Raw genomic sequence first — 112,793 nt, 5'->3', positions numbered from 1 at the left:
AGCCGGGCCAGCCCCTGGGCGAGCGGGGTGACGGCGAGCAGCAGCACGAGGCAGCTCCCGCCGCGCAGCAGCAGGTTGCCGGCCGGCAGCCGCCGGCGCAGCGGCTCGTTGCCCCTGATGCCTTCGAACCACGGGTTGAGCGCGCTGCCGATGTTGGCGCCGAGCACCATCGCCAGCGCGGTGCCGGCCGGAATCGCGTGCGAGCCGGCGAGCGACATCACCAGCAGCACGGTTGGAATGCTCGAATGCGCCAGCCAGGTCAGCAGTGCGGCGATCATCGCGCTCGGCAGCGGCTGGTCGGCCAGCACGTCGAGGATCGCCCGCATCGCCGGCGCGGCCTCGGCCGGCTGCATCGCCTCGACCAAGAGCCGCAGCGCCAGCAGCATCAGGCCGATGCCGATGAAGGCGCGGCCGACGTCGCGCGTCTGCGAACCCTTGCCGCGCTCGAACATGAACAGCCCGGCGATCAGGCACAGCGGCGACACCCAGCCCAGATGCAGCGAGAACGCCTGGACGACCAGCGTTGCGCCGAGGTTGGCGCCAAGCATGATCGCCAGCCCGGCGACCGGCGTCAGCACGCGGCGCGCGGCGAACGAGGTCGCGAGCAGGCCGGTGGCGGTGCTGCTCTGCAGGACGGTGCTGATCGCCATCCCTGCCAGCAGCGCACGCCAGCGGCTGCCGAGGCTGCGGCCCATCAGCTGCCGCAGCGATGCGCCGAGCGCGCGCATGAAGCCGGTTTCGACCATGTGCAGCCCCCAGGTCAGCAGGGCGACACCACCGGCTAGATGAAGCAGAACGGTCATCATGCTCGTTCTCCCCTGCCGCGGGCCAAGCAGCCCCGGCATTGCAACCCGGCCTTTGTCCTGCCCGGCCGGTGTTGCCGTTATTGTGCGGCCGACTCGATCCGCGGGCCTGCGTGGGGATGCGCCTTGCCGGCACGATGGCACCGGGTTTGCGCTGCGCAGATGCCGCCGCGGGGATCGGCCGCTGTTGCACTTTCATACAGTCTTGACCATCGGCGCCGGCTTGGCTGGCCCGGTCCGCCAAATCGGCCAGACGGACGTCGGCGGCTGCGGCGCCGGTGCAACACGTGTACCCGGAGAACGGGGCTCAGGCGGGGTGGCGGGACAGCCCGAACGGCTGCTTCCAGCGCTCGCTCAGCAGCACGCCGGCCAGCGTCAGCAGGCCGCCGACGAGGTGATACCACGCCAGCCTTTCGTGCAGGACCGGCGTCGCGGCGATCAGCGCGGTGAACACCGGCGACAGGTTGAACAGCAAGGTGGTGCGGCTGGGCCCGGCCTTGGCGACGCCGTGCATCCACAGCAGCGGCGCGAGCATCGACGCGAACAGCCCGGCGTACAGCACCAGCGGGATGTTGCTGGCCGAGAGCCCGACCTTGGGCGAGGCGAGGTAGAGCGGCAACAGCAGCAGCACGGCGACCAGCACCTGCAGGTACAGCAGCAGCAAGGAAGGCAGCCGGATCTGCCACTTCTTCAGCAGCACGCTGTAGAGCGCGTACGCCAAGGTCGCGATCAGCATCAGCGCATCGCCGCTGCCGACGCCGTGCTGCAGCAGCGCCGCGACGCTGCCGCCCGAGACGACGATCAGCACGCCGGCGAACGACACGACCGAACCGGTGATCGCGCCCAGCGTCAGCCGCTGGCCGAGCAGGGCGATCGCCAGCGCCAGCGCCATCATCGGCATCAGCGACAGGATGATGCCCATGTTCGTCGCCGAGGTGCTGTGCGCGGCGTAGTAGGCGAGGCTCTGGTAGACGACCATGCCCAAGAGCCCGAGCACGACGATGCGCCCGGCCTGCGCCCGCACCGCGGCCCGGTGCTGCCAGAGCGGCCGCAGCATGAACGGCGTGAACAGCAGCGCCGCCAGCAGCCAGCGGTAGAAGCCGATTTCGGCCGGCATGATCGCGCCGGCGGCGAGCTTGTTGACGACGGTGTTGGCGGCCCAGATCAGCACGGCCAGAATCGGAAACAGCAGCGGCATGGTGCGCTCCTTCGGAATATGGCAGCGATTGTCCGCCTGTCTTGTTGTCTGGATATACTTGAAACCAGACAAACCGTTCGCCGATCCGGACATCATGGCCTATTCACCGCACCGCGACTTCGACCGGCTGCCCTATCCGGTGTGCTTCCGCTTCGACGCCTTCAGTGCCGGCACCGAATGCGAGCTGCACCGGCACCCGTGGGGCCAGCTCAACTACGCCGAGCACGGCGTGATGCAGATCGACGTCGACGGCCAGCGCTTCCTGTCGCCGCCGCGGTATGCGGTGTGGCTGCCCCCCGGCGTCGTCCACGGCAGCTACAACCACCAGCCGGTGCTGTACCGGGCGCTCGACCTCGATCCGGACCTGTGCACGGCCTTGCCGGACCGGCCGTGCATGCTGGCGATCGACAGCGTGCTGCGGGCGATACTGGTCGATTTCGCCGAACGCGGCGTCGCCGTGCCCGAGCACGACGCCGACCGCCGGCTGGCGCAGGTCGTCGTCGACCGGCTCGGCCGCGCGCAGGCCGAACCGCGCTACCTGCCGCTGGCGCAGACGCCGGCCTTGCAGCAGGTGCTCGACGCGCTGCAGCGCGATCCCGGCGACAACCGCACGCTGGCCGACTGGGCCGCGACGGTGCACCAGACCGAACGCACGCTGGCGCGCCATTGCCGGCGCGAGCTGGGGATGAGCCTGGGCGAGTGGCGGCAGCGGCTGCGCTTTTTGCGCGCGATCGAGCGGCTCGAGGCCGGCCGCAGCGTGCAGGCGATTGCGCTCGATCTCGGTTACAGCACGAGTTCGGCGTTCATTGCGATGTTCCAGCGGCAGGCGGGGGTGACGCCGGAGCAGTATCGGCGGGAGATGGGGGCGAAGGTTTAGCGGCGGCGTTCGGGAAGCGGTTTTGCAAGGGGTGTTTGGGTTCAGCGCCTTCGGCGCAGCTAAAAGCATTTAGATGCGCGTTCCGCCGCGCAGACGGGAAGGGGACTTTGTCTCGCCAAAGCCCCCTTCACCCCAAAGGCGCCCCGCGCCCTGCGGCCCTCCGGGCTTCCCTCGATCGGTCGCGAGCCAAGCGATAAAACCGCTTGTCTCACTCCACTCCTCGGCGCTGGCGAACGGGAATGAAAGGCGGCGCACTTTTCACAGCAACTGGTTTGCCACGTGTTTGTTCACAGCCCGTTGCATACCGCCCCGATCCCCTCAGTAGCGCCGAGCAGCGCAAGTCGGCACGGAGCTGTCGGGGATCGCTGTTTGAGCGTAGCGAGTTTGCGATTCCCGCCGTGGCGACTGAGCAGCGCAGGGAACCCGCGAAGCGGGCGCGGATGCGGGTCACGCCAAAGCTTAGCGGCTTTGCCGCTTAGCGACGCGCGATGCAGCGCACGCCTTTTCTTTGGATACTTTCTTTTGGCGAAGCAAAAGAAAGTATCACGTCCGCCGGGCGGAACCGGCATCAATGCCTTTACCCCCGCGCCGCAGGCGCTAAACCTCTAACCTTCTTCACACCCCGCAACGAAAAACGGCCCATCCGGGCCGCTTCTCTCAACGCGAACCTGCAGCCCTCAAAACCCCAGCCGCTGACAAACCGTACTCACCGCCCCTGCCGCATTCAGCGTATAGAAATGCAGCCCCGGCGCACCCTGCGACAGCACCCGGTCCGACAGCTCGGTGACGAAATCGAGGCCGAAGGCGCGGATCGATGCCGAGTCGTCGCCGAACGACGCCAGCCGCAGCTTGAGCCAGCGCGGGATCTCGGCGCCGCACATGTCGGAGAAACGCGAGAGCTGGCTGAAGTTCTGGATCGGCATGATGCCCGGCACGATCGGGATGCTGACGCCGCGGCCCTGCACCTCGTCGACGAAGCGGAAGTAGGCGTCGGCGTTGAAGAAGTACTGAGTGATTGCCGCGTCGGCGCCGGCGTGGACCTTGCCGACGAAGGCGCGCAGGTCGGCCTCGGCGCTCTGCGCCTGCGGGTGGTACTCGGGATAGGCGGCGACTTCGATATGGAACCAGTCGCCGTGCTGTTCGCGGATGAACGCGACGAGTTCGTTGGCGTAGCGGAATTCGCCGACGTCGACCATGCCCGACGGGATGTCGCCGCGCAGCGCGACGATGCGGCGGATGCCGTGCTCGCGGTAGCTTTGCAGCAGCTCGGCGATGGTCGCGCGGGTCGAGCCGATGCACGACAGGTGCGGCGCCGCCTGATGGCCTTCGGACTGGATCTCGAATACCGCGTTGCGCGTGCCGTCCTGCGTCGTGCCGCCGGCGCCGAAGGTCACCGAGAAGAACTCGGGCTTGAACTGGGCGAGCTGGCGGCGCGTGTTGCGCAGTTTCTCGACGCCTTCGGGCGTCTTGGACGGGAAGAATTCGAAGCTGATCGGCGGGCGGGTCATGGCGGCTGTTCGGTGGAAAATCCGGGTAATCTTACCACCGCACCGCCGCCCGGTAGCGTCAGCGCGCCCGCAATCGCTTCATGTCGGCGTGAGTTTGCCGCGCGGTGGCGCCAACGGCCCGGCCTCGGGCGTGCCGCCGACCACGTCGCTGCGCTGCGGCGTGCGTTTCGGCTGTACGCGCAGCCGTGCGCGCCGACGCGCACAGCACCAGGGGATCGGACGTTTCATAGCCACGCTCCAAGCAGCGGTGAGATCAACACCATGGCAATACCGGCCATGGTCATGGTGAGGCTGGCGACGACGCCTTCCTCGTTGCCGATTTCGCGCGCCTTGGCGGTGCCGGCACCATGGCTGGCGGCGCCGAACATCGCGCCGCGCGCCATGCGCGAGCGCAGCGGCAGCACCCGCATCACCGTTTCGCCGATCACCATGCCGAACACGCCGGTGACGACGACGAACAGCGAGGTCAGCTCGCGCGAACCGCCGAAGGCATCGGTGGCAACGACGGCGAACGGCGTCGAGACCGAGCGCGACAGCAGGCTGTGCGTCAGTTCGTCCGGCAGCCGGAACAGTTGCGACAGCAGCCACGACGAACCGATGCCGAGCACCACGCCGGCCACCACGCCGACGCTGAGCGTGAGCGGATTGCGGCGGATGATCTCGCGCTGGTCGTAGATCGGTACGGCAAATGCAATGGTGGTTGGTCCAAGCAACCAAACCAGCCAGTGCGCGTCGGCATTGTAGACCTGGTAGGGCAGATCGATCGCCAGCACGATTGCCATCAGCAGCAGCGGCGTCAGCACGATGGGGGCAAACCAGATGCGGCGGTGCCGGTGGTACAGCCACTTGCTGGCGTAGTACACCGCAATGGTGACGATCAGGCTGAGCGGGGCGAGCAGGGCGGTGTTCATTGCAGCGCACCGGCCAGTTGGCGGCGTTGCGATTTGGCGCGGATGCGGCGGCGGTGTTCCCAGCGGAACACGACATCGACGACCAGCGCGGTGCCGGCCATGACGATCAGCGTGCCGAGCACGATCACCGCGATCAGTTGCAGGCCTTCGGCCTTGAACAGCGCGCCGAACTGCACCACGGCAATGCACGGCGGAATGAAGAACAGCAGCATTTCCGCCAGCAGCCATTCGGCGCCGCGGCGGATCGCGTCGGTATGCAGGACGCCGCACAGCAGCAGCGCCAGCACCACGCCAAGGCCGATCACGCTGCCCGGAATCGGCGAATGCACGGCGCGGGCAAACCAGTCGGTGGCGAACCAGACGGCAAAGATCAGCAGCAATTGGGTGACCAGCCTGAAGAAACCGGTCACGCGGGCGGTAGCCATGATGGCCTCCTGAAGGATACAGCCCGAAGTGTATGCCGCCGCTTTGATTACAAAGATGAATTATCATTATGAAATGAATGCCGATTTGGAATGGTGAGGGCGTCGATGGAATTGCGGACCCTGCGCGCGTTTGCCGAAGTCGCCCGCTGCGGCAGCTTCACGCTCGCCGCCGAGCGGCTGTTCGTCACCCAGCCGACGGTGAGCAAGCTCGTGCGCCAGCTCGAGGACGAACTGGGGCAGCAGCTGTTCGTGCGCGAAGGCAAGCGTCCGCGGCTGACCGACGCCGGCAGCGTGGTGCTGGTGCATGCCGAGCGGATGCTCGCCGACGCCGGCCAGCTGCACGCCGAGCTGGCCGGCCTCTCCGGGCTGGCGCGCGGCGAGCTGCGCATCGGCGTGCCCTCGCTCGGCGGCCGGGTGTTCGTGGCGCTGATCAGCGAGTTCAAGCGTCATTACCCGGGCGTCGAGCTCAAGCTGTTCGAGGACGGCGCGATCGCGATCGAGGCCGCATTGCTCGCCGGCGAGCTCGAACTTGGCGGCCTGCTGCACCCGGTCGACGATCCGCGCTACCAGACGCTGACCCTGGTGCGCGACCGGCTGGCCCTGATCGCGCCCGAGCGCTCGGCCTGGGCGCACCGGCCGCGGATTGCGCTGGCCGAACTGGCCGACGAGCCGTTCATCCTGTTCACGCCGGGTTTCGCGCTCAACGACCGGATCGTCTCGGCGTGCGGCGAGGCGGGCTTTGCGCCGCAGGTCACCGGCCGCAGCGGCCAGCCCGGGCTGATCCAGGCGATGGTGCGCGGCGGCATCGGCGTGGCGCTGCTGCCGACGTCGGAAATCGCCGCGTCGGCGCGCGACGGGCTGGCGGTGTGCGAACTCGAGGCCGAGATCCCGTGGGAAATTGCACTGGCGTGGCCGCGCGACGCCTACCTCTCGCACGCCGCGCGCGCGTGGCTGGCGCTGGCGCAGGCGCGTTACGGCTGACCGGCGCCGACCGGATCGCCGGCGAGCCACGCCCGCCGCGCGAAGCCCTGACCGGCCGCTGCGCCGGCACCCGTAGGCCACATCCTGTCGCTGGGCGTGCGCATCGTCCCGTCCGTTGCCGGGATCGGCCGGCGGGCGGGGCTGGCACCGCATCCGGGCAGCCCGTTGCGCGACCATTTCATCGCGCTGCTGCGCTGGCCGCCGGCCTGCCTATACTGCAAGGCATCAGCGACTCCGCGGAGCCGATCATGTCACAGTCGGAAGGCCACTCCCGCCGTATGCATGCCGGCGCCCCGGCGGCGCCGCGTTTCGTCGGCGCCGGGCTGCGCAGCGACGAAATCGCCGACCATGCCCAGCTGGCGCTGCAGCGCCTGCCGACGCTGGCGACGCTGATGGCGCGCTCGGTCGACCCGCTCGGCTACCGGCACGGCCTGCAGGCGCTGGCGCTGCCGCAGCCGCTGTCGCGCCGGCTCGGCCGGCTCGCCGCCGAGCACCCGGACCTGTACCAGCACCATCTGGTCGTCGCGATCGTCGCCGATTTCCTCGCCGCCGGGCTGCAGTTTGCCGATACAGACCGGCAGGCGCTGCTGCTGGCGGCGCTGTTCCACGACGCAGGGCTGGCCGATCTCGACGCAATGGCGCAGGTCGGCGACTACAGCAAGGCGCCGCTGAACCTGATCGACGCGCATCCGGCGATGGCGGCCAGGCTGCTGCGCGACTGTCCCGACGTGCCCGAGGCCACGGTGATCGCGGTGCTGCAGCACCACGAGCGCCCCGACGGCAGCGGCTACCCGTCGCGGCTGGCGCACGATGCGCTGCAGCCGCTGGGACAGTTGCTGGCGATCGCCGAGGCAGCGGGGTCGGTGCTGCCGCATCGCCGGCCGCTGGCGCTGCTGATCTGGCTGCGGCTGGTGCGGCCGGGTTTCCGCACCGACGCGATCGACCTGCTGGTGCGCGGGCTGCACGGCATCGTGCTGCCCGGTTACAGCCGGCCTTCCGAATCGCGCTTGCTGATCCTGTCCGAGCAGCTCGGCGGGCAGGCGGCGCTGTTCGACGACTGGCTGGCCCAGCGCGAGCATCTGCGCGCGCTGGCCTTGCCGGATTTCGTCATCGAGCGGCTCGACCGGATCTACGGGATGCTCGCGCAACTGGGCATCGACCCGCAACGGATCGAACTGGCGCTCGACAGCGTCGCCGACGACGAACTGGTGACGCAGGAGCTGCTGGCGCTGGTGCAGGAGATCGACTGGCAGCTCGGCGACCTCTTGCGCGACATCGAGCGCCAGACCTCGCCGCAGTCGAACTGGCCGGGCTGGCGACTCGAACTCGAGGCGCTGGTCCAGCGCCTGCGCGCCGCACGCGGCGAACGCGGCTAGCGCGGCCCGAAACGCCGCCGGCCGCCGCGCCTGGGCGTGTCGGGCTGCCGGCGATGCTGCTGGTTCTGCTGCTGCAGCATCAGGTCGATCTTCTCCGACGTCGTTTTCATCAGCGACTGCGCGAGTTCCTCGTGCGGGAAGGTATCGGCCATCCGGTAGCCGAGCCAGGCGTAGGCGGCGTACAGCTTGCAGCTGTCTTCGAGGTACTGCAGCGCATTGCGCCCGCCGATGCCCTCGATCCGCAGCAGCGGCGACGGCTTGCCGTCGGCACGGTCGCGTGCCCAGTCCTGCAGCGCGTTCTCCAGCATCGGAATCTTGGTCGACACCGGACACAGGCTGAAGGTGTAGCGGTCTTCGAGCGACAGCTTCAGCGTATCGAGCCAGCGCGCCTTTTCCATCTGGTCGCTGAGGTTGGCCGGCACGAAGAACTCGTCGTGGACGTTGATGTGCTTGGTGAACAGCTCGAGCAGCGCGAACAGCTTGGTCTGGCCGGTGGCCTTGGAAATCTGCTGCAGGTAGTCGAGGTTGGGTGCGACGAAGAAGCCGGTCGCCGGCAGCGGCTCGATCTTCTCGCGCAGCAGCTCGGAGATGACCTTGTGGGTGCGGGCGTCGAAACCGGCGACAAAGCCGGCCTCGTGCGCGCCGAAGCGGCCGGCGCGGCCGGCGATCTGCTTGGCCAGCGCCGCGGTGATCGTGCCTTCGCTGTAGCCGTCCCACTTGTTCGACGTGGTGAAGATCACCCGGCGCGCCGGCGTGTTCAGCCCCATGCCGATCGCGTCGGTGCCGACGACGATCTTGGTGTCGCCGGAGACGAAGCGCTCGGCCTGCGCCTGCCGCACTTCGGGCGAGAGGTTGCCGTAGATCGCCGAGACGGCGAAGCCTTCGGCAATCGCCTGGTCGCGCCAGTTGAGCACCTCGCGGCGCGAGAACGCGATCAGCACGTCGCCGGGCTTGAGGTTCTTCAGCGAACCGAGCGGCTGCGGGTCCATCTTCAGCGGCGACTTGCGCTCGAGCTTGCGTACTTCGAGCGTGCCGCCGATGCGGTGGACCAGCGACTCGATCGCCTGCTGCGCTTCGAGCGCGCCGAGCAGATAAACGGTGTTGGCCGGCACGCCGCACACGGCAGCGGTCCACGCCGCGCCGCGGTCCGGGTCGTCGAGCAGCTGGATCTCGTCGATCACGGCGACGTCGATCGGCCTGTTCGGGTTGAACATCTCGACGGTGCTGGCGACGTGGGTCGCGCCGGGGTGCAGCTTGCGCTGCTCGCCGGTGATCAGGCTGGTGGCGACGCCGGCGTCGAGCAGGCGCTGGTAGTTTTCCAGCGCCAGCAGCCGCAGCGGCGCGAGATAGGCGCCGGACCTGGCCTGCGCCAGATGTTCCATCGCCGCGTGCGTCTTGCCCGAGTTGGTCGGGCCGAGCACGGCGATGAAGTGCCGCGGCATCGCCTGCGCGGTGGTGAACGATTCCGGGTACAGCGAGAGGTTGATCGCGTCGCGCGTCTTTTCCGCCTGGTGGCTCGCGACGCGGGTGCCGCGCTGCGCCTCGATCCGCGCCAGCGCGACCTTGCAGCGGTCGCTGGCGCGCTCGTACTTGGCCTGCAGCGCGTTCAGCGCGCCGGTCGGATCGAGCTCGCACTCGGTCGCGATGTCGATGACCGCGTCGGCGCACTCGACCAGTGCGGCTTCCAGCGTGTGCAGCGCGGCCTTGTTCCAGCGCTCCTGCAGCAGTGCGAGCTTGGCCGTCGCCGTCAGCTTGCGCCACTTGGCGGTCTTGCCGAGGAAGCCGGCGTCGGGCACCAGATGGTAGGGAACGGTGCGATCGCCGACGACGATCTCGCCGTGCACCGAGACGGCATAGCTGCCGTCGGTGGTCACCAGGGTGGCGCGACAGGTGTGCAGGTAGTCGGCGAGGGCGTTGCCGGCTTCTTCGGCTGGCTCGGGTATGTCGGTCATTGTCGGTTTGCGATTTCTTTTGATGCGTCGAAGTATATCCTGCCGTCAGCTACGCAGTTTCTCTATATATGGGGTAAAACCCATTTTTTTGGCGATTTTTTCGTACAGGAACGCCGCCGTGGCCAGGCATGCGGCAGCAGTGATCAGGAATAGTGTGATGGCGATGATTTCAGAGGTGAGTGCCAATGAATGGCTGGGCGTTGGCAGGCGTGCTGAGAATGGATTTTCCATGAAATAAAACAAGCCAAGGGCAATAATGGTCAGTATGAGGATGTGTGTCGCTATTAGTGTAGCGCGTTTTTTGAAGAAAAGGCGCGGCCCGTAGTTGACGATGGCCCGGTTGATATTGATCTTGTCGTCAAATTCGAGCACGAAGGCGTCATGCTTTTTATCGGATAGTATTGATCTTTCGGAGAAAAACGAAACGGGTTTTTCTTTTTCGAAAATCGCCGCTTTGATACAAATCAGGCTCCCGGCAGAAGATGCGTAGACGGCCGAAGAGGCGATGGGCCAGATGATTTGCGTGTCACCGATGACATACTTTCTGACGCTGCTGCTGCCACCGGTGCTGGGGTTGACGATGCGCCCATTCATTTCCTCAAGTCTGCCGCTTATCTCGTAAACGCCGTCTTTGAGCCGGTATTTTCTTTTCTTGTATGTTCTCCAGCTAACTTGGCCGAGCAGGAAAAAGCCAATCGAAAATATGACCGATATAATGAATTTCCCCGGCTCTGATGCCTGCCCGTCGTAAATGAACGCCACGAGGAGTGTGATGCCAAACATCATGATCACGACGCCAAACCCGAGGCCGAAGGGGCGCTCGATTCTCCGTCCAAGGCTGGCGTATTTGATGTACTGCATCTCTGCCGGGGTCATTCCCCTGACGTGACGGATCGTGACTGGCGTGATTTCATTCGCTTTGCCGGTATTTTCTTTTTTGCTCATGCGCGATCCTTGATGAATTTACTTCGGAAGTATGATTCTCATCAGGCCATGGACCACCTTTCTTGAAACTTGGTAGATGTTTTGCAGCGCCTTGGGGGGACGTCGGGGTCTTCTGGCGAGGCGTATCTTGGATCGGTTATATACAAATATGTTTCCATTGGGTCATTGGCGGTTTCGTAAAATATGCCGGACTCGTCGCGCCAGCACTCTTTAGATATTCTTTGGGTGCATGTGTCCAGCTGTTTGGATATGTCAATTTTGTTTCTTTTTAAATGCCGGCTTGAGAATCGAAGGTTGGACTGAAAAATTATGGATTTGTACGTCCCAATCCATATTGCTTCTGCGTGGGGTGCCTTGATCTGAATAGATGAAAACTTAGACTGTTCAAACAACCAGCCGTTTTCGTGAGGAAGCCTTGAATAACCAGAAGGGCCACGGTTCTCAATGTGTTGTGGAATTGATTGGCCAGTAGGAGGTCGTCCATTCATCTGGATGAAATCGCACGTGGCGAGTGCCGGGTTGATTAAGTAGAGCGAGAAAATATACAGGAAAAGGTATCTGATATTTGAGGGCATATTGTCGGGCACTACGGGTAGGGGCGGATTCAACGCTGAAGTGCACTTCTCATCAAATCATGGACACGGGATACGCCGGCTGATAGTTCAAATTTCTGCAGTGGCGCGGTGTAACCGAAATGTCGCGGGCGGCTTGCCGCCCGCCCGGGCTTACTGGAACGCCACCTCGGCAAAGCTGCGCAGCTTGCGGCTGTGCAACTGGTCGACGCCCTGGTCGCGCAAGAGCTCCATTGCGCGGATGCCGATGCGCAGGTGCTGGTCGACGCGTTCGCGGTAGAAGTGGTTGGCCATGCCCGGCAGCTTGATCTCGCCGTGCAGCGGCTTGTCCGATACGCACAGCAGGGTGCCGTAGGGGACGCGGAAGCGGAAGCCGTTGGCGGCGATCGTCGCGCTTTCCATGTCGAGCGCAACGGCGCGGCTCTGGCTGAAACGGCGCTGCGGCGCGTTGTCGGGCAGCAGCTCCCAATTGCGATTGTCGGTGCTGGCGACGGTGCCGGTGCGCATCACGCGCTTGAGCTCCGAGCCCTTGATCTGCGTGACGTCGGACACCGCCGCCTGCAGCGCGAGCTGGATTTCGGCCAGCGCCGGAATCGGCACCCACAGCGGCAGGTCCTGGTCGAGCACGTGGTCCTCGCGCACGTAGCCGTGCGCCAGCACGTAGTCGCCGAGCTGCTGGGTCTGCCGCAGGCCGGCGCAGTGGCCGAGCATCACCCATGCGTGCGGCCGCAGCACGGCGATGTGGTCGGTTGCGGTCTTGGCATTGGCGGGGCCAACGCCGATGTTGACCATGGTGATGCCGCTGTGGTCGGCGCGGATCAGGTGGTAGGCCGGCATCTGCGGTAGCCGCGGTGGCGCCATGCCGAGCGCGTCGGCGGCTTCCGGCGCCAGGCCGGCACGGCGGGTGATGACGTTGCCGGGCTCGACGAAGGCGACGTATTCGCTGTGCGGATCGCTCATCGCCTCGAGGCCGAGACGGATGAATTCGTCGATGTAGAACTGGTAGTTGGTGAACAGCACGAAGTTCTGGAAATGCTCAGGCTGGGTGCCCGAATAGTGGCGCAGCCGGTGCAGCGAGTAGTCGACGCGCGGCGCGGTGAACAGCGACAGCGGCTGCGGCTCGCCGGCGGCCGGCTCGTAGGTGCCGTTGGCGATGCCGTCGTCCATCGCCGACAGGTCGGGCAGGTCGAACACGTCGCGCATCAGCTGGCGGCGCTCGAGCGTCAGGCTGCCCTCGATATGGTCGTTCTCGGCAAACGAGAAGTGCACCGGGATCGGCTGGTTGCTGACGCCGATCTCGAGCTCGACACCGTGGTTCTGCAGCAGCAGCGCGAACTGCTCGCGGTAGTAGCGTTCGAACAGGTCGGGCCGGGTCAGCGTGGTTTCGTAACGCCCCGGGCCGGCGACGAAGCCGAAGGCCAGATGAATGCCGTCGACCGAGCGCAGCCCGTCCAGTGGCTGCAGTCGCGACACGGTATCGGTCTGCAGCCGCACGTAGGGATAGCACGCGCGGACACGACCGGGCAGCGTTTTGCCGGCGACGAAACGTGCCATTGCGTCGCGCAGGTGGGCAAGGCTGGATTCGTAGACGAGGCGGACCTGTGCCAGTGCGGCGTCGGCGTCGGTGTGGCGGGTCGGGGCGATGAACTCGGGCTGGTGGAACATGGGTTGTCGTCCGGTGCGGGGCGTATGGAATCGGAATGCGTCTCTACCCCGATTCTGGCACGGCTGCGTCGCGTTCGTGTGACGCGGACGCAGAAAAGGACCGAAGCCCCTTGGAGCCGCTAACGCTGCTGGTGTACCCGCTTGCCGTTGTACTGTTGCGACCGCAGGGAGTCCCTGTGGGACGTGTTCGTACGCCTTGCCAGCACCGCTGCGATTGTTGGCGGCTCTTGGCAAGTGCTGTCGGACGGCACAAATCAGTCTCAGTCGCTGAGCGAGCCAAAGCAGGTCGCGCTCGCCCGGAGCACAGAAACCGGAATGGACATTCGGTCCATGAGGATTTCGAGCACCGGACGGGCGCGAGATGCGCAGGCGCAGCCAGCGAATGATTAGTAGCGGTAGTGGGCCGGCTTGAACGGGCCGTCCTTCGGCACGTTGATGTACGCGGCCTGCTCGTCGGTCAGCGTGGTCAGCTTGGCGCCGATGCGGCCCAGATGCAGGCGGGCGACCATTTCGTCGAGGTGCTTGGGCAGCACGTAGACGCCGACCGGGTACTGCTCGCGCTTGGTGAACAGTTCGATCTGCGCCAGCACCTGGTTGGCGAAGGAGTTGCTCATCACGAAGCTCGGGTGGCCGGTGGCGCAGCCGAGGTTCACGAGGCGACCTTCGGCCAGGAGGATGATGCGCTTGCCGTCTTCGAACTCGATGTGGTCGACCTGCGGCTTGATGTTGTCCCAGTTGTACCGGCGCAGCGACGCGACTTCGATTTCCGAATCGAAGTGGCCGATGTTGCAGACGATGGCGTTGTGCTTCATCGCCTTCATGTGGCCGTGGGTGATCACGCCGACGTTGCCGGTGGTGGTGACGAAGATGTCGCCCTGCGACGCGACTTCGTCCATCAGCACGACGCGGTAACCTTCCATCGCCGCCTGCAGCGCGCAGATCGGGTCGACTTCGGTGACCCACACGGTCGCGCCGAGGCCGCGCAGCGATTGCGCGCAGCCCTTGCCCACGTCGCCGTAGCCCAGAACGACGGCGACCTTGCCGGCGATCATCACGTCGGTGGCGCGCTTGATGCCGTCGACCAGCGATTCGCGACAGCCATACAGGTTGTCGAACTTGGACTTGGTGACCGAGTCGTTGACGTTGATCGCCGGGAAGGCGAGCTGGCCCTTCTCGTGCATCTGGTAGAGGCGATGGACGCCGGTGGTGGTTTCCTCGGTCACGCCCTGGATGTGGGCCAGGCGGGTCGAGTACCACTTCGGGTCCTTGGCGATTTGCGCGCGGATCGCCGCGTACAGCACGGTTTCCTCTTCGTTGGTCGGATCGGCGACCAGCGACAGATCGGTTTCGGCACGTGCGCCCAGATGCAGCAGCAGCGTGGCGTCGCCGCCGTCGTCGAGGATCATGTTGGCGTATTCGCCGTTACCGAAGTCGAAGATCCGGTGGGTGAAGTCCCAGTATTCTTCGAGCGATTCGCCCTTGTACGCGAACACCGGCGTGCCGGCGGCGGCGAGGGCGGCGGCGGCGTGGTCCTGGGTCGAGAAGATGTTGCACGACACCCAGCGCACCTGCGCGCCGAGCGCCTGCAGCGCTTCGATCAGCACACCGGTCTGGATCGTCATGTGGATGCTGCCGGCGATGCGCGCGCCCTTCAGCGGTTGCGCGGCGCCGAACTGTTCGCGCACGGCCATCAGGCCCGGCATTTCGGTTTCGGCGATGTTCAGTTCCTTGCGGCCCCAGGCGGCAAGGGAGAGATCGGCAACGTGAAAATCGGTGAATTCGGCCACGGTAGAGTCCTTCGTGTGGCCGGGAGGGATGCGGCTCACCCGCTATCCCCGTGCCCGGCACGGGTTGGTCAGGTGAGCGCCGTTGGATTCGTTCCGAGCCTGGCCCCGAACCCGTACATCAAGCGGCTGCGCCTGTGCGTTTTGCTTCCGTCCGATGCTCGGAACCCCGCAAGGGGGCTACCTTCGGGTCGTCCTCATGGACGTCCATTCCGTTTCCTGTGCTTCGGGCGGCAACAAGCCGCTTTGGCTCGCTCGCTTGCTGGATCGGGTTCCGTAGAGGGTCGCAGCGCTCCTCGGAAGGGCTTGAATTCTATCGGCTTTTGAGCGCTTCGTCAGCCATCGCCGTTCGGCGAGGCGGCTGTTGCGCCCGGCGGCAGCCGCGTGACCAGCACCTGGTCGATCCGGTAGTGGTCGATGTCGACCACCTCGAAACGGTAGCCGCGGCAGTCGATCGCCTCGGCCTTCTTGGGGATCTTCTTCAGCAGGTACATCAGGAGGCCGGCGACGGTTTCGTAGTTTTCCTCGTCGGGCAGGTCGTCGATCTCGAGCACCGCCTTGAGGTCGGCGACCGGCGTGACGCCGTCGACCAGCCACGAGCTGTCGTCGCGGCGGACGATCTGGTCCTGCTGCGAGAGGTCGGTCACGCTGCCGATCAGGTGGCGGATCACGTCGTTGAGCGTGAAGATGCCAACGACCAGCGCGTATTCGTTGATCACGACGGCGAAGTCTTCGTGGGTTTCCTTGAAGCGGTCGAGCGCTTCGGACAGCGAGATCGTGTCCGGCACCAGCAGCACGTTCTTGACCGCCACCTGGCGCAGCCCCGCCTGCAGCGCCTCGGGCTGGCCCTTGAGCACGTGCTGCAGCAGGTCCTTGGCGTCGACGTAGGCATAGACGCTGTCGATGCCGTCGCGGCACAGCAGGAACTTGGCGTGCGGCTCGTCGGTGATCTTCTGGCGGATCACGTCGTTGCTGTCGGTGTCGGTGAAATAGATCACCTGCTCGCGCGCGGTCATCACCGAGGTGACGAAGCGCTCGCCGAGCTCGAACATGTTCTCGATGAACAGGTGCTCCTTGCGCTGCAGGGTGCCGGCCTCGGCGCCGGCGTCGACCAGCGCGACGATTTCGTCCGAGGTAATCGACTCGACCCGCTGCGTCGGCACCTTGAAGATGCGGAAGATCAGGTTGGCGATGCCGTCGAACAGCCAGACCAGCGGGCGCAGCAGCGTGGTGCAGGCCATCATCGGCCGGACGATGCGCACAGCCATCTGCTCGGGCTGGAGCATGCCCAGGCGCTTGGGAATCAGGTCGGCAAACTGGATGAACAGGCCGGTGGTGATCAGGAAGGACAGCAGGAAGGACAGCGTCGTCGCCAGCTGCAGCTCGAGCCCGAACCGTGCGAACAGCTCGCTCAGGTAGGGCGTGAACGTCGCATCGCCGACGATGCCGCCAAGGATGGCGACGGCATTGACGCCGACCTGGACCACGGTGAAGAAGTCGCCGGGCTTCTCCTGCAGCGCGATCACCAGCGGCGCGCTGGCCTCGCCCTCGTCGGCCATCATCTGCAGCCGGAACTTGCGCGACGCGGCGAGCGCGATTTCGGAGATCGAGAAAAAGGCGCTGAAGCACACCAGCGCAAGCAGGGTGAAGAGGCCGGTTGTCAGGCTCATCGGAAGATCCTTGGGAAAGCGCCGGCCGGAAGACCGGTAGCGGCATTGTGACCGCTAGCCCGGCTACCTTGCCAGCTTTCCTTGTCATTCCGGCGAGACCTTCCGCTCAACCAGCGCTTGGTAATTTGTATGTAATGCCTTGCCACGGGCGGTCTATGTTTAGAGTTCACCCACCAAGGCAAGGAGGCTGGATCATGAAGTGCAAATGGTTGTTCCCCGTGGCGCTCGTCGGCGCATTGGCCGCTCAGCCGGTCTTCGCCGAAGCCGTCAGCGACCAGGCCAAGCCCGAGGCGCAGGCAACGCCGGCGGCAGAGCAACGGGCCAAGATCCGCCAGATGGCCAGTGACACGCTCGCCGACGTCTACAAGGCCCACCCCGACGCCGAAGCGACGATCGCCAAGTCGGCCGGTTACGCGGTGTTCGATACCGGCGGCGCGATGATCCTGTTCGCAGGTGCCGGCGGCGGCAGCGGCGTGGCGGTGAGTCTGCCGTCGAAGAAGGAAACCTTCATGGGTGTCGCGCAGGCCAAGGCCGGTCTTGGGCTTGGCATCAAGAACTCGCGGCTGGTGCTGGTATTTACCAGCCCGAAGTCGTTCAACAAATTCGTCACTTCGGGCTGGGCGTTCGGCGGTGATGCGACGGCCGCGGCCAAGGCCAGCGACAAGGGCGTCGGCCTCACTGGTGCGACGATGATCACCAAGGGCGTTTACGCCTATCAGTTCACCGAGTCCGGCTTGACCGCCGAAGCGACGGTCGGCGGCAGCAAGTATTTCGTCGACAAGAAGCTGAACTCGGGCAAATAGGCCGGATAGGCATTGATACCGCCGGCTGGCGTTAATTTGCCCGGTCGGCGGGCTATGATATCGCGATAAAATGGTTGCATAAATCAACTTTATAAGGTGATTGCATGCGCCGTTTTTATACCGTTGCACTTTGTGGCTTGCTGCTGGCCGGCCAGGCCAGCGCGGGCTTGTTCGGTGACGACAAAAGCCCCGCGACGCAGCGCAGCGAACTCAAGCAAATGGCGTCGGAAACACTGACGCAGCTTTACAAGACCTATCCGAAATCGAAATCGGCGATCTCGCACAGCGCCGGCTACGCGGTGTTCGACAACTTCAGCGCCAAGCTCATGCTCGCCGGCGGCAACAGCGGTCATGGCATCGCGGTCAATCGCAGCAACAGCCACGTCACCTATATGGACATGCTCGGGGCACAGGCCGGGCTGGGGCTGGGCGCCAAGAGCTACCGGCAGGTCTTCATCTTCAAGAACAAGAGCGCGCTGAACGAATTCATCCGCTCGGGCTGGCAGTTCGGCGCGCAGGCCAACGCCTCGGCCAAGGCCGACGACCAGGGCGGCGATGCCGCGGGTGCGACCAGCGTGGCGCCGGGCGTGTGGATGTACCAGATGACCGAAACCGGGCTGGCCGCCGAGGCGACGCTGACCGGTTCGAAATTCTCGGTCAACGATGAACTGAACTGAGCCCGGTCGGCTCAACGGTGACTCAGTAGCGCGGACACGCCGGGTCGACGTCGTTGGCCCAGGCGGCCATGCCGCCGTCGAGATTGATCAGCGTGGTGAAGCCGTTGCGTTCGAGAAAACCGGCGACCTGGTAGCTGCGCATGCCGTGGTGGCAGATCACCACGGTCGGCGCGTCCGGATCGAGTTCGAGCTGGCGCGACGGGATTTCGCCCATCGGGATGTGGGTGATGCCGGCCAGCGCGCAGACGCCGACCTCCCAGCCTTCGCGCACGTCGAGCAGCACCGGTCTGGCGCGGCTGTCGTCGGCAAGCCATTCGGCGAGCTGGGTCGGGGAGAGGTGTTGCATGGTCTGGCCCTGGAACGGTGTCGATGGCGGCGATTGTGCCATATGACATGGGGCAACAATCCCGCATTGACGGCTGGTCGCGCCGGCGCTGCGTCAACGATAATGCCGGCATGAATTTCAGCCCCGATCCGCACAGCCTCGACGCCGCCGGCCGTGCCGCCAGACGCAGCACGCTCGTCAGCGTCGTCGTCAATATCGGCCTGACGGCGGTACAGATCGTCGTCGGCGTGCTGGCGCATTCGCAAGCGCTGATCGCCGACGGCATTCACTCGCTGTCGGACCTCGTTTCCGACTTCGTCGTGCTGTTCGCCAACCGCTACAGCGGCAAGGCGCCCGACGCCGATCACCAGTATGGCCACCAGCGTTACGAGAACGCCGCGTCCTTCGTCATCGGCGTGATCCTGCTCGCGGTCGGCGTCGGCATGCTGTGGTCGGCGTTGCAGAAGCTGCAGACGCCGGCACTGATTCCGCAGGTGCATCTGGTTGCGCTCTGGGTCGCGCTCGGCGCACTGGCGGCCAAGGAGCTGCTGTTCCGCTACATGCTGGCCGTCGCGCAGCGGCTGCGTTCGAGCCTGCTGGCCGCCAACGCCTGGCATGCGCGCTCGGACGCCGCGTCGTCGCTGGTTGTCGCGATCGGCATCGTCGGCAACCTCGCCGGCCTGACGCTGCTCGACCCGATCGCCGCACTGATCGTTGGCATCATGGTCGGCCGGATGGGCTGGACGTTCGCGTGGCGGTCGCTGCACGAGCTGATGGACCATGCCGCCGACGCCGACGACATCGAGCGCATCCGCACCATCGTCGCCGCGACGCCCGGCGTGCTCGGCGTGCACGACCTGCGAACGCGCAAGATGGGCGACATGATCCTGGTCGACGTGCACCTCGAGATCGACGGCGGCCTCACCGTCAAGGCCGGCCACACGATCGCCGTCGCTGCGCGCGAGCGGGTGATGGCGGCACTGCCGGTGCTCGACGTGATGACCCACGTCGATCCGGCGGGCGAACCCGACGAGCAATGAAAAACGGGGCCGATGGCCCCGTTTGCTTGCCTGCGGCTGGATTACAGCCCGGCGTCGGCGCGCAGCGCCTCGGCCTTGTCGGTGCGTTCCCAGGTGAAGTCCGGCTCTTCGCGGCCGAAGTGGCCGTAGGCGGCGGTGCGGGTGTAGACCGGGCGCAGCAGGTCGAGCATCTGCACGATGCCCTTCGGGCGCAGGTCGAAGTGGCGCTCGATCAGCTTGACGATCTGCTCGTTCGACAGTTTGGACGTGCCCCAGGTGTCGACCATGATCGACACGGGCTTCGACACGCCGATCGCGTAGCTCACCTGCACCATGCACTGCTTGGCGATGCCGGCGGCGACGATGTTCTTCGCCACGTAGCGGCCGGCGTAGGCGGCCGAGCGGTCGACCTTGGACGGGTCCTTGCCCGAGAACGCGCCTCCGCCGTGCGGCGCTGCGCCGCCGTAGGTGTCGACGATGATCTTGCGGCCGGTCAGGCCGCAGTCGCCCATCGGGCCGCCGATGACGAAACGGCCGGTCGGATTGACGAGGTACTTCGGGTTCTGCAGCCACTCGGACGGCATCACCGGCTTGATGATCTCCTCGATCACCGCTTCGGACAGCTGCGCGTGCGAGACGTCCGGGTGGTGCTGGGTCGACAGCACGATGGTGTCGACGCCGATGACGGCACCGGTGTCGGCGTCGTACTTCAGCGTGACCTGGCTCTTGGCGTCCGGACGCAGCCACGGCAGGCGGCCGTCCTTGCGCAGTTCGGACTGGCGCTGCACCAGACGGTGTGCGTAGTAGATCGACGCCGGCATCAGCTGCGAGGTTTCGTCGCAGGCGTAGCCGAACATCAGGCCCTGGTCGCCGGCGCCCTGGTCGAGATCGAGGCCAGCGCCTTCGTCGACGCCCTGGGCGATGTCCGGGCTCTGCTTGTCGTAGGCGACGAGCACGGCGCAGGTCTTGTAGTCGAAACCGATGTCGCTGTGGTCGTAGCCGATGCGCTTGATCGTGTCGCGCGCGATCTGGATGTAGTCGATATTGGCGGTGGTGGTGATCTCGCCGGCGAGCACGACGAGGCCGGTGTTGACCAGCGTTTCGGCGGCGACGCGGGCGTGCTTGTCCTGGGTCAGGATCGCGTCGAGGATCGAATCGGAGATCTGGTCGGCGACCTTGTCGGGATGGCCTTCAGAGACCGACTCGGATGTAAACAGGAATTCTTTCATGGGGCTCGGGGCTCCTAAGTCATGTCGGGCGCGCGGCAAAGCCGATAAAATCGTCGCCGCAGATCATCAATGGACATTACATGCTGCTGAAATTGCTTCGCCCGCTTGCCTGGCTGCCGCTGTGGTTTTTTCACGGTGTCGGCACCGTGGCGGGCTGGCTTGTCTGGGCGGTGGATCCGACCTACCGGCAAAGGCTGGCAGAGAACCTGCGTCAGTCGAAACTTGCGAAAAATGACGCCGATTATAGCCGATTGCTCCGCTCAAGTATTGTGCAGCACGGCAAGGCCGGCGCCGAGATGCTGGTGCACTGGCTGCGCCCGGCCGAGCAGGTTGCGCAACTCGTGGTCGAGCGCCGCGGCTGGGAGCACGTCGACGCGGCGCTGGCGAGCCCGAAACCGGTCCTGTTCGTCTCGCCCCACCTCGGCGCGATCGAGGCCTGCGGCGTGCATCTGGCGATGCGGATTCCGCGCCAGCTCGCCGCGCTGTACCGGCCGCCGAAGATCAAGGCGCTCGAACCGCTGATGCTGGCGTCGCGCGACCGCGAGAACGGCCTTGCCGCGCCGGCCAACGCCAAGGGCGTGCGGCTCCTGCTGAAAACGCTCAAGGCCGGCCAGACCGCCTACATGCTGCCCGACCAGGCACCTGGTGCCGGCGACGGCGTGTGGGCGCCGTTTTTCGGCCAGCCAGCATACACGATGACCCTGCTGCCGAAGTTGGCGCGCCAGTTCGACGCGACGGTGCTGATGTGCTTCGCCGAGCGCTTGTCGTGGGGACGCGGCTACCGGCTGCACGTCGAGCCGCTGCCGCCGCTGACCGGCGACGCCGTCGCCGATGCGACCATCGTCAACGCGGCGATCGAGGCGCTGGTCGCCCGCGCGCCGGCGCAGTACCTGTGGAGCTACAACCGCTACAAGCGGCCGGCCGGTGCGCCGGTGCCGGACGAGGAGCAAGCATGAGCGAGCCGACGACCTGGCAGACGCTGTCGCTGCCGGCCAAGCTGCTGGCCGTGCCTTTCTGGCTGCTGCGCTGGCTGCCGATGCCGCTGCTGCGCGCCAAGGGAGCGGTGCTCGGCAGCTTGCTGTACTGGCTGATGCCAAGGCGCCGCAAGGTCGGGCTGACCAATCTGCGGCTGTGTTTTCCCGACTGGCCCGAGGCGCGGCGGCGCGCCACGCTGCGCGCGCACTACCGCGTGTTTTGCACCTGCCTGCTTGTATACGGCAAGCTCTGGTTCGGCCCGGAAAAACTCGTCCGGCAACTGGTCCGGCGCGAAGGCTACGAGCACTACCTCGCGGTCAAGGACCGGCCGGTGATCCTGCTGGCGCCGCACTTTCTCGGCCTCGACTACGGCGGCATCACCCACACCGCCGACCACTGGGGTGCGAGCGTCTACACGTCGACGCATGAAAACCCTTTCGACCAGTTGCTGCACTTCGGCCGGTCGCGTTTCGGCGCACCGCTGCTGATCCGCCGTACCGACGGCATCCGGCCCATCGTCAAGGCGCTGAAGCAGGGCGCGCCGCTGTACTACCTGCCGGATCAGGACCTCGGGCGCAAGGAGTCGATCTTCGTGCCGTTCTTCGGCATCCAGACCGCCACCGTACCGGCGCTGGCGCGGCTGGCGCAGCTCGGCCGTGCGGTGGTGGTGCCGATGGTGACGACGCTCGAGGGCAATCATTTCGTCACCCGCTACTACCCGGTCTGGGATCATTTCCCGAGCGACGACGTCGAGGCCGACACGCTGCGGATGAACGCCTTCATCGAAGACCGCATCCGCGACTTCCCGGCGCAGTACTTCTGGCTGCACCGGCGTTTCAAGACCCGGCCGCGCGGCGAGCCCGACCTGTACGGCCGCAAGGGCCCGCAGGACTGAGCAGGCGAGCAGAATCCTGCTGGCCGTGTTGCCGTACGCCTTGGTGCGACCGCCGGGATTCCCCCGGGGGAGGTGTTCGCACGCCGTGCCTGCATGCCGCGCCCCTGGGGTATTTGTCCTGGGTGCCGGCCCCGTTGCCGAGCGGTGTGACTGAGCCGCGACGGTATGCGGCGCCACCGTTTGTCGCGCCGACGAACGCGCTATGCTGTCTCCCTTGCCCAGAGGAGAGACAGCATGACAAAAGCAAACAGGACTGCACTGGTGATCGGCGGCGGCGCGCCGAACATGCCGCTGATGGCCGGTGCGCTGTGCGCAATGCTGCGGCAGCGGGTGACCTTCGACGTGATCTCGACCTCGGGCGCCGGCGCACTCGTCGGCCTGCTGTACGCGGCGCCCAAGGGCAAGACGCCGATCGCCGCGCTCACCGGCATGGTCGACATGGGCATTTCCGATACCCTGTACCGCGCGTTTCCGGTCAACTACAAGGTGTTCAACAAGCCCGGCCAGCTCGCCGAGCTGTTCCGCGACGGGCTGAAGGCATCGCCGTACGCGCAACTGGTCGAGCAAATGGCCGACGTCAGCCCGGCGTTCCGGCTCTGGAGCGACTGGCAGCAACTGCTGTGGGCGACGGCGACGCCGACCGATCTGGGCGCCGAGAGCCTCGGTCTGTGTGCGCACGTGCCGTTCATCGAGGACGTCGTCGACTTCGACCGGCTGCGCACGTTCGACAGGCCGGTCTACCTGAACGCGTACAACGTCGACCGGCACGAGATGGCGCAGTGGCGCGGCCAGGATCTCGACGTGCGGCATTTCCGCGCCGCACTGTCGTTTCCCTTCCTGTATCCGCCGACCGAGATCGACGGCGAGCGCTACATCGAGGGTGCGGCGCTCGACACGCTGAACTTCAAGGCGCTGATCGGCGACGATGCGAGCGAGCCCGATGTCGATACGATCGTCGTGTTCGACGTACTCGGTGCCGACCGGCTGCTGCGCGCGCCGCGCGACCTGTACGACGCGTGGGTGATGTCGATCATCACGCCGCTGACCGAAATCGCCCGCGACGACCTCAAACTGTTCGAACTGGCACACAACCGCAATCCGGACGGTAGCGAAAAGCGCGCGCTGCTCAAGGTGCCGCTGCTGTCGCCCGACCTGCCCGACGAGCGCTGGGCGGCGATGTTCGACTGGACGTACTCGAACATGCATACGCTGTTCCGGATCGGCTTCGACGCCGGGCTCGGCTTCTGCCGCGACCATGCCGAACGGCTCGGCATCGAGTACGACGCCACGGTGGCGTCACTGCCGGACGACTGGGTGCTCGCCGACGTCGAGGGCAACGGCCAGCGGGTGACGCGGCATATCAACCAGCGCACGGCGCGTGCTTGAATCATTGCGCAAAAGCCTATGCCAGTAGGCGGGCGAGCCAAAGTGGATCGGGCCCACCCGAAGCACAGAACCCGGAATGGACATATGGTCCATGAGGAGTTCGAGCATCGGATGGGCCCGATCCGCGCAGGCGTAGCCGTCTAACGGCGTAGGCTTCAGCTGCCTGCGATGAAGGTGCGTACTCCCGAACCGATGAACTGGATGCCGACGCAGATCAGCACGAAGCCCATCAGCCGGGTCATGATCTCCTGGCCGGGGCGGCCCAGCCGCTCGGAAATCATCGTCGACGAGCGCAGCGTCATCCACATCACCAGGCTCGAGATGCCGATCGCCGCCAGCGTCAGCGCGAAGGTCACCGCCTTGCCGGTCAGCGTCGGCTTTTCGACGATCTCGGTCGAGAGGCCGATGACGACGGCGATCGTCCCCGGCCCGGCGATCGCCGGCATCGCCAGCGGGAAGAAGGCGTAGTCGCTGCGGTCGCGCCTGCCGGCCCCTTTCGGCGCCATGCCCGGATCCTGGAGGTGGTAGAGCATCCGGTAACCGAGCAGGCCGATGACGATGCCGCCGGCGACGCGCAGCGCGCCGTAGGAGATGCCGAAGACCGAAAGAATGACGTTGCCGGCGATCAGGCACACCGTCATGATCAGGAAGGCGATCCAGCTGGCGCGCACCGCCTGGCGCTGGCGGCGCGGTTCGCTCATGTTCTGCGTCAGCGAAATGAACATCGGGATCTTCGACAGCGGGTTGGTCATCGTGACCAGGCTGATCAGGGCGCCGAAAAAGAACTGCCAGTGCAACAGCATGATGGGCTCGCGGAGGCGTGGGCTGACTGCATGATAGGGCGGCCGCCGCCGGCGGGCAGCTGCGGGAAACGACCTATTGCTTTGCGTCAATTCCGCGCTGGCCGCTCGAGGCCGGCAGCAGGCGGCGCCCGGCGCGCCGCCGGGCACCGGGTGGCGTCAGCTCAGGCGTCCAGCTGTACGGCGAGCGCGCGCAGCTCGTCCGAGTCGCTGGTATCGCACATCGCCTCGATCAGCGGCGTCAGCGTGGCGACGTCGGTGCCGAGTACCTGCTGCTTCACCTTCAGCAACTGCGCCGGCAGCATCGAGAAACGCCGCAGCCCGAGGCCGAGCAGCAGCCTGGTGAGCGCCGGGTCGCCGGCCATTTCGCCGCACATCGACACCGGTTTGCCGACGGCGTTGGCGGTGTCGATGATCAGCGACAGCAGCTTGACCACGGCCGGGTGCAGCGGGTCGTACAGGTGCGAGACCGTGTCGTCGTTGCGGTCGACCGCGAGCGAATACTGGATCAGGTCGTTGGTGCCGATCGAAATGAAGTCGAGGTGCTTGAGCAGGCCGCGTACCGTCAGCGCCGCCGCGGGTACTTCGATCATGCCGCCGAGTTCGATATCGCTGTCGAAGGCGATGCCTTCGGCACGCAACTGCGCCTTCACTTCCTCGAGGTGACGCCGCGTCTGCCTGACCTCGGCGATCGTCGAGATCATCGGGATCAAGAGCTTGATCTTGCCGAATGCCGATGCCCGCAAGAGCGCGTGCAGCTGGGTGCGGAACATCGACGGCTCGGCCATGCACAGCCGGATGCCGGTGAGGCCCAGCGCCGGGTTCGGCGCGTCGGTGTCTTCCTGCCAGGTGGCGATCTTGTCCTTGCCGAGGTCGACGGTGCGGATGATCACCGGCATGCCGGCCATGTTCTGCGCCACGGCCTTGTAGGCTTCGAACTGTTCCTCCTCGCTCGGCAGCTCTTCTTCCTTGAGGAAGAGGAATTCGGAGCGGAACAGGCCGATGCCGGTCGCGCCGTTGGCCAGCGCCAGCGTGGTGTCTTCGGGCAGCTCGATATTGGCGAACAGCTCGACCTCGATGCCGTCGCGCGTCACCGGCCGGCTTTCGCGGATGTCCTGCAGCGCCGACTGCTTCTGCAGCCATTCGTGCTGGCGGGTCCGGTACTCGGTGAGGATCAGTTCGTCCGGGTCGACGATGACGAAGCCGTTGACGCCGTCGACGATGACCATCTCGCCTTCACGGATCAGCCCGCGCGCGTGCTTGAGCGCGAGCACCGACGGCAGGTCTAGGCTGCGGGCGAGGATGGCGGTGTGCGAGGTCGGGCCGCCGACGTCGGTGACGAAGGCGACGTAGCTCGTGTCCTTGAACAGCACCATGTCGGCCGGACTGAGGTCGTGCGCGACCAGGATGCTGTCGCGCGCCTGCGATGCCGGCAGGTGCGCGACCGGATCATGGCCGGCGAGCGCCTTGAAGATGCGCTCGGCAACCTGGATCACGTCGCTGCGCCGCTCGCGCAGGTATTCCTCTTCGATCTCGTCGAACTGCGCCAGCAGGGTGTCGAGCTGCTGCTTCAGCGCCCACTCGGCGTTGCAGCGCTGCGTCTCGATCAGCTCGCGCGGTTCTTTCGACAGCGTGTGGTCGTTCAGCAGCATCAGGTGCAGCGACAGGAAGGCGCCGAGCTCGGTCGGTGCATTCTCGGGGATGCTGCCCCAGAGCATTTCCAGTTCTTTGCGCGTGACGCGGATTGCATCGTCGAAACGGGTCAGCTCGGCCGGCACCTGCGCGTCGTCGAGCAGGTACTGGGCAATCTCGATGTCGGTGTGCGACATCAGGTGGGCGTGACCGATGGCGATGCCGCCGCCGATGCCGATGCCGTGTAGCGTGAGGCTCATGCTCGTCTCCAGCTGGCGGTTTATTCGCCCTCGCCGAACTTGTCGGCGATCAGTTCGGTCAGTGCGGTCATGGCTTCGGCCTCATCGGGGCCATTGCTGGTTTCCAGCGTCACGGTGCTGCCCTTGGCGGCGGCGAGCATCATCACGCCCATGATCGACTTGGCGTTGACGCGACGGGCATTGCGGGTGATCCAGACTTCGCATTGAAAACGGCTGGCAAGCTGGGTGAGCTTGCTCGACGCACGGGCGTGCAGCCCGAGCTTGTTGACGATAAGCACGTCCTGAACCGGCATGTTTTTGTGGTCTCCGTGGGGGTCAGTGCGATTCGGGCAACATGTAGAGCACGCCTTCGAGCCCGCCGGTGATCGCCTTGCTGACGACGACCTCGAGCGGCTGATGGCAGTAGGTGAGCGCGCGGACCAGCATCGGCAGATTGACGCCGGCGACGGCCTCGACGCGGCCCGGAATGATCAGCCGGTTGGCGACGTTCGACGGCGTGCCGCCGTAGATGTCGGTCAGCAGCAGTACGCCGGCGCCGTCGTCGAGCTGCTCGATGATCTCGCGCGCGCGCAGCACGACGGTGTCCGGGTCGTCGGCCTTGCTGACCGCAAGCTGCGCCAGGTTCGGCAGTGGCCGTCCCATGATGTGCTGGGCGCAGGCGTACAGGGCGTCGCCGAGCGTCACGTGGGTCACGATGATGATGCCGATCATGCGGAGCTGCTTCCTTTCTGGGCTTTGGGCCGGGCAATCCCATGTTATATCGCAAATCACCCCGGTCCGGCGACCCGTGGCCGTAGGCAAAAACGGCGATGTCGCATGCGTGGCGTCTTTTTCGGGGATCGCCTAGCTGTGAAGAGTCAAGACGTTGTTTTTCGTTGCTGAGAGACGGGACATGGGCACGTGGCAGCCGATGCCGTGATGCGGACGGTGCCAGTTGTAATAATGATTCCAATACCTCAGGACTGCGCCGCGCTCATCCGAGTGTTGATAGGTTTGGCCGTAGGCCCATTCGCGCAGCGCGGACTGGATGAAGCGCTCGGCCTTGCCGTTGGTTTGCGGTCGGTAGGCGCGGGTGAACCTCTGCTTAATGCCCAGTTCAACGCAAACGCGGCCGAAGTCATGGGAGCGGAAGGCGGGCCCGTTATCGGTGATCAGGCGCTGGAGCGGTACGCCCAGCGTTTTGAAGTAGTCGTTGGCCGCACGCAGGAAGTCGATGGCGCTGGCGCGGCGCTCGTCGGGGTAGAGTCGGGTGAAGGCGATGCGACTATGGTCGTCGATCGCCACGAACAGATATTCCCAGCCGCTGTTTCGGCTGTTCTGGCGACGATCGCCGGTGATGCGATGGCCGACCTGCTCGAAGCGGGCGAGCTTCTTGATGTCGACGTGCAGCAGTTCGCCGGGCATTTCGCGCTCGTAGCGCTGCACAGGCTCTGCGGGCTGCAGGTCGCTTAACCGCGATAGCCCTGCGTGTCGCAGCACGCGACTGACGGTTGCTTTGGACACGCCGATATAGCTTGCGATGCGAGCCTGCAGGAACAGCTTGCGACGCAATTCGATGATCGTCAGGGCAACGCTGGGCGCAATGGCACGTGGCGAGCGCTCGGGACGCGAGGATTTGTCGAGCAAGGCAGCCGCGCCGCCGACCAGATAGCGGCCCAGCCACTTGCGGGTGGTGACCGCGCTTACGCCATGGCGTGCCGCCGCCGCCGCGGTCGACAAACCATGCTCGGTGATGTCCTGAACCATTTCCAGGCGACGCAGATACGTCAGTCGGGCATTCTTATGTGTGTTCATCCGGTGTCTTGTTCTGTGACTGGGGGTTTGGCGATTTCCAGTCTCGCAGAACTTCTCCGGGTGAACACCCGAAACAACCTATTGAACCTTCACACCTAGCGCAGCCAGTACAGGTGCGGCGGCTGAACCAGCCAGGTCAGCCGCGGCTGCAGCGTCGGCGTCACGTAGACGCTGCCGTCGTTCGCGACGACCAGTACGTCGTTGACGCCGAAGCGCTGCGCGTAGTGGCGGGCGCTGCCGATGCCGCCGATGAAGACCGGCTTGGTCGCGACGTCCGAGATCGCGCCGGCCTCGCGCGACGCCGGTGCCAGCACCGTCGCGGCCTGCATCGTCTGCGCCGGCGATCCGCTTCGCGGGTCGATCAGATGGCTGTAGCGGCGGCCGTCCTTGACGAAGTAGCGCTGGTAGTCGCCCGAGGTGCCGATCGCCTCGCCGTCGCGCAGCGCCAGCGTCGCCATTGCCCGCGGCTGGCGCGGATGCTGCAGGCCGATCGTCCACGGCGCGTCGCCCTTCTTGCCGAGCGCGAGCACGTTGCCGCCGATGTTGAGCAGGGCGTTGTAGACGCGGTTCTTGCGCAGGTACGCCGCTTCGCGGTCGAGCGCCCAGCCCTTGGCGAAGCCGCCGAGGTCGAGCGCCACGCCGGGATTGCGGCTGCTGACCCTGCCGCCGTCGCCGAATTCGACGTCGGCAAGCGAGGGCTTGCGTTCGAGCAGCAGTGCGAGCGTGACCGGATCGGGCGTCACCGGCGAAAAGCTGTCGCGGTGGAAGCCCCAGGCGGTGACGAGGCCGCCGATCGCCGGGTTGAACAGCCCGTCCGAGCGCGCCTCGTAATCCTTGGCCTGCTTGAGCAGCGCGATCAGCTCGGCGTCGGCCTCGCCCGGTTCGCCACGGCCGAAGCGGGCGTTGAGCCGGGTGAGTTCCGACGGCTGCCACGCGTGCAGCTTGGCGTTGAGCCGGTCGAGGTCGGCAAGGACGGCTGCGGCATGCGTCGCCGCCTTGTCGTGTGACAGGCCCCAGATCGAGATTTCGACCCGGGTGCCGAACACATAGCCTTCCTGCGTGTACAAAGGGTCTTTGCCACAGCCGCCGAGCAGCAGCGTTGCTGCCAGCAGGGCCAGCGCACCGGAACGGCGCATCAGCCCCGGCAGTATCAAGCCGATACCCGCCGTTCGAGCGCGTCGATGAACAGCGCGCCGACGTCGATGCCGCTCTGGTCGCTGATCTCGCGGAAGCAGGTCGGGCTGGTGACGTTGATTTCGGTCACGTGCTTGCCGATCACGTCGAGGCCGACGAGCAGCAGGCCCTGCGCCGCGAGCTTGGGACCGAGTGCTTCGGCAATTTCGCGGTCGTGGCCCGAGAGCGGCCGGGCGACGCCGGTGCCGCCGACGGCGAGGTTGCCGCGGGTTTCGCCGTCCTTGGGAATCCGTGCCAGGCACCAGTCGACCGGCTTGCCGTCGATCAGGAGGATGCGCTTGTCGCCGTCCTTGATCGCCGGCAGGTAGCGCTGCGCCATGATGGTGCGGCGGCCGTTGTCGGTCAGCGTTTCGATGATGCTGCCGATGTTCGGGTCCTCGCGGCGCAGCCGGAAGATGCCCATGCCGCCCATGCCGTCGAGCGGCTTGAGGATGATGTCGTGCTGGTCGGCCAGAAACGCGCGCAAATCGTCGTCGCGCTGGGTGACCAGCGTGTCGATGGTGAACTCGGGGTGCTTGAGGATCGCCAGCTTCTCGTTGTAGTCGCGCAACGCCTGGCCCGGATTGAACACGCGCGCGCCCTGTGCCTCGGCCAGGCTCAGCAGGTGGGTGTTGTACAGGTACTGCTGGTCGAACGGCGGATCCTTGCGCATGATCACCGCGTCGAAACCGCTCAGCCTCAGCGTCGCCGGCTCGCCCGAGACGAACCAGTGCTTGTATTCCTGCGTTGCCGAGAACACGAAGGGCCGCGCGGTGATCTCGACGTGGCCGCGGTGGACGCGCAGGTCGTCGGCGAGCGCGGTGTGGATCTCGAAGCCGCGCCTGGCCGCCTCGCGCAGCATCACGTAGGTCGAATCCTTGTGGATCTTGAACCCGGCGAGCGGATCGGCAATGACGAGCAGGCGCATGACGGAGTCCTTTTACGCGGCGACGGCGACTTTGGGGGCCGTGGTTTCCAGTTCGTGGGCGGCGGCGAGCAGGGCCAGCCGGGCGACGACGCCGTAGGCGTAGAAGCGGTTGGCGGTGCAGTCGGGCGAGCCGTCGCAGTCGGGCGTCGACAGCGGTTCGGCGAACGCCAGCGGCACGAAGTGCGCGCCCGGCGCGTTCAGGTTCTCGTCGATGCCGCGCTCGGTATGCACGCGGTAGAAGCCGCCGATGACGAAGCGGTCGAGCATGTAGACGACCGGCTCGGCGATCGCATCGTCGATCTGCTCGAAGGTCGGCACGCCTTCCTGGACGATGACGTCGTGGACCTGCAGGCCTTCCTTGATCACCGACATCTTGTTGCGCGCCTTGCGGTTGAGCCCGAGCAGCTCCTCGCCCGATTTCACGCTCATGATGCCCATGCCGTAGGTGCCGGCGTCGGCCTTGACGATGACGAACGGCGTCTGGGTGATGCCGTGCTCGGCATACTTGGCGCGGATCTTCGCCAGCATCTCGTCGACGGCCGCCGCGAGCCGGTCCTCGCCTTCGCGGGCCTGGAAGTCGAGCCCGCCCACGCGGGTGAAGTAGGGGTTGATCACCCACGGGTCGATGCCGATCAGCCTGGCGAATTCGCCGACGACGCGGTCGTACTCGGCAAAGTGCGCGGTCTTGCGGCGCGTGTACCAGCCGGCATGCAGCGGGGGCAGCAGGGTCTGTTCGATGCCCTGCAGGATCGCCGGGACACCGGCCGACAGGTCGTTGTTGAGCAGCACGACACAGGGGTCGAAGTCGGCGAGGCCGATCCGGTCGCCCTTGCGCACCAGCGGCTCGAGCACGATGCCGCTGCCGTTGGCGAGCTCGAACACGGTCGGCTCGGTCACTTCGGGGTTGAGCGTGCCGATGCGCACCTTCAGCCCGGCCTGGCGCAGGATCTTGGCCAGCGCGGCGACGTTCTGCAGGTAGAACTGGTTGCGGGTGTGGTTTTCCGGGACCAGCAGCAGGCGCTTGGCGTCGGGGCAGAAGCTCTCGAGCGCGCTCATCGCCGCCTGCACCGCCAGCGGGTGGAATTCGGGGTTCAGGTTGTTGAAGCCGCCCGGGAACAGGTTCATGTCGACCGGCGCGAGCTTGTAGCCGGCGTTGCGCAGGTCGACCGAGCCGTAGAACGGCGGCGTGTATTCCTGCCACTGGTTGCGGAACCAGTGCTCGATTTCGGCCTGGGATTCGAGGATGCGGCGCTCGAGTTCCTGAAGCGGGCCGCTTAGCGCGGTCGTGAGATGCGGGACGCTCATGGCGCAGTCCTGTCTTGCGAAGTCAGAGGCCAGCATATGGGGGCAAGGGGCGCGAAATCAACCTCGGCGATTTCCCTTGCCTGCCGCGTAAAAGCGCCATGCCGACGATTCCAGTGTAGCGGTACGGCGCCGGCGCGGCCGGCCCGCCTGCGCCGGCCGCGGGCGGGCGGCGGGTACGTTTGAAGCGGCTGGCAAAAGCCGGTGCCGCCGGGTAGGCGTGGGCGAAGTCCCGCCGGTCACAACGGTATTCAAGCGGCCAGGGAAGCGGGCACGGCCACCAGGGCCGCTGTGCTCAGAGCCAGCCCTTGCGCTTGAAGAACCAGTACGGCGCGATGCCCGAGAGGATCATCAGTCCGATCGCGAACGGGTAGCCGAGCGCCCAGTTCAGCTCGGGCATCGTCTGGAAGTTCATCCCGTAGGTGCTGGCGATCACCGTCGGCGGCAGGAACACGACGGCGGCGATCGAGAAGATCTTGATGATCTTGCTCTGCGCCAGGTTGATCAGCCCCATCACCGCGTCCATCAGGAAGTTGATCTTGTCGAACAGGAAGGCGGTGTGGTTGTTCAGCGATTCGAGGTCGCGGAGGATCTCGCGCAGGTCGGTTTCCTGCTCGTGGTTGAGCGAGCGGCTCCTGAGCAGGAAGGACAGCGAGCGGCGCGTGTCCATCAGGTCGAGCCGCACCTTGCCGTTGATGTCTTCCTGCTGGGCGATGTCGGACACCGTTTCGGCCATGCCCTCGTCGTTGAGCGCGTCGCTGCCCTTGAGCACGCGGGCGCTGACGCTCTCCAGCCGGGTGTAGACGCCCTCGAGCACGTCGGCGTCGTACTCGACCGCAACCGCATAAATGCCGAGCAGCACGTCCTCGGCGTTCTCGACGAAGCCGGGCTGGACGCGTGCGCGCAGCCGAAACAGCCGGAACACGGCGAGCTCTTCCTGGCGCATCGTCAGCAGCCGGCCGCGGTTGAGCAGGAAGGAGACGGTGACGTTGGCCGCGCCTTCGCTGTCCTGGTGCAGGAAGTAGGAATTGAGATGCAGCCCGGCATGGTCGACATAGCAGCGCGCCGATTCCTCGATGTCCTCGAGGTCTTCGTCCTCGGGCAGCTCGTAGCGGAATACCGATTCGACCAGGTCGCGCTCGGCGTCGCTCGGGTCGACGAGGTCGACCCAGAACACTTCGGGACGGGCGAGGTCGGCCGCGGATTCGATCGGAACCTGGATCAGGCGGCCTTGCGACAGTACGAAAGCAGACAGCACGGCTGATCCCCCGGTTGATCGACAAGCCGCGCGATTATAAGCGCAGTCCTCCGTCGCTGTTCAGGCTCTTTTCACGCCCGCGCCGCGTGCAGCGCGCCTTGCCGGCGGGCTGTCATGACGATCTGCTACACTCGGCGCGCGCAAGTCGGGGTGCTGTCTCATGAGTAACGTTAGCCGAAAGACACAGGAAAATTTCAAGGAAACGCTGCAGCAGATCGAACGGCTGCTGCAACGGCACCGGCTGATCGAGGGCATGGTCCACAAGCAGGCGATGGCCAAGCACGACCTGGTCGAGCAACTGGTGCACAAGCAGAACCTGGCCGAGCTGTCGCTCAAGCTCGACCGGCTGCACCCGGCCGACATCGCGCAGGTCCTCGAGGCGCTGCCGCGGCCCGACCGGCTCACCGTTTGGGAGCTGGTGCGCGCCGAGCGCGACGGCGAAATCCTGCTCGAAGTTTCCGACGCGGTGCGCGAATCGCTGCTCGCGCGGATGGACAGCGACGAGATCGTCGCCGCCGCCGGCACGCTCGACGCCGACGACCTGGCCGACCTGGCGCCCGACCTGCCCGAGCACGTGCTGTCGGAGGTCATGGGCGCGCTCGAGCCGGCCGAGCGTGCGCAGGTGCAGAGCGCGCTGTCGTACCGCGACGACGAGGTCGGCTCGGTGATGGACTTCGACATGGTGACGATCCGCGCCGACATCACCTTGGCGACGGTGCTGCGCTACCTGCGGCGTTTTGCCGCGCTGCCCGAGAACACCGACAAGCTCTTCGTCGTCGACCGCGACCGCACGCTGGTCGGGGTGCTGTCGCTCGAAAAGCTGCTGCTCAACCCGCCGCGGCAGCAGGTCGGCGCGGTGATGGCGCGCGATGTCGTCACCTTCAGCCCGGACAACCGCGTCGACGATGCGGTCAACGCCTTCGACCGCTACGACCTCGTATCGGCGCCGGTCGTCGATGCCAACCGCCGGGTGATCGCGCGGCTGACCGTCGACGACATGTTCGACGTTGCACGCGAGGATTCCGAAACGCTGTCGTTCGCCGGCCTCAAGGACGAGGACCTGTTCTCGAGCATCTGGAAATCGACGCAGAACCGCTGGCCGTGGCTGGCGGTGAACATCTGCACGGCCTTCCTCGCCAGCCGGGTGATCGGCGCGTTCGAGGACACGATCGCCCACCTCGTGGCGCTGGCGACCCTGATGCCCATCGTCTCGGGCATTGGCGGCAATACCGGCACGCAGACGATCACGCTGATCATCCGCGGCTTGGCGCTCGGCCATATCACCCCGGGCAATTCGACCCGGCTGATCGTCAAGGAGCTCGGCATCGCCCTGCTCAACGGCACGGTCTGGGGCGGGGTGCTCGGGCTGATCGCCTACGCGCTGTACGGCCAGTGGGCGCTGGGCGCGGTGATGATGGCGGCGATGGTGCTCAACCTGCAGGTCGCCGCGCTGGTCGGCATCCTCGTGCCGATCACGATGCAGAAGCTCGGCCGTGATCCGGCCTACGGTTCGAGCGTGCTGCTGACGGCGATGACCGACAGCATGGGCTTCTTCATCTTCCTCGGGCTGGCGACGGTCTTCCTCACCTGATCGCCCGGGCGGCGCTGCCGGTAAAAAGTCCGGGAACGCCGGGGCGGGGCGCGGGGTCACCCTGTGGGTGAACGACCGAGGGAGGAGGCATGGCCGACAACGCCGTCTGGCAATGGATGCAGGCGATCTACCGCAACGATGCGTGGATCTACGAGGTTTTCGCCGTGGTGCTGGCCACGGTGTCCGTCAATGCGCTGGTCCGGCTCGGGCTGACCCGGCTGGTCACGCGGCTGGCGCAGCGCACGCAGACCTACTGGGACGATGCGCTGGTCGGCGCCGCGCGCCGGCCGCTGGCGTGGCTGGTGTGGGTGCTCGGGCTGTCGGTCGCCGCCGGGCTGGCCGAACCGCACGCGGTATCCGAGGTGTTCGCTTACGTGCCGCCGCTGCGTGCGCTGGCGGTGATCGTGCTGTTCGCGTGGTTCCTGATCGGCTTCATCGACCGCGTCGCGCGCGCGGTGACGGCTTCGCGGCCGAACGTCGACCCGACCACGGCGCTGGCGGTCAGCCGCCTGCTGCGCGTCTCGGTCATCGTCACCGCAGTGCTGGTTGCGCTGCAGTCGCTCGGCTTCTCGATCTCCGGCGTGCTCGCTTTCGGCGGCGTCGGCGGCATTGCGGTCGGTTTCGCCGCCAAGGACCTGCTGGCCAATTTCTTCGGCGGCGTGATGATCCATCTGGACCGGCCGTTCGGCATCGGCGACTGGATCCGCTCGCCCGACCGCGACATCGAAGGCGTGGTCGAGGAGATCGGCTGGCGGCTGACGACGATCCGCACCTTTGACAAGCGGCCGCTGTACGTGCCCAATTCGGCCTTCACGACCATCACCGTCGAGAACCCGTCGCGCATGAGCCACCGCCGCATCCGTGAAACGATCGGCCTGCGCTACGACGATATCGACGTGCTGCCGGCGCTGCTCGACGACGTGCGCGCGCTGCTGATCGCGCATCCGGACATCGACGACAGCCAGACGCTGATGGTCAATTTCGATACTTTCGGCGAATCGTCGCTGCAGTTCTTCGTCTACTGTTTCACGCACACGACCAACTGGGTCGAGTTCCATCGCATCAAGCAGGCGGTGCTGGTCGAGATCATGGCCATCGTCGCCCGTCACGGTGCGCGCGTGGCGCAGCCGACGCGGCGCCTGCAGCTCGACGCCGCCGCTGCGGCCCCTGTCCATGACCACGCCCCGACAACTGCTTGCTGATGCCCGACTCGATGCCGTCGACGCCCGCGTGCTGCTGCAGCACGCGCTGCAGGTCAGCCGCGCCTGGCTGATCGGCCACGCCGACGACGTGCTGCCGCCGGCGCAGGCCGCCGCGTTCGAGGCGCTGGCGGCTCGCCGCCGCGCCGGCGAGCCGGTCGCCTATCTGGTCGGCACGCGCGAGTTCTACGGCCGCGATTTCGCCGTCAGCCCGGCGGTGCTGATCCCGCGCCCCGAAACCGAGCTGCTGGTCGAGCTGGCGCTGGCCCGCGCCGGGCAGGGCGCGCGCGTCGTCGACCTCGGCACCGGTTCGGGCTGCATTCCGGTGACGCTCAAGCTCGAGCGGCCCGATCTGGCCGTCAGCGCGGTCGACATCAGTGCCGATGCGCTGGCGGTGGCGCGCGGCAATGCGGCCGCGCTCGGCGCCGACGTCGTCTTCCGCCAGTCCGACTGGTACGCGGCGCTGGCCGGCGAGACGTTCGATCTCGTCGTCTCGAACCCGCCGTACATCGTCGCCGGCGATGCGCACCTGAGCCGGGGCGACCTGCGCTTCGAGCCGCAGGGCGCGCTGACCGATTTTGCCGACGGCCTCGAACACATCCGCCGCATTGTCGAAGGCGCGGGCGGGCCTCTGGCGCCGCGCGGCTGGCTGCTGTTCGAGCACGGTTTCGACCAGGGTGAGGCGAGCCGTGCCTTGCTCGCCGCTGCCGGTTTTCTTGATGTGCAGACGTGGCCTGATCTGGCCGGGCTCGACCGCGTCAGCGGCGGCCGTCTTGCCTGAGCGCGAGCCGAGACCGTAAAATATCCGAGTAAATCAATCGACCTTTGTCGCCCCCGACTGGTCGGTCCCAACGTCGACCCCAACGAGACAGCCATGAGCGCACAAGACACCATCCGCCAGACCATCACCGCCAACCCGGTCGTGCTCTACATGAAGGGCACGCCGCAATTCCCGATGTGCGGCTTCTCCGCCGGCGCCGTGCAGATCCTCAAGAACTGCGGCGTGCCGTTCGCCGCCGTCAACGTGCTCGAGGACCCGGAAGTCCGCCAGGGCATCAAGGAATTCGCCAACTGGCCGACGATTCCGCAGCTCTACATCAAGGGCGAATTCGTCGGCGGCTCGGACATCATGAAAGAGCTGTTCGCATCGGGCGAACTGCAGAAGATGCTCGAAGGCATCGAAGGCTGAGCCGGGCACCGGCCGAAAAAAACCCGCCGGTCCGGCGGGTTTTTTCATGCGCGGACGAGACGGGTTCAGCCGTTGTCGACCGCCCACGGCTTGCCGGCTTCCTGCTTGTAGCCGGAGCCGCGGTGTGCGGCGATCCAGTCGGCCGCCGACGCGAGCTGGGTGTCGCTGAGCCTGATCGCGGCGTCCTGCAGCATCGTTTTGCGGACCAGTTGCTGGCGCGCGATGTTCAGCCCGCCGACGGCGAGCACGGTGGCGATGGCGATCCCGATCAGCGGGGCAAGCGTCGTGCCGAGGCGGCGTGCGGTCGTGTTCATGCCGGCGATGATCGCGCTTCGGCCGGCGGAAAGCCCGGCAGTTTGCACGCCGGCACCGCGTGAACAATGACGCTGGCCTGGCGCGGCCAGCAAACCCCGGTGCAACGTGCCGGCACGGCGTACGAACACGTCCCACAGGGACTCCCTGCGGTCGCAACAGTACAAGAAGTACGGCAGGTGAGTACAACGACGCCAGCTGTCAGCCGCGCTGATCAGTGCGGCAGCCGGTCGCCGAAATTGACCAGCGCCACGCCGACGACGACCAGCAGCGCGCCGAGCATCCGCCAGCCGCCGATGTCGCGCAGCGGCATGCCGAGGATGCCGAAGCGGTCGAACAGCAGCGATGCGCAGACCTGGCCGGCAATGATCAGCGAGATCATCGCCGCGACGCCGATCCGCGGCGCGATCAGGGTCGAGCCGAAAACGAAGAAGGCGCCGAGCACGCCGCCGGATAGCTGCCACGCGCTGGCGTGGGACAGGTTGGCGAGCCCCGCCCAGCGCTGGCCGGTGGCGATTGCGGCGATTGCGAGCACGAGCGTACCGACGGCGAACGACACCAGCGCCGCCAGCACCGTGCTGCCGCCGATCAGCAGCCTGACGTGATTGTTGACCGCTGCCTGCAGCGGGATGACAAGACCTATCGCGGTCGCGAGCAGGAAATACACCAGTTGCATGATGGCCCTCCTTTCCCATACTTTATGGAGCACCCCGCACTGCGGGCGCCATTGATTTTCATCCGCTCAGTAATGGTTTGGGCCAATTCGTTCAGGAGGGCAACAATGTCGGGCAAGTACGAACTCAAGCAGGCCAAGGACGGCCAGTACATGTTCAACCTCAAGGCTGCCAACGGTCAGGTGATCCTGACCAGCGAGCTGTACAAGACCAAGGCGTCGGCCGAGAACGGCATCGAGTCGGTCAGGACCAACTCGCCGCTCGAAGAGCGCTACGAGCGCCGCGAGAACAAGAACGGCGAGCCGTATTTCGTCCTCAAGGCCGCCAACCACCAGGAAATCGGCCGCAGCGAGTACTACAGCAGCAAGGCGGCCATGGAGAACGGCATCGAGTCGGTGAAGAAGAACGGCCCGGATTCGCCGGTCGTCGAAGCCTGAGTCTGATCGGCATGAAAAAAGCGCCGCATTGCGGCGCTTTTTTCATTGCGGCAGCGCGCCGGCCGCCTCGGCGACGGCATCCGGCGGCGGACAGGGATCGCGGAACGTGAACGCGTACGGGGTCGGACCATGCTGGCGCAGGTGGGCCAGCCGCTGTGCCGCTTCCTCGCTGGTCGGCACGTGGCCGGCCGGTACCCACCACAACACCATGTAGGCATCGCGCATCTTGTCGAACCATTCGCGGCGGCGCTTGAAGATCTGCGCGTGGTCCGAACGGTAGACATAGTCGTGCAGCGCATCGACGCCGTCCCACACCGACATGTTGACGAGGACGTCGTCGCCGAACGGCCGGATCGCGGTGGCGTCGCCGGCTTCGTCCTGCAGCCGCCAGACGAAGCCCGGTGCGGCTTCGGCCAGCGCGTTGATCCGGTCCAGCTCGGCGACGAAGCCGGCGAGCTGCGGCGAGTCGAGCGGGGCCAGCAGGGTGGCGATGTTCAGTTGGGCAAGCTGGTACGTCGGCACGAGGACTCCTGCATCGGGTTGAAAAAGTTGCGTGAAATGGGGTGAAAAACCTATCCGCCAGCCCGTGCGGCCTGCAATGCGGCGATGTCGATCCGGGTCATCGTCATCAGCGCCTGCATCGCCCGGCCGGCCGCGGTCTGATCGTCGCCGCCGAGCAGTGCGGCCAGGTCGCGCGGCACCACCTGCCAGCTCACGCCGAAGCGGTCGGTGAGCCAGCCGCACTGCTGGTACTGGCCGCGCTCGCCGAGCGCTTCCCAGTAGCGGTCGATGCCGGCCTGATCGTCGCAGTGGACGACGAAGGACGTCGCCGGCGAGAAGCGGTACTGCGGCCCGCCGTTGAGTGCGGTGAAGCGCAGGCCGTCGAGGTCGAAGCCGACGGTCAGCGCCGTCCCTTTCGGAAACGGCATGCCGTCGCCGTAGCGCAGCGTGTCGGTGATGCGCGAGTTCGGGAAGACCGACACGTAGAACGTTGCGGCCTCCTCGGCGTTGCCGTCGAACCAGAGGAAGGGCGTGATCGTTTGCATCGTGCGTCTCCGTATGGCGCGGCCGCGACGGCCGCGTTACCCGGCATAGCGCACGACGGCCGCGCCGTAGCGCCGGCCCGATGACCGGTCAGCGCTGGCGTACCGTGCCGGCGTCCTGGCCGAACAGCACCTTCTTCTCGTCGTCGCTCATCGGCTTGCCCGGGTTGATCTCGTCGGCCCGGGCGTAGGCGCGCTGCACGGCCGGCCGGGCGGCGATCGCGTCGAACCAGCGCTTGAGATGAGGGAAGTCGGCCAGATCCTGGCCCTGGCGCTCGTACGGCACGACCCATGGATAGGCGGCGATGTCGGCGATGCTGTACTCGTCGCCGGCCAGATACGCCGATTCGCCGAGGCGCTTGTCCATCACCGCGTACAGCCTTGCGGTTTCCTTCACGTAGCGCTCGATCGCGTACGGCAGCTTTTCCGGCGCGTACTGGCTGAAGTGGTGGTTCTGCCCGGCCATCGGGCCGAGGCCGCCCATCTGCCAGAACAGCCATTGCAGCGCCGCGTTTCGGCCGCGCAGGTCCTGCGGAATCAGCCGGCCGGTCTTGTCGGCCAGGTACAGCAGGATCGCGCCCGATTCGAACAGCGGCACCGGCGCGCCGCCGTCGGCCGGGTTCCGGTCGACGATGGCCGGGATCCGGTTGTTCGGGGCGATCTTCAGGAAAGCCGGGTCGAACTGCTCGCCCTTGCCGATGTTGACCGGGTGGATTGTGTAATCGAGGCCGGTTTCCTCGAGAAAGATGCTGACCTTGTGGCCGTTCGGCGTGGTCCAGTAGTACAGGTCGATCATGGTGCGCTCCTGCCGCCCCGGCGGGGACGGGCTGTTACACTGCGGTGGGGATGCCAACCGGGATGAAATGATGCCGTTCACGCTGGATAACAAGCTGGTCGTGGCGATTTCTTCGCGCGCGCTGCTCGACTTCGAGGACGAGAACCGCGTGTTCGAATCGGGCGATGCCGCCGCCTACATGGCACTGCAGCTCGAGCGGCTCGAAACCGCCGCGCACGCCGGTGTGGCGCTGCCGCTGGTGAAGAAGCTGCTGGCGTTCAACGCCGGCGGCGAACATCGGGTCGAAGTGGTGATCCTGTCGCGCAACGATCCGGTCAGCGGGCTGCGGGTGTTCCACTCGGCCGGCGCGCACGGCCTCAGGCTCGAGCGTGGCGTGTTCACCCAGGGGCGCGAGCCTTACCGCTACCTTGGCCCGCTCAAGGCCAACCTGTTCCTGTCGGCCAATGCCGACGACGTCCGCGCGGCGCTCGACGCCGGCTTTCCGGCTGCGCACGTCTACCCGGATTCGGTACGCGCGGCCGAGCATCCCGACGAAATCCGCATCGCCTTCGACGGCGACGCGGTGCTGTTCTCCGACGAGGCCGAGCGCATCTACCAGGGCGCCGGGCTGCCGGCTTTCCACGCGCACGAAGCCGCGCACTCGCGCGAACCGTTGCCGGCCGGGCCGTTCAAATCGTTCCTCGAGGCGCTGCACCGCTTGCAGTCGGCCGCCGCGCCGATGAAGATCCGCACCGCGCTGGTCACCGCGCGCAGCGCGCCGGCGCACGAACGCGCGATCCGCACGCTGATGGACTGGCACATCCACGTCGACGAGGCGATGTTCCTCGGCGGGCTCGAGAAGGGGCCTTTCCTCGCCGCGTTCGAGCCGGACTTCTTCTTCGACGACCAGACCGGCCATTGCCGCTCGGCCGCGCTGGCCGGGCCCACCGGGCAGGTGCTCGCCGGCATCGCAAATCCGGTGCATTAGGCGGCTGCGCCTGCGCATCTCGCGCCCGTCCGGTGCTCCGAACCCCGCAAGGGGGCTACCTTCGGGGCGCACCGCCCGGGTGCTTCCTTCGGGGCGTCCTCATGTACCTGAACGTACATTCCGGTTTCTGCGCTCCGGGCGAGCGCGACCTGCTTTGGCTCGCTCGCCTACTAACACCGTCCACACTCTTGCGCGGCCTCGTTTTGGGTATGCGCATCGCGGGCGGCGGCAATCTGCCGCAGCGCGGCCGCGGGGCGATGGCATAAGCTCAGGGTCTGACCCCCACGGAGCCCAGTCATGCACCATGCCCGCCTCAAACCGTTTCCGCAGGACTTTCTCTGGGGCGCCGCGTCGGCGGCGTATCAGGTCGAGGGTGCATGGGATGCCGACGGCAAGGGGCCGTCGGTCTGGGACGTTTTTACCAAGGAGCCCGGCCGCACCTTCAAGGGCAGCAACGGCGACGTCGCGGTCGACCATTACCACCGCTTCAGGGAAGACGTCGCGCTGATGGCCGAGCAGGGGCTGACCGCCTACCGTTTCTCGGTCAGCTGGCCGCGCATCTTCCCGCAGGGCCGCGGCACGCCGAACGAGGCCGGGCTGGCATTCTACGATGCGCTGATCGACGAACTGATCGCCCACGGCATCGCGCCGGTGCTGACGCTCTACCACTGGGACCTGCCGCAGGCGTTGCAGGACGAATACGGCGGCTGGGAATCGCGGGCCATCGTCGACGACTTCACCGCCTACTGCGTGACGCTGTACCGGCGCTACGGCCACAAGGTGAAGTACTGGGTATCGCTGAACGAGCAGAACTACAACCTGAGCAATGCCTACCTGCTCGGCACCCACCCGCCGGCGGTGCAGGACCGCAAGCGTTTCTACGCCGCCAACCACCACGCCTTCCTTGCCAACGCCAGCGCGATCGCCGCATTCCGCGAGCACGTGCCGGGCGGCCTGATCGGCCCGAGCTTCGCCTACTCGCCGGCTTACCCGGCGTCGAGCAGCCCGGCCGACATGCTGGCGTTCGAAAACGCCGAGGAGTTCACCAACCACTGGTGGCTGGATACCTACTGCCTTGGCCGCTACCCGCTCGCTGCGCTGAACTATCTGCACGAGACCGGCGAAGCGCCGGACATCCAGCCCGGCGATCTCGAGCTGCTGGCGCGCGGCAAGCCCGACTTCGTCGGCGTGAACTACTACTACACGCTCAGCTATACCGACAACCCGCTGGGCGGCGTGACCCTGCAGCGCATCAACACCACCGGCCAGAAGGGCACGACGCCGTCGTCGGGCGTGCCGGGGCTGTACAAGACCGCGCCGAATCCGCACCTGCAGACATCGAACTGGGACTGGGCGATCGACCCGACCGGGCTGCGCATCGCGCTGCGCCGCATCGCCAGCCGCTACCGGCTGCCGATGATGATCACCGAGAACGGCCTCGGCGAATTCGACGTGCTCGGCGACGACGATACCGTCCGCGACGACTACCGGATCGCCTACCTGCAAGGCCATATCGAAGCGTGCCGCGAGGCGATCAGCGACGGCATCGCGCTGATCGGCTACTGCCCGTGGTCGTTCACCGACATCCTCTCGTGGCTCAACGGCTACCAGAAGCGCTACGGCTTCGTTTACGTCGACCGCGACGAAACCGACGCCCGTGCGCTGCGCCGGGTGCGCAAGGACAGCTTCTACTGGTACCGCGACCTGATCGCGAACAACGGCGAGGCATCGTGAACGGTGTACCTGTCTTGCTTACACCGCATTTTTGCCCGGATTGCTAGGGTTATATGTGATTGACTTACGGCTGTGATAGATTGTTCGGGTTGCAGTTTCCCGAAAAACAAGACATATGCCCCCGCTCCGAACCGACCGGCCCAGGCGCAAGGCCCGCGCCGGCTTCACGCTGATCGAGGTGATGATCACCATCGCGATCATCGGCATCCTCGCCAGCATCGCCCTCCCGGCGTACAGCAACTACGTCAACCGCGCCAAGGCCAGGACGGCCGGGGCTGATTTGGTCAGCCTGTCGCTGGCAGTGGAAAACATCTATCAGAAACAGCTGGCCTACCCGACCAAGGCGACGGCCGCCGTTGCGACGACGGTCGCGACGACCTGGACGCCGGCCGCGCAGTCGACCGATTTCGACTACACCTACCTCTCCGCCGCGGGCGCCAACTACACCCTGACCGCGACCGGCAAGGGGGGCATGAACGGCTGCACCCTGACGCTGAACAGCGCCGGCGCCCGCACGCCTTCGGAGGCCAATCCGACTGGCGGTGGTGCGGCCTGCGGTGGCCTGACCAAATGGTAGATGGCCGCGGCTTCACGCTGATCGAGCTGATGATCACCATCGCGATCCTGGCGTTGCTGCTCGCGGTCGGCGTGCCGTTCACCCAGCGCTGGGGCCAGAGCGCGCGGGTGCAGCAGGTCGAAAGCACATTGAAACAGGGCTTTGCCCACGCCAAGGCCGTAGCGCTGCGTAACCCGACCGGCGCCACAACCGGCAGCGCCGCCGTGTTGCGGCTGGAGGGGGACGATCTGGTGGTGTGCGAGGGCGCGGTGACGTGCACGACGGCCAATGCCGTGTGGCGCGGCAGCAAGCCCACGAGCACGACGATCAGCCTGAACGGGCTTGCAACCACAGGCGGCCTGGGTTTTTCCAACCAGGGCATGGCGACTGCATCCAGCTACACAGTGAGCGACGGCGATGAAACATCAGATGAAATATCAGATAACGGTGACGAAACGCAGAAAACGTTGCATTGAGCAGTACGGACACCAACGTGGTGAAGCGATGCTCGAGGCATTGATCGGCATCCTCCTGATGGCCGCGATCGGCCTTGGATTGACCTATGCGGCATCGCGTGCGGCGGTGGCGCAGCGGTATACCAATACCCAGAACATCGTGGTTTCTGCCATTCGGGAACAGCTTGTTTCAATGGCGAACTTGAGTGCAAAGTGCGGGAATACGATTCAGGTTTCAGTTGCTGCCAATAAAAATATAAATTTCACGGTTAATTGTGATCCGGTATCTATTGCCGGAAAAACAATTAAAGTACTTAGCAGTATAGAAAATGTACCCGATGACGATTCACGCGAGTTGCTGGGAGGCGATGGAAAGATCGTCATCAGTGCAACGGAGTGAATCCATAATGCGCAATTTCTCGCAACAGCGCGGTATTTCGATCATCAGTATGATGGTCGGCTTGACGATTTCAATGATTGTCGTCTTGGCGATGATGTCGCTATACAAAACCACCGTGAAAACCACGCTGGAAAGCAAATCTTCCGCAGTGAAGGATGGTAGCCGTATTTCGGCCTTTCTGACCGTCGAGTCAGCGCTTCAAAGCGCCGGTTACGGGGTCGAGTATGCCGACGCAGCCGCCCTCGCTGGCGCTTTGTTTGCATTCCAAAAGGACGGGGACGATGATTTCGCCGCGTTCGATCCGACCTTGATCGGCACGAAAAGCAATGCGGCTTTGGTTTGGTCATGGAGCAGCGTATCCAACGGTGTTGCACCGACGGCGGCTGATCGGTGCGCAATTTTGTTTGCCCCGGCGCGCGGCGGACTGCAGTACGTCGCCTCTGCGAACTGCCCAACACCGGGGGCGCCGACTGCCGGCGGCGTTGAAGATGCAGTGGCTAATCATGCGGTCTGGATTGTTGGCCCGGCATCGCCTCAGGTCACGATCAATGTGACTCCAGATGCCGGTTGCGAGCCGTTTGGTATTACTACTGCGCCAGCAGGAACAGTCGGAGGCAAGTTCAAGGTGGTGCTGAATACAACGAACAGCAATGGCATTGCTGTAACCAGCACAACTTGTCTTGCCAATCTTCATTTGGCCGCCGCGTGAGGCTAACTATGATGCATTCGCTTCAAATTCGTCCTACGGCGCAGCGTGGTATCGCGACCGTTCTGATCCTGCTGTTGACCGGATTGTCGCTGACCGCTGCGGTGCTCGGTACCGTGTATTACGTCCGTGGCACGCAGGAGCAGGGTGTATCGGCACATGCAGCAACGCAGGCGCAATTGAAGGCTTGGACCGGTGTTGAGGCAATTCAGCTGTATCTGACGACATTGAGCTCGGATGAAGTAAGGGAGCTGACTGCGGGCAGTTTAAATTCAGCCCTTCAAACGGCATTGGGTGGTCGTACCGATATTGAGGTCAAAGCAGTTGTATGGCAAGACTCGGCAAAGCAGCTGGTGGTCGATGTAAAGGGTAAAACAGCTGAAGGCACGCGTGCCCAATCGACGTCGACGGTCCAGGTCGTTTATGCAGTGGCAGCGGGAACAGGCGGCGCTCAGCAATGCAGCAACGTACCCAAGGCGGCACTGGTATTCAACGGATCGGTTGATTACAGCGGCGGCAGCATGGAAATCGTCACGTCGGAGAGCAAGCTCGACAGCATTGCCGTGAATGGACTGCTTACGATTGGCAGCGGCTCATCGGCCAAAGTTTCCGGGTGCACCAAGGATGATGTGAATCTGAGTGGCGGCGGCGTCGCCGATGGGGCCGAGCTGTATTCGGAGGGCAGTATTTCGATTGCAAGCATGACGCCGCCGGTGAGGGCCGACCTCTGGGGCAAGAGCGTCAGCCTGTCACAGGATCAAGGAACGTATACGGGAATCCGGGCCGGGGCGTTCAACGCGGCACTGACTGCTGGCTCGGTTACCGGAACGACCGTCGTCGGCGGGATCAAGCAGGCCGATGGCACGATCATTCCACCCACTACGGGGCTGATCGTTATCACGCTGTCCGACGGATCCAAGTTCCTGCTGAATCTGAAAAATACTTCGGTCAACAACGGGACGATCACGCAGGACGGCAGTGCGGAGCGACTGTCCGGCTCGGGAACGCTACCTACCACGTTTCGCCTAAGCTACAGCTCTCTGTACGGCGGCGGTATTACGCTCAAGCAGTCCAAGGTGGACCTGCTCTGGGGCGGCGACGTGGCGATTACCGGCTGGGACGGAACCTACACAACGCTCAAGGCGTACGGCGACGTCAACATGTACCACAGCACGATGGGCACGATTACCGGCGGTGGCAATTTCTACATGACCAACAATGGCAACCCGACGATCTCCGATAGCGGCGTGATTGCTGGGAAAAGCTATGCGGCAGGGGTGCTGAAGACCTTTCCCAAGTTGCAGACCGATGTCGCAGGGACCTCACCGGGGCTGCCGGGTGTGCCGTACTGTGATGCCAGAGTCGATACGATCAACGTGGCGGGTATGCAGGATCAGGCGAACTACGTGTTCTATTTCGACCAGGCCTCGGGCGATCCGATGCTCAAAATCCAGAACGTCAATCGTTCATCCGACAAAAGCGCTGTTGGCTCTGGACCGTACAATCTGAAGAACGATTCGTTCTCGATCGCCGGCGTGTCGTACAAGAGCCTGATGTTGTGCAACAACGGCAACGATGGCTGTGGCAAGTCTGCGACCAGAGCGGCGGGCTGGGACCTGACCGGAATGAAGAAATTTCCGGCCGGGGTATTCTGGTTTGAAGGCAAGGTGACGCTGAATGGCGTCGACATCGGCAAGACGATCTCGACTGGCGAACGAGGCAATGCCGGCACGAAGAACGCGTTGATCGGCACCATTATGTCGACCGACAAAGTGACGCTTGGCAGCAATTCGGCGGCACTGGCTGCACCGAACTTCGTCGCGCCGAGTGACGTTTGCGACGGAACCTTCTACCCGGCGAATCTGTGTGACAAGACCGCCACGCCTTCCAAATTCCAAACGTGGAAGGACTCGGGAGGCAATTCACATACGGGGATGCCGATTGGCAATATGGCGATTCTGACCGATGGTGCGCTTGATACTTCGGGCTGGTACATCAAGGGCAACGTGATTCTCGGCAAGGATTTGTTGACCTCGGGCGCAGTGACCACCGTGGTCGGTGCGATGACTGTTGGTGCCAATCAGGTCAGCAGGACGACAATCAGCCAGGGCGGCATCAAGATTGTCCGGACCGGCGTCGACGCCGATCAGGACTATGTTCCGGGCAAGAACTGCAACAATACGCCTGCAGCAGGAACGACTGCCCGCGTCCTCTGGAGCCGCTACCTCTAAGCCGCATCGCGCATCCATCGGCCAGCCCTCATCGGCTGGCCGATTTTTTTTGGTGCGTGTCCGTGGGACAATCACGTTTTACGCGTCGCCCCGGCCTTGTATGACTGCATCAGAACACACGCTCCGCAACCTCATCGTCCACCATCTGGTCAAGGCGCCGCACGGCGATGCGACCATGGTGCTGCGCGATGCCGAAATCGCGCCTTCCCCCGCTGCCCAGCAACTGGTCGACCAGCTGGTCGATCGTTACAGCGAGCGCAGCGGCAAGGGCTACGGCCGCTTCGAGGACGACGAGGACGGCTTTCCGGTGCAGCGCTTGTTGCGCCAGCACGTGGTCGACGGGGCGGTCGATTTCGTCACCTTGTCGAAGTTGCTGATGCAGCAGCTGCTGGCGCGGATCGAGGCCGAGCCGCTGGCGGCCGGCGGCTACGTGGTGATCGCGCGGCTCGAGCATGCCGGCAGCGATTACCTGTTCATCGCGCTGGCCAGCGAAGCCATCGGTACCGCGATCGGTGACGGTCTGAGTATCGTCGACAGCCCCTATCTCGACCTGACGGCGCTGCGCGTCGCCGGCCGGATCGACCTCTCGGCATGGCTGCGCGGCGTCGAGCGTTGCATTAGCTTCCTCAAGGGCCGTGGCGACGTCGCCAACTACTTCAAGCTTTTCCTCGGCTGCAACGACGTGGTGATTGCGCTGAAGGAGACGCAGAAGCTGGTGCAAGGACTGACGCAGTTCGCCGAGCGCGAGCAGTTGCCGGCGCCGCAGCGCGATGCGCTGTTCGAGCGCGCCCACGGCATGCTCGACGAAGCCGGCGATGCGGGCGCGCCGCTGAGCCTCGACCAGCTGGTCGAGCAGGCGTGGCCCGACGCGCCGGGGCTGTTGCGCGAGGCGCTGAATGACGACGAGAGCAGGATCGCCAGCGACTTCGTCCCGGACCGCCGCGCGATTCGGCCGCTGACGCATTTCAAGGCCAAGGCCGACCACTGGAAGATCGAGTTCGACCGCAACAGCCTGCGCAGCGGCCAGGTAATCTACGATCGCGACAACGGCACGCTGATTTTGACCGAGATCCCCGAAGGGTTGCGGCGGGCGCTGCTCGGTGATCGCTAGGGCGCGCTGATCGCTGGGTGGCGGCCCGCCGGCGTTGAGCGGTGAGCTGGGCTGACGTCGGTGTTTAGCGCCTTCGGCGCGTTGTGAGAGACGTTGACAGCCGGTTTCGCCCGGCGGACGTGATACTTTCTTTTGCTTCGCCAAAAGAAAGTACCCAAAGAAAAGGCGTGCGCTGCATCGCGCGTCGCTAGGCGGCAAAGCCGCCAAGCTTTGGCGTGACCCGCATCCGCGCCCCGCTAAAGCGGGGTTCCCTGTGCTGCTCAGTCGCCACGGCGGGAATCGCAAACTCGCTGCGCTCAAACAGTGCTCGCCGAAGTCCCCGTGCCGACTTGCGCTGCTCGGCGCTACTGAGGGGGATCGGGGCGGTATGCAACGGGCGGCGAACAGGACTTAGTCAACCCGCTGCGGTGAAAAGCGCGCCGCCTTTCATCCCGTTCCAAGCCGCCGAGCAAAAGCCAAGCGGTGCGGGGTTTCGGCGAGCACTGTTTGAGCGAGCGTAGCTCGCGAGTTGCGCAGCCGCCGGACCGATTGGCTGGCGCGAGGGGAGCCCGAAGGGCCGGTTTGGCCGGGTCGCCTTTCTTTGGATACTTTCTTTGGCGAAGCAAAGAAAGTATCACGTCCGCCGGGCGGAACCGGCAATCAACGCCTTCAAACCGCGCCGAAGGCGCTAAGAAAACCTTTGATTGATAGTGCTGGCGGCTTTGCGCGGTGCGAGCGCCCCGGAAGGCGTCAAGCCGGCCGGGTCTTGTGGAAGGTGATCGGCGCCACCGGCACGCTGCTCGGCGGGGCCGACTTGAAGATGTGCGGCTTCATCTTGCCAATCACGTGCATCTCGCACGGCTTGCAGTCGAACTTGAGCGTATAGGTCTCGCTGCCGGACTTCAGCGTCATCGGTTCGGCCCGGATCTGGCCCTTGACGCCGATCACGCCCTTGGCCTGCTTCGGGCACAGGTTGTAGCTGAACCGCAGGCAGTGCTTGGTGATCATCACGCTGACTTCGCCCGGTTCCTCGTGCGCCTCGTACGCGGCGGCGATCAACTGCACGCCGTGCTTCGTGTAGAACGCGCGCGCGGCGTCGTTGTAGACGTTGGCCAGATAGCTCAGCGACGTTTCCGGGTAGGTGACCGGCGGAGAAACCGGAGCCTTGCGCTCGGGGCGTGGCCACGCGGCCACGCGCGCGGCTTCGAGCTGTTCGATCGCGTCGCGGCGCAGCGCGTTGATCGCGCCGTTCGGCACGAACCACGGCTGTGCCAGCTGCAGCGTGACGTCGTGGGCGCTGAACATCGTGTTGCCGAGCTTGGCGAGGCTGTCCTTCAGCCCGGCTTCCGCCTTGGCGGCGTCCCTGGCCGGCTCGAGCGCCAGCGTGGTACAGGCGGTGGCGCTGATGCCGTCCTCGTCGGTCACGGTCAGTGCCAACCCGTCGGCGGTGTCGGACAAACTCAGCCACGCACCGATGCTGCGGTCGGACGACTTCTGCGCCAGTACCTTTTCCCAGCCGTGATCGCGGTTGCGGTGGATGCGGCTGCCGACCTTCAGTCCCTTGAGCCCGGCCATCGCCTCGTTCGGGAACACGCGCCAGATCGTGCCGCCGTCGTCGCCGGCACCGACCTTTTCGGCGGTATTTGCCTGCACGCCGAACACCTCGCGCTTCTGCATGTAGTTGAGCCCGTCGCCGTTGGACAGCGGCGCATTGGCTTCGATCTCGAAAGACTTCGGCCCGATCTTGGTCACGGTGCCGAGTTCGACGCCGACGTACTTCGGCGAATCGAACGCACCGATATCGCCGTCCTCGCGGCCGTTGACGAAGTAGTCGGTGTGGCCGCGGTGGAAGTTCTTGTCGACGTCGGGCGCAAAGTACAGCTCGGTGCTGCCGCTGGACGCGCGGATCAGCTCCGGCCGGCGCTCGAGGATCTCGTCGAGCAGCACGCGGTAGTGGCCGGTGATGTTCTTCACATAGCCCATGTCCTTGTAGCGGCCCTCGATCTTGAAGCTGCGCACGCCGGCGTCGATCAGCGCCTCGAGGTTGGCGCTCTGGTCGTTGTCCTTCATCGACAGCAGATGCTTGTCGAACGCGACCACGCGGCCTTGGCTGTCGGACAGCGTGTACGGCAGCCGGCACGCCTGCGAGCAGTCGCCGCGGTTGGCGCTGCGGCCGGTATCGGCGTGGCTGATGTTGCACTGACCCGAATAGGCGACGCACAGCGCGCCGTGGATGAAGAACTCGATCGTCGTGTCGAGCGGCAGCTGCTCGCGCACGCGGGCGATCTGCTGCAGCGTCAGCTCGCGCGCGAGCACCACCTGCGAGAAACCGGCGTCGGCGAGGAAACGCGCCTTCTCCGGCGTGCGGATGTCGCACTGGGTCGACGCATGCAGCTGGATCGGCGGGATGTCGAGCTCGAGCAGGCCCATGTCCTGGACGATCAGTGCATCGACGCCGGCGTCGTACAACTGGCGCACCAGCTTGCGCGCCGGCTCCAGCTCGGCGTCGTGCAGGATGGTGTTGAGCGTGACGAAGATCCGGCTGTGGTAACGATGCGCGAACTTTACCAGCTCGGCGATCTCGCTGACGTCGTTACAGGCATTGTGCCGCGCGCCGAAGCCCGGCCCGCCGATATACACCGCATCCGCCCCGTGCAGGATCGCCTCGCGACCGATTTCAATGGTCTTGGCGGGGGCGAGGAGTTCGAGGTGGTTCAGCGGCAGGCTCATGGATTTTTGGCAGAGATGGAATTCAGTCAATTGTAACGTCATCGAGCCCTGGCTTGCTCTGACGTAGGCACATGTCATTCTGGCGTCCGGCAATCGTCAGTGAGGCTATGACTGGCGGGAAGATTGCTGCCTGGAAGCCGCTGGTGGAAAATGTTGTAAGCTTGCATATTACAAAAATCCCACTATTTGCCTTGATATTTTCTTACGTGTATTATTAGTAAATAAATAAAATGCTGACGGCATGTCATTTAAGAAATGGTACAAAATCCCAGAACAAATTTGACAAATTTCTTGCTTTTTCTTTCTTTTTTAGTAATTTACCTGCCGGCCGCACTTGCAGCGCCACAGGTGGCGGGGGGCGTTGCGCCGCTGGGTACCGCTGAATTGCCGAGCATCGTGCAAACTTCGTCGTCAGTTCGGGCTGCACCGTTGCAGATGGCTGCGCCGGCGGTAACGGACAGCAAGAAGTCGTCGTTCGTCGCTTTTGCAAATGTGGCGAACGCGGCCTTCAATCTGCCCAATGACGTGTCGCTTGATGTATTCGGACATGATTTGTTTGCGAATATGTCGTCAGCATATTTGCCTTTGCAGAATGCACAGGTGAACGGTGATTATATCGTCGGTCCTGGCGATGAAATCCAGATTCGCGGCTGGGGTATGGTGGATATCGATCTCAACGTGGTGGTTGATCGAAATGGCGCCATTTATTTGCCCCGTGTCGGCAATGTCCAGGTGGCTGGGATCAAATACCGGGATTTGCAGTCGTCGCTGAAAAAGGCAATCAATCGGGTATTCACCAATTTTGACCTGACGGCAGCCATTGCGCAGCCACGAAGCGTGCAGGTTTACGTGGTCGGTATGGCGCGCGCGCCGGGGTCGTACAGCTTTTCGGCAATGAGCACCTTGCTGAACGCCGTATTCGCTGCGGGTGGCCCTTCACAAAACGGCTCGATGCGCGAAATCAAGTTGAAACGGGCCGGCAAGATCATCGGGCGCTTCGACCTGTACGATCTACTCGTCAACGGACAGCGCGACAACGATCAGCAGTTGCAGGATGGCGATGTGATCCTGATGTCGCCCGCCAAGGCGATGGTGGCGGTCAGCGGTAATGTCAAACGGCCGGCCATTTACGAAATGAAGAGTGGCGAGACGCTGGCCGATTTGCTGGCGTGGGCGGGCGGAACCGACAGCGCGGCCGAGGGGCTGCCGGTCATTGTCGAGAAGCAGCTCGAGCGTCAGTTCAAGCCGGTGGCGACCGTCGATCGGGCGCACGGCGGTGATGGCTTTGCCGCGATCAAGCTGCATCCTTCCGATATCTACCGCCTGGTGGTCCCGCAAGCCTTTGCGGTGGCACCACGCATCGGTAGCGAGTACGTGCGGCTGGGCGGTGAAGTCGCTCACCCGGGCGTATACCAGCTGCAATCCGGCGAAACCCTGCGGCAATTGGTGGCGCGGGCTGGGGGCGTCACGGAGAGCGGCTATCTGTTCGCCGCAGAATTGACGCGCGAGTCGGTCCGGCAACAACAGCAACAGCGGCTCGAGGAAGTGCTCGATCGCTTCGAGCAGGAATCGCAAAACGCGGCCAATGCGCGTCTGACCACGCTCAGCAATACCGACAACGTTCAGGCGATCAATCAGCAAGCCGAGCGCAATCGCAAGCAGATCGAGAAAATGCGCGGCTTGAAAGCATCTGGTCGCATCGTGCTCAACCTGCCCGGACCGCAAAGCACGGTTGCCGACTTGCCCGAGATTCCGCTGCAAAACGGAGACAGTTTTGCCATACCGCGTTTCCCAGGCACGGTTTACGTTCTCGGCGCGGTTCAGAGCCAGAACGCTTTTGTCTATCGCAAAGATCGCTCGGTTGCCGACTATGTCAAGTTGGCTGGCGGCCCGACCCGGTATGCTGACGACAGCTATACCTATCTGATTCGCGCCGATGGCAGTGTAGAAAGCCGCCAGCAAAGCTGGTTCAGCTCGGTGGATGGCCTGAAGGTTTATCCGGGCGATACCGTGGCGTTGCCGATACGTGCCGATTACAGCTCCTGGACGCAGGAGCTTAAAGAATGGGCGCAGATATTCTACCAGTTCGGACTTGGCGCGGCCGGCATCAAGGTGCTGACGGATTGATTGCCTGACGACGCCGATACAATTTCTTGATTTCATGGTAGTCCAATGTCGCAATTAGTTGATTTACCTGCCAGAGAACGGGAACGTCTGGCGCCGCAGGGATCCGAGATCGATCTGATCGACCTGTTAACCTTGCTGGCCAAGGCACGGCGCACGCTGGTCCTGCTGCCGCTGCTGTTTGGTGTGATCGGAGTGGCGTACGCACTGCTTGCGACGCCGATGTATCAGGCGGCCACGACATTCATGCCCCCCAAGGAGCAGGGTGGAGGAAGTGCGCTGCTGGCACAGCTGGGGGTGGGGGGCGGGGGTTTGGGCGGGCTGGCGGCGGGTGCTGCCGGGCTGAAAGACCCGAACGCGATCTATATAGGCATGCTCGAAAGCCGCCGAGTGCGTGAGGCGCTGCTGCAGCAGTTCAAGCTGCAGCAGCAGTACAAGACGCGTTTTCGCGACGATGGGCTTGAAGTACTGAAGCAGCGTACGCGGATCGCCAGTGGCAAGGACGGGTTGATCAGCGTTTCCGTTCAGGATGAATCGGCAACGCAGGCGGCGGCAATGGCGAACGCCTATGTTGTCGAGCTGCGCAAGCTGATGACGCAGCTGGCGGTGACCGAGGCGGCACAGCGGCGGCAGTTCTTCGAATCCGAATTCAATTCGGTGCAGAGGAAGCTGATCGATGCCGAGGTCGGATTGAAGCAGCTGCAGGAGCGTTCCGGCATCGTCAAGCTTGACGAGCAAAGTCGCGCTACCGTCGATACGCTGGCCGACCTGAAGGCCCAGGTGGCCGCGCGCGAGGTGCAACTGGCCGCGATGCGCAATTACGCGACCGGCGAGAACCCGCAGGTGCGGCAGCTGGAGGCCGAAATCACCGGCCTGCGTGCCCAGCTCGCCAACTACACGCGCGGGCGGGATGACGATGGTGTGCTGATTGCCAAGTCCAGGGTGCCGGCCGCAGCGCTAGACTATGTCCGCAGCCTGCGCGAGGTGAAGTATTACGAGGCGCTGTTCGAGGCGCTAGCCAGGCAGGTCGAGATGGCCAAGCTCGACGAGGCCAAGCAGAGCAATCTGCAGGTCGTGGACACCGCGACCGTGCCACAGAAGCGCGCCAGCCCCAAGCGTGCACTGATCGTCCTACTCGCGGTCGTGCTCGGTGGTTTCGTCGCCGTACTTTGGGCGGTGGCGAGCGGACTGTGGCGCCAGCGCGGCAGCGACCCGTTGACGCGGCAACGACTGCGTGCGCTCGGTGATGCTTGGCGAGGCCGCACTGCCGGCTAAGCGGCCGGTTCTGCTCGGAGAGGCCGCCGCCGTATACTTGGGTATTGATCGGGTAGACGGGCTTGAGCGGTGATTTTGGTAACGGGCGGCGCCGGCTTCATCGGCGCAAATTTCGTGCTCGACTGGCTGGCACACAACGACGAAGGCATCGTCAATGTCGACAAGCTCGGCTACGCCGCCAACCGGCAGAGTCTGGCCACGCTTGATGGCGATCCGCGCCATGTCTTCGTGCATGGCGATATTGCCGATCGTGTTCTGGTTTCGGCGCTGTTGCACGAGTACCGGCCGCGGGCGGTCATCCATCTTGCTGCCGAATCGCACGTCGATCGCTCAATCGACGACCCGTCGCCGTTTATCGATAACAATATCGTCGGGACTTTCGCGCTGCTCGAAAGCGTGCGGGCTTACTGGCAGGGCTTGCCGGTGGACCAGCAAGCCGCGTTCCGCTGGCTGCAGGTTTCGACCGACGAGGTCTACGGCTCGCTCGACGCCGGCGCGCCGGCGTTTACCGAGGCGCACCGCTGTGAGCCCAATAGCCCCTACGCGGCGAGCAAGGCGGCGGCCGACCATCTGGTTCGCGCCTGGCACCACACTTATGGCCTGCCGGCGCTGACCACACGCTGCTCGAACAACTACGGCCCTTGCCAGTTTCCCGAGAAGTTCATCCCGTTGCTGATTCTGAACGCCCTGTCGGGCAAGCCCTTGCCGGTGTACGGCGACGGCCTGCAGGTGCGCGACTGGCTTTACGTCGGCGACCATTGCCGCGCGATCCGCATGGTGCTCGAAGCGGGTGAGGTCGGTGCGACGTACAATGTCGGTGGCTGCGACGAGAAGACCAATCTCGCCGTCGTCGAGGCAGTGTGCGTGCTGCTCGATGAGCTGCTGCCCCGCGCCGGCGGAGGCAGCTATCGAGAGCAGATCGAGCATGTCGCCGACCGTCCCGGGCACGACCGCCGCTACGCGATCGACGCCGGGCTGCTCTGCGATCGGCTGGGCTGGGCGCCGCAAGTGTCGTTCGATTCGGGGCTGCGCAAAACGGTCGAATGGTATCTGACCAATCCGGTGTGGGTTTCGCAGGCGACGTCGGGCGCTTACGCGAACTGGGTGGCACGACAATACGGGAGCGGCGGATGATGCGCATCGTTCTGTTCGGCGCTGGCGGCCAGCTTGGCCACGCCTTGCGCTTGGTGTTGGCCCCGCTGGGCGAGCTGCACGCGCTCGACCGTGACGGCTGCGACGTTGCCGACGCGGCAGCCGTTCGCCGCGTGCTGGCGCGATTGCGCCCCGACGTGATCGTCAACGCCGCGGCGTATACCGCGGTCGACCGGGCCGAGCACGACGAGGCGCAGGCGTTCGCCGTCAACGCCGCGGCGCCGGCGGCGATGGCCGCTTGGGCCGCGGGGACGCAGGCGCTGCTGCTGCACTATTCGAGCGATTATGTGTTCGACGGCCGGCAAGCGTCGCCTTACGCCGAGACCGACGCTGCGCGGCCGCTGTCGGTCTACGGCCGCAGTAAGCTGGCCGGTGATCTGGCGATTACCGCCAGCGGCTGCCGGCATTTAGTGCTGCGCTCGGGCTGGATCTACTCGGCGCACGGCGTCAACTTTGTCACGACGATCTTGCGGCTCGGCCGCGAGCGCGACGTGCTGCGCGTCGTCGACGACCAGATCGGCACGCCGACCTCGGCGCGGCTGATCGCCGCGGTGTCGGCCGAGCTGCTGCGCCGTCATCAAGTCGGGCCGGCGCCGCTCGGCGTTTACCACGTGTCCGCCGGCGGCGGCACCAGCTGGTTCGGCTTCGCGCGGGAAATCCTTGCGCAAGCCGAGCGCCTTGTGCCCGGAGCCGGCTGGGCGCGCGTCGAGGCGATCGCGTCGTCGGCGTATCCACAAGCCGCACAGCGGCCTGCTGATTCGCGGCTCGATACCGCGCGTTTTCGCGCAGCGTTCGGTACCGACCTGCCGTGCTGGCAAGCCGACGTCGGCGCTTGCGTCGCTCAGGTGCTCGCATGAAACGCAAGGGCATCCTCCTCGCCGGGGGCGCCGGCACGCGGCTGTACCCGGCGACGCTGGCGGTGAGCAAGCAACTGTTGCCGATCTACGACAAACCGATGGTCTATTACCCGCTGGCGACGCTGATGCTCGCCGGGATTCGCGACATCCTGATCATTTCGACGCCGCAGGACACGCCGCGGTTTGCCCAACTGCTTGGTGACGGCCGGCGCTGGGGGATTTCGCTGCAGTATGCGGTGCAAGCGAGGCCGGAAGGGCTGGCGCAGGCGCTGCTGATCGCCGACGACTTCCTCGCCGGCGCGCCGTGCGCGCTGGCGCTCGGCGACAACCTGTTCTACGGCCACGATCTGGCGCCGCTGCTGCGCGATGCCGCGGGGCGGCGGCAAGGCGCGACGGTGTTAGCGTACCGCGTCAACGACCCGCAGCGTTACGGCGTCGTCGAGTTCGACGCTAGCGGCAGGGCACTGAACATCGAGGAAAAGCCGGCGCAGCCAAAGTCGTCATACGCGGTCAGTGGTCTGTATTTCTACGACGCGCAAGCGGTCGGCTTCGCCAGATCGCTGCAACCGTCGGCGCGCGGCGAGCTCGAAATCACCGACGTCAACGCCGCCTACCTCGCACGCGGCGCGCTCGACGTCCGGGTGCTCGGGCGCGGCTTCGCCTGGCTCGACACCGGCACGCCGGCGGCGATGCTCGAAGCCAGCCAGTTCATCCAGACGATCGAATCCCGCCAGGGACTCAAGGTCTGCTGCCCCGAGGAGATCGCCTACCGGCAGCGCTGGATCGACGCCGCCGCGCTCCAGAGTCTGGCCGATGCGAACGGTGACAACGACTACGGCCGCTATCTGCGTGCGGTGCTCGACGAGGCGGTGTTCTGATGCGTTTGATCGACCTGCCGATCGAAGGGCCGAAGTGGCTGCTGCCGACGGTGCATGCCGACGCCCGAGGTTATTTCTACGAGAGCTTCAACGAGCGCGACTTCGCCCGCGCGCTCGGCGCGCCGGCCCGCTTCGTTCAGGACAACCATTCGCTGTCGCTGCGCGGCACGCTGCGCGGGCTGCACTACCAGCAGACTCGGCCGCAGGGAAAACTCGTCCGGGTGATCCGGGGCGCGGCGTTCGACGTCGTCGTCGACCTGCGCGCCGGGTCGGCGAGCTACGGTCGGCACATTGGGGTGACGCTGAGCGCCGACGACAAACGCCAGCTGTGGATTCCGCCCGGCTTTGCCCATGGCTTTCTGGCGCTCGCCGACGAGGTCGAGCTGCTGTACAAGGTCACCGAGTATCGCGATGCCGCTGACGAGCGGGCGATACGCTGGAGCGACCCGCAGCTTGCGATCGCCTGGCCCTTGTCTGGCGAGCCGCTGCTGTCGGACAAGGACAGGCATGCACCGTCGTTTTTGGAGGCGCAGCCGATCGGCGTCTGAACGAAAAAACGGGCCCAAGGGCCCGTTTTTGCTTGCGCGATCAGGTTTTGATAGGGCGATCACGCCTTGTGGTACACCTCGGCACCGGTCTTCACGAACTCGATAGCCTTGACTTCCATCCCCTTGGCCAGTGCCTCCGCCTCGGCGATGCCCTGCTTTTCGGCAAAATCGCGCACGTCCTGGGTGATCTTCATCGAGCAGAAGTGCGGGCCGCACATCGAGCAGAAGTGCGCGACCTTGGCGCCCTGTTGCGGCAGCGTTTCGTCATGGAATTCGCGCGCGCGGTCCGGGTCGAGGCCGAGGTTGAACTGGTCTTCCCAGCGGAACTCGAAGCGAGCCTTCGACAGCGCGTTGTCGCGGATCTGCGCACCGGGGTGGCCCTTGGCGAGGTCGGCGGCGTGCGCGGCGAGCTTGTAGGTGATGATGCCTTCCTTCACATCATCCTTGTTCGGCAGGCCGAGGTGCTCCTTCGGCGTCACGTAGCAGAGCATCGCGGTACCGTACCAGCCGATCTGCGCGGCGCCGATCGCGCTGGTGATGTGGTCGTAGCCGGGGGCGATGTCGGTCGTCAGCGGGCCAAGGGTGTAGAACGGCGCTTCGTCGCACCATTCCAGCTGCAGGTCCATGTTTTCCTTGATCAGCTGCATCGGCACGTGGCCCGGGCCTTCGATCATCACCTGCACGTCGTGCTTCCAGGCGATCTGGGTCAGCTCGCCCAGCGTCTTCAGCTCGCCGAGCTGCGCCTCGTCGTTGGCGTCCCAGACCGAGCCGGGGCGCAGGCCGTCGCCGAGGCTGAAGCTCACGTCGTAGGCCTTCATGATTTCGCAGATTTCCTCGAAATGCGTGTAGAGGAAGTTCTCCTTGTGGTGCGCCAGACACCACTTGGCCATGATCGAGCCGCCACGCGAGACGATGCCGGTCATCCGGTTCGCGGTCAGCGGCACGTAGCGCAGCAGCACGCCGGCGTGGATGGTGAAGTAGTCGACGCCCTGTTCGGCCTGCTCGATCAGCGTGTCGCGGAACAGCTCCCACGTCAGGTCCTCGGCGCGGCCGTCAACCTTCTCCAGCGCCTGATAGATCGGCACCGTGCCGATCGGCACCGGGCTGTTGCGCAGGATCCACTCGCGCGTCTCGTGGATGTTCTTGCCGGTGCTCAGGTCCATGATCGTGTCGGCGCCCCAGCGGATGCCCCAGGTCATCTTGTCGACTTCCTCGTTGATCGAGCTGGTCACCGCGCTGTTGCCGATATTGCCGTTGATCTTCACCAAGAAGTTGCGGCCGATGATCATCGGCTCGACTTCGGGGTGATTGATGTTGGCCGGGATGATCGCGCGGCCGCGGGCGACTTCGTCGCGAACGAACTCGGGCGTGATCGTCGCCGGTATTGCTGCGCCGAAGCTCTGGCCCGGATGCTGGCGCAGCATCATCGCCGCCATCTTCTCGCCCTTGGCGCCGAGCGCCTTCAGGCTGGCCATGTATTCGTCACGCTTAAGATTTTCGCGGATGGCGACGTATTCCATTTCCGGGGTGACGATGCCGCGGCGCGCGTAGTGCATCTGGCTGACGTTGGCACCGGCCCTGGCCTTGCGCGGCTTGCGGGTCAGCTCGAAACGCAGCGGATCGAGGCTGGCATCGGCTTCGCGCATCCGGCCATATTCACTGGTCATGCCGTCCAGCTGTTCGGTATCGTTGCGCTCGGCAATCCACGCCGCGCGCAGCGGGGCCAAGCCCTTGCGCACGTCGATCGTCGCCTGCGGATCGGTGTAGGGCCCCGAGCAGTCATAGACGTAGATCGGCGGATTCTGCTCGCCGCCGAAGCTCGTCGGCGTGTCGGTCTGGGTGATTTCGCGCATCGGCACGCGGATGTCGGGCCGGCTGCCTTCGACGTAGACCTTGCGCGAGTTCGGCAAAGGCTGGATCGCCGCGCTGTCGACGTGGGCGTCGCTGGCGAGGAATTCGACGGACTTGTTCATGGACTGCCTCCTGCAAAGACGTAGAGGCGCAGGAGAACGGACTGACGGACGGCACGAGCGCACCGACCGATTCGCTTCCCTACGCCGGTGTGAACCGGATCAGGTGCTGAGGGACTCTCTCATTCGCCCGTGTTGGATGGGCGAAACCCCTAGCGAACTACGGCTGTGACCGTACCGAGATTGTGGGATAATTACAAGTTATTCAGAAATGTATACAGCCCGGACCAGGGCCCGACTTGAGGTGAAGCAAACATGGATTGGGAACGCGCCCGCTACTTCCTCGTAGAACAACAGATCCGCCCGTGGCACGTGCTCGATCCGAAGGTGCTCGACCGTGTGATGGCGGTAAAGCGCGAAGACTTCGTCCCGCAGGACAAGCGCGCACTGGCCTTCGTCGACACCGAACTGCCGCTGCCCTGTGGCGGCCAGATGCTCGCCCCGAAGATCGAGGCACGCTTCGCCCAAGAGGCGCTGCTGAAGCCGACCGACAAGGTGCTGGTGATCGGCGCCGCGAGCGGGGCTTATCTGATCGGGCTGGTCGCGGGGCTGTGCGCGCAGGTGTACGGGATTGACGATTCGGCCGACAAGGTTGCCTTCGCTCAACAAGGCGTGCAGTGGGCAGGCGTCAAGAATGCGCGGATCGAGCAGGTGAGTGATCTGCTTAACTACACGGGGCAAGCGCCTTACGATGCGATCATCGTCTGCGGTTCATTCGACGTCTTGCCTGCCGCGCTGAAAAACATGCTGAGCGGCAATGGCCGGATCATCGCCGTGACTGGCGAAGAGCCGATCATGCAGGCCGTGCGCGCGGTCGTCGGTGGCTCCAACCCACTGTTTGAATACACGCTGCCACGGCTCCTGCCGGTGCGCCCGGCATTCGCTCTCTGACGCCGCGGCTCCCACTTTAGCCCGGCAGTTCAGGTCGCCAGGTCGTGTTACGGCATGGCGCTCATATAAATGATTTCATCGTCAATGAACGAGCAATGACCGAAAGCATACAAGCCACTCCGTCGACGCCAGCGCAGGGCATCTCGCTGCTGGATATTCTGCTTATTATCTCCAAATACAAACGGCTCCTGATCCTGGCTCCGCTGATTGCTGGCGCACTCGCGTTGGCAGTCACGCTGGCCATGCCTAATAGATATACCTCGATGCTGAAAATAGCTCCGTCAAAAAACGCAGCGGTCTACGCGTGGCTACTGAACGACGAGTCGCTGATCAATCCGGTTTCCCAATCGCTCCAGCTCAAAACGCGTTACGGCAGTAGTGGTAACGACAGCACGTTGAAGGCGATCAAGCGGCACGTTAAAATTAAATCAAATGCCAAGGAAGGCTCGTTGGAGGTCGAAGCGACCGACACCGATCCGGCCTTTGCCGCCAAACTGGCCAATGCCTTTGGCCAAGGGCTTACCCGACAGCTGTTTGAACAGCGCCTGCTGGATTCTTCAAAAGCCCGGTACGATCTGGAATTACGCCGTGATATGGCGGTTGACAACAAGGCCAAGGCCGGGAAACTGCTGACTGAGCCGGGAGTCAAGGAAATCATCGACCGAGTACCGCCCGCCGAGCGATACGGCATCGTCAGTCTTGCCGGAATCCAGGCCGAGGCGACTCTGCAGCAACAGGGCATTTCCGATTTGGCGCAAAGCCAGATCGTCAAAATGCAGGACCAACTTTCCAGCATGCAGCGCTTGCTCATGGAAAACATGAAACGCAACAGCGCTGATCTTGGTAAATGGATCACCGCCGTAACTGCCTTGCAAGACGAGGCCTATTGGGGGGCGATGAAGGACAGGCTCGACCGCCGTGTCGATTTGGCTAAAGCACAAGAAAGCGATGAATTGAAAATTAGTTGGGCAAAAATACCGGATGAAAAATCCAGTCCGAAGTTAATGCTCATCTTGGCTCTGGCTGTAGCTATTGCCTTTGTTCTTGCTCTTATTTATGTAGTGCTAATCGAGGCAATTGATGATAGTCAAAAGCAAAAGCCTGAGTTGTGGGGAAGGTTGAGAGGGTTTTGGCAAAGATAGGAGCTAGTCTTATAGGTCATTGTTTGTGAAACAGGTGAGCGAAAGTGTGTTTTAAATCTAACGGAGTTGATTTTGGTATGTTGTGGAGGTGCTGACGTCGAAAGAATGGTCTGAAGTCGCACGAATAGATGGTAGATATTGTGATGAGATACGATTTCATTTTCTCACGAGTGTTGGAATTCATTTGGTTTTTTCTTGCAAATCAATTGATGAGGGTGGTGGTTATCTTCTCTTCGATTTACTTTGCACCTATGATCGCCAAAGAAAACGTGACGCATTTCACCGTTTTCGTTAGCGCTTATAACCTGCTCTACGCCCTTTCTCAAGGGGTGATTTATTCAGCGATGATTCGTTATATGGTGTATAAGAATACGCCAAATGTTACTCGAGGGTTGCTTTTTGTTCTAAACGTGACTCTTGGGGTGCTGGTTTTAATGTCAGTTCCCCTTTATTTTTTTGATGAATTTGGCGCCTTGTTATTGGTCTTTTCTGCCTTGTTCTTTCGTAATTTATATTGCGCCAGTTGGGAAGTGATCAAGCAAAATTATCGTTTTGTTGCGATAACTAATTTTGTTGCGCTTTCTGTGGTACTGGTTTTCGCTTCCTTATGGGGATTGATGTCCAGTACCTCGTTGTTATCCGCATTTGTTTTTGGCGAGATGATAGTCTTCCTGATCTATTGTGCCGGGGGGCGGCACCCAATTCTGGAGGGGTATGAGTGCCTAGCCGATTTTTGGATGGCTAGTAAAGACTACTTGTTTCCGGCATTGATGAACTATGCAATTCCAGCATTGACGTTATTTATCCTAAATAATTTGTTGACTTCTCGTGGCTATCATGAGGAATCATTGGCGCTCCTACTTGTTGTTCAATTGAGCGCAGCTTCACAATTTTTGTTGTCTGTTCTGGTGAAAATGCGGCTTAACGAGGCGCTAGGTATAGGCCCTGGGCATTATTTTCGACAATCTATTCAATTTTTCTTTATTGCAACAATTTCTTTTATTGTTGTGCTTGCTGTAATGCTGCTCCTAGGTAGGCACTATCAACCATATGTTATCGTTTGTGCATTTTTTATAGCAATTTTCATGGCACTTTCTTCTCCAGTGGCTAACTATCTTTGTGCTAGCGGGCAACAGAAGGTGGGTAATTTTTTTAATTGCTGCTGGTTGTTGGTTCTTGTTGTGTTGATGCTGGTTTTTTTGGGGTTCACTGGTGTTGTTTATGCGTACGTCATTTCGTATGCAGTGATGTATGTTATTCAAATTGTCTGGGTTGCGTATGATTCCTAAAATAATTCATTTTTGCTGGTTTGGCCGTGGAAAAAAGAGCGAGCTAATTGAACGTTGCATGCGTTCGTGGAAAAGATATCTTCCTGACTATGAATTTATGGAGTGGAATGAGGATAGCTTTGATATTAGCCAGAACCGATATGTGGCTCAGGCATATGAGCAAAAGAAATGGGCATTTGTTACTGACTATGTGAGGCTTTGGGCTATCGAAAAATTTGGTGGAATCTATCTTGATACTGATGTAGAGGTGTTTCAGTCCTTGGATGAGTTTTTGGTGCACTCGGGGTTTACTGGTTTTGAACTCTACAATGGGAAGTTAGCTCCTATTACTGCAGTAATAGCTGCAGAAAATGGACATCCGATTATTTTGGACCTTCTTTCCGATTACGAAAGCAAGTTATTCATCGGTGACGATGGTGAGCTTGATTTAGCTACAAATGTAGAGTTAATAAAAAAGAAATTCTTCCATGACTATGGAGTCATCAATAACAATAAGCATCAGGTGATTGATGGTGGGTTCCATATTTATCCAGACTTCTATTTTTGTAATAAATCCAACAAGCGGTCTTATACAATGCATCATTTTGGAGGTAGTTGGCTTTCGCCTCGCAAACGGTTAAAAACAAAACTGGCTAGAGCGCTTTTCAAATTGATTGGCGGATAAAGAAAATAATGAAATTTTCAGTTTTAATGTCAGTGTACAAGGCTGAAGAGGCAGATTTTCTTGATATGGCTCTAGCTAGCGTGGCCGCAAATACGTTGCGCCCTAGTGAAATCGTGTTGGTGGAAGACGGGCCGATCCCTGGTGCACTAATTGATGTAATTGAAAAATATCGAAATGCCTTGAACATTAAGAGCGTGGTGTTATCTAGAAATGAGGGGTTGGGAAGTGCGCTGCAGAAAGGAGTAATTAGCTGTGAACATGAGTTGATCGCCCGCTTTGATTCGGATGACGTCTGTTGTACAGAAAGGTTTCAGCGGCAAATTGAACAGTTTGAGCGAGACCCCTGCTTGGATATTTGCGGGTCGTTTATTGATGAATACGATGAACTGCTCGAAAATAAGATGGCTACTCGATTTTTACCGGAGCACCATGCTGAAATAGAAAAATTTGCTAAATGTAGAAACCCTTTTAACCATATGACTGTCATGTTTCGACGGGCGATGATTCTCAAGGCGGGGAATTACCGTAAATTTCATCTGTATGAAGACTATGATCTTTGGGCTAGGGCTTTGCAGATGGGAGCTAAAACATACAATATTCAACAGAGCTTGGTAAAGGCCCGTGCCGGCCGCGCCATGACTGATAGGCGCGGTGGTATAAGATATGCGATTTCTGAGTATAAAGCACAACGTGGGTTTCTTCGTTCTGGATTTATTAGTCAATCGAGGTTTTTAAGAAACATTATGTTACGGATACCTGTCCGTTTGATTCCCGCCAGTTTTCGCTATGGTATTTACATAAAGATTAGAAAAAATGGATAGGGCGGGCTTGGTTGTATTTGGCCTTAATTTATTCTGTTTGACGACTCTATTTTTTTATCATGGGCTTAGGATAAAACCGGGCATAATTTCTTTTGTGTTTTTCATTGCAGGTCTTGGATTTCTTGCAGGTTCGCGTGCATGGGACTTAGATTATGCAAACTATAGAGGTTTTTTCCTAAGCACCCCTTCTCCTTCTGAAGTTGCTGCTTGGGGCGACCTTTTATCCGGGCACGGAGACATTTTATTTGGATTTTTTATGTCAGTTTCGAAGGGACTGACTGATGATTTTGAAGTTTTTGTGTACTTCGTTGCGTTTTCCTCAGTAGCAATTAATCTTCTGTGTTTTTATCGTTTTTCTCCGCTTCCATTGTTGTCGCTGTATCTATATGTATCCTATTACTTTTTTGTGAAAGATATGGGGTTAATGCGTGCGGGGTTGGCTAGTGCTATTTTGCTTTACGGTCTTTGCTCTTTGAACAAGATAAGGTACGTCTTCGTGGCTGCAGGTGTGCATATTGGCGCCATGTGTGGTATTTTGGCTATTCTTTTCAAAGAAAATAGCCTGTTAAGGCGTTATCCACTTTACGTCCTGCTCGGGTGCGCTTGCTTTTCATTCTTGATTACGCCGGATCATTTTTCCAGTTTTTGGGGTAGGATATCAAATTATGTTGGGACTGAGTTCTCTTCCTCGATAGGGTTGTTCAGTCCTGTAGTATTGAAGAATATTTTTTTCTGGCTTTTGTTTTTGAAAATGTTGGATCGCGAAGATGCGCAGTTGGTCAATATTTACGGCTTTGTAGTCTGTTGGTCGGTTCTTTTTAGTAATTTTGCTATTTTGTCTAGCCGTGTTTCTAACTTCATTCTACCGTTGGAGTTTATTCTTCTGCCGCGACTTGTGAATCGACACCGTGGTTTTTTTTCGATGGCGATTCTGTATGGATTTGGTATGGCGATCGCTAATATCATGGTGTATCGCTATTTTCCTGATCCGATGATGTTTATTTTTGACTGATTTTTCAATTTAAAATTGCATGGGTTCTATGAAAATACTAATTGTGTTTGGAACGCGGCCAGAGGCTATCAAGCTGGCTCCTATTATTGGTGAAATAAGAGGGGATGCTCGTTTCGAACTCAAGGTTTGTGTGACCGGCCAACATCGAAAAATGCTTGACGGTGTTTTATCTATCTTCAATATTGTTCCAGATTACGATTTTAATTTGATGCGATCTGGCCAAGATTTGACTGATATTACTATAGGCGTGTTGCAGCACATGCGTGACCTGCTCAAACGCTGGCGGCCAGACATGATTTTTGTTCATGGTGATACAACTACTGCGATGGCAGCTGGCCTTGCTGCATTCTACGAAAAGATTCCTGTTGGTCACGTTGAGGCAGGCCTAAGGACTGGAGATGTCTATTCGCCGTGGCCTGAAGAAATGAATAGAAAAATTCTTGGCGCAATTAGTACTGTGCATTTTGCGCCGACCGATGCTTCGCGAAGTAACTTATTACGCGAAGGGATTGATGAAGGCACGATCTCTGTAACTGGTAATACGGTGATTGATGCATTGCTGTCAGCAAATGAACGTCTTGCTGGCGATAAAGAACTTTCCGAAGGAATGGACGAATTATTTCCGTATATTGATCCGAAAAAGAAACTTATTTTAGTTACCGGTCATCGACGTGAGAATTTTGGTGAAGGTTTTGAAAATCTTTGCTTGGCGATTCATGAGATTGCAGGTCGTAAGGACGTACAGATTGTTTATCCCGTACATCTGAACCCACGTGTACAAGAACCGGTTCATCGTACTCTCGGTGGTTTGAATAACGTGTATCTAATTGATCCTCAGGATTATCTTCCGTTTGTATATCTAATGGGACGGAGCTACCTAATTCTAACAGACAGTGGCGGAATTCAGGAGGAGGCTCCTTCTCTTGGTAAACCTGTGTTAGTTACTCGCAGTACTACGGAACGGCCTGAAGCAGTAAAAGCCGGTACTGTAAAATTAGTTGGAACCGATAGAGAGATAATTGTCAAGGAAGTGTCACGGTTGCTTGATGATCAGGAAGAATACTCGAAAATGGCAAAGGCGCATAACCCTTATGGCGACGGCTTAGCGTCGCAACGTATTGGCCGGTATTTGCTGGATATACAAAGTAACTAAACTATTTTTTGGATGGTATTGAGTTGTATTCATTATATTTTGGCCTAAAGATATGCAAATCTTTATTTTAACGTTCGTATTTTCTTGGTTTTCAACCTTGATGGTGTTGCGTTACCAGCACTTGCATGAACGCTTTACGGCGGATCATGATTTTGGTGGGGTGCAGAAATTCCATACGACGGCCGTACCGAGAGTTGGGGGGGTGAGTGTCATGGCAGCAATGCTTGTCTGCTTGCTTTGGCTCGCTTATAAGGCGCCAAACGAGTTCAAGGCGTTTGGGTTGCTGCTGGTCGCGGCTTCACCTGCCTTTATCGGCGGGCTGGTTGAGGATTGCACCAAGCGAGTTGGTGTGCTGGCGCGTTTGGTTTTGACGATGCTGGCCGCGGCCCTGGGGTTCTGGTTGCTCAAGGCGGGCATTAACCGACTGGATATTCCGTTGCTGGATAGTGCGATGAGCTTTTGGGTCGTTGCTTTGATTTTCACCATGGTCGCGGTCGGTGGCGTGGTGAATGCTGTCAATATCATCGATGGTTACAACGGCTTGGCAAGCATGGTGTCGATCATGATGTTGGCGGCGTTGGGCTATGTGGGCTTCCAGCTTGGCGATCCGCTGATCTGGAAGGCGGCGCTGGCGATGATGGGCGGGATTCTCGGTTTTTTTGTCTGGAACTATCCGCGCGGCTTGATTTTCCTTGGCGACGGTGGCGCTTATCTAATCGGTTTCATGATCGCCGAGCTGTCCGTGTTGCTGGTTGCCCGCCATCCGCAAGTTTCACCGTGGTTTCCGCTGCTGGTCGTGATGTACCCGGTATTCGAGACGTTGTTCTCCATCTACAGAAAGAAGTTTTTGAGAGGGATGTCACCGGGAATGCCAGATGGTGTGCACTTGCATATGTTGATTTATAAGCGACTTGTTCGCTGGGCCGTGGGCAGCAAGCATGCGGGAGAGAAGACCACCCGCAATGCGATGACGTCACCGTATCTATGGTTGCTGTGCTCGTTCGCCGTTCTGCCCGCGGTGCTGTTCTGGGATAACCGCTTGATGTTGCAGATTTTCGTCGTGGTCTTTGCCGTCTTGTATATTGTGCTTTACCGACGTCTGGTCAAGTTCAACGCGCCGCGCTGGTTGCTGGTGCGCAAAATCTCGGACAAGAAATAAAAAAAAGCGGCCAAGGCCGCTTTTCTTTTGCAAAGGTCAAACCAGCACTACATCAAACTGCTCCTGCGAATATGCTGTTTCGACCTGCAGGTAAATCGGCTTCTTGATGAAGTCGGCCAGCATTGCCAGGTTGGTCGATTCTTCATCGAGAAAGCGGTCGATGACCGTTTGTGAGGCCAAGATTCGGTATTCGCGCGCGGCAAACTGCCGCTCTTCGCGCAGGATTTCGCGCAGGATTTCGTAGCAGACCGATTCGGCAGTCTTGATTTCACCGCGCCCTTGGCAGGTCGGGCAGGGTTCGCACAGCACGTGGGCTAGCGATTCGCGAGTGCGTTTGCGGGTGATTTCGATCAGGCCGAGGCTGGTGAAGGTCGAGACGGTGATCTTGGTGCGGTCGCGTGCCAGCGCTTTCTTCAGTTCGTCGAGCACTGCGGTCTGGTGCGCTTCGTTGTCCATGTCGATGAAGTCGACGATGATGATGCCACCGAGGTTGCGCAGTCGCAGTTGCCGGGCGATGACGTGGGTGGCTTCGAGGTTGGTCTTGAAGATCGTGTCGTCGAAGTTGCGCGTGCCGACGAAGCCGCCGGTGTTGACGTCGATCGTCGTCATCGCCTCGGTCTGGTCGATGATCAGGTAGCCGCCGAACTTGAGGTTGACGCGCCGGCTCAGTGCGCGCTCGATCTCGGCCTCAATGCCGTAGAGTTCGAACAGCGGCCGCTCGCCGCTGTAATGCTGTACCCGCGGTGCGACGTCGGCGACGAAGCGGCCGGCGAACTCGGCCATCTTGACGAAGTTTTCGCGACTGTCGACCAGCACCGCCTCGGTATCGGCGTTGACCATGTCACGCAGCGCGCGCAGTTGCAGCGACAGGTCCTGGAACAGCAGCGACTTGGCCGGCAGCCGCTGCGATTTCTGCAGGATGTCGGCCCAGATCAGGTCGAGGTAGTCGATGTCGGCCTTGAGTTCGTCGTCGGTCGCGTGGTCGGCGCTGGTACGGATGATGTAGCCGTGGTGGTCCTGCGGCAGCAGCCGGCCGAGCCGTTCGCGCAACTGCTCGCGCTCGTCGCCGTTCTCGATTCGCTGGCTGATGCCGATATGGTGTTCCTGCGGCAGGAAGACGAGAAAGCGGCCGGCGATGCTGATCTGTGTCGACAGCCGCGCGCCCTTGGTGCCGATCGGGTCCTTGATCACCTGCACCATCAAGGGCTGGCCTTCGTGGACCAGCTTTTCGATCCGGAACGTTTCATTCGGATTCTGCCGCTGCTCGATCACGTCGGCGATGTGCAGGAAGGCCGCACGCTCGAGGCCGATCTCGACGAAGGCCGACTGCATGCCCGGCAGCACCCGTTTGACCATCCCCAGATAGATGTTGCCGACGAGGCCGAGGTGCGCGCTGCGCTCGATGTGGATGTCCTGGACGATGCCGTCCTCGATCGTGGCGACGCGCGTTTCCTGCGGGGTGACGTTGACGAGGATTTCTTCTTTCATCGAAGGCGTGCGGGGCTGAAACTGGGCCGTCGAGCTTAACAGAAAGCCCGTTGCTACGGCGCTTGGCGGCTGCGCCCCATGATCGTCAGGCCGAGCCGTTGCAGCTCGTCCCAGGCATCGCCATCGCCGATGCCCTTGACCAGCCGGTCGATGCGGGCGGCGTGCGCCAGACCGTCGCGCAGGGCCGAGCCGCCGACGCGCGACAGCGCGCCGTCGATCAGTCTTTGTTTGTTTCCCCAGACCCGGTTTTCCTTCATCAACTGCGGCATCGGCACGCCGCGGGCCCGGCCCTGGCCGATGCGGTACAGCGCGCGGATCTCCTCGGAGAGCGCCCACAGCACCAGGTGCGGCGCCTCGCCTTCGGCCTTGAGGCCGTCGAGCATCCGGCAGAAGCGCGTCGCGTCGCCGCCGAGCAGCGCCTCGCCGAGCTGGAACACGTCGTAGCGGGCGACGTCGGCAATCGTCTGCGTCAGCATCGCCAGGGTGATTTCGCCCTGCGGATACAGCAGGCCGAGCTTGAGGATTTCCTGGTGCGCGGCAAACAGGTTGCCCTCGACCCGGTCGGCGAGGAAGTCGATCGCGTCCGCCGGCAGGGTCTGGCGCTGGGCGGCAAAGCGCTCGCGCATCCAGCCCGGCAGCGCGGCGCGGTCGATCGCCTTGGCTTCGACGACCTCGCCGTGCGTCGCCAGTGCCTGGAACCACTTCGCGTTCTGCGCGGTGCGGTCGAGCTTCGGGCATTGGACCAGCGTGACCGTGTCGGGCGGCAGGTCGGCGCAATAGGCCTCGATCGCCTTGCCGCCTTCGACGCCGGGCTTGCCGGTCGGGATGCGCAGCTCGATCAGCTTCCTGTCGGCGAACAGCGAGAACGAGTTGCCGAGCAAGGCCAGCCGGCTCCACGAGAAGCCGGCTTCGACGGTGAGCACTTCGCGCTCGGCGTGGCCGGCGTTGCGCGCGGCGTCGCGGATCGCCTGCGCGGCCTCCTGCGCGAGGAAGGCCTCGTCGCCGTGGATCGTGTACAGCGGCGCCAGCTTGCTGGCGAGCTGGCGTGCGAGCTGCTCGCTGCGCATTACTGCAGCGACTTGAGCATCTGCTCGGTGGGTGACAGCTTCGGCGGCGGCGGGTTGGCCTTGAGCTTGTCGGCGTTGCGCGCCGCCGCGGCGATCCGGCGCAGGATGTTCTGGCTGGCGTCGCGCTGCATGCCTTCGACCAGTTGTGCCTTCTCGGCGTCCTCGCCGAGCGGGTTGTTCTCGTCGTAGGTGTAGTCGCGGAACAGCTGGACCTTGCCGTCGTCGATCAGATAGCCGTCGCCGAGGCGGACGCGGAAAGCGACGGTGTAATAGACGCGGTATTCGCTGACGCGGCCCGAGCTGTTGACGGTCAGCACCTTCTGGTTGTCGCCTTCGCTGATCACGTCGATCTGCGGCGTGTCCTTGCCCGGCTTGTCGAGCAGCTTCACGTCGGGCAGCACCGACAGGTACTCGCGCAATGCGCTGGCCGTGCCGCCGCCGCCGGTGACGGTCGCCGTCGTGTAGGCGAAGGCGCCGCCGGTGCCCTGGCCGCGCAGGTGGAAGCCGCAGGCGGTGAGCAGCAGGGTGGCGACGATCAGCAGGTAACGCATTGCATACTCCAGTGAACGAGCCGGGTTGTCGCCCGGCCCGCGGTCAGGCGACGATGTTGACGAGTCGGCCCGGAACGATGATGACCTTCTTCGGCGCGCCGTCGACGAACTTCTGCACGCCGTCGAGCGCCAGCGCGGCGGCTTCGATTGCATCCCTGGCCGCGTCCTTGGCGACGAGGATCTCGCCGCGCAGCTTGCCGTTGACCTGGACCATCAGCTTGATCTCGTCCTGCGTCAGCGCGTCGGCGGCCGGCTCCGGCCAGCCGGCGTCGGCGATCTCGTCGCCATAGCCGAGTTCGCGCCACAACTGGTGGGCGATGTGCGGTGCTGCCGGGTAGATCGCGCGCAGCAGGATGCCGAACGATTCGCGCAGCACGGCCGTGTTGTCACCCTTGTACGCTTCGAGCGCGTTCAACAGCTTCATCACGCCGGAAACGACGGTGTTGTACTGCAGCCGTTCGAAGTCGGCGTCGATCTGCTTGAGCGTGCTGTGGATCTCGAAGCGCAGCGCCTTGTCTTCTTTGGTGAGCTCGCCGTTGATGTCGCCAGCGGCGCGGATCGTCTCAAGATGCTTGTAGCCGAACGCCCACAGCCGGCGCAGGTAGCGGTAGGCGCCCTCGACGCCGCTGTCCGACCATGCCGCGCTCTGGTCGGGCGGGCCGGCGAACATCGTGAACAGGCGCGCCGTATCGGCGCCGTACTGCTCGATGATGTCCTTCGGCTCGACGACGTTGTTCTTCGACTTCGACATCTTCTCGATGCCGCCCATCACCACCGGCTGCCCGTCCTCCCTGGCGATCGCCGAGACCGGCCGGCCCTTGTCGTCGTGCTGGACGTCGACTTCGGCCGGGTAGAACCAGCGTTTCTTGCCGTGCTCGTCTTCGCGGTAGTAGCAGTCGCGCAGCAGCATGCCCTGGGTGAACAGGTTCTTGAACGGCTCGCCAAACGTGATCAGGCCTTCGTCGCGCATCGCCTTGGTCCAGAAGCGCGCGTACAGCAGATGCAATACCGCGTGCTCGATGCCGCCGATGTACTGGTCCATACCGCCGCCGGCAGCCGAACCCGCCCCCATCCAGTACCTGGTGCCGTCGCCGACCATCGCCTCGCCGTTCTTCGGATCGCAATAGCGCATGAAGTACCAGCTCGAATCGACGAAGGTGTCCATCGTGTCGGTTTCGCGCTGCGCCGCTTCGCCGCACTTCGGGCAGGCGACGTTGAGGAAGTCCTCGCGGTGCTTGAGCGGGTTGCCCGAGCCGTCCGGGATGCAGTCGGTCGGCAGCACCACCGGCAGGTCCTCGTACGGCACCGGCACGTCGCCGCAGCACGGGCAGTGGATGATCGGAATCGGCGTGCCCCAGTAGCGCTGGCGCGAAATACCCCAGTCGCGCAGGCGCCAGGTGGTTTTCTTCTCGCCGGCATCCTTGGCCGCCAGGTCGGCGGCAACGGCGTCGACCGCCGCCTTGTAGCCGAGACCGTCGTACTTGCCGGAATTGATCATCACGCCGCGAGCCTTGTCGCCGTACCACTCGGCCCAGGTGTCGGCCGAATAGCTTTCGCCGTCGACGGCGACAACCTGCCTGATCGGCAGGCCGTACTTGTGGGCGAAGGCAAAGTCGCGCTCGTCGTGGCCCGGCACCGCCATCACCGCGCCGTCGCCGTAGCCCATCAGCACGTAGTTGCCGATCCAGACTTCGAGTTGCGCGCCGGTCAGCGGGTGGGTGACGAACAACCCGGTCGACACGCCCTTCTTGTCCTGCGCGGCGAGTTCGGCTTCGGACACGCCGCCCTTTTCGCATTCCTTGATGAAGGCGAGCAGCTCGGGATTCAGCTCGGCCGCGCGCGTCGCCAGCGGGTGCTCGGCGGCGACGGCGCAGAAGGTCACGCCCATGATGGTGTCGGCGCGGGTGGTGAACACCCAGAGCTTGCCGTCATTGATCAGTTGGCCGTCGGCATCCCTGACGTCGTGGTTGAAGGCGAAGCGCACGCCCTCGGACTTGCCGATCCAGTTGCGCTGCATCGCGCGCACCATGTCGGGCCAGCCTGTAAGCTGATCGATGTCGTCGAGCAGCTCGTCGGCGTACTGGGTGATGCCGAAGTAGTAGCCGGGGATCTCGCGCTTTTCGACCACCGCGCCAGAGCGCCAGCCGCGGCCGTCAACAACCTGCTCGTTGGCCAGCACGGTCTGGTCGACCGGGTCCCAGTTGACGACCTGGGTCTTCTTGTACGCGACGCCCTTCTCGAGCATCTTCAGGAAGAACCACTGGTTCCACTTGTAGTAGTCCGGATCGCAGGTGGCGATCTCGCGCGACCAGTCGAACGCCAGGCCCAGCGGCTGCATCTGCGATTTCATGTCGGCGATGTTGGCGTAGGTCCACTCGGCCGGCGATTTCTTGTACGCAATCGCCGCGTTCTCGGCCGGCAGGCCGAAGGCGTCCCAGCCCATCGGCATCAGCACGTTGAAGCCGCGCATCCGCAGCTGGCGCGCCAGCATGTCGTTGATCGTGTAGTTGCGCACATGACCCATGTGCAGCTTGCCCGACGGGTAGGGCAGCATCGAGCACGCGTAGTACTTGGGTTTGCTCGCGTCTTCCACTGCCTGGAAGACCTTGTTGTTTTCCCATTGCGCCTGGGCGTCGGCCTCGATCTGGGCCGGGGTGTAGTGCTCGTGCATGCCGGATACTCGGAAGGACGAATAAATAAACCGCAGATTATAAGCCATGCGGGGCCCGCCGTCGGCGCGCCGGTCGACGCTGCGAAAATTTCACGCAGAAGGATGCGGTCTTGCCAGACCGTCCGGCAGCCGGGGATGGCGCAGATCGGGGGCGGCAGACTAGTTTGCCGGTAGAGGGAGTCACGCAGCGACCCATCACGCCGCGGCATGCCGCGAGTATCCACGAGAATGTGCAGGCCGCGGTTCCAGGTGGGCGTCGACGATGTCGCGCAACGTGGCGGGCCGGTGTGTGCCGGTGCTGGCGATTTTGCTGATGCTGCAGGGCGGCTCGGCATGTGCGTTCGAGTTTGCCGACCCGGACCCCTGGCACGGTTCGGACAAGGTCGCGCATTTTTCGGTATCGGTGGCACTCGGCGCCGGCGGCAGGGAGGTGGCCAGTGATTCGGCGCATCCGCAGCTGTATGGCGTCATTCTGGCGGTGGTGCCCGGGGTCGCGAAGGAAGTACTCGATGGCATCCGGCAGGACAACGACTTCTCATACAAAGACCTGCTGTTCGATCTGGTTGGCGCGATATCCGGCGCCTATCTGGGCAATACGATCATGCTGAGGTCGTCCCACGACGGTCAGCCGGTGTTCGGCCTGCAGTACGGCGGGCAGTTCTGAGGCTGGTGCCCGGGCGCTTGAGTACATAAATAGAACGAACGTACACTGATGTGCATGATGCTTTTCGAGGGCGTGGCTGTGTCGGGCGCAAGCAAGATCATCCATATCGATTGCGACTGCTTCTATGCCGCGGTCGAGATGCGTGACCGGCCGGCGTTGCGCGACGTGCCGCTGGCCATCGGCGGCGCGGCCGAGCGTCGCGGCGTGATCGCGACGTGCAACTACCCGGCGCGGCGATTCGGCGTGCGCTCGGCGATGTCGACGCGCAACGCCCTGCAACGCTGTCCGCAGTTGGTGCTGCTGCCGCCAGATTTCTCCCGTTACCGCGCTGCGTCGAAGGCGATCCATGCCATCTTCCGCGACTACACCGACCGGATCGAGCCGCTGTCGCTCGACGAGGCGTACCTCGACGTGACCGGGCTGCCGCATTGCCGCGGCAGCGCGACGCTGATGGCGCAGGAGATCCGCGACCGGATCAGGGCCGAGGTCGGCATTACCGCCAGCGCCGGCATTGCGCCGAACAAGCTGCTCGCCAAAATCGCCAGCGACTGGAACAAGCCGGACGGCCAGTTCGTGATCACGCCCGACGACATCGGCGGGTTCATCCACGAACTGCCCGTCGCCAAGCTGTGGGGTGTCGGCAAGGCAACCGCGGCGCGGCTGGCGGAGCTGGGGGTGCGGAGCTGCGTGGAGCTGCAGGCCTGGCCGCTCGAACGCCTGGTCCGGCACTTCGGCAAGATGGGGGCGTCGCTGTACCGGCAGTGCCGCGGCATCGATACGCGTGAGGTCGTCGGCGAGCGGCCGCGCAAGTCGCTGTCGGTCGAGCAGACCTACGCGCAGGACCTCGCCGATCTCGACGCCTGTCTGGCAGCGCTGCCGGCGCTGGTCGACGATTTCGCCGGGCGCTACGCCCGCGCCGGTGCTGCCGGGCCGGCGGTGCGCGCAACGCCCGTGGTCAAGATCAAGTTCCACGACTTCAGCCAGACGACGGTCGAAGGGCCGGGCGAACCGGCGCTGGCGACCTTTGCCGCGCTGCTGCGGCGAGGCTGGGCGCGCGGCGCCAGGCCTGTGCGCCTGCTCGGCGTCGGCGTGCGCCTTGCCGACGCGCCGGCTGCGGCCGAACAGGCGGAGCTGTGGGGCTGACGGCGGGATGATTCAGTGCAGTTGCGGCCGGGGCCGGAACTGCAGCACCGTCGCACCGGGCCGGGCCGGCCGTTCGCCGTGGTGCAGCACGTAGTTCATCGTCAGGAAGGAGGCCCACATCATTTCATGGGCGATGACGGTGGCGTGCAGCGGGTTCCGGGCACGGCGGCGATGCAGCTCGATCCGGTTCAGCAGTGCCTCGATCCGCAGTCGCCGCGGCGTCTCGACGTCGTCGAGCGCCTGGTGCAGCAGCGTGCTGCGCAGCGCCTCGAAGGCGCCGGGGTCCTGGCGGTACAGCGTTGCCAGCGTATCGAAATCGGGTAGGTCGACGTGCGCCATGATGCACCTCCGGGCCGGGGCGGCCGGTTATGTGGCGGTGCGAGGCGACTCTGTCGGGTCGGCTCAGGTGTCCGGTTCTGTTCGCGGGCCACTGATCGTTTTCAGTGTAAGCGGCAAAACGGCACCGTGCGTCGGCTAGGGAGGGGCTGCAGGAGGGCGGAAAAACAAAAAGCCGCACAGTGTGCGGCTTTTTGCGAGATTCTGGTCGGGGTGAGAGGATTCGAACCTCCGGCCTCTACGTCCCGAACGTAGCGCTCTACCAGGCTAAGCTACACCCCGATCTCGAAAGAGAGCGCCATTATGGTAAGCCCTTATGGGGCTGTCAAGCGCTTTCGTGAAAAACGTCAGCTATTCCGTGCGACGGCAAGCTCCGCCAGCGTTTCGAGTGCGCGGCGGTCATCGTTGCCGGGCAGGTCGGCGAGCAGGGCGCGTGCCAGGCCCGCTTCGCGCAGGGCGATGTCGCGGGCGTAGTCGAGCGCACCGGTCGCGTGCACGGCGGCAAGCACCTGCGGCAGCAGCGAGCGGTCGGCCTGCGTCAGCGCTTGGCGCACCGCGTCGGCGTGCTCGGGCGAGCCGTGGCGCATCGCGTGGATCAGCGGCAGTGTCGCCTTGCCTTCGGCGAGGTCGTCGCCGAGGCTCTTGCCGATCTCGTCCTGTTTGCCCGAGTAGTCGAGCACGTCGTCGATGATCTGGAACGCCGTGCCGAGGTGCATGCCGTAACGGGCCAGCCGGTCTTCGGTCGCGGCATCGGCGCCGGTCAGGATGGCGCCGAGCCGGGCGGCGGCTTCGAACAGCTTGGCGGTCTTGTACTGGATCACGCGGACGTAGCCTGCCTCGTCGAGGTCGACGTTGCCGATGTTCATCAGTTGCAGCACCTCGCCCTCGGCGATGATGTTGGTCGCGTCGGCGAGCGTTTCCATCACCCGCATCGAGCCGCAGCCGACCATCATCTGGAACGCTCGGCTGTAGAGGAAGTCGCCGACCAGCACCGACGCGGCATTGCCGAACAGCGCATTGGCGGTGTCGCGGCCGCGGCGCAGCGCCGATTCGTCGACGACGTCATCGTGCAGCAGGGTGGCGGTATGGATGAACTCGATCACTGCGGCGAGTTCGCGGTGGTGTTCGCCGGTATAGCCGAGGGTGCGCGCCGACAGCAGCACGATCATCGGCCGCAGGCGCTTGCCGCCCGAGGCGACGATGTATTCGGCGACCTGGCTGACCAGGGCGACGTCGGAATGGAGCCGTTGCCGGATAAGCTGGTCGACCGCGTGCATTTCTGCACCGATGACCGATTGTACGAACGCGAGCGACACGCTGGTCTCGTCCTGCCGTCTTATTCACTGAGCCCGCGATCTTAGCACGAAAGGCGAAAGCTGCCGCCCGGTTCGCGCTAAGTGTTTGACTCTCAAGCAAGTTGCCGCTATGATCCCGGGTTCCCCGTAGTGGATGGGGAGCGTCTTGCCTCCGGGCGGGGCGTTTTATCGAGCACAAACTCTCTGGAGCTTGTTATGTCTTACGCAGTCGTAAAAACCGGTGGCAAGCAGTACAAAGTTGCTATCGGCGAAAAACTTAAAGTAGAACAGATCACTGCAGACATCGACAGCCAAATCGTACTGAATGAAGTATTGATGGTGGCAAACGGTGAAGCAGTGACGATTGGCGCGCCCCTGGTGGCCGGCGCCACCGTCAAGGCAACGGTCATTTCGCAGGGTCGCCACGACAAGGTTCGCATCTTCAAGATGCGCCGTCGTAAGCACTACCAGAAGCGTCAGGGCCACCGCCAGAACTACACCGAAATCCGCATCGATTCGATCGACGCGTAATCAGGAGCTGATTAACCATGGCACACAAAAAAGCTGGCGGTAGTTCCCGTAACGGCCGCGACTCACAGGCCAAGCGCCTTGGCATCAAAGTGTATGGCGGCGAGCTGATTCCGGCCGGTTCGATCATCGTGCGTCAGCGCGGTACCGAATTCCACCCGGGTGAAAACGTCGGCATCGGCAAGGATCACACCCTGTTCGCCCTCGTTGACGGTTACGTCAAGTACGCGATCAAGGGCGCCGCAAAGCGTCGCACCGTGACCGTACTGCCGTACACCGGCGAAGAAGCGTAAGCTTCGCTATTCGCGGTCACAAAGCCCTATCCTGCGGGATAGGGCTTTTTTCGCTTCTGGACAGGGCATCATGAAATTCATTGACGAAGCAAGAATCGAAGTCATCGCCGGCAAGGGCGGCAAGGGCTCGGCGAGCATGCGCCGGGAGAAATTCATTCCGCGCGGCGGCCCCGACGGCGGCGACGGCGGCAAGGGTGGCACGATCTGGGCCGTTGCCGATCAGAACATCAATACGCTGGTCGACTACCGCTTCGTCAAGAAGTACAAGGCGCAGGACGGCGAGTCCGGCCGCGGCGCCGATTGCTATGGTGCGGCCGGTGACGACGTCACGCTGCGCTTTCCGGTCGGCACGCTGATCGTCGACTCGGAGACCGGTGAAACCGTCGCCGACCTGACCCACGACGGCGAGCGGATCTGCCTCGCCAAGGGCGGCAAGGGCGGCTGGGGCAACATCCATTTCAAGAGCTCGATCAACCGCGCGCCGCGCCAGACCACGTCGGGCGAAGAAGGCGAGCGGCGCGAGCTCAAGCTCGAGCTGAAGGTGCTCGCCGACGTCGGCCTGCTGGGCATGCCCAATGCCGGCAAGTCGACCTTCATCGCCAGCGTTTCGGCGGCGCGGCCGAAGATTGCCGATTACCCGTTCACGACGCTGCACCCGAACCTCGGCGTTGTCCGGATCGACGAGAACCGCAGCTTCGTCATTGCCGACATCCCGGGGCTGATCGAAGGCGCGGCCGAGGGCGCGGGCCTGGGGCACCGCTTCCTCAAGCATCTGGCGCGCACGCGCGTGCTGCTGCATCTGGTCGATCTGGCGCCGTTCGACGAGAACGTCGACCCGGTTGCCGAGGCCAAGGCCATTGTCGAGGAGCTGCGCAAGTATGACGAAGCGCTCTACAACAAGCCGCGCTGGCTGGTGCTGAACAAGCTCGACATGGTGCCGGAAGACGAGCGTGAACAGCGCGTTGCCGACTTCCTTGCCGCCTATGGCTGGACGCCGCCCGAGAACGAGTACGTGTTCGATCCGCAGGCGCTGCGTGTGTTCACGATCTCCGGCCTGACCGGCGAGAACACCCGCGAACTGACCTACGCGATCATGGATTACCTCGACGCGGTGCGCCCGAGCGAGGCGCCGCTCGAGCCGACGCCCGAGCCGGTGCTGACCGAGTCCGAAGCCGGCGCGCTCGACGCCTTCGACGGCGACGAGGACTGATCCACCCGCCATGCGGTTGGCGTACCTGATCCTTGCCCATGCCGCGCCGGCACAGCTGGCGCGGCTGATCGGCCGGCTGGCGGCGCCGGGCGTGCGCGTCTACGTCCATGTCGACGCCAATACGCCGGCCGACGTGTTCGCCGAGATGCAGGCGCTGGCGCCGGCCGGCACCGTGTTCATCGCCCGCCGGCCCTGCCGCTGGGGCGGTTTCTCGCTGGTCGACGCGACGCTGGACCTGATGCGCGCGGCGCGTGCCGACGGCTGCGACTGGCTGGTACTGCTGTCCGGCGCCGATTACCCGATCAAGCCGCACGCCGACATCGTTGCCCGGCTTGAACAAGGCGATGTCGCCGGCTACCTCGACCTGCGATCCGAAGCCGAATTCGACGTCTGCTACCGCTGGCAGGCATGGCATCCGGAGTCGTTGAATGGCCGTCCGGCAGGACGGGCGCTGCAGAAGCTGCAGCGCGGCCTGCGCAGGCTGGGAGTCCGCCGCCGGCTGCCGGCGCCGCTGGCCGCGGTCTGGGCCGGTTCGCAATGGTGGTGCCTGCGCCACGACGCGGCCGACGCCGTGCTGAATTACTGTCATGAGTACCCTCGAACGGTCGCCTTCTTCCGCTGTACCCTCGTGCCCGACGAAATGTTCGTCCAGACCGTGCTGATGCACACCGGGCTGGCCGGCCGGCTGGTCCGCGATCCGCTGCGGCATCTGGTCTGGGCGCCCGGCGCATGGTCGCCGGCGACGCTGACCGAAAGCGACCTGCCGGCGCTGCTGGCCAGCGATGCGCTGTTCGCGCGCAAGTTCGCCGGCGACGGCGTGCTCACCACCCAACTCGACGCCGCGCTGAACGCGCGCGCCACGACGATCTAGAACCGATGGAATCGACGCTCGACGACTTCTTTGCGCCCGGCTACGTGCCCGCCGACCTCGGCCCGCTGGCCGGGCTGATGCGCGCCCGGCCGGTGCTGAACGCCTTCATCACGCTGTTCCGCGGCGGCGAGGACGAGGTGCTGGTGCGGCTTCTGGTGCTGCGCGAGATCGGCGCCCGCGCCAATGCGCCGCGCTGGTCGCCGCAGGAACTGCAATCGCACTTTGCCTACCTGAACCCGGTCAAGCTCGAGACCGTGCTCGCGCGGCTGCGGCAGAACGGCCTCCTGGTGTGGGACAGCGATGCGCAGCTGTACGCGCTGTCCGAACCGGGCCGGATCGCGCTCGCGGCGGTGACGACGCTGACGCAGTTCGCCGGCGACGATGCCGAGCTCGGCTACCTGACCGGCCAGGTCGCGGCCGGCCAGGCCGTCGGCGAGGTGTCGTCCGAGGCGCTGCAGCACCTGCTGGCGCGGCTGAACGAGCTGTACGCCGACTTCGAGGCCGCGCTCGAATCGCAATCGGAGTTCCGCATCCGCAGCGCGCGCGACAAGCTCGACAGCGTCTGGCGCTGGGTCGAAAAGGGCACCGAGGTGATGCGCGAGCTGCTCGCCGACGACACGCTCGATCTGGCCGCGCTCAACCTCGCCCAGGCCATCGCCTACGCGCAGAGCCGGATGCTGCGGCTGACCGGCGTGTTCCAGCGCCGGCTGTCCGAACTCGCCGCGCAGCGCGTCCACCTCGGCGAATCCGGGCTGACCTCGACCAACGTCGCCGACTGGCTGCGCAGCCAGGACCAGGCTGCACTGGCGTCGCTGGCCGGCGGGCTGCTGGCCTTCCATCCCGAGCCGCTGTTCGCGACCAGCGACGAGCTGCTCGACGTCGCCGAGTTCGAGCTGACCGGCCGCGTGCGCACCGAGCACGTGGTCAGCGAACTGCCGTCGTCGAGCGCCGCGCCGCTGGTCGGCGAGCTCGAAGCCGAGCGGCTGCTCGCCGCCGAGGCGCTGTACGAGGAGCTGTCGGTGCTGGCCGGCCAGACGCTGCCGGCGTCGCTGACCGAGTCGGTCGTCGCCGACAGTTATCAGGAAACCGCCTACCGGCTCTCGTTGCTGGCGCTGCTCGGCGACGCCGATGCCGCGCTCGAGCAGAGCGTCGTCGCCGACCTCGTCAAGCTGCCGCTCCGGCTCGAGACCGAACACGGTGTCGAAGAACTCGATCACGCCGAAGTGGCCACCATTACCCGCGGCCGGCTCACGCCGCTGCGCAGCGAATAGACCCCATGGATCAAGCCCTCAATATCCTGACCGCGCGCCTGCTGGCGCACCGTTTCATTCCACGCCGCGACCCGCTGGCGCGCCGCGCCCTCGTCGACGAAGCCTTCCGCGAAAGCCTCGAGCGCCGGCTTGGCGACGTCGGCCTGCGGCTGCTGGAGAACCCGTACGCCGAACACGTTGCCGTCGCGCTCCGGCCCGAGATGGAAGACTGGGTGTTCGGCGAAGGCGAGAACTGGCTGTCGAACAATATGGGCCTGCCGCGCGACGCGATCGCGCTGCTCGTCGTCGTCTGGGCGCTGATCATCCTGCCCAAGCGCGAGCGGCAGATCTCGCGCGCCGAGGAGATCGGTGATACCCAGGTCGACATGTTCGGTGCCGAGAAGCCGATCGCCCACGGCGACGACGTCTCGGTCGGCGTGCCCGAGGACGCGGTCTACGCCGACTTCGGCCGCCAGCTCGGCGGCAAGATGCGCTTCGCGACCAACCTCGGCCAGCTCGCCAAGCTCGGCTTCGTCGTCCGCCGCAACCGGATGATCCAGGAAGGCCCGCTGCTCGACCTGATGATCGACTACGCCAAGCTCGCGCCGCGCATCATCAACGGCGCGCTCGCCGACGTGCTCAAGCTGTCGGGGACGCGCATTGCCGTCGACGAGCCGGCGAGCGATGCGGACGACGCTGACGAGGCCGGCGGCGAATGAACGTCTCGCTGCGCGAACCGGTCGCGGCGGATGCGCCGTTTTGGGCGAACCTGCGCGCAGAACCGTCGGCGCGGGCGGTGATGCCGCTCGCGGCGCTGAGCGAGCCGCAGCTGATCGCAAGGCTCGTTGCCGCGTCCGGGCCGCTGCTGCTCGACGACGAGGAAGAATCGCTGCGCATCGTCTGTGCGGACGGTGAGCCGGTCGGTCTGGTCGGTGCGCGCCAGCGCTCTGCAATGATGCAAAGTGCCGAACTGTCGGTCCAGATCGCGGCGCCGCACCGCCGTCGCGGTCTGGCCATGGCCGCATTGCAGGTCTGGACCGGCCAGCTGTTCGATGCAGGCTACCGGCGCCTCTGGGCAACGGTGTCGGCCGACAATGCGGCATCGCGCGCCCTGTGGTCGCGGCTGGGCTTCACGCAGGAAGGCGTGTTGCGGGAACACTATCTGATCGAAGGCCGGGCGGTCGATCAGTTGATCTATGGCCTGCTGCGCAGCGAGCGGAAGACGCCGCCGCAGCCGGCCGTTGTGTGCAAGGAAAACTGATGTTTCAGATTCGCGAACTCGAAATGGTCCACTGGGACTTCTGGCAGGCGATCAAGGTGCCGCTCGATGCGCAGATCGTCACCGTCGTCGGGCCGAACGGCTCGGGCAAGACCACGCTGCTCGACGCGCTGCGCACCATGCTGGCGCTGAAGTGTTCGGGCCGGCGCGACTACAAGCGCTACGTGCGCAACAACAAGGAAAACGTCGCCTGGCTGCGCGGCGTGGTCAGCAATCCGCGCCGCGATTCGGGGCTGTTCCCGACGCTGTTCTTTCCGGCCACGAGCGACGAGATCACGCTCTTCTGCCGGATCAGGAAGCAGGGCGGCGACTGGGTGCGCCAGTACGCGATCGCCGAAGGGCGGATCGAGCTGCAGCCGGGCACCGAGTCGCTGCTGAACTGGATCGGCGTCAACGAATACCGCCGCCGGCTCGAAGCCGCAGGGCTGACGCCGGCGATTGCCGAGGTGCTGGCGCTCGAGCAGGGCGATACCGACAAGCTGTGCGAATACAGCCCGAAGTCGCTGCTCGATCTGGTGTTCCAGGTCTTCGGTGACAAGCAGGTGCTCGACCACTATCACGAGGCCAAGCTGCGTCTGTCCGAGGCCGAAGACGAGCTCGGCAAGATGGAGCAGCAGGCGAGCCAGCTGGGGCTCGACGTCGAGCGGCTGAAACTGCGCGCCAACAATCACCTCGAATGGCGCACGATGCAGGACAACGCGATCCGGCTCGAGAGCCGGGTGATGCCGGCGCTGCGCTACGTCGAGCAGTGGGGCGCCCTGCGCGGCAACGTCGACGACTGGCGCGGTGCCCGGCGGGTGCTGCACGAGCGCCGGCAGGCGCTGGCTGCGCTCGATGTCGGCTATCGCGAACTGGAAACCAGTCTGGCCGGCTCGCGCGACGGCGAACGCGCGGCGCAGGCCGAGAACGACGCCGCCTACGCCGAGTTCCAGGCCGCCCGCGACGCCGCGCGCGATACCGAAAAGCTGCTGCAGGAAGCCGACCGGCTGCGCCGTCTGGCCGAAGCCGAGGACGGCGCCGATGCGGTGGCGCTGAACGACCGGCTCACCGGGCTCAAGGACGACGAGGCGGTGCTGCGCCAGTCGCTGCGCCAGGCCCGCGCCGAGCGCGACGAGCTCAACGATACCCAGTCGGCGCTGCAGTCGGGCCGCGCGCCCATGCTGCCTGATTTCGTCCGCAATATGCGTGCTGCGCTCGACGAGGCCGGCATCGGCCACCAGTTGTTGACCGAGATCGTCGAAGTGCGCGATCCGGCATGGCAGGAAGCGGTCGAGGCGCTGCTCGCGCCGTCGCGCCACATCATCCTGCTCAACAAGGCCGGTGATAGGCAGCGGGCGTGGGAGCTGGGCCAGAAGCTGCGCTACCGCCACTTCATCGTGCCCGATCGCGAGCCGGTGCCGCGTGCGCGGCCGAACAGCATGCTCGAGGTCGTCGACTTCAACGCCGACGTGCCCGACTGGCTCGCCAACCTGCTCAACCGGACCCAGCGCGCCAACTCGGTCGCGCACGGCCAGACGCTCGACGGCGACTGGATCACCCGCGACGCGTTCCACAAGGAGCGCCGCGGTGCGCGCGACATCAGCGTGCGCAGCGGCGACTACGCCTTCGGCGAAGGCGCGCGCCAGTCGCGCCGCAACGAGACCGGTCGCCGGCTGCGCGAACTGAACGAGCAGATGCTCGCCGACGAAGGCAAGCTGGTGGTGCTGACCCGGCAGATCACCGAGATCCAGCAGGCACTGATGGGCATGCAGGCCGTGGTCCAGCTGGCGGCGCGTCAGGACGAATTTGCTGCCGCGGCGGCACGCTTCCACGACGAACAGACGCGGCTGCAGGACGCCGGCGCCCGGCTCGCCGCGGCGCAGTCGGCGTGGCAGGGGTTGCGCGACGGCCGCGAGGAATCGCGCGTCAGCTTCGAGACGCAGCGCCGCCAGCGCGAGGCGCTCGAGGCGCAGATTGCCGAACTGTCAGCGCAACTGGCGCGGCAGCGCGACGAGATCAGGCGGCAGATCCGCAGCCTGCGCGCCGCGCGCACGCAACTGCCGGCCGAATACGTCGCCGCCGAGCACCTGCGCCGGCTGGCCGCGCAGTACGACTCGGTGCGCGACGTGCAGCGCGAGATCGACCGTATCCGCTTCGCGCTCGACAATCAGGACTGGGAAACCGACGACACCGTGCTGGCGCGCCGCGACAAGCTCGCCGCCGACTATGCCGGCATCGAGCGCGATACCGACCAGCACCGCCGCGATGTTGCCCGCACCCGCGAACTGACCGACGACGCGCGCGCTGCCTACATCAACAAGCTGCGCGCGACGGTGCGGGCCTACGGTCGCAACGTGAAGCGCCTCGGCGAGCTGGCCGGCATCGATGTCGAACTCGACACGCCGCATCTGGAAAACGACGACACCGTGCTGGCGCAGGCCGGCCTGACCGCGCGCTTCAACTTCGACCAGAAGGGCATGATGGGGCTGAACGACGGTGAAGCGTCGGGCGGCCAGCAGGTGATGAAGTCGCTGATCCTCTTGATCGGGCTGATGATGGACGACGCGAACACCTCGGGCTTCGTGTTCATCGACGAGCCGTTCGCGCATCTGGACATCTTCAACATCGACCGCGTCGGCGGCTTCCTCAAGGCGACGCAGGCGCAGTACCTGATCACCACGCCGCTGACGCACAATACCAATGTCTACGGCCCGTCCGAACTGACGCTGACGACACGCAAGAAGCAGCCGGGCCAGACGTGGGCGCCGCTGATCATGCAGACCCGCCGTCGGGTCGGCGAACGCGAAACCGCTACCGGAGTCTGATCGTGCAACTGTTCCAATTCTTTGCCTCCTGCCCCCGCGGACTGGAAAACGTGCTCGCGCTCGAGCTGACCGGGCTCGGCGCGAGCGCGGTCGCGTCGGTCGACGGCGGCGTGTCGTTCAGCGGCAGCTGGCTGCTGCTGATGAAGGCGAACCTGCACTCGCGCATCGCCAGCCGCATCCTGTGGAAGCTCGAAGAGCGTCCGTACGTGCGCGAGGACGACCTCTACCGGCTGGCGCTGAAGATCGACTGGCCGGCGCTGTTCGCCGTCGACAACACGATCAAGGTCGGCGTCACCGCGGTCAAAAGCCCGCTGCGCAGCACCAACTTGGCCGCGCTCAAGGTCAAGGACGCGATCTGCGACCGCTTCCGTCAGGTCGGCGGCACGCGGCCGTCGGTCGACACGCAGGAGCCGGACATGCGCATCCAGCTGTTCCTGACCGACCGGATGGCGACGGTCTATCTGGATACCTCGGGCGAAGCGCTGTTCAAGCGTGGCTACCGTGTCGAGGCCGTCGATGCGCCGCTGCGCGAGAATCTCGCCGCCGGCATCCTCGCACTGTCGGGCTGGCAGGGCGACCAGCCACTGTATGACCCGATGTGCGGTTCGGGGACTTTCCTGATCGAGGCGGCGCTGAAGGCGCGCAATATCGCACCGGGTAGCCGCCGCACCTTCGCGTTCCAGTACCTGCGTCAGCACGACGAAAAGGCGTGGCAGGCGCTGCGTACCGAGGCCAGGAACGCCGAACTGGGCGATCTGCCGCTGCAGATCAGCGGCAGCGACGTATCGTCGACGGCGCTGACGCATGCACACGCCAACCTGGTTGCCGCAAAGCTCGACGGCGTGATCAGCCTCAAGCAGCTGAACATGCTCGACGCCAAGGCACCGGCGTTGGAGGGCGTGCTGCTGACCAACCCGCCTTATGGCATCCGTCTCGACGAGCAGGACAAGCTGCTCGCTGCCTATCCGGAGTGGGGCAACGTACTGAAGCAGCGGTTCACCGGCTGGCGGGCCTACTTCTTCACCGCCGATCCGGCGCTGGCCAAGGCGATCCGCCTCAAGCCGTCGAAAAAGACGCCGCTGTTCAACGGCGCACTCGAATGCCGGCTGCTCGAGTTCAAGATGATCGCCGGCGGCAATCGCGGCCACGACTGACGCGTATATATACATGCGAACTGACAACGCCACCTCCGGGTGGCGTTGTCGCATCCGGAGGGCGGGGTTGTATATATACGGTGATGAACAACGGGCGGCCCTGGCCGCCCGTTGTGCTTTTGGGCGCGGTGAAGCGGGAACTGCCGGTGTTTGACGGGCCGGATTGGTCGGTCCGGCGGGCCCGAAACTGACGGATTTCATGCATTTGGCATGGATTTGTCAGCTTTGCCGCAGGGCAGGGCGGGTTGATGCGAATGCGTCGGATTCCGGTGCGCTGAAATTTCGCTGTCCGATCAGGGGTTTATCGGTTGTGCTGCGAAATTGTTGCGGCGGGGTGTTGACGGAAGACGGGGAAGTGCTTAAAGTTGCGTTCTCTGCTGATGACGCAGCGAAAGAAACGAAGCGAAACCCGCCGAGTTTACCGAGCGAAGCGTCCTGAAGCAAGCGATCTTTAACAAATTACAGCCGATGAGTGTGAGTGCTTGATGAGTGCATCAAGTGCTTGCACTTAAATGATAGAAAGCAGTCTGGCCGCTTCGGTGGTCGGGCGAGTTTTTTTGAGTTAACGCAAGTGCGCAACTATTCAGTGATTAAACGAAAGAGTTTGATCCTGGCTCAGATTGAACGCTGGCGGCATGCTTTACACATGCAAGTCGAACGGGGTTGAGGAGCTTGCTCTTCAATCTAGTGGCGAACGGGTGAGTAATACATCGGAACGTGCCCAGTAATGGGGGATAACCTGCCGAAAGGCAAGCTAATACCGCATACGCCCTGAGGGGGAAAGTGGGGGATCGCAAGACCTCACGTTATTGGAGCGGCCGATGGCTGATTAGCTAGTTGGTGAGGTAAAGGCTCACCAAGGCGACGATCAGTAGCGGGTCTGAGAGGACGACCCGCCACACTGGGACTGAGACACGGCCCAGACTCCTACGGGAGGCAGCAGTGGGGAATCTTGGACAATGGGCGAAAGCCTGATCCAGCAATGCCGCGTGGGTGAAGAAGGCCTTCGGGTTGTAAAGCCCTTTTGTCAGGGAGGAAATTCTGGCCCCTAATACGGGTCGGGGATGACAGTACCTGAAGAATAAGGACCGGCTAACTACGTGCCAGCAGCCGCGGTAATACGTAGGGTCCAAGCGTTAATCGGAATTACTGGGCGTAAAGCGTCCGCAGGTGGCTTGTTAAGAGCGATGTGAAAGCCCCGGGCTCAACCTGGGAACTGCATTGCTGACTGGCTCGCTAGAGTACGGCAGAGGGGGGTGGAATTCCGCGTGTAGCAGTGAAATGCGTAGAGATGCGGAGGAACACCGATGGCGAAGGCAACCCCCTGGGCTGATACTGACACTCATGGACGAAAGCGTGGGGAGCAAACAGGATTAGATACCCTGGTAGTCCACGCCCTAAACGATGTCTACTAGTTGTTGGGCTTTTCGGAGCTTAGTAACGCAGCTAACGCGGGAAGTAGACCGCCTGGGGAGTACGGCCGCAAGGTTAAAACTCAAAGGAATTGACGGGGGCCCGCACAAGCGGTGGATGATGTGGATTAATTCGATGCAACGCGAAAAACCTTACCTGGTCTTGACATGTCTGGAATCCCGAAGAGATTTGGGAGTGCCGTAAGGAGCCAGAACACAGGTGCTGCATGGCTGTCGTCAGCTCGTGTCGTGAGATGTTGGGTTAAGTCCCGCAACGAGCGCAACCCTTGCCATTAGTTGCTACCATTCAGTTGAGCACTTTAATGGGACTGCCGGTGACAAACCGGAGGAAGGTGGGGATGACGTCAAGTCCTCATGGCCCTTATGACCAGGGCTTCACACGTCATACAATGGTTGGTCACAGAGGGTCGCGAAGCCGCGAGGTGGAGCCAATCCCATAAAACCAATCGTAGTCCGGATCGCAGTCTGCAACTCGACTGCGTGAAGTCGGAATCGCTAGTAATCGCGGATCAGCATGTCGCGGTGAATACGTTCCCGGGCCTTGTACACACCGCCCGTCACACCATGGGAGTGGGTTTTACCAGAAGTAGCTAGGCTAACCTTCGGGAGGCCGGTTACCACGGTAGGATTCATGACTGGGGTGAAGTCGTAACAAGGTAGCCGTAGGGGAACCTGCGGCTGGATCACCTCCTTTAAAGATAATGCCTCATTAAGCATTCACACTCATCGGCTGTAGGTTAGAGATACGGAGAACTGGGTCAGTAGCTCAGTCGGTTAGAGCACCGTCTTGATAAGGCGGGGGTCGCTGGTTCGATTCCAGCTTGACCCACCATTTGCTTTGCGGATGGACAAACAGTTTGATCCGATGGGGGCATAGCTCAGTTGGGAGAGCATCTGCTTTGCAAGCAGAGGGTCGTCGGTTCGATCCCGTCTGCCTCCACACCTTGCGGTGAGCCATCACCGTGTTGGTTTAGATCCGGAAGGACTCAGAATCAAGTGCATTCAATCGAGAGATTGCGTGGATTTCATTCTGACTGCTTCAGTTGGACGAGATTTATTCTCTGTATCGCTCTTTAACAAGATAGAAGAAGCAAGACTCAAATTTATTCAGTAATGAATGGGTTTGATTGCATCGAGTTTTGAATTCGAGAGAATTCGAAGTCGCAAACACAGCTTGTAGCCGCAAACCACGTGTTTGAGGTTATAGGATCAAGCGACTAAGTGCATCTGGTGGATGCCTTGGCGATCACAGGCGATGAAGGACGCGGCAGCCTGCGAAAAGCTGCGGGGAGCTGGCAAACAAGCTTTGATCCGCAGATATCCGAATGGGGAAACCCGGCCCTTTTGGGTCATCCATGACTGAATACATAGGTCATGTGAGGCGAACCCGGCGAACTGAAACATCTAAGTAGCCGGAGGAAAAGAAATCAACCGAGATTCCCAAAGTAGTGGCGAGCGAAATGGGAAGAGCCTGTACGTGATAGCGGTAGTCTTAGTAAAACGGCATGGAAAGGCCGGCGATAGTGGGTGATAGCCCCGTATACGAAAAGACCATCGTGGTACTAAGCGTACGACAAGTAAGGCGGGACACGAGAAATCCTGTCCGAAGATGGGGGGACCATCCTCCAAGGCTAAATACTCGTGATCGACCGATAGTGAACCAGTACCGTGAGGGAAAGGCGAAAAGAACCCCGGGAGGGGAGTGAAATAGAACCTGAAACCGGATGCATACAAACAGTGGGAGCCCCCTCGTGGGGTGACTGCGTACCTTTTGTATAATGGGTCAGCGACTTACGTTCAGTAGCGAGCTTAACCGAATAGGGGAGGCGTAGGGAAACCGAGTCCGAATAGGGCGATCAGTTGCTGGGCGTAGACCCGAAACCAGGTGATCTATCCATGGCCAGGATGAAGGTGCGGTAACACGCACTGGAGGTCCGAACCCACTAATGTTGCAAAATTAGGGGATGAGCTGTGGATAGGGGTGAAAGGCTAAACAAACCTGGAAATAGCTGGTTCTCCCCGAAAACTATTTAGGTAGTGCCTCAAGTATCACTAACGGGGGTAAAGCACTGTTATGGCTAGGGGGTCATCGCGACTTACCAAACCATGGCAAACTCTGAATACCGTTAAGTGCGAGCTTGGGAGACAGACATCGGGTGCTAACGTCCGGTGTCAAGAGGGAAACAACCCAGACCGCCGTCTAAGGTCCCAAATGATCAATTAAGTGGAAAACGAGGTGGGAAGGCATAGACAGCCAGGATGTTGGCTTAGAAGCAGCCATCATTTAAAGAAAGCGTAATAGCTCACTGGTCGAGTCGTCCTGCGCGGAAGATGTAACGGGGCTCAAATTGATAACCGAAGACGCGGATATGTACTCTGTACATATGGTAGGGGAGCGTTCCGTAAGCCTGTGAAGGTGACTTGTAAAGGTTGCTGGAGGTATCGGAAGTGCGAATGCTGACATGAGTAGCGTTAAAACGGGTGAAAAGCCCGTTCGCCGAAAGCCCAAGGTTTCCTACGCAACGTTAATCGGCGTAGGGTGAGTCGGCCCCTAAGGCGAGGCTGAAAAGCGTAGTCGATGGGAAACAGGTTAATATTCCTGTACCGATTCTGAGTGCGATGTGGGGACGGAGAAAGGTAGGTCAGCCATCTGTTGGAATAGGTGGTTTAAGCGTGTAGGTGGGGGATTTAGGCAAATCCGGATCCCTGTTAACACTGAGGCGTGACGACGAGGGCCCATTGGGCCTGAAGTGATTGATCCTATGCTTCCAGGAAAAGCCACTAAGCTTCAGCTCAGAATTGACCGTACCGCAAACCGACACTGGTGGGCAGGATGAGAATTCTAAGGCGCTTGAGAGAACTCAGGAGAAGGAACTCGGCAAATTGACACCGTAACTTCGGGAGAAGGTGTGCCTCTGTAGGGTGAAGCGACTTGCTCGTGGAGCTCGAAGAGGTTGCAGTGAAAAGGTGGCTGCGACTGTTTATCAAAAACACAGCACTCTGCTAACACGAAAGTGGACGTATAGGGTGTGACGCCTGCCCGGTGCCGGAAGGTTAATTGATGGGGTGCAAGCTCTTGATCGAAGCCCCGGTAAACGGCGGCCGTAACTATAACGGTCCTAAGGTAGCGAAATTCCTTGTCGGGTAAGTTCCGACCCGCACGAATGGCGTAACGATGGCCACACTGTCTCCTCCTGAGACTCAGCGAAGTTGAAGTGTTTGTGAAGATGCAATCTCCCCGCTGCTAGACGGAAAGACCCCGTGAACCTTTACTGTAGCTTTGCATTGGACTTTGAAGTGGTTTGTGTAGGATAGGTGGGAGGCTTTGAAGCAGAGACGCTAGTTTCTGTGGAGCCGTCCTTGAAATACCACCCTGACCCCTTTGAGGTTCTAACCTTGGTCCGTCATCCGGATCGGGGACCGTGCATGGTAGGCAGTTTGACTGGGGCGGTCTCCTCCCAAAGTGTAACGGAGGAGCTCGAAGGTTACCTAGGTACGGTCGGACATCGTACTGATAGTGTAATGGCACAAGGTAGCTTGACTGCGAGACTGACACGTCGAGCAGGTGCGAAAGCAGGACATAGTGATCCGGTGGTTCTGTATGGAAGGGCCATCGCTCAACGGATAAAAGGTACTCCGGGGATAACAGGCTGATTCCGCCCAAGAGTTCACATCGACGGCGGAGTTTGGCACCTCGATGTCGGCTCATCACATCCTGGGGCTGTAGCCGGTCCCAAGGGTATGGCTGTTCGCCATTTAAAGTGGTACGTGAGCTGGGTTCAAAACGTCGTGAGACAGTTTGGTCCCTATCTGCAGTGGGCGTTGGAAATTTGAGGGGGGCTGCTCCTAGTACGAGAGGACCGGAGTGGACGCATCTCTGGTGTACCGGTTATCACGCCAGTGGTATCGCCGGGTAGCTAAATGCGGAAGAGATAAGCGCTGAAAGCATCTAAGCGCGAAACTTGCCTCAAGATGAGATTTCCCTGGGAACTTGATTCCCCTGAAGGGTCGTGGAAGACCACCACGTTGATAGGTCGGGTGTGGAAGCGCAGTAATGCGTTAAGCTAACCGATACTAATTGCCCGTGCGGCTTGATCCTATAACCTGAACCGCGTGGTTCGGGTGTGTTGCGACAAGCTCGACACAATCAAACCGAGCCTTTGCTTCTTCTATCGAATTCAGAGATATGACTAGTAGTAAACAGTCGTAACTCAACCAGTTACGTCTGGCGACCATAGCGAGTTGGTCCCACGCCTTCCCATCCCGAACAGGACCGTGAAACGACTCAGCGCCGATGATAGTGCGGGTTCCCGTGTGAAAGTAGGTCATCGCCAGACTCCCCATAGAAAACCCCCCATCAGCAAAGCTGGTGGGGGGTTTTGCTTTATGGACGATCGAGCCCGAGGAACTCGCCAAGCCTGGCCGGATCACACCAGCTGCAGGCCGCGTTGCAGCAGCCCTTGGCGCAGGAAGGTGAATGCGGTGCTGACGTCCGGCTCTTCTCCGCTGACGCTGAAATCGATGTGCGGCGCCGGATAGCGCGCGTTGCCGTAGGACGGCAGGCTACTGAAGTGGACGCCGGGCCAGCGCAGGACCAGCGCCTGCATCAGTCCGATTAGTTCACCTTCCCGCGCGTCGACCGCGATCAGTGAATGGCGGATTTCGGCGGCGACGGCCGGGTAGTATTGATCGAGCAGCCAGTCGCACATCGGCCAGGCCATTTCGGGGAAGCCCGGCAGCAGGTGGATCTGCTCGCAACGGCAGCCGGCGACCTGATTGACCGGATTCGGAATCAGGCTGGCACCGGCCGGGAAGTCGGCCATGTGGATCCGGTACGGGTAGGCTTCGTCGCCAAAGCGGGCCTCGATCAGGCGAGCGGCTTCGGCATGGCGTTGCAGCGGGACGTCGAGTGCGCGTGCCAGTGCCAGCCGCGTATGGTCGTCCGGTGTCGCCCCGATGCCGCCGCAACTGATTAGCGGCAGGCTGTCATTGCGTTGCTGGCGAAAGGCCACTTCGAGCCGATCGGGCTCGTCGGGCAGGTAGTAAACGCCGGCCAGATGGTGGCCGCGCTCGCCAAGGCGGGCCTGGATCGCGCCAAAGTGCCGGTCCTGGCGCCGGCCGGAGAGGATTTCGTCGCCGATGATGAAAAGTTCGAATTCCATATGACACTCTGATGACTTGGCTGCAAACGCTTGCCGCTCGCGATGGCAGCAGGTCTAATTAGGGGTTTTATCTTGTTTAGTTTGCCGCGCCCCGGCGCAGGAGTCGATTCCGATGCTTTACCCGCAATTGTTCGCCGACCTTGAAAAAGCCCGTTGGGATATGGCCGACGATATCCAATGGGATGCGTTTGACGCCAGCCTGTTGTCCGACGAACAGGCGATGACTATCAAGATGAACGCGATCACCGAGTGGTCGGCCCTGCCGGCGACCGAGATGTTCCTGCGTGACAATCAGGATGACAGCGACTTTTCGGCCTTCATGTCGATCTGGTTCTACGAGGAGCAGAAGCATTCGCTGGTGCTGATGGAATACCTGCGCCGTTTCCGCCCGGATCTGGTGCCGACCGAGGAGGAGCTGCACGAGATCCGCTTCACCTTCGACCCGGCACCGGCGCTGGAAACGCTGATGCTGCATTTCTGCGGCGAAGTGCGCCTGACGCAGTGGTACCGTCGCGCATCCGACTGGCATACCGAGCCGGTGATCAAGCAGATCTACAAGACGCTGTCGACCGACGAAGCGCGCCATGGTGGTGCCTATCTCAAGTACATGAAGCGCGCGATCGACAAGAACGGCGATGAAGCCCGGGTGGCCTTCGCCAAGATCGGTTTCCTGATGGCCTCGAGCGCCCGTTCGGGCAAGCCGATGCACCCGACCAATCTGCATGTCAGCAAGGAACACTTTCCGCGCGACACCATCCAGAGCCGCCTGCCGGATCCGGAATGGCTCGAACGCTGGCTCGACGAGCAGATTCAGTTCGACAAGGAGTGCGAAGGCCGTGTGATCGGCGGGATCCTGCGCAATCTGTCCAGCCTGTTCGGCGAAAAGTTCGAGACACCGGCGGAACTGAACCGCTACCGCAAGCAGCTGCTGGCCGGACAGGGCGAATGACGATGCTGCCGGTGCCTTTCGAGCAGAAGCTCTGCCCGCCCGAGCGGTTGGCAGGGCGTCTGGCGACGCTGCCGCGGCCGCTGGTCTTCACCAACGGCTGCTTCGACATCCTGCATCGCGGTCATGTGACTTATTTGGCGCAGGCCCGTTCGCTGGGTGCCGGTATGATAGTTGCACTAAACACCGATGTGTCGGTGCGACGGCAGGGCAAGGGCGACGATAGGCCGATCAATACGCTCGAGCAGCGTGCGGCGGTGATCGCGGCGCTCGAAAGCGTGAGCCTCGTGACCTGGTTCGATGCCGATACGCCGTACGAGCTGATCCTCGCCGCCCGCCCCGACATCCTCGTCAAGGGTGGCGACTGGGCGGTCGACAAGATCGTCGGTGCCAAGGAGGTCTTTGCTTGGGGCGGCGCGGTGCATTCGATCCCGTTCCTGCACCAGACCTCGACGACACGTACGTTGGAGAAGATTCGCAGTGCAACTTCCTGACCGGCAGAACCTTGTCGTCGACCTGCTGGCCGACGTTGGCCGTTCCGGCTGGCTGAGCCCGCACCTGCTGTCGCAGGCGGCGGTGCTGCTGGTCGTCCTGTTGCTGGCTTGGTGCGGCAATACCTACCTCAAGCCCAGGCTGGGGCTGGAGAACAGCCGCTGGCGCGCCGGCGGCGAGGGGCTGCTGCGCATCTTCTTTCCGCTCAATGCGCTGGTCCTGCTGTTCGTCGGCGGCTATCTGCTGCGGCTTGCCTACCCCGAGCGCCATTCGCTGCTGGCGATCGCGTCGGTGCTGCTGCTGGCAATGGTCAATATCCGTGTGCTGGTCTACATGCTCAGGCATGTCTTCAACGGGGCGCAGTGGGTCAGGCGGGGCGAGCGTTACATCGCCGCGGGCATCTGGGTGCTGTACGTGTTGCACGTCGTCGGCATTCTGCCCGAGGTGGCAGAGGCGCTCGATGCGATCAGCTTCACCATGGGCAAGGGCAGGATTTCCGTTCTGCTGGTACTGCAGGGGCTGCTCTCGGTTGCGGCGACGCTGCTGATCGCCCTGTGGATCGCCCGGATGATCGAACGGCGGCTGATGCGCGCCGAGCTGATCGACATGAACGTCCGCGTCGTGCTGGTCAAGCTGCTGCAGACCGGGCTCGTTGTACTGGCCGTGATCATCGCACTGCCGCTGGTCGGCATCGACCTGACCGTGTTGTCGGTATTCGGCGGCGCGCTCGGCGTCGGCCTCGGTTTCGGCCTGCAGAAAATCGCGTCGAACTATGTCTCGGGCTTCATCATCCTGATCGACCGTTCGATCAAGATCGGCGACCTCGTCAATGTCGACAACCGGCTGGGTGTCATCACCAGCATCACCTCGCGCTATGTCGTGCTCAAAAGCGCCGACGGCACCGAGGCCCTGATTCCGAACGACACGCTGGTGACGTCGACCGTCGTCAACCAGTCGTACCGGGAGAAGCAGGTCTGGACCAAGGTGCCGGTTTCGGTTGCGTACGAGAGCGATCTCGATCTGGTCATGCAGCTGCTCGTCGACATCGCCGGCAAGCACCCGCGGATCATGAGCGATCCGCCGCCGCGCGCCTACGTCGAACTCTTCGGTGCCAGCGGCGTCGACATGTCGGTCGGCTTCTGGCTCAAGGACCCGGAAAACGGCCAGCTCAGCCTGCGCTCGGAAATCAACCAGCAGATCTGGGTCGCATTCCGCGAGCACGGGATCTCGATCCCGTTCAACCGGCTCGACGTGGTGCATTTCCGTCCCAACCAGCGCCAGGCCGGGGACGGCAACCTGCAGGGCCTGCTCCAGCCGGAGTGAAAACTGCCTAGCGCTGTTCGGTATGAACGGTCAAGCGTTCAGATGAAAAATTGAGTAAGATCAAGCCTTCGCCCGTGCGTTTACGTCGCGCGGGCGTTTTTACTTGACTGGAGAATCGACGACCATGACCTGGCTGAACGGCCTGATCGACCTGCCCTGGTGGGGCTATATCGTGGTGATGCTGGTGTTTACCCACATCACCATCGCATCGGTGACGATCTATCTGCACCGCCATCAGGCGCACCGCGCGATCGACCTGGGACCGGTTCCCAGCCACTTCTTCCGTTTCTGGCTGTGGCTGACCACCGGCATGGTCACCAAGCAGTGGGCGGCGATCCACCGCAAGCACCACGCGAAGTGCGAGACCGCCGAAGACCCGCACAGCCCGCAGGTGCTCGGGATCAAGAAGGTGTTCTTCGAGGGCGCCGAGCTGTACCGCGCCGCGTGCAAGGTCGACGAGACCATGGAGAAGTTCGGCCACGGCACGCCGGACGACTGGCTCGAACGCAACCTCTACAGCAAGCACAGCGCGATGGGCCCGACGACGATGATGATCGTCAATCTGGCGCTGTTCGGCGTCAACGGCATCTGGATCTGGGCGCTGCAGATGGTGTGGATCCCGTTCTGGGCCGCCGGCGTCATCAACGGCCTGGGCCACTACGTCGGTTACCGCAACTTCGAATGCGAGGACGCGTCGACCAACCTCGTGCCGTGGGGGATCATCGTCGGCGGCGAAGAGCTGCACAACAACCATCACACCTTCGGCACGTCGGCCAAGTTCTCGTACAAGTGGTTCGAGTTCGACATCGGCTGGGGTTACATCCGTGCGATGGAAATGCTGCGCATGGCCAAGGTCCGCCGCGTCGCGCCGAAGATGAAGACCGTCGGCGCGCGGCCGGAGCTCGACGAGCAGGCGCTCAGCGCCATCGTCGCCAACCGTTACGCGATTGCCGCGCACTACGCGCGCACGTTCAAGGAGACCGTTGCCGACGAGTTCGACAAGCTGCGCGCGCATGCGCATCTGCCGCAGGTCGACCTCAAGCAGATGAAGGTCTGGCTGAAGCAGGACGCCAAGGACACAGCCGAGAGCGACAAGCCCAAGCTCGATGCGATCCTTGCGCACAGCAAGGTGCTCGATCAGGTCTACCAGATGCGCCAGGAGCTGACCCGCCTGTGGGAGCGCTCGGCGCTGTCGCGACCGGAGCTCGTCAAGCACCTGCAGGACTGGTGCGCGCGTGCCGAGGCCAGCGGCATCAAGGCGCTGCAGGATTTCTCGCTGCGCCTGCGTACCGTTGCCGTGGTCTGACCCCGGCGGCGTCAAGCGAACAAAGGCGGGCCAGATGGCCCGCCTTTTGTTTTATGCTGGGGTAAAACCCACCGAGGAACCGCCATGTCCAGCATCCAGCGTTATCACATCGGCCCGCGATTGGCCGAGATTGTCGTTCACAACAACACCGTCTATCTGGCCGGCCAGATTGCCGATACGCTAGACAAGGATGCCCGTGGCCAGACCGACGAGGTGCTGGCGTGTATCGACCGGCTGCTCGCCGAGGTCGGTTCGGACAAGCAGAAGATCCTCTCGGTGACGATCTATCTGGCCGACATGGCCGACTACGACGACATGAACGATGCATGGTCGGCGTGGGTGCCGCAGGGGCATACGCCGGCGCGGGCAACGGTTGAGGCCCGTCTCGCCGATCCGCGCTACAAGGTTGAAATGTCGGTGATCGCTGCGCTTTGATACGGTGCAGCCGGTCCCGCAACGGAGGACTCATGGCTGCACCCATACTGCTGGCGTACATCGCCGGCTGGCAGGACTTTTCCGACATGCCGCTCGAGCGCGATGCCGGGCGGTTGACGCACATCTGCTATGCGTTCGCGAACATTCGCGACGGCGATGTCGTGCTGTTCACCAACAGCGACGATGCCGGCGGCCAGCCGCGTGCCGAATCGCGCATTGCCGATCTCGTTGCGCTGCGTGCCCGCCATCCGCACCTGAAGCTGCTGATCTCGATCGGCGGCTGGAATGCCGACGGTTTCTCCGATGCGGCGCTGACCGATGCGAGCCGCGCGGCGTTTGCCGCTTCGGCGATCGGCTTCATGCAGCGCTACGGCTTCGACGGTATCGACCTCGACTGGGAATACCCGACGCACGACATGGCCGACATCAAGGCGCGCCCCGAGGACAAGCCCAATTTCACGCTGATGCTCGCCGAGCTGCGTCGCCGGCTCGATGCGCTGTCGGACCGGGAGGGCCGCAAGGCGGGTGAGCGCTACCTGCTGACGATCGCCGCCGGCGCCGGCCAGTACTATCTCGACGGGGTCGAGATGGCCGATGTCGCCGCCCAGTGCGACTTCGTCAATCTGATGACCTACGACTTCTACAACGGCTGGGCGACGCGCGCCGGCCACCATACCAATCTCTACAACACGCCGGTCGACCCGGACGGCGACAGCTGCGCCAGATCGGTCGCGCTGTTCGCCGCCGCCGGCCTGCCGCGCGACAAGCTGGTGCTCGGCTGCGCGTTCTACGGCCGCAGCCTCAAGGGCGTCGGCGCCGCCGGCCTCGGTGCGCCGGGGACACCCAAGAGCAACGGTTTCGATTCGTTCACGCTGATCACCGAACTGCTGGCGTCCGGCCGGGCGGTGCGCCACTGGGATGCCGATGCCCAGGCGCCGTGGCTGCTAGTCGACGGCGATACCTTCATCTCGTACGACGATGCCGAGTCGATCCGCGCCAAGACCGGTTTCATCCGCCGCGAGGGGCTGGCCGGCGGCTTCTTCTGGGAGTACACCGAGGATCGCACCGATACGCTGCTGACCACGCTGTGGCAGGGCCTGGCCGACTGAGCGTGGCTAACAAAACCCTGCCGGCGTCGTTGTACTCGCTTGCCGTACTTCTTGTACTGCCCGCGTTTCGTACGCCTTGCCAGCACCGTTGCTCCGGGTTTTGTTAGCCGCTCCAATCCGGGCAAAGAAAAACCGCCTTCGGGCGGTTTTTCTTTTGGTGCGTTTACATCCGGCTGTACTGCGGGCCGCCGCCGCCTTCGGGCGTGACCCAGACGATGTTCTGCGTCGGGTCCTTGATGTCGCAGGTCTTGCAGTGGACGCAGTTGCTGGCGTTGATCTGCATCCGCGGGCCGTTGTGGTCCTCGACGATTTCGTAGACGCCGGCCGGGCAGTAGCGCGATTCGGGGCTGGCGTACCTGGCGAGGTTGATGTCGATCGCCTTGGCCGGATCGGTCAGCCGCAGGTGGGCCGGCTGGTCTTCGGTGTGCTGGACACCGGAGAAGGTCAGCGACGTCAGCTTGTCGAAGCTCAGCACGCCATCGGGCTTCGGATAGATGATCGGGCTGAACTCGTTGGCCGGCCTGAGCTTGGCGTGATCGCTGCCGGCGTGTTTCAGCGTCCATGGCAGCCGGATGCCGAACTGGCGCAGGGTCAGCTCGGCACCGGTACAGGCGACGCCGAGCAGCGTGCCGAAGCGCGACAGCATCGGCTTGGCGTTGCGGACGACGTCGAGCTCTTTCCAGGTCCACGACTGCTTCAATGCCGCAGGGTAGGCGGCGAGCTCGTCGTGGCCGCGGCCGGCGGCGATCGCTTCGGCGACGGCGTCGGCGGCGATCATGCCCGAGTTGAGCGCGTTGTGGATGCCCTTGATCCGCGGCAGGTTGATGAAGCCGGCCGAATCGCCGATCAGCGCGCCGCCCGGAAAGGTGAGCTTGGGCAGCGACTGCAGCCCGCCCTCGGCGATGGCGCGCGCACCGTATTCGAGCCGCTCGCCGCCGTCGAGATGGGCGCGGATTGCCGGGTGGATCTTGAAGCGCTGGAATTCCTCGTACGGGTTGAGGTACGGATTGGCGTAGTCGAGGTGGACGACGAAGCCGACCGCGATCAGCCCGTCGGCCTGATGGTAGAGGAAGCCGCCGCCACCGGTGCTGTTGTCGAGCGGCCAGCCGAGCGAATGCACGACCAGACCGGGCTGGTGCCGCGCCGGTGCGGCCCGCCACAGCTCCTTGAGGCCGATGCCGAACTTCTGCACGTCGCTGTCGGCGCGCAGCTTGAACTGCACCTCGGCCTTGCGCGTCAGCGAGCCGCGCGCGCCTTCGCCCAGCAGCGTGTAGCGCGCCTTGATCAGCATACCGGGCGCGTAGTCGGGACCGGCCTGGCCGTTGCGCCTGATGCCGAAATCGCCGGTGATCACGCCATTGAGCGCGCCGTTTTCGGCCAGCGACAGCTCGGCGCCGGCAAAGCCCGGGTAGATTTCGACGCCGAGCGCCTCGGCCTGCGTCGCCAGCCAGCGTGCCAGCTCGCCGAGGCTGAGGATTTCACAGCCGTCGTTCTTGAGGACTTTCGGCAGCAGCGCGTGCGGCAGCGTTTCGGCCTCGGACTGCTTGAGCCAGAGCATCTCCTCGTGCTGGACCGGCACGCGCAGCTTCAGCGGTGCGCGGCGCCAGTCGGGCAGCAGCTCGTCGAGCGCGCGCGGGTCGATCACCGCACCCGACAGCAGGTGGGCGCCGACCTCCGGGCCTTTTTCGAGCACGCAAACGCTCACGTCGGGCGAGCGTTGCTTCAGTCGGATCGCCGCGGCCAGACCGGCCGGGCCGGCGCCGACGATGACAACGTCGTATTCCATTTCGTCGCGTTGCATTAATTACTCGTTCGCATATCTAAATAACGGATATAAAATATAGAAACAATCCGATTAACTGATATTTTAATGCCGAATAAAATGTCGGGCAAACCGAAGGAGTGCCCATGAAGATTCTCGTCGCCGTCAAACGCGTCGTCGACCACAACGTCCCCGTACGCGCCAAGCCGGACGGCAGCGATGTGGAGCTCGACGGCGTTCGCATGAACATCAATCCTTTCGACGAAATTGCCGTCGAGGAAGCGCTGCGCCTGAAGGAAAAGGGCGTCGCGACCGAGATCGTCGCCGTCAGCCTCGGCAGCGCCGCCAGCCCGGAAGCGCTGCGCCACGCGCTGGCGATGGGCGTCGACCGCGCACTGACCGTCGAAACCGGCGGCGCCTTCCTGCAGCCGCTGGCCGTTGCCAAGCTCTTGAAGGCCGTGGTCGAACGCGAACAGCCGGGCCTCGTGCTCGTCGGCAAGCAGGCGATCGACAATGACGCCGGCCAAGCCGGCCAGATGCTCGCCGCGATGCTCGACTGGCCGCAGGCGACCTTCGCGTCCGAACTGCAGATCGAAGGTTCTGAGGCCGTCGTCACCCGCGAAGTCGACGGTGGCGTCGAAACCATCGCGCTGGCGCTGCCGGCCGTGGTCACCTGCGACCTGCGCCTGAACGCGCCGCGCTTCGTCAAGCTGCCGAACCTGATGATGGCGAAGAAGAAGCCGATCGAGGTGCTCGACGCGGCCGAAACCGGCGTCGACTTCACGCCGCGCGTCAAGCGCCTGAAGGTTGCCGCGCCGGAACAACGCAAGGCCGGCATCAAGGTCGCCAGCGTCGCCGAGCTGGTCGAAAAACTGCGCGCGTCGGGGGTGCTGTAAATGAGCGTACTGATTCTGGCCGATCACGACGGCCGCCAACTCAAGGCCGCGACCCGTCGCGCCGTCGGCGCCGCCCAAGCCTGGAATGCGCCGATCCACGTGCTGGTCGTCGGTGACGATACCGCCGCCGTGGCCGCCGACGCGGCCCAGCTCGAAGGCGTGGCCCGCGTGCTGCGCGTCGATGCACCGCATCTGGCGCATCCGCTGGCGGCCGATGTCGCCAACATCGTCAGGTCGCTGGCCGGTGACTTCCAGGTCATCCTCGCCGCGCACTCGACGCAGGCCAAGGACGCGCTGCCGCGCGTCGCCGGCCTGCTCGACGTGGCGATGATCGCCGACGCCGTCGCGATCACCGCGCCGGCGACCTATGTGCGGCCGATCTACGCCGGCAACCTGCTGGCGACGGTCGAGAGCAGCGATCCGGTCCAGGTCGTCACGGTCCGCGCGACCAGCTTCCCGGCCGCCGGTACGGCTGCTGCGCCGGCCGCGATCGAGTCGCTGCCGGCCCCTGCCGCCGATACCCGCGTGCGCTGGGTGTCGGAAGCCAAGAACACGTCCGATCGCCCCGAGCTGGCGTCGGCGCGCGTCGTCGTCTCCGGTGGCCGTTCGTTCGGCGAACGCTTCGAGGAACTGCTCGGCCCGCTGGCCGACAAGCTCGGTGGCGCCATCGGCGCGACCCGTGCGGCCGTCGACGCCGGCTTCGCGCCGAACGAGCAGCAGGTCGGCCAGACCGGCACCGTCGTTGCGCCGGAGCTGTACATCGCCGCCGGAATTTCCGGCGCGCAGCAGCATCTGGCCGGCATGAAGGACAGCCAGGTCATCGTCGCGATCAACCACGATCCGGACGCCGCGATCTTCCAGGTCGCCGACTTCGGCCTCGTTGCCGACCTGTTCGACGCCGTTCCGCAACTTACCAAAGCACTGGAAAAATAATAAATGAGCACCTACGCCACTGAAAAAGTCCTCTCGGTCCACCACTGGAACGACACGCTGTTCAGCTTCAAGACGACGCGCGATCCGGGCCTGAAGTTCGAGAACGGCCAGTTCGTGATGATCGGCCTCGAGATCAACGGCAAGAAGGTGATGCGCGCGTACTCGATCGCCAGCGCCAACTACGAAGAGCATCTCGAGTTCTTCAGCATCAAGGTGCCGAACGGCCCGCTGACGTCCGAGCTGCAGAAGATCAAGGTCGGCGACGATCTGCTCGTCAGCCGCAAGCCGACCGGCACGCTGGTGCTGTCGGACCTCAAGCCGGGCAAGACGCTGTACTACCTCAGCACCGGCACCGGCCTGGCGCCGTTCATGTCGCTGATCCAGGACCCGGAAGCGTACGAGCAGTACGACAAGATCGTGCTGTTCCACGGCGTGCGTACCGTGTCGGAGCTGGCCTACGCCGATTTCATCCAGAACGAGTTGCCGAACAACGAGTTCTTCGGCGAGGAAGTGCGCAACAAGCTGATCTACTACCCGAGCGTCACGCGCGAGCCGTTCCGCAACCAGGGCCGCCTGACCGACTTGGTCGAATCGGGCAAGCTGTTCGAGGACATCGGCCTGCCGCCGTTCAACCCGGAAACCGACCGCGCGATGCTGTGCGGCAGCCCGGCGATGCTTGAAGACACCTGCCGCCTGCTCGACGAGCGTGGCTTCCAGGTCAGCAAGCGGATCGGCCAGCCGGGGGATTACGTGATCGAGCGGGCTTTCGTCGAGAAGTAAGCGGTTGATGCGTGGCGATTCGTCGCTGCAGCAAAGAAAAACGGCCTTTCGGGGCCGTTTTGTGTTTTTGGGGTGTTGCTGCGTTTAGCGCCTGCGGCGCGTATTAAAGCGTTTACATGCGCGTTCCGCCGCGCGAACGGGTTACTTTCTTTGCTTCGCCAAAGAAAGTAACCAAAGAAAGGCGACCCGCGCCTGCGGCCCTCCGGGCTTCCCTCGATCGGTCGCAAGCCAAGCCATGAAACCGGCTCGTCTTGCTCCACTCCTCGGCGCTGGCGAACGGGATTGAAAAGCAGCTCTTTTCAAGCGTGGTGGATCACCGACGTTGTTTTCACCCTCGGCAAATGGCAAACCATCCGGCCTCCTCAGGAGCGCCGAGCAGCGCAAGTCGGCACGGAGCTGTCGGGGATCGCTGTTTGAGCGCAGCGAGTTTGCGATTCCCGCCGTGGCGACTGAGCAGCACAGGGCACCCCGAAGGGGCGCGGATGCGGGGTCGCCTTTTCTTTGGATACTTTCTTTGGCGAAGCAAAAGAAAGTATCACGTCTGCCGGGCGGAACCGGCAGTCAATGCTTTTACATGGCGCCGTAGGCGCTGCACGCCGAAGTTGACTACCGGTCGCCGCGACATGCTGCACGCGCGACGGATTGGCGTCACTACGCCTCACCCCAAATGCGTATGCCGATGCACCGGCCTCGGCTCCGCATCCATCTCGCTCAGACCCTGCACGATCCCGCAGGCATCGACCGGGAACTCGCCGTTGCAGCGGTGGCGCAGCTCGGTCAGCTGTTTTTCCAGCTCGGCCAGCTCGGCAATGCGCGCCTGCACGTGGCCGAGGTGGTCGTCGACGAGGTCGTTGACCGCGCCGCAGCCGGCGGCCGGGTCGTCGACGAAGCCGAGCAGGGTGCGGATTTCGTCCTGCGTCATGTCGAGCGCCCGGCAGTTGCGGATGAAGCGCAAGCGTTCGACGTGGGCCGGACCGTAGCTGCGGTAGTTGCTGGCGGTACGTTCGGCTGCGGGCAGCAGGCCTTCCTTTTCGTAGTAGCGCACGGTCTCGACGCTGCATTGCGCCGACTGCGCGAGTTCGCCGATTTTCATCGCTTGACCTTGTAGTGGCTTCAGGGTGTGTACTCCGTTTATACCGCAAACGGAGGTCATCATGTCCAGCTGCTGCGACCATGATCACGAACACAAGCCGACGGCCGGCCAGGCCCCGTCGCCGCGCTACCGCAAGGTGGCCGAGCATCACCACGACCACGACCACGACCACGACCACGACCACGACCACGACCACGACCACGGTACGGCGTGCTGCGCGCCGGCCGCGGTGCTGCAGCCGCTGGCGGCCAGCACCGACGGTGCCGATGGTGTGACCACGCAGATCCGCATCGGCGAGATGGACTGCCCGACCGAGGAAGCGCTGATCCGCAAAAAGCTCGGCCAGATGGCCGAGGTGCGCCGGCTCGAGTTCAACCTGATGCAGCGGGTGCTGACCGTCGTCCACGCGCCGGACGCGCTCGACGCGGTGCTGAACGCGATCCGTTCGCTGGGCTTCACCCCCGAGCTGCCCGAAGCCGGCGTTGCACCGGCCCCGGCGGTCGCAAAACCGTGGTGGCCGCTGGTGCTGGCCGGCGTGCTGGCGGTCGGTGCCGAGGCGATCGAATGGGCCGGGCTGCCGACGTGGATCGCAGCACTGCTGGCAATCGCCGCGGTGCTGGCCTGCGGGCTGACGACGTACAAGAAGGGCTGGGTCGCGATCCGCAACGGCAACCTCAACATCAATGCACTGATGAGCATTGCCGTCACCGGTGCGCTGCTGATCGGCCAGTGGCCGGAGGCGGCGATGGTGATGGTGCTGTTCACGCTCGCCGAGCTGATCGAGGCCAAGTCGCTCGATCGCGCCCGCAACGCCATCGCAGGGCTGATGGACCTTGCGCCGGAGCGCGCGACGGTGAGGCAGGGCGACGGCAGCTGGGTCGAAGTCGATGCGAAGGCGGTTTCGGTCGGCGACGTCGTCCGGGTCAAGCCGGGCGAGCGCGTCGCGCTCGACGGCGAGATCGTCGCCGGCAGCTCGAGCATCAACCAGGCGCCGATCACCGGCGAAAGCCTGCCGGTCGAGAAGGGCGAGGGCGACCCGGTGTTTGCCGGCACGATCAACGAATCCGGCTCGTTCGACTACCGCGTCACCGCCGCCGCGGCCAACACCACGCTGGCGCGGATCATCCACGCGGTCGAGGAGGCGCAGGGTGCCAAGGCGCCGACGCAGCGCTTCGTCGACCAGTTTGCCCGCATCTACACGCCGATCGTGTTCGTCGTCGCGCTGCTGGTCGCGGTCGTGCCGCCGCTGCTGCTTGGTGGCGAATGGCTGGCCTGGATCTACAAGGCGCTGGTGCTGCTGGTGATCGCCTGCCCGTGCGCGCTGGTGATCTCGACGCCGGTGACCATCGTCAGCGGCCTGGCCGCGGCGGCGCGGCGCGGCATCCTGATCAAGGGCGGCGTTTACCTCGAGGAAGGCCGCAAGCTGAAAACGCTGGCGCTCGACAAGACCGGCACGCTGACGCACGGCAAGCCCGAACAGACCGATGCCGAGGCGTGGAATGGTAGTGACTTAGGCACGGCAACGGCGCTGGCGGCGAGTCTGGCCGCCCGTTCGGACCATCCGGTGTCGCTGGCCATTGCCCGTGCCGCCGCCGGTGTCGTGCACGCGGAGGTCGACGGATTCGAAGCGCTGCTCGGCCGCGGTGTGCGCGGCAACATTGGCGGCAAGGCGTACTGGCTTGGCAACCACCGGATGGTGCACGAGCAGGGGCGCTGCTCGCCCGAACTCGAGGCACGGCTCGATGTGCTCGAACGGCAGGGCAGGACCGTGGTGATGCTGGTCGACGCCGAGCAAGTGCTGGCGCTGTTCGCCGTCGCCGATACCGTCAAGGACAGCAGCCGCCAGGCGGTGGCCGAGCTGCATGCGCTCGGCGTGAAGACGGTGATGCTGACCGGTGACAACCCGCACACGGCCGAGGCGATCGCCGCGCAGGTCGGCGTGACCGAAGCGCGCGGCGACCAGCTGCCGCAGGACAAGCTCGCGGCGGTGGAACAATTCGGCCGCGACGGCGTCACAGGCATGGTTGGCGACGGCATCAACGATGCGCCGGCGCTGGCGCGGGCCGACATCGGCTTCGCCATGGGCGCCATGGGCACCGATACCGCGATCGAAACCGCCGACGTCGCGCTGATGGACGACGACCTGCGCAAGCTGCCGGCCTTCGTGAAGTTATCGCGTGCGACGCATGCGGTGCTGGTGCAGAACATCGCGCTGGCGCTCGGCATCAAGGCGGTGTTTCTGGCGCTGACGCTGGCCGGACTCGGCACGATGTGGATGGCGGTGTTCGCCGACGTCGGTGCCAGCCTGCTGGTGGTCGGCAACGGCCTGCGCTTGTTGCGTCGCTAAGTTTCATTAAACCCAGACCATCACAGTTGGCGGTCGAGCCAAAGCAGTTTGTTGCCGCCCGAAGCACAGGAACCGGAATGGACATGAAGTCCATGAGGATTCCGAGCACCGGACGGTGACAAAATGCGCAGGCGCAGCCGCCAAATGAGATGGGCTTCAAGGAGAACACCATGCAATGCCCGACTTGTGTTGACGAACGTCTGGTGATGACCGAACGCCAGGGCGTCGAAATCGATTACTGCCCGCGCTGCCGCGGCGTCTGGCTCGACCGTGGCGAGCTCGACAAGATCATCGAGCGCGCCCAGGTCCAGGACGCGCCGCCCGCCCGTGAGGCGCCGCGCAGCGAACCCCGGCCGCAGGAAGTCCGCTACGACAACCGGCCACCGCACTACGATCAGAAGCCGCATTACGACCACAAGCCGTACAAGAAGCGCAAGTCGATCTGGGAGGAGCTGTTTGACTGAGCACGGTGCCCAGAATGGCAGCGTGCCCGATGCTTTTGACGCATTGGAGCCTGCCTTGTCACTGTCGGCATTGGGTCGGACGCCTGCAATGGACGTCCGGCCTGTGGCCGATGGCGAGGATGTGTGGCTCTTCGAAATACACCGCACCGTTTTCAGGTCGCACATCGAACAGATCTGGGGCTGGGACGAAGTCTGGCAGCAAGGCAATTTCGCGAGCGAGCTGGCATCGTCGAAGACCTCGGTCATCCGGATCGACACCGGGATCGCGGGTTATGTGCAGGTCTGCGATGAAGACTTGCGGATCTACATCCGGAACATTGCGCTCCTGCCCGAGTTTCGGCGCAAGGGCGTCGGCACCCGCCTGATCAAGGCGCTTCAAGCCGCTGCCGCCGCTCGAGGCGTGCCTTTGGCCTTGGGCGTCTTCCGGACCAATGCCGCCGCACGGCAGTTGTACGAGCGCCTTGGCTTTGTGAATACGTCCGAGACCACGACCCACATAGAGATGGTCTGGCTTCCCGCCTGAAGGTCAGGTTGCCGAGGCGCTCGGACGCTCGCGTCGGGTGGTTGCTGTCAGCGGTACTCGATCGCCCGGCCGCTGGCGTCACGCAGGACGATCTCGTCGCTGCGCGTCGCGCCGGCGGTCACTTCGCGGCACAGCGCGATGAAGGCCTGCATCCCCGGGGTGTGGAACTTCTGCTTGTGCCAGACGATGTGGAACTGCCGCTGCAGGTCCAGATCGTCGACCTCGATCGGCACGAGGCTGCCGCGGCGGAACGCTTCCTTCAGCGCCAGCCGCGAAATACAGGACACGCCCATACCGGCCTCGACGGCACGCTTGATCGCCTCGGTGTGTTCCAGTTCGAGCCGCACGTCCATTTGCGACCGCACCTGACGGAAGGCGTTCTCGAACGCCTGCCGCGTGCCCGAGCCCGGTTCGCGGACGATCCACGGCTGGCGGGCCAGCATGTCGATCGTCACGTGTTGCTCGCGTGTCAGCGGGTGGTCCGGCGCGGCGAAGACGACGAGTTCGTCGGCGATCCACGGTTCGGCGCTGAGGTCCGGGTTCGGGTTGTCGCCCTCGATCAGGCCGAAGTCGAGTTCGAAATGCGCGACCTGCCGCAGCACCTGCTCGGTGTTGTGCACGTCGAGCTGCACCCGGCAGCCCGGATAGCGGCGCATGAATTCGCCGACGAGCAGCGTCGCCAGATAGTTGCCGATCGTCAGCGTCGCGCCGAAGCGGAAGCCGTTGAGCCCGGCGTTGCCGGCGAGCAGGCTTTCGATTTCGCCGGCGCGGTCGAGGAGTTCGATCGCGCGCGGCAACAGCGCCCGGCCCGCTTCGTTCAACTGCAGCCGCTTGCCGTGCCGGTCGAACAGCCGCACGTCGAACTGCTTTTCCAGCTCGGCCAGCGCGGTGCTGGTCGCCGACTGCGACAGGTTCAGCGCCTCGGTCGCGCGCGACACGCTCTCGAAGCGGCCGACGGCGACGAAGACTTCGAGCTGTCTGAGCGTGTATCTCATCCGCCATACTCGGGTGCGATGGTTTCGGCGTAGTCGTATAGCGCCGCGAGGATGGCTTCGCCGCGCTCGTCGGCGGCCTCGGCCAGCGTGTCGATGCGTGCGCAGTAATCCTCGAGCGTCAGGTAGCCGTCGCGGCCTTCGAACAGCCGCTCGCCGCACAGCTGCTGCCAGCGCTCGGCTTCGGCTTCGGAGAGGCTGGCGGGGAAGTTGCGTGCGCGGTAGCGGAACAGCAGCTCGTCGAGCCGGCGGTCGTCGAAGCTGCTGCGGGCCGCGGCAAGCGCGTTGCCGTCGAGGCCGCGCAGCGTTTCCAGCGTGCGCCGGTCGTTGTTCGACAGAAAACCGCCGTACAGGTCCTGATCGACGTCGGTGATGGGCGGCAGGTCGCGTTTGAACACCTGTGCCCACGGCAACGCCGGCGCGTCGCGCAGCAGCGCGGCGTGGCGCTCGACGATGTCGAAATCGACACCCCAGCGTTCGGCCTGCGCCGGCTGCAGCGTTTTCAGGTTGCCGATGACGATCGGCGACTTGTTGATGTGGATGGTCTTGACCGGCAGCCGGCTCACGCCTTCGGGCAGCGCGTCGGCGCGGCTGAACATCCGCGTGCGGATCGTCTCGGCGTCGAGCGAGAACAGCTCGCGCGGATCGTGCGCCAGATCCCAGACGATCAGCTCGTTCTTGTTGGTCGGGTGCGTCGCCAGCGGCCACACGGCGGCGATGCAGCCGCGATCGGTGCCGAACATGCCGGAAACGTGCAGAAAGGGCTTGGGCTCGGCGCCGATCTGCGCGAGCACGGCGTCCTTCTTGCGCAGGCTCAGGCAGAAGTCGAACAGCTTGGGCTGGCGCGCGCGGATCAGCCGCGCCAGCGCGATCGTCGCGCGCACGTCGGATACCGCGTCGTGCGCGGCTTCGTGGACGAGGCCGTTGGCGCGCGACAGATCCTCGAGCTTGAAGCTCGGCCGGCCGTCGTCGTGGTTCGGCCAGTTGATGCCGTCGGGGCGCAGCGCCCATGTCGTGCGCACCGTGTCGAGCAGGTCCCAGCGGCCGCAGTCGTTCTGCCATTCGCGCGCGTACGGGTCGTACAGATTGCGCCAGAACAGGAAGCGGGTGACTTCGTCGTCGAAACGGATCGTGTTGTAGCCGACGCCGATCGTGCCCGGCCGCGCCAGCTCGGCCTCGATGCCGGCGGCGAAATCGCGCTCGCTTACGCCGCGTTCGAGGCACTGCTGCGGGGTGATGCCGGTCAGCAGACAGGATTCGGGATCGGGCAGCCAGTCCGGCGTCGGCCGGCAGAACAGCTCGACCGGCTCGGCGATCTCGTTCAGTTCGAGGTCGGTGCGGATGCCGGCGAACTGCGCCGGACGGTCGCGGCGCGGCACCACGCCGAAGGTTTCATAGTCGTGCCAGAAGAAGCTCGTGCTCATTGCGGGGCTTGTGAAGGATACGGTTGGGATTCGTCCCAGCTTGCCTGCCATGCGGCGGTGTAGCGCGCGGCGAGGGTCGGGACGTCGACCAGCCGCAGTGCATTTTCGGCGTTGTTGCGCGTGGCGGCCTGGGTGTAGTTGAACGAGCCGGTTTCGACGGTGTTGTCGTCGGCGACGATGAACTTGTGATGGTGGATTGCGAAGCGCCCGTTCAGCCGGACCGGGATGCCGGCGCCGGCCAGTGCATGAAGCCGGGACTCGGCCTGCCGGGCTTCGCGTGCATCGGCGACGACACGGACGTCGACGCCGCGGCGGTGGGCGGCGATCAGCGCGTCGGCCAGCCCGCGGTGGGTGAACATGTACGCGGCGACGCGCAGGCTGTGCTGTGCGCCGTTGATCGTGTCGAAAACGATGCACTCGGCGCAGCTGCCCGGCGAGAAGCCGACTTCGTAGCGGGCGTTGCTGCCCAGCGCGCTGCCGGCGGACGGCGGCTGCAGCGCACAGCCGCCGAGCAGGGCGGCGGCCAGCGGAACGATCAGGATTGAGCGGCGCACGATGATCCGGAACGGGATTGGAAAACGCCCATGATCGGCGACACGCGGGGCGACGGCAACCGTCAAATCAACGCGGCCCCGCCGGAAAGGCAGGGGCCGGGCGTGCGCCTGGACTGGCGGCGGCGGGCCTACGGTGCCGACGGCTGGCCGAACCCGTAGCCGGGCGCCGCGTCCCGCGGCTCGGGGCGGGGATGGTGCTGGACATGCCTGAGCCTGGCGATCAGCACGTGCGGGCTGTGGCCGTCGTCGGGGTAGACGCTGCAATGGATGCTGGTATCGAGCGCGACCAGCCTGTCGCCGATCTGCAGCGGCGTATCGAAGATCGCCTGCAGCTGCCTTTGCAGCGCTTCGGGCTCGACCAGATGCTGCGACAGCACGCCGAACGCATGCTGCCCCCAGCGGACCAGCAGGTCGTCCTGTGGCAAGGTCCGCTGGATGCGCTTGGCGACGGCGACGATCAGCGGCGTCTCGTTGTGCCGGCCGTACTGCGCCAGCAGCGCCTCGGTGCCGTTGAGTTCGATCACCGCCAGCGCAAAGCGTCGCTGGATCGCACCCTGGCCCGTGGTCAGCTGCGACAGCGTGTCCTTGAGCAGGCTGCGGTTGGGCAGGCCGGTGTCGCCGTCGACATAGGTGAGCCGGTACAGCCGCTGGGCATCCTCCTCGCGTTGCCGCGCCTCCTTGGCGCGGACGGCGGCCGCCGCGTCGGCGCGCGAGAGCATCAGCGTGCCGAAGAGGATCACCGCCGTCACCGCGGCCAGCGGCAGCCCGCCCCAGTTGCCGCTGAGGCCGCTGGCGGTGGTGCAGACGGTCTGCGAGGCGAACTGCGCTGCGGCCATGCCGGTGTAATGCATGCCGACGACGGCGACGCCCATGACCAGCGCCGCGATCAGCCGCGGCCGGCTGAACTGCTGCGAACTGAGTTCGCGCAGCCGGAAGGCGATGATGAGCGCGACCGCCGACGCCGACACGGCGATCAGCGCCGACGCGAGCACCAGGCCGACGTTGTAGTCGATGCCCGGCGATACCTGCATCGCGGCCATGCCGGTGTAATGCATCGTGCAGATGCCGATGCCCATCAGCATTGCGCCGCCGGCGATGGTCCGGTAGCCGAGACGGTCGCGGCTGGCGACGCGCAGCGCGAGCATCGACACCGCGATCGCCGCGAGCCAGGACAGCGCGGTCAGCCCGACGTTGTAGGTGACGGCGATCGGCAGCTCGAACGCCATCATGCCGGTGAAGTGCATCGCCCAGATGCCGGTACCCATCGCGACCGAGCCGCCGGCCAGCCACTGGTACGAACGCGCGCCGCTCGACGCCGAGATCCGCCCGGCCAGGTCGAGCGCGGTATACGACGCCAGCGCGGCGACGAGGTAGGAGACGATGACGAGCAGGAGGTCGTAGCTTCCGTTCACGGCGCAACTCCTTTGCAAACATTAGTAATTACTTATATTTTTGGGGTGATATTTATTCAAGCAGAGAAAGACTGATGTCGATAATCGGTAAGCAGATGGCGCCGGAACCGTGATGGCCGCTATGCGCCGGTGACCGTGCGTCCGCCCGTCGGCACGGCGGCGTTTGCCTGCCGGCAGGGCGTGCCGCACAATCGTCGCCGAAGCGGCGGATGGTCCGCCGCACTCACTCCCGCGAGCGCACCCATGTTTGCCCATGTCGATTCCTATCCCGGTGACCCGATTCTTTCGCTGATGGAGGCATTCCAGCGCGATCCGCGGCCACGCAAGGTCAATCTGGGCATCGGCATCTATTACGGCAACGATGGCGCGATTCCGCTGCTCGCGTCGGTGACCCGCGCCCAGGCCGAGCTGGCCCGGCCGGTGGCGATGCCCTACCTGCCGATGGAAGGCGACGCGGGCTTTCGCGCCCAGGTGCAGCGGCTGCTGTTCGGTGCCGACAGCGCGGTGCTGGCGGCGGGCCGCGTCGCGACGATCCAGACCCTGGGCGGCTCGGGGGCGCTGAAGGTCGGCGCCGACCTGCTCAAGCGCTACTTTCCGGACAGCGAGGCCTGGGTCAGCAGCCCGACCTGGGACAA

Annotated in this window: 102 protein-coding genes, 3 tRNA genes, 3 rRNA genes and 2 riboswitches (2 of these 110 cut by a window edge); of the genes, 65 read left to right on the top strand and 43 right to left on the bottom strand. The window is 63.6% G+C overall.

Features of this window, described 5'->3' with window-relative positions; all coding sequences use genetic code 11:
• Both BJP62_RS09845 and BJP62_RS09840 read right to left on the bottom strand, forming a co-directional pair.
• Positions 1-806 carry the beginning of a Na/Pi cotransporter family protein gene (locus BJP62_RS09845; protein ID WP_070529413.1) on the bottom strand. 883 nt of this gene lie to the left of the window's left edge, so 806 of the gene's 1,689 nt are visible here — the first part of the coding sequence; the start codon lies at positions 804-806; its stop codon lies beyond the left edge, outside the window.
• A gap of 304 nt (positions 807-1,110) precedes the next feature.
• Positions 1,111-2,001, bottom strand: coding sequence for a DMT family transporter (locus BJP62_RS09840; protein WP_070529412.1), 891 nt, complete (start codon positions 1,999-2,001; stop codon positions 1,111-1,113).
• Positions 2,002-2,059: 58 nt separating this feature from the next.
• Here BJP62_RS09840 and BJP62_RS09835 point away from each other — a divergent pair, with 58 nt between their 5' ends.
• Positions 2,060-2,878, top strand: a complete 819-nt coding sequence (locus BJP62_RS09835; RefSeq protein WP_205700883.1) for a helix-turn-helix domain-containing protein — start codon at positions 2,060-2,062, stop codon at positions 2,876-2,878.
• 677 nt (positions 2,879-3,555) lie between these two features.
• Here the strand turns inward: BJP62_RS09835 and metF are convergent.
• The 4 genes from metF to BJP62_RS09820 all read right to left on the bottom strand — a co-directional run bounded on the left by metF (position 3,556) and on the right by BJP62_RS09820 (position 5,722).
• Positions 3,556-4,386: a methylenetetrahydrofolate reductase [NAD(P)H] gene (gene metF, locus BJP62_RS09830; protein WP_070529410.1), complete on the bottom strand. Its 831-nt coding sequence runs from the start codon at positions 4,384-4,386 to the stop codon at positions 3,556-3,558.
• 78 nt (positions 4,387-4,464) lie between these two features.
• A complete protein-coding gene (locus BJP62_RS18670; RefSeq protein ID WP_168163823.1) occupies positions 4,465-4,614 on the bottom strand; it encodes a hypothetical protein in 150 nt (49 codons plus the stop codon).
• Positions 4,611-5,297, bottom strand: coding sequence for an LrgB family protein (locus BJP62_RS09825; RefSeq protein ID WP_070529408.1), 687 nt, complete (start codon positions 5,295-5,297; stop codon positions 4,611-4,613). The genes BJP62_RS18670 and BJP62_RS09825 overlap by 4 nt, the downstream gene beginning before the upstream one ends.
• A complete protein-coding gene (locus tag BJP62_RS09820; RefSeq protein WP_070529407.1) occupies positions 5,294-5,722 on the bottom strand; it encodes a CidA/LrgA family protein in 429 nt (142 codons plus the stop codon). Before BJP62_RS09820 ends, BJP62_RS09825 begins: the two co-directional genes overlap by 4 nt.
• A gap of 105 nt (positions 5,723-5,827) precedes the next feature.
• Here BJP62_RS09820 and BJP62_RS09815 point away from each other — a divergent pair, with 105 nt between their 5' ends.
• Together BJP62_RS09815 and BJP62_RS09805 are read left to right on the top strand one after the other, a co-directional pair.
• Entirely contained in the window at positions 5,828-6,703 is an 876-nt protein-coding gene (locus tag BJP62_RS09815) for a LysR family transcriptional regulator (protein WP_070529406.1), read from the top strand.
• A gap of 248 nt (positions 6,704-6,951) precedes the next feature.
• A complete protein-coding gene (locus tag BJP62_RS09805; RefSeq protein WP_083300827.1) occupies positions 6,952-8,079 on the top strand; it encodes an HD-GYP domain-containing protein in 1,128 nt (375 codons plus the stop codon).
• Here BJP62_RS09805 and BJP62_RS09800 read toward each other — a convergent pair.
• The 5 genes from BJP62_RS09800 to BJP62_RS09780 form a co-directional block, all read right to left on the bottom strand.
• On the bottom strand, positions 8,076-10,031 hold the full coding sequence (locus BJP62_RS09800; protein ID WP_070529401.1) for a helicase-related protein: 1,956 nt from the start codon (positions 10,029-10,031) through the stop codon (positions 8,076-8,078). The genes BJP62_RS09805 and BJP62_RS09800 overlap by 4 nt on opposite strands.
• A 45-nt stretch (positions 10,032-10,076) precedes the next feature.
• Positions 10,077-10,976: a hypothetical protein gene (locus tag BJP62_RS09795; protein WP_070529399.1), complete on the bottom strand. Its 900-nt coding sequence runs from the start codon at positions 10,974-10,976 to the stop codon at positions 10,077-10,079.
• A 725-nt stretch (positions 10,977-11,701) separates the two neighbouring features.
• Entirely contained in the window at positions 11,702-13,213 is a 1,512-nt protein-coding gene (locus tag BJP62_RS09790; RefSeq protein ID WP_070529397.1) for an AMP nucleosidase, read from the bottom strand.
• 386 nt (positions 13,214-13,599) lie between these two features.
• On the bottom strand, positions 13,600-15,030 hold the full coding sequence (gene ahcY / locus BJP62_RS09785; RefSeq protein WP_236943705.1) for an adenosylhomocysteinase: 1,431 nt from the start codon (positions 15,028-15,030) through the stop codon (positions 13,600-13,602).
• Positions 15,031-15,067: 37 nt separating this feature from the next.
• A riboswitch (S-adenosyl-L-homocysteine riboswitch) is annotated at positions 15,068-15,301 on the bottom strand.
• Positions 15,302-15,332: 31 nt separating this feature from the next.
• The gene (locus BJP62_RS09780; RefSeq protein ID WP_070529394.1) at positions 15,333-16,667 is read right to left on the bottom strand and encodes a hemolysin family protein; all 1,335 of its coding nucleotides are present in this window, start codon (positions 16,665-16,667) and stop codon (positions 15,333-15,335) included.
• Positions 16,668-16,861: 194 nt separating this feature from the next.
• On the opposite strand from BJP62_RS09780, the gene BJP62_RS09775 reads away from it, so the two are divergent.
• Entirely contained in the window at positions 16,862-17,470 is a 609-nt protein-coding gene (locus BJP62_RS09775) for a YSC84-related protein (RefSeq protein ID WP_070529392.1), read from the top strand.
• A gap of 104 nt (positions 17,471-17,574) precedes the next feature.
• Complete coding sequence (locus BJP62_RS09770) at positions 17,575-18,147, top strand: YSC84-related protein (RefSeq protein WP_070529390.1); 573 nt, start codon at positions 17,575-17,577, stop codon at positions 18,145-18,147.
• Between the two features lie 22 nt (positions 18,148-18,169).
• Here BJP62_RS09770 and BJP62_RS09765 read toward each other — a convergent pair whose 3' ends face one another.
• The gene (locus tag BJP62_RS09765) at positions 18,170-18,493 is read right to left on the bottom strand and encodes a rhodanese-like domain-containing protein (RefSeq protein ID WP_070532579.1); all 324 of its coding nucleotides are present in this window, start codon (positions 18,491-18,493) and stop codon (positions 18,170-18,172) included.
• 110 nt (positions 18,494-18,603) lie between these two features.
• Between BJP62_RS09765 and BJP62_RS09760 the strand changes: the two genes are divergently transcribed.
• A complete protein-coding gene (locus BJP62_RS09760) occupies positions 18,604-19,512 on the top strand; it encodes a cation diffusion facilitator family transporter (RefSeq protein ID WP_070532576.1) in 909 nt (302 codons plus the stop codon).
• Positions 19,513-19,553: 41 nt separating this feature from the next.
• Here BJP62_RS09760 and metK read toward each other — a convergent pair whose 3' ends face one another.
• Entirely contained in the window at positions 19,554-20,720 is a 1,167-nt protein-coding gene (metK, locus tag BJP62_RS09755) for a methionine adenosyltransferase (protein ID WP_070529389.1), read from the bottom strand.
• Between the two features lie 80 nt (positions 20,721-20,800).
• Between metK and BJP62_RS09750 the strand changes: the two genes are divergently transcribed.
• From BJP62_RS09750 to BJP62_RS09740, 3 genes are all read left to right on the top strand, one after another.
• On the top strand, positions 20,801-21,676 hold the full coding sequence (locus BJP62_RS09750) for a lysophospholipid acyltransferase family protein (protein ID WP_070529387.1): 876 nt from the start codon (positions 20,801-20,803) through the stop codon (positions 21,674-21,676).
• On the top strand, positions 21,673-22,590 hold the full coding sequence (locus tag BJP62_RS09745; protein ID WP_070529385.1) for a lysophospholipid acyltransferase family protein: 918 nt from the start codon (positions 21,673-21,675) through the stop codon (positions 22,588-22,590). The genes BJP62_RS09750 and BJP62_RS09745 overlap by 4 nt, the downstream gene beginning before the upstream one ends.
• Before the next feature lie 234 nt (positions 22,591-22,824).
• On the top strand, positions 22,825-23,976 hold the full coding sequence (locus BJP62_RS09740; RefSeq protein ID WP_070529383.1) for a patatin-like phospholipase family protein: 1,152 nt from the start codon (positions 22,825-22,827) through the stop codon (positions 23,974-23,976).
• 155 nt (positions 23,977-24,131) lie between these two features.
• Here BJP62_RS09740 and BJP62_RS09735 read toward each other — a convergent pair whose 3' ends face one another.
• The 9 genes from BJP62_RS09735 to corA form a co-directional block, all read right to left on the bottom strand.
• Positions 24,132-24,779 (bottom strand): MarC family NAAT transporter, encoded by a 648-nt coding sequence (locus BJP62_RS09735; protein ID WP_070529382.1) that lies wholly within the window; start codon positions 24,777-24,779, stop codon positions 24,132-24,134.
• Positions 24,780-24,940: 161 nt separating this feature from the next.
• Positions 24,941-26,668 carry a phosphoenolpyruvate--protein phosphotransferase gene (gene ptsP, locus BJP62_RS09730; protein WP_070529380.1) on the bottom strand — a complete coding sequence of 576 codons (1,728 nt, stop codon included), beginning with the start codon at positions 26,666-26,668 and terminating at the stop codon, positions 24,941-24,943.
• Positions 26,669-26,688: 20 nt separating this feature from the next.
• The gene (locus BJP62_RS09725) at positions 26,689-26,961 is read right to left on the bottom strand and encodes an HPr family phosphocarrier protein (RefSeq protein ID WP_070529378.1); all 273 of its coding nucleotides are present in this window, start codon (positions 26,959-26,961) and stop codon (positions 26,689-26,691) included.
• A 22-nt stretch (positions 26,962-26,983) separates the two neighbouring features.
• The gene (locus BJP62_RS09720; protein WP_070529377.1) at positions 26,984-27,379 is read right to left on the bottom strand and encodes a PTS sugar transporter subunit IIA; all 396 of its coding nucleotides are present in this window, start codon (positions 27,377-27,379) and stop codon (positions 26,984-26,986) included.
• A gap of 132 nt (positions 27,380-27,511) precedes the next feature.
• Positions 27,512-28,462, bottom strand: coding sequence for an IS481 family transposase (locus BJP62_RS09715; protein WP_070529375.1), 951 nt, complete (start codon positions 28,460-28,462; stop codon positions 27,512-27,514).
• A 95-nt stretch (positions 28,463-28,557) separates the two neighbouring features.
• Complete coding sequence (locus tag BJP62_RS09710) at positions 28,558-29,598, bottom strand: FAD:protein FMN transferase (RefSeq protein ID WP_070529373.1); 1,041 nt, start codon at positions 29,596-29,598, stop codon at positions 28,558-28,560.
• Between the two features lie 14 nt (positions 29,599-29,612).
• Positions 29,613-30,563 carry a glutathione synthase gene (gene gshB, locus BJP62_RS09705; protein ID WP_070529371.1) on the bottom strand — a complete coding sequence of 317 codons (951 nt, stop codon included), beginning with the start codon at positions 30,561-30,563 and terminating at the stop codon, positions 29,613-29,615.
• A 12-nt stretch (positions 30,564-30,575) separates the two neighbouring features.
• Positions 30,576-31,868, bottom strand: coding sequence for a glutamate--cysteine ligase (gene gshA / locus BJP62_RS09700; protein WP_070529369.1), 1,293 nt, complete (start codon positions 31,866-31,868; stop codon positions 30,576-30,578).
• Positions 31,869-32,160: 292 nt separating this feature from the next.
• Positions 32,161-33,123, bottom strand: a complete 963-nt coding sequence (corA, locus tag BJP62_RS09695) for a magnesium/cobalt transporter CorA (RefSeq protein ID WP_070529367.1) — start codon at positions 33,121-33,123, stop codon at positions 32,161-32,163.
• 160 nt (positions 33,124-33,283) lie between these two features.
• On the opposite strand from corA, the gene mgtE reads away from it, so the two are divergent.
• The 4 genes from mgtE (at position 33,284) to grxD (ending at position 37,102) form a co-directional block, all read left to right on the top strand.
• Positions 33,284-34,714 (top strand): magnesium transporter, encoded by a 1,431-nt coding sequence (gene mgtE, locus BJP62_RS09690; RefSeq protein ID WP_070529365.1) that lies wholly within the window; start codon positions 33,284-33,286, stop codon positions 34,712-34,714.
• 89 nt (positions 34,715-34,803) lie between these two features.
• On the top strand, positions 34,804-35,916 hold the full coding sequence (locus BJP62_RS09685; protein ID WP_070529363.1) for a mechanosensitive ion channel family protein: 1,113 nt from the start codon (positions 34,804-34,806) through the stop codon (positions 35,914-35,916).
• Complete coding sequence (gene prmC, locus BJP62_RS09680; RefSeq protein WP_070529361.1) at positions 35,888-36,694, top strand: peptide chain release factor N(5)-glutamine methyltransferase; 807 nt, start codon at positions 35,888-35,890, stop codon at positions 36,692-36,694. Before BJP62_RS09685 ends, prmC begins: the two co-directional genes overlap by 29 nt.
• Positions 36,695-36,787: 93 nt before the next feature.
• Positions 36,788-37,102, top strand: a complete 315-nt coding sequence (grxD, locus tag BJP62_RS09675; RefSeq protein WP_070529359.1) for a Grx4 family monothiol glutaredoxin — start codon at positions 36,788-36,790, stop codon at positions 37,100-37,102.
• 65 nt (positions 37,103-37,167) lie between these two features.
• Here grxD and BJP62_RS09670 read toward each other — a convergent pair whose 3' ends face one another.
• Positions 37,168-37,416 carry a hypothetical protein gene (locus BJP62_RS09670; protein ID WP_070529357.1) on the bottom strand — a complete coding sequence of 83 codons (249 nt, stop codon included), beginning with the start codon at positions 37,414-37,416 and terminating at the stop codon, positions 37,168-37,170.
• 212 nt (positions 37,417-37,628) lie between these two features.
• Entirely contained in the window at positions 37,629-38,090 is a 462-nt protein-coding gene (locus BJP62_RS09665) for a DMT family transporter (protein WP_070529355.1), read from the bottom strand.
• 105 nt (positions 38,091-38,195) lie between these two features.
• On the opposite strand from BJP62_RS09665, the gene BJP62_RS09660 reads away from it, so the two are divergent.
• Positions 38,196-38,525 (top strand): YegP family protein, encoded by a 330-nt coding sequence (locus BJP62_RS09660; protein WP_070529353.1) that lies wholly within the window; start codon positions 38,196-38,198, stop codon positions 38,523-38,525.
• A gap of 42 nt (positions 38,526-38,567) precedes the next feature.
• On the opposite strand, the gene BJP62_RS09655 is transcribed toward BJP62_RS09660, so the two are convergent.
• The 3 genes from BJP62_RS09655 to BJP62_RS09645 form a co-directional block, all read right to left on the bottom strand.
• The gene (locus tag BJP62_RS09655) at positions 38,568-39,047 is read right to left on the bottom strand and encodes a DUF3291 domain-containing protein (RefSeq protein WP_070529351.1); all 480 of its coding nucleotides are present in this window, start codon (positions 39,045-39,047) and stop codon (positions 38,568-38,570) included.
• A gap of 50 nt (positions 39,048-39,097) precedes the next feature.
• On the bottom strand, positions 39,098-39,571 hold the full coding sequence (locus tag BJP62_RS09650) for a VOC family protein (protein WP_070529349.1): 474 nt from the start codon (positions 39,569-39,571) through the stop codon (positions 39,098-39,100).
• A gap of 88 nt (positions 39,572-39,659) precedes the next feature.
• Positions 39,660-40,364 (bottom strand): glutathione binding-like protein, encoded by a 705-nt coding sequence (locus tag BJP62_RS09645; protein WP_070529348.1) that lies wholly within the window; start codon positions 40,362-40,364, stop codon positions 39,660-39,662.
• Between the two features lie 70 nt (positions 40,365-40,434).
• On the opposite strand from BJP62_RS09645, the gene BJP62_RS09640 reads away from it, so the two are divergent.
• The 8 genes from BJP62_RS09640 (at position 40,435) to BJP62_RS09605 (ending at position 48,524) form a co-directional block, all read left to right on the top strand.
• Positions 40,435-41,331 (top strand): 5'-nucleotidase, encoded by an 897-nt coding sequence (locus BJP62_RS09640; RefSeq protein WP_070529346.1) that lies wholly within the window; start codon positions 40,435-40,437, stop codon positions 41,329-41,331.
• Between the two features lie 297 nt (positions 41,332-41,628).
• Positions 41,629-43,065: a glycoside hydrolase family 1 protein gene (locus BJP62_RS09635; RefSeq protein WP_070529344.1), complete on the top strand. Its 1,437-nt coding sequence runs from the start codon at positions 41,629-41,631 to the stop codon at positions 43,063-43,065.
• A 115-nt stretch (positions 43,066-43,180) separates the two neighbouring features.
• Complete coding sequence (locus BJP62_RS19000; protein ID WP_070529342.1) at positions 43,181-43,642, top strand: type IV pilin protein; 462 nt, start codon at positions 43,181-43,183, stop codon at positions 43,640-43,642.
• The gene (locus BJP62_RS09625; RefSeq protein ID WP_070529340.1) at positions 43,636-44,097 is read left to right on the top strand and encodes a prepilin-type N-terminal cleavage/methylation domain-containing protein; all 462 of its coding nucleotides are present in this window, start codon (positions 43,636-43,638) and stop codon (positions 44,095-44,097) included. Before BJP62_RS19000 ends, BJP62_RS09625 begins: the two co-directional genes overlap by 7 nt.
• Complete coding sequence (locus BJP62_RS09620) at positions 44,051-44,476, top strand: hypothetical protein (protein WP_168163821.1); 426 nt, start codon at positions 44,051-44,053, stop codon at positions 44,474-44,476. Before BJP62_RS09625 ends, BJP62_RS09620 begins: the two co-directional genes overlap by 47 nt.
• 7 nt (positions 44,477-44,483) lie before the next feature.
• Positions 44,484-45,185, top strand: coding sequence for a PilW family protein (locus BJP62_RS09615; RefSeq protein WP_070529337.1), 702 nt, complete (start codon positions 44,484-44,486; stop codon positions 45,183-45,185).
• 8 nt (positions 45,186-45,193) lie between these two features.
• Positions 45,194-47,413 carry a hypothetical protein gene (locus BJP62_RS09610; protein ID WP_145927162.1) on the top strand — a complete coding sequence of 740 codons (2,220 nt, stop codon included), beginning with the start codon at positions 45,194-45,196 and terminating at the stop codon, positions 47,411-47,413.
• Positions 47,414-47,513: 100 nt separating this feature from the next.
• The gene (locus BJP62_RS09605; protein ID WP_070529336.1) at positions 47,514-48,524 is read left to right on the top strand and encodes a nucleoid-associated protein; all 1,011 of its coding nucleotides are present in this window, start codon (positions 47,514-47,516) and stop codon (positions 48,522-48,524) included.
• A 729-nt stretch (positions 48,525-49,253) separates the two neighbouring features.
• Here the strand turns inward: BJP62_RS09605 and BJP62_RS09600 are convergent.
• Positions 49,254-51,233: a U32 family peptidase gene (locus tag BJP62_RS09600; RefSeq protein ID WP_070529334.1), complete on the bottom strand. Its 1,980-nt coding sequence runs from the start codon at positions 51,231-51,233 to the stop codon at positions 49,254-49,256.
• A 291-nt stretch (positions 51,234-51,524) separates the two neighbouring features.
• On the opposite strand from BJP62_RS09600, the gene BJP62_RS09595 reads away from it, so the two are divergent.
• The 6 genes from BJP62_RS09595 to rfbC all read left to right on the top strand — a co-directional run bounded on the left by BJP62_RS09595 (position 51,525) and on the right by rfbC (position 58,067).
• Complete coding sequence (locus tag BJP62_RS09595) at positions 51,525-53,360, top strand: SLBB domain-containing protein (protein WP_168163820.1); 1,836 nt, start codon at positions 51,525-51,527, stop codon at positions 53,358-53,360.
• Between the two features lie 45 nt (positions 53,361-53,405).
• The gene (locus tag BJP62_RS09590; protein ID WP_070529330.1) at positions 53,406-54,632 is read left to right on the top strand and encodes a Wzz/FepE/Etk N-terminal domain-containing protein; all 1,227 of its coding nucleotides are present in this window, start codon (positions 53,406-53,408) and stop codon (positions 54,630-54,632) included.
• A gap of 69 nt (positions 54,633-54,701) precedes the next feature.
• Positions 54,702-55,766 carry a dTDP-glucose 4,6-dehydratase gene (gene rfbB, locus BJP62_RS09585; protein WP_070529328.1) on the top strand — a complete coding sequence of 355 codons (1,065 nt, stop codon included), beginning with the start codon at positions 54,702-54,704 and terminating at the stop codon, positions 55,764-55,766.
• Positions 55,763-56,641, top strand: coding sequence for a dTDP-4-dehydrorhamnose reductase (gene rfbD / locus BJP62_RS09580; RefSeq protein ID WP_236943591.1), 879 nt, complete (start codon positions 55,763-55,765; stop codon positions 56,639-56,641). The genes rfbB and rfbD overlap by 4 nt, the downstream gene beginning before the upstream one ends.
• A complete protein-coding gene (gene rfbA / locus BJP62_RS09575) occupies positions 56,638-57,519 on the top strand; it encodes a glucose-1-phosphate thymidylyltransferase RfbA (RefSeq protein WP_070529326.1) in 882 nt (293 codons plus the stop codon). The genes rfbD and rfbA overlap by 4 nt, the downstream gene beginning before the upstream one ends.
• Positions 57,519-58,067, top strand: a complete 549-nt coding sequence (gene rfbC, locus BJP62_RS09570) for a dTDP-4-dehydrorhamnose 3,5-epimerase (protein WP_070529324.1) — start codon at positions 57,519-57,521, stop codon at positions 58,065-58,067. The genes rfbA and rfbC overlap by 1 nt, the downstream gene beginning before the upstream one ends.
• Positions 58,068-58,126: 59 nt before the next feature.
• Here rfbC and thiC read toward each other — a convergent pair whose 3' ends face one another.
• Positions 58,127-60,040, bottom strand: a complete 1,914-nt coding sequence (gene thiC, locus BJP62_RS09565; protein WP_070529322.1) for a phosphomethylpyrimidine synthase ThiC — start codon at positions 60,038-60,040, stop codon at positions 58,127-58,129.
• Positions 60,041-60,099: 59 nt separating this feature from the next.
• Positions 60,100-60,201, bottom strand: a riboswitch (TPP riboswitch).
• Positions 60,202-60,292: 91 nt separating this feature from the next.
• Here thiC and BJP62_RS09560 point away from each other — a divergent pair.
• The 8 genes from BJP62_RS09560 (at position 60,293) to BJP62_RS09540 (ending at position 68,168) form a co-directional block, all read left to right on the top strand.
• Positions 60,293-60,928 carry a protein-L-isoaspartate O-methyltransferase gene (locus BJP62_RS09560; protein WP_070529320.1) on the top strand — a complete coding sequence of 212 codons (636 nt, stop codon included), beginning with the start codon at positions 60,293-60,295 and terminating at the stop codon, positions 60,926-60,928.
• A gap of 95 nt (positions 60,929-61,023) precedes the next feature.
• Entirely contained in the window at positions 61,024-62,070 is a 1,047-nt protein-coding gene (locus tag BJP62_RS09555) for a Wzz/FepE/Etk N-terminal domain-containing protein (protein ID WP_070529318.1), read from the top strand.
• Between the two features lie 143 nt (positions 62,071-62,213).
• A complete protein-coding gene (locus BJP62_RS09550) occupies positions 62,214-63,359 on the top strand; it encodes a hypothetical protein (protein ID WP_145927161.1) in 1,146 nt (381 codons plus the stop codon).
• Entirely contained in the window at positions 63,322-64,023 is a 702-nt protein-coding gene (locus tag BJP62_RS18010; RefSeq protein ID WP_205700881.1) for a glycosyltransferase family 32 protein, read from the top strand. Before BJP62_RS09550 ends, BJP62_RS18010 begins: the two co-directional genes overlap by 38 nt.
• 8 nt (positions 64,024-64,031) lie before the next feature.
• Positions 64,032-64,844, top strand: coding sequence for a glycosyltransferase (locus tag BJP62_RS18005; protein ID WP_083300822.1), 813 nt, complete (start codon positions 64,032-64,034; stop codon positions 64,842-64,844).
• A 94-nt stretch (positions 64,845-64,938) separates the two neighbouring features.
• Positions 64,939-65,856, top strand: coding sequence for an EpsG family protein (locus BJP62_RS18000; protein WP_168163818.1), 918 nt, complete (start codon positions 64,939-64,941; stop codon positions 65,854-65,856).
• A 28-nt stretch (positions 65,857-65,884) separates the two neighbouring features.
• Positions 65,885-67,009 carry a non-hydrolyzing UDP-N-acetylglucosamine 2-epimerase gene (wecB, locus tag BJP62_RS17995; RefSeq protein WP_083300820.1) on the top strand — a complete coding sequence of 375 codons (1,125 nt, stop codon included), beginning with the start codon at positions 65,885-65,887 and terminating at the stop codon, positions 67,007-67,009.
• Between the two features lie 52 nt (positions 67,010-67,061).
• Complete coding sequence (locus BJP62_RS09540; protein ID WP_070529313.1) at positions 67,062-68,168, top strand: glycosyltransferase; 1,107 nt, start codon at positions 67,062-67,064, stop codon at positions 68,166-68,168.
• 36 nt (positions 68,169-68,204) lie between these two features.
• Here BJP62_RS09540 and rng read toward each other — a convergent pair whose 3' ends face one another.
• From rng to leuS, 4 genes are read right to left on the bottom strand one after another with little or no spacing between them, the layout of a single operon-like run.
• The gene (gene rng, locus BJP62_RS09535; RefSeq protein WP_070529311.1) at positions 68,205-69,656 is read right to left on the bottom strand and encodes a ribonuclease G; all 1,452 of its coding nucleotides are present in this window, start codon (positions 69,654-69,656) and stop codon (positions 68,205-68,207) included.
• A 53-nt stretch (positions 69,657-69,709) separates the two neighbouring features.
• On the bottom strand, positions 69,710-70,723 hold the full coding sequence (holA, locus tag BJP62_RS09530) for a DNA polymerase III subunit delta (RefSeq protein ID WP_070529309.1): 1,014 nt from the start codon (positions 70,721-70,723) through the stop codon (positions 69,710-69,712).
• Positions 70,723-71,274 (bottom strand): LPS assembly lipoprotein LptE, encoded by a 552-nt coding sequence (gene lptE / locus BJP62_RS09525; RefSeq protein ID WP_070529307.1) that lies wholly within the window; start codon positions 71,272-71,274, stop codon positions 70,723-70,725. The genes holA and lptE overlap by 1 nt, the downstream gene beginning before the upstream one ends.
• Before the next feature lie 43 nt (positions 71,275-71,317).
• Positions 71,318-73,945, bottom strand: coding sequence for a leucine--tRNA ligase (leuS, locus tag BJP62_RS09520; protein WP_070529305.1), 2,628 nt, complete (start codon positions 73,943-73,945; stop codon positions 71,318-71,320).
• Between the two features lie 262 nt (positions 73,946-74,207).
• Between leuS and BJP62_RS09515 the strand changes: the two genes are divergently transcribed.
• Together BJP62_RS09515 and dinB are read left to right on the top strand one after the other, a co-directional pair.
• The gene (locus BJP62_RS09515; protein WP_070529303.1) at positions 74,208-74,609 is read left to right on the top strand and encodes a hypothetical protein; all 402 of its coding nucleotides are present in this window, start codon (positions 74,208-74,210) and stop codon (positions 74,607-74,609) included.
• Positions 74,610-74,663: 54 nt separating this feature from the next.
• A complete protein-coding gene (gene dinB, locus BJP62_RS09510; protein WP_236943590.1) occupies positions 74,664-75,752 on the top strand; it encodes a DNA polymerase IV in 1,089 nt (362 codons plus the stop codon).
• A 12-nt stretch (positions 75,753-75,764) separates the two neighbouring features.
• On the opposite strand, the gene BJP62_RS09505 is transcribed toward dinB, so the two are convergent.
• The 3 genes from BJP62_RS09505 to BJP62_RS09495 all read right to left on the bottom strand — a co-directional run bounded on the left by BJP62_RS09505 (position 75,765) and on the right by BJP62_RS09495 (position 77,365).
• The gene (locus tag BJP62_RS09505) at positions 75,765-76,091 is read right to left on the bottom strand and encodes a DUF3135 domain-containing protein (protein WP_070529301.1); all 327 of its coding nucleotides are present in this window, start codon (positions 76,089-76,091) and stop codon (positions 75,765-75,767) included.
• Between the two features lie 202 nt (positions 76,092-76,293).
• Positions 76,294-76,370, bottom strand: a tRNA-Pro gene (locus BJP62_RS09500).
• 65 nt (positions 76,371-76,435) lie between these two features.
• Complete coding sequence (locus BJP62_RS09495) at positions 76,436-77,365, bottom strand: polyprenyl synthetase family protein (RefSeq protein WP_083301049.1); 930 nt, start codon at positions 77,363-77,365, stop codon at positions 76,436-76,438.
• Between the two features lie 234 nt (positions 77,366-77,599).
• Here BJP62_RS09495 and rplU point away from each other — a divergent pair, with 234 nt between their 5' ends.
• From rplU to rrf, 14 genes are all read left to right on the top strand, one after another.
• A complete protein-coding gene (gene rplU, locus BJP62_RS09490; protein WP_070529298.1) occupies positions 77,600-77,914 on the top strand; it encodes a 50S ribosomal protein L21 in 315 nt (104 codons plus the stop codon).
• 17 nt (positions 77,915-77,931) lie between these two features.
• The gene (rpmA, locus tag BJP62_RS09485) at positions 77,932-78,204 is read left to right on the top strand and encodes a 50S ribosomal protein L27 (protein ID WP_070529294.1); all 273 of its coding nucleotides are present in this window, start codon (positions 77,932-77,934) and stop codon (positions 78,202-78,204) included.
• Between the two features lie 70 nt (positions 78,205-78,274).
• Entirely contained in the window at positions 78,275-79,414 is a 1,140-nt protein-coding gene (obgE, locus tag BJP62_RS09480) for a GTPase ObgE (RefSeq protein WP_070529293.1), read from the top strand.
• A gap of 10 nt (positions 79,415-79,424) precedes the next feature.
• Positions 79,425-80,285: a beta-1,6-N-acetylglucosaminyltransferase gene (locus tag BJP62_RS09475; RefSeq protein ID WP_070529292.1), complete on the top strand. Its 861-nt coding sequence runs from the start codon at positions 79,425-79,427 to the stop codon at positions 80,283-80,285.
• A gap of 5 nt (positions 80,286-80,290) precedes the next feature.
• Positions 80,291-81,556, top strand: a complete 1,266-nt coding sequence (locus tag BJP62_RS09470; protein WP_070529289.1) for a hypothetical protein — start codon at positions 80,291-80,293, stop codon at positions 81,554-81,556.
• Between the two features lie 5 nt (positions 81,557-81,561).
• Positions 81,562-82,254, top strand: coding sequence for a hypothetical protein (locus BJP62_RS09465; protein ID WP_070529287.1), 693 nt, complete (start codon positions 81,562-81,564; stop codon positions 82,252-82,254).
• Positions 82,251-82,796, top strand: coding sequence for a GNAT family N-acetyltransferase (locus tag BJP62_RS09460; protein WP_070529286.1), 546 nt, complete (start codon positions 82,251-82,253; stop codon positions 82,794-82,796). The genes BJP62_RS09465 and BJP62_RS09460 overlap by 4 nt, the downstream gene beginning before the upstream one ends.
• Positions 82,796-85,618 carry an ATP-binding protein gene (locus BJP62_RS09455; protein ID WP_070529284.1) on the top strand — a complete coding sequence of 941 codons (2,823 nt, stop codon included), beginning with the start codon at positions 82,796-82,798 and terminating at the stop codon, positions 85,616-85,618. Before BJP62_RS09460 ends, BJP62_RS09455 begins: the two co-directional genes overlap by 1 nt.
• A 2-nt stretch (positions 85,619-85,620) precedes the next feature.
• Positions 85,621-86,772 (top strand): class I SAM-dependent RNA methyltransferase, encoded by a 1,152-nt coding sequence (locus BJP62_RS09450; protein WP_236943589.1) that lies wholly within the window; start codon positions 85,621-85,623, stop codon positions 86,770-86,772.
• 592 nt (positions 86,773-87,364) lie between these two features.
• A 16S ribosomal RNA gene (locus BJP62_RS09445) occupies positions 87,365-88,899 on the top strand.
• A 61-nt stretch (positions 88,900-88,960) separates the two neighbouring features.
• Positions 88,961-89,037, top strand: a tRNA-Ile gene (locus BJP62_RS09440).
• A gap of 35 nt (positions 89,038-89,072) precedes the next feature.
• Positions 89,073-89,145: transfer RNA gene (locus tag BJP62_RS09435), tRNA-Ala, on the top strand.
• A gap of 267 nt (positions 89,146-89,412) precedes the next feature.
• Positions 89,413-92,304 (top strand): 23S ribosomal RNA (locus tag BJP62_RS09430).
• 125 nt (positions 92,305-92,429) lie between these two features.
• Positions 92,430-92,542 (top strand): 5S ribosomal RNA (rrf, locus tag BJP62_RS09425).
• The 16S, 23S and 5S rRNA genes sit together here with 2 tRNA genes alongside, the layout of an rRNA operon.
• Positions 92,543-92,632: 90 nt before the next feature.
• On the opposite strand, the gene BJP62_RS09420 is transcribed toward rrf, so the two are convergent.
• The gene (locus BJP62_RS09420) at positions 92,633-93,367 is read right to left on the bottom strand and encodes a molybdopterin-binding protein (protein ID WP_070529282.1); all 735 of its coding nucleotides are present in this window, start codon (positions 93,365-93,367) and stop codon (positions 92,633-92,635) included.
• 112 nt (positions 93,368-93,479) lie between these two features.
• Here BJP62_RS09420 and BJP62_RS09415 point away from each other — a divergent pair, with 112 nt between their 5' ends.
• The 6 genes from BJP62_RS09415 (at position 93,480) to BJP62_RS09390 (ending at position 98,978) form a co-directional block, all read left to right on the top strand.
• Positions 93,480-94,316: a ferritin gene (locus BJP62_RS09415; RefSeq protein ID WP_070529281.1), complete on the top strand. Its 837-nt coding sequence runs from the start codon at positions 93,480-93,482 to the stop codon at positions 94,314-94,316.
• Complete coding sequence (locus tag BJP62_RS09410; RefSeq protein ID WP_070529279.1) at positions 94,313-94,807, top strand: adenylyltransferase/cytidyltransferase family protein; 495 nt, start codon at positions 94,313-94,315, stop codon at positions 94,805-94,807. Before BJP62_RS09415 ends, BJP62_RS09410 begins: the two co-directional genes overlap by 4 nt.
• On the top strand, positions 94,794-96,128 hold the full coding sequence (locus BJP62_RS09405) for a mechanosensitive ion channel family protein (protein ID WP_070529277.1): 1,335 nt from the start codon (positions 94,794-94,796) through the stop codon (positions 96,126-96,128). The genes BJP62_RS09410 and BJP62_RS09405 overlap by 14 nt, the downstream gene beginning before the upstream one ends.
• Positions 96,129-96,252: 124 nt before the next feature.
• Positions 96,253-97,434: a fatty acid desaturase gene (locus BJP62_RS09400; protein WP_070529275.1), complete on the top strand. Its 1,182-nt coding sequence runs from the start codon at positions 96,253-96,255 to the stop codon at positions 97,432-97,434.
• A gap of 84 nt (positions 97,435-97,518) precedes the next feature.
• Positions 97,519-97,869, top strand: a complete 351-nt coding sequence (locus BJP62_RS09395; protein ID WP_070529273.1) for a RidA family protein — start codon at positions 97,519-97,521, stop codon at positions 97,867-97,869.
• A 32-nt stretch (positions 97,870-97,901) separates the two neighbouring features.
• Complete coding sequence (locus BJP62_RS09390) at positions 97,902-98,978, top strand: glycoside hydrolase family 18 protein (RefSeq protein ID WP_070529271.1); 1,077 nt, start codon at positions 97,902-97,904, stop codon at positions 98,976-98,978.
• Positions 98,979-99,141: 163 nt separating this feature from the next.
• Here BJP62_RS09390 and BJP62_RS09385 read toward each other — a convergent pair whose 3' ends face one another.
• Positions 99,142-100,779 carry an electron transfer flavoprotein-ubiquinone oxidoreductase gene (locus BJP62_RS09385; protein ID WP_070529269.1) on the bottom strand — a complete coding sequence of 546 codons (1,638 nt, stop codon included), beginning with the start codon at positions 100,777-100,779 and terminating at the stop codon, positions 99,142-99,144.
• 107 nt (positions 100,780-100,886) lie between these two features.
• Here BJP62_RS09385 and BJP62_RS09380 point away from each other — a divergent pair, with 107 nt between their 5' ends.
• From BJP62_RS09380 to BJP62_RS09370, 3 genes are read left to right on the top strand one after another with little or no spacing between them, the layout of a single operon-like run.
• The gene (locus BJP62_RS09380; RefSeq protein WP_070529267.1) at positions 100,887-101,636 is read left to right on the top strand and encodes an electron transfer flavoprotein subunit beta/FixA family protein; all 750 of its coding nucleotides are present in this window, start codon (positions 100,887-100,889) and stop codon (positions 101,634-101,636) included.
• On the top strand, positions 101,637-102,569 hold the full coding sequence (locus tag BJP62_RS09375) for an electron transfer flavoprotein subunit alpha/FixB family protein (protein ID WP_070529266.1): 933 nt from the start codon (positions 101,637-101,639) through the stop codon (positions 102,567-102,569).
• A 3-nt stretch (positions 102,570-102,572) separates the two neighbouring features.
• Complete coding sequence (locus BJP62_RS09370; protein ID WP_070529264.1) at positions 102,573-103,349, top strand: ferredoxin--NADP reductase; 777 nt, start codon at positions 102,573-102,575, stop codon at positions 103,347-103,349.
• A 658-nt stretch (positions 103,350-104,007) separates the two neighbouring features.
• On the opposite strand, the gene cadR is transcribed toward BJP62_RS09370, so the two are convergent.
• Positions 104,008-104,442 carry a Cd(II)/Pb(II)-responsive transcriptional regulator gene (cadR, locus tag BJP62_RS09365; protein WP_070529263.1) on the bottom strand — a complete coding sequence of 145 codons (435 nt, stop codon included), beginning with the start codon at positions 104,440-104,442 and terminating at the stop codon, positions 104,008-104,010.
• A 61-nt stretch (positions 104,443-104,503) separates the two neighbouring features.
• Here cadR and BJP62_RS09360 point away from each other — a divergent pair, with 61 nt between their 5' ends.
• The 3 genes from BJP62_RS09360 (at position 104,504) to BJP62_RS09350 (ending at position 107,776) form a co-directional block, all read left to right on the top strand.
• Positions 104,504-106,789, top strand: a complete 2,286-nt coding sequence (locus tag BJP62_RS09360; protein WP_083300818.1) for a heavy metal translocating P-type ATPase — start codon at positions 104,504-104,506, stop codon at positions 106,787-106,789.
• Positions 106,790-106,959: 170 nt separating this feature from the next.
• Positions 106,960-107,253, top strand: a complete 294-nt coding sequence (locus BJP62_RS09355; RefSeq protein WP_070532554.1) for a zf-TFIIB domain-containing protein — start codon at positions 106,960-106,962, stop codon at positions 107,251-107,253.
• Positions 107,254-107,275: 22 nt separating this feature from the next.
• Positions 107,276-107,776 carry an N-acetyltransferase gene (locus tag BJP62_RS09350; protein WP_205700880.1) on the top strand — a complete coding sequence of 167 codons (501 nt, stop codon included), beginning with the start codon at positions 107,276-107,278 and terminating at the stop codon, positions 107,774-107,776.
• A 47-nt stretch (positions 107,777-107,823) separates the two neighbouring features.
• Here BJP62_RS09350 and BJP62_RS09345 read toward each other — a convergent pair whose 3' ends face one another.
• The 4 genes from BJP62_RS09345 to BJP62_RS09330 all read right to left on the bottom strand — a co-directional run bounded on the left by BJP62_RS09345 (position 107,824) and on the right by BJP62_RS09330 (position 112,158).
• Positions 107,824-108,771, bottom strand: a complete 948-nt coding sequence (locus BJP62_RS09345; protein WP_070529260.1) for a LysR family transcriptional regulator — start codon at positions 108,769-108,771, stop codon at positions 107,824-107,826.
• A complete protein-coding gene (gene sbcB, locus BJP62_RS09340) occupies positions 108,768-110,192 on the bottom strand; it encodes an exodeoxyribonuclease I (RefSeq protein WP_070529259.1) in 1,425 nt (474 codons plus the stop codon). The genes BJP62_RS09345 and sbcB overlap by 4 nt, the downstream gene beginning before the upstream one ends.
• Positions 110,189-110,746, bottom strand: coding sequence for a phospholipase D family protein (locus tag BJP62_RS09335; RefSeq protein ID WP_083300817.1), 558 nt, complete (start codon positions 110,744-110,746; stop codon positions 110,189-110,191). Before BJP62_RS09335 ends, sbcB begins: the two co-directional genes overlap by 4 nt.
• A gap of 128 nt (positions 110,747-110,874) precedes the next feature.
• Positions 110,875-112,158 carry an MHYT domain-containing protein gene (locus tag BJP62_RS09330; RefSeq protein WP_070529257.1) on the bottom strand — a complete coding sequence of 428 codons (1,284 nt, stop codon included), beginning with the start codon at positions 112,156-112,158 and terminating at the stop codon, positions 110,875-110,877.
• A gap of 243 nt (positions 112,159-112,401) precedes the next feature.
• On the opposite strand from BJP62_RS09330, the gene BJP62_RS09325 reads away from it, so the two are divergent.
• Positions 112,402-112,793: the start of an amino acid aminotransferase gene (locus tag BJP62_RS09325; RefSeq protein WP_070529256.1), read on the top strand. 802 nt of this gene lie beyond the right edge of the window; the window shows 392 of its 1,194 coding nt (coding positions 1-392); the start codon lies at positions 112,402-112,404; the stop codon falls past the right edge of the window.

Source organism: Jeongeupia sp. USM3, assembly GCF_001808185.1.
In the GTDB taxonomy this organism is placed as follows: domain Bacteria; phylum Pseudomonadota; class Gammaproteobacteria; order Burkholderiales; family Chitinibacteraceae; genus Jeongeupia.
This window is presented reverse-complemented; position numbering and strand designations above follow the sequence as displayed.

Excerpts from the sequence above, each read along its gene's own strand:
- BJP62_RS09840 (WP_070529412.1), bottom strand. The coding sequence starts at position 2,001 with ATGCCGCTGCTGTTTCCGATTCTGGCCGTGCTGATCTGGGCCGCCAAC.
- metF (WP_070529410.1), bottom strand. The coding sequence starts at position 4,386 with ATGACCCGCCCGCCGATCAGCTTCGAATTCTTCCCGTCCAAGACGCCC.
- BJP62_RS18670 (WP_168163823.1), bottom strand. The coding sequence starts at position 4,614 with ATGAAACGTCCGATCCCCTGGTGCTGTGCGCGTCGGCGCGCACGGCTG.
- BJP62_RS09825 (WP_070529408.1), bottom strand. The coding sequence starts at position 5,297 with ATGAACACCGCCCTGCTCGCCCCGCTCAGCCTGATCGTCACCATTGCG.
- BJP62_RS09820 (WP_070529407.1), bottom strand. The coding sequence starts at position 5,722 with ATGGCTACCGCCCGCGTGACCGGTTTCTTCAGGCTGGTCACCCAATTG.
- BJP62_RS09815 (WP_070529406.1), top strand. The coding sequence starts at position 5,828 with ATGGAATTGCGGACCCTGCGCGCGTTTGCCGAAGTCGCCCGCTGCGGC.
- BJP62_RS09805 (WP_083300827.1), top strand. The coding sequence starts at position 6,952 with ATGTCACAGTCGGAAGGCCACTCCCGCCGTATGCATGCCGGCGCCCCG.
- BJP62_RS09800 (WP_070529401.1), bottom strand. The coding sequence starts at position 10,031 with ATGACCGACATACCCGAGCCAGCCGAAGAAGCCGGCAACGCCCTCGCC.
- BJP62_RS09795 (WP_070529399.1), bottom strand. The coding sequence starts at position 10,976 with ATGAGCAAAAAAGAAAATACCGGCAAAGCGAATGAAATCACGCCAGTC.
- BJP62_RS09790 (WP_070529397.1), bottom strand. The coding sequence starts at position 13,213 with ATGTTCCACCAGCCCGAGTTCATCGCCCCGACCCGCCACACCGACGCC.
- BJP62_RS09780 (WP_070529394.1), bottom strand. The coding sequence starts at position 16,667 with ATGAGCCTGACAACCGGCCTCTTCACCCTGCTTGCGCTGGTGTGCTTC.
- BJP62_RS09775 (WP_070529392.1), top strand. The coding sequence starts at position 16,862 with ATGAAGTGCAAATGGTTGTTCCCCGTGGCGCTCGTCGGCGCATTGGCC.
- BJP62_RS09770 (WP_070529390.1), top strand. The coding sequence starts at position 17,575 with ATGCGCCGTTTTTATACCGTTGCACTTTGTGGCTTGCTGCTGGCCGGC.
- BJP62_RS09765 (WP_070532579.1), bottom strand. The coding sequence starts at position 18,493 with ATGCAACACCTCTCCCCGACCCAGCTCGCCGAATGGCTTGCCGACGAC.
- BJP62_RS09760 (WP_070532576.1), top strand. The coding sequence starts at position 18,604 with ATGAATTTCAGCCCCGATCCGCACAGCCTCGACGCCGCCGGCCGTGCC.
- metK (WP_070529389.1), bottom strand. The coding sequence starts at position 20,720 with ATGAAAGAATTCCTGTTTACATCCGAGTCGGTCTCTGAAGGCCATCCC.
- BJP62_RS09750 (WP_070529387.1), top strand. The coding sequence starts at position 20,801 with ATGCTGCTGAAATTGCTTCGCCCGCTTGCCTGGCTGCCGCTGTGGTTT.
- BJP62_RS09745 (WP_070529385.1), top strand. The coding sequence starts at position 21,673 with ATGAGCGAGCCGACGACCTGGCAGACGCTGTCGCTGCCGGCCAAGCTG.
- BJP62_RS09740 (WP_070529383.1), top strand. The coding sequence starts at position 22,825 with ATGACAAAAGCAAACAGGACTGCACTGGTGATCGGCGGCGGCGCGCCG.
- BJP62_RS09735 (WP_070529382.1), bottom strand. The coding sequence starts at position 24,779 with ATGCTGTTGCACTGGCAGTTCTTTTTCGGCGCCCTGATCAGCCTGGTC.
- ptsP (WP_070529380.1), bottom strand. The coding sequence starts at position 26,668 with ATGAGCCTCACGCTACACGGCATCGGCATCGGCGGCGGCATCGCCATC.
- BJP62_RS09725 (WP_070529378.1), bottom strand. The coding sequence starts at position 26,961 with ATGCCGGTTCAGGACGTGCTTATCGTCAACAAGCTCGGGCTGCACGCC.
- BJP62_RS09720 (WP_070529377.1), bottom strand. The coding sequence starts at position 27,379 with ATGATCGGCATCATCATCGTGACCCACGTGACGCTCGGCGACGCCCTG.
- BJP62_RS09715 (WP_070529375.1), bottom strand. The coding sequence starts at position 28,462 with ATGAACACACATAAGAATGCCCGACTGACGTATCTGCGTCGCCTGGAA.
- BJP62_RS09710 (WP_070529373.1), bottom strand. The coding sequence starts at position 29,598 with ATGCGCCGTTCCGGTGCGCTGGCCCTGCTGGCAGCAACGCTGCTGCTC.
- gshB (WP_070529371.1), bottom strand. The coding sequence starts at position 30,563 with ATGCGCCTGCTCGTCATTGCCGATCCGCTCGCCGGGTTCAAGATCCAC.
- gshA (WP_070529369.1), bottom strand. The coding sequence starts at position 31,868 with ATGAGCGTCCCGCATCTCACGACCGCGCTAAGCGGCCCGCTTCAGGAA.
- mgtE (WP_070529365.1), top strand. The coding sequence starts at position 33,284 with ATGAGTAACGTTAGCCGAAAGACACAGGAAAATTTCAAGGAAACGCTG.
- BJP62_RS09685 (WP_070529363.1), top strand. The coding sequence starts at position 34,804 with ATGGCCGACAACGCCGTCTGGCAATGGATGCAGGCGATCTACCGCAAC.
- prmC (WP_070529361.1), top strand. The coding sequence starts at position 35,888 with ATGACCACGCCCCGACAACTGCTTGCTGATGCCCGACTCGATGCCGTC.
- grxD (WP_070529359.1), top strand. The coding sequence starts at position 36,788 with ATGAGCGCACAAGACACCATCCGCCAGACCATCACCGCCAACCCGGTC.
- BJP62_RS09670 (WP_070529357.1), bottom strand. The coding sequence starts at position 37,416 with ATGAACACGACCGCACGCCGCCTCGGCACGACGCTTGCCCCGCTGATC.
- BJP62_RS09665 (WP_070529355.1), bottom strand. The coding sequence starts at position 38,090 with ATGCAACTGGTGTATTTCCTGCTCGCGACCGCGATAGGTCTTGTCATC.
- BJP62_RS09660 (WP_070529353.1), top strand. The coding sequence starts at position 38,196 with ATGTCGGGCAAGTACGAACTCAAGCAGGCCAAGGACGGCCAGTACATG.
- BJP62_RS09650 (WP_070529349.1), bottom strand. The coding sequence starts at position 39,571 with ATGCAAACGATCACGCCCTTCCTCTGGTTCGACGGCAACGCCGAGGAG.
- BJP62_RS09645 (WP_070529348.1), bottom strand. The coding sequence starts at position 40,364 with ATGATCGACCTGTACTACTGGACCACGCCGAACGGCCACAAGGTCAGC.
- BJP62_RS09640 (WP_070529346.1), top strand. The coding sequence starts at position 40,435 with ATGCCGTTCACGCTGGATAACAAGCTGGTCGTGGCGATTTCTTCGCGC.
- BJP62_RS09635 (WP_070529344.1), top strand. The coding sequence starts at position 41,629 with ATGCACCATGCCCGCCTCAAACCGTTTCCGCAGGACTTTCTCTGGGGC.
- BJP62_RS19000 (WP_070529342.1), top strand. The coding sequence starts at position 43,181 with ATGCCCCCGCTCCGAACCGACCGGCCCAGGCGCAAGGCCCGCGCCGGC.
- BJP62_RS09625 (WP_070529340.1), top strand. The coding sequence starts at position 43,636 with ATGGTAGATGGCCGCGGCTTCACGCTGATCGAGCTGATGATCACCATC.
- BJP62_RS09620 (WP_168163821.1), top strand. The coding sequence starts at position 44,051 with ATGAAATATCAGATAACGGTGACGAAACGCAGAAAACGTTGCATTGAG.
- BJP62_RS09615 (WP_070529337.1), top strand. The coding sequence starts at position 44,484 with ATGCGCAATTTCTCGCAACAGCGCGGTATTTCGATCATCAGTATGATG.
- BJP62_RS09610 (WP_145927162.1), top strand. The coding sequence starts at position 45,194 with ATGATGCATTCGCTTCAAATTCGTCCTACGGCGCAGCGTGGTATCGCG.
- BJP62_RS09605 (WP_070529336.1), top strand. The coding sequence starts at position 47,514 with ATGACTGCATCAGAACACACGCTCCGCAACCTCATCGTCCACCATCTG.
- BJP62_RS09600 (WP_070529334.1), bottom strand. The coding sequence starts at position 51,233 with ATGAGCCTGCCGCTGAACCACCTCGAACTCCTCGCCCCCGCCAAGACC.
- BJP62_RS09590 (WP_070529330.1), top strand. The coding sequence starts at position 53,406 with ATGTCGCAATTAGTTGATTTACCTGCCAGAGAACGGGAACGTCTGGCG.
- rfbD (WP_236943591.1), top strand. The coding sequence starts at position 55,763 with ATGATGCGCATCGTTCTGTTCGGCGCTGGCGGCCAGCTTGGCCACGCC.
- rfbA (WP_070529326.1), top strand. The coding sequence starts at position 56,638 with ATGAAACGCAAGGGCATCCTCCTCGCCGGGGGCGCCGGCACGCGGCTG.
- rfbC (WP_070529324.1), top strand. The coding sequence starts at position 57,519 with ATGCGTTTGATCGACCTGCCGATCGAAGGGCCGAAGTGGCTGCTGCCG.
- thiC (WP_070529322.1), bottom strand. The coding sequence starts at position 60,040 with ATGAACAAGTCCGTCGAATTCCTCGCCAGCGACGCCCACGTCGACAGC.
- BJP62_RS09560 (WP_070529320.1), top strand. The coding sequence starts at position 60,293 with ATGGATTGGGAACGCGCCCGCTACTTCCTCGTAGAACAACAGATCCGC.
- BJP62_RS09555 (WP_070529318.1), top strand. The coding sequence starts at position 61,024 with ATGACCGAAAGCATACAAGCCACTCCGTCGACGCCAGCGCAGGGCATC.
- BJP62_RS09550 (WP_145927161.1), top strand. The coding sequence starts at position 62,214 with ATGAGATACGATTTCATTTTCTCACGAGTGTTGGAATTCATTTGGTTT.
- BJP62_RS18010 (WP_205700881.1), top strand. The coding sequence starts at position 63,322 with ATGTTATTCAAATTGTCTGGGTTGCGTATGATTCCTAAAATAATTCAT.
- BJP62_RS18005 (WP_083300822.1), top strand. The coding sequence starts at position 64,032 with ATGAAATTTTCAGTTTTAATGTCAGTGTACAAGGCTGAAGAGGCAGAT.
- wecB (WP_083300820.1), top strand. The coding sequence starts at position 65,885 with ATGAAAATACTAATTGTGTTTGGAACGCGGCCAGAGGCTATCAAGCTG.
- BJP62_RS09540 (WP_070529313.1), top strand. The coding sequence starts at position 67,062 with ATGCAAATCTTTATTTTAACGTTCGTATTTTCTTGGTTTTCAACCTTG.
- rng (WP_070529311.1), bottom strand. The coding sequence starts at position 69,656 with ATGAAAGAAGAAATCCTCGTCAACGTCACCCCGCAGGAAACGCGCGTC.
- holA (WP_070529309.1), bottom strand. The coding sequence starts at position 70,723 with ATGCGCAGCGAGCAGCTCGCACGCCAGCTCGCCAGCAAGCTGGCGCCG.
- lptE (WP_070529307.1), bottom strand. The coding sequence starts at position 71,274 with ATGCGTTACCTGCTGATCGTCGCCACCCTGCTGCTCACCGCCTGCGGC.
- leuS (WP_070529305.1), bottom strand. The coding sequence starts at position 73,945 with ATGCACGAGCACTACACCCCGGCCCAGATCGAGGCCGACGCCCAGGCG.
- BJP62_RS09515 (WP_070529303.1), top strand. The coding sequence starts at position 74,208 with ATGTCGCGCAACGTGGCGGGCCGGTGTGTGCCGGTGCTGGCGATTTTG.
- dinB (WP_236943590.1), top strand. The coding sequence starts at position 74,664 with ATGATGCTTTTCGAGGGCGTGGCTGTGTCGGGCGCAAGCAAGATCATC.
- BJP62_RS09505 (WP_070529301.1), bottom strand. The coding sequence starts at position 76,091 with ATGGCGCACGTCGACCTACCCGATTTCGATACGCTGGCAACGCTGTAC.
- BJP62_RS09495 (WP_083301049.1), bottom strand. The coding sequence starts at position 77,365 with ATGCACGCGGTCGACCAGCTTATCCGGCAACGGCTCCATTCCGACGTC.
- rplU (WP_070529298.1), top strand. The coding sequence starts at position 77,600 with ATGTCTTACGCAGTCGTAAAAACCGGTGGCAAGCAGTACAAAGTTGCT.
- rpmA (WP_070529294.1), top strand. The coding sequence starts at position 77,932 with ATGGCACACAAAAAAGCTGGCGGTAGTTCCCGTAACGGCCGCGACTCA.
- obgE (WP_070529293.1), top strand. The coding sequence starts at position 78,275 with ATGAAATTCATTGACGAAGCAAGAATCGAAGTCATCGCCGGCAAGGGC.
- BJP62_RS09475 (WP_070529292.1), top strand. The coding sequence starts at position 79,425 with ATGCGGTTGGCGTACCTGATCCTTGCCCATGCCGCGCCGGCACAGCTG.
- BJP62_RS09470 (WP_070529289.1), top strand. The coding sequence starts at position 80,291 with ATGGAATCGACGCTCGACGACTTCTTTGCGCCCGGCTACGTGCCCGCC.
- BJP62_RS09465 (WP_070529287.1), top strand. The coding sequence starts at position 81,562 with ATGGATCAAGCCCTCAATATCCTGACCGCGCGCCTGCTGGCGCACCGT.
- BJP62_RS09460 (WP_070529286.1), top strand. The coding sequence starts at position 82,251 with ATGAACGTCTCGCTGCGCGAACCGGTCGCGGCGGATGCGCCGTTTTGG.
- BJP62_RS09455 (WP_070529284.1), top strand. The coding sequence starts at position 82,796 with ATGTTTCAGATTCGCGAACTCGAAATGGTCCACTGGGACTTCTGGCAG.
- BJP62_RS09420 (WP_070529282.1), bottom strand. The coding sequence starts at position 93,367 with ATGGAATTCGAACTTTTCATCATCGGCGACGAAATCCTCTCCGGCCGG.
- BJP62_RS09415 (WP_070529281.1), top strand. The coding sequence starts at position 93,480 with ATGCTTTACCCGCAATTGTTCGCCGACCTTGAAAAAGCCCGTTGGGAT.
- BJP62_RS09410 (WP_070529279.1), top strand. The coding sequence starts at position 94,313 with ATGACGATGCTGCCGGTGCCTTTCGAGCAGAAGCTCTGCCCGCCCGAG.
- BJP62_RS09400 (WP_070529275.1), top strand. The coding sequence starts at position 96,253 with ATGACCTGGCTGAACGGCCTGATCGACCTGCCCTGGTGGGGCTATATC.
- BJP62_RS09395 (WP_070529273.1), top strand. The coding sequence starts at position 97,519 with ATGTCCAGCATCCAGCGTTATCACATCGGCCCGCGATTGGCCGAGATT.
- BJP62_RS09390 (WP_070529271.1), top strand. The coding sequence starts at position 97,902 with ATGGCTGCACCCATACTGCTGGCGTACATCGCCGGCTGGCAGGACTTT.
- BJP62_RS09385 (WP_070529269.1), bottom strand. The coding sequence starts at position 100,779 with ATGCAACGCGACGAAATGGAATACGACGTTGTCATCGTCGGCGCCGGC.
- BJP62_RS09380 (WP_070529267.1), top strand. The coding sequence starts at position 100,887 with ATGAAGATTCTCGTCGCCGTCAAACGCGTCGTCGACCACAACGTCCCC.
- BJP62_RS09375 (WP_070529266.1), top strand. The coding sequence starts at position 101,637 with ATGAGCGTACTGATTCTGGCCGATCACGACGGCCGCCAACTCAAGGCC.
- BJP62_RS09370 (WP_070529264.1), top strand. The coding sequence starts at position 102,573 with ATGAGCACCTACGCCACTGAAAAAGTCCTCTCGGTCCACCACTGGAAC.
- cadR (WP_070529263.1), bottom strand. The coding sequence starts at position 104,442 with ATGAAAATCGGCGAACTCGCGCAGTCGGCGCAATGCAGCGTCGAGACC.
- BJP62_RS09360 (WP_083300818.1), top strand. The coding sequence starts at position 104,504 with ATGTCCAGCTGCTGCGACCATGATCACGAACACAAGCCGACGGCCGGC.
- BJP62_RS09355 (WP_070532554.1), top strand. The coding sequence starts at position 106,960 with ATGCAATGCCCGACTTGTGTTGACGAACGTCTGGTGATGACCGAACGC.
- BJP62_RS09345 (WP_070529260.1), bottom strand. The coding sequence starts at position 108,771 with ATGAGATACACGCTCAGACAGCTCGAAGTCTTCGTCGCCGTCGGCCGC.
- sbcB (WP_070529259.1), bottom strand. The coding sequence starts at position 110,192 with ATGAGCACGAGCTTCTTCTGGCACGACTATGAAACCTTCGGCGTGGTG.